This window comes from Mucilaginibacter angelicae (assembly GCF_042434235.1).
Taxonomy (GTDB): domain Bacteria; phylum Bacteroidota; class Bacteroidia; order Sphingobacteriales; family Sphingobacteriaceae; genus Mucilaginibacter; species Mucilaginibacter angelicae.
The window spans coordinates 115,344-230,686 of the sequence record NZ_JBHLTS010000017.1; the positions used below are offsets into that span (position 1 = coordinate 115,344).

Consider the following 115,343-nt stretch of genomic DNA (forward strand, 5'->3'; position numbering starts at 1 on the left):
AATATTTAGGAACACCGTCATTCCACCACCGCCATCATCTTGACATTAATCACAATTTCGGCTTTTATACCAACATCTGGGATAAGCTATTCAAAACTTATAAACCCTGACACATGGGTAATCCTTGTTAAATATCCTGTTCCAAATTCTTAAGGTTCCCTTTTATTGATCCGGTATTTGTCAGCATTTGCAAATATTCAATTAGCATTACAAATACAATTTCGGAGTAACACCTTATTAGCAACATCAAACTAACAAAAAAGTCCCGGCCAATTGGCCGGGACTTTCAATTATATTATAAAGTATTTCTTAGTTAAAGATATACCTTACACCAATTTGCGCCTGGAAGCGTGAGAAGGTGCTGATATCATTGATGAATGATTTAGTAACCGGAATTTGGTTATTAGCATCAAGATAAGGGAATGAATAAGTAGGACGGCCAGTTGTAGCATCTGTACCAGCATACCTTAACACAGTAGTTGCACCGTTGTTGAAACCGCTGTATGAAGTTTGATATAAACCCCAGTTACGGTTCAATAAGTTAGTGAAGTTAATCACGTCGAAAGTGAACTCAAGTGTGTTTTTGGTTTTACCAGCCTGGATCATGAAGTCTTGTGCAAAATGCAAGTCAAGTCTTTTGTAAGTAGGCAAGATAGTACCGTTTCTTTGTGCGTACTGACCTCTGTGTGCGCTTAAATACGAATCCTGGTTAATAAAGCTATTTAACTGGTTCCAGATTTGAGCTGGGGTACGGTTATCAACAGTACCGTTAGCAGATGGGGCGCCAGGAACAAGTAGGATGTCACCCTGATTTTTAGGGATAAACATCAGGTCGTTGGTAGCACCGTCATTGTTAGGGTCATTGCTGGTGATGTAAGAAATAGCACCGCTGTTAGCAGCTTCAAATACTAAACCAACTGTAGTAGCTAAGTTTTTAGCGTATTGTTTACGGTAAGATACTGTAGCGATGATACGGTTTGGCTGAACGTATGAGCTGTTTGAAAGGTTATCGGCATTAGGGTTGCCGGCAACATACCTGGTGCTCCAGATAGTGCTTGCAGTTGAACCACCGTCGTTAACGTCTTTAGTTTTGGTATAAGTATAGGCAACACTTGCAGCAAAACCGTTAGTGAAGCTTTTTTGTAACTGACCTGTAACGAAGTAAGAGAAACCTTTGTTGGTATTCTTCATGTAATACAAACCAGTGATTGACGGGTTTGCTGCAGTTGCAACAGCCGCAGCCGGTGTTGTATTTTTTGAAGTGTAACGGATTTGTCCTTCTGTACCTGGCAATGTGGCAAAGCCGTCAGACAGAACAAGGTTTTGGTGATAAATAGCACGGATATCTTTGGTATATGCACCTTCGATAGTAGCAACGATGCCACCTGGCAATTTTTGGTCAACTGCTAAATTTGTTCTCCAGATTTTTGGATATTTCAAGTTAGGATCAGCAACGTCTAATTCGTAAGAAGTATTAGCAGCTGCGTTTGCAGGACGGTTTGCGTTAACATCCGGTTTGAAAATTAAAGCTGGATTAGTTGGGTCGTTAGCTTTGGTAATTGTTTTTGAACCAAATAACAAACCATTGTTTGAAGCCTGGTTTGAAATCCATACAAACGGTACTGAACCGGTGAATAAACCAGAACCACCACGGATCTGAGTTGACTGATCACCATTAACATCCCAGTTAAAACCTACACGAGGAGATAGCTGAATCCTGTTTTTTGGCAATTTAGAAACATCAACATGTGTACCGCCCTGGAAAGTTAAAGCAGCAGCATTGGTATTTGCAGCTAAAGTAGTAGGAAATTGATCATAATCAGCCCTTAAACCATAGGTTAACCTGAAGTTATCAGTTACGTGGAATTTATCCTGTACGTAAACGCTATAAATAGAAGCTTTTATTTTAGCATAAGGAATACTATTACCAACTGCAGAGTAACGTAATGTATATGCAGCAGCAGCATTGCCATTCAAAAAGTCAGATGCTGAGTTATAGGTGTATAAACCGTTATAATCAGGAGCAAAACCGTTGGTGTAGCTCTGGATCTGGTTGCTTGTACCTAAAGTGAACTCATGTTTACCGGCATATATGGTGTAGTCGTCAGAAAACTGCCAGATGTTTGTGCTCAACAAGTTACCGGCTGTATACAATTCAGAACCAAAGCTGGTTGCTGTTGCAGTAGCACCTGTAATTTGAGTACCATCAACGGCATTTGTACCGTTGCCGATATCAACCATTGGTAATAAACCTTTACCTAAGAAATTACGGAAATCCCTAAGTGCAGAGTAGCCAACAGTTAATTTGTTTGACTGGTTGTTGCTGATACGGGTATCTAACTCAATAATACCAATGTTAAAGTTGTTATTGATGGTATAGCCTGAACCGTAGAAAGGTAACGTGTTAGGACCTGGCGCACGGGTAGTACCATAACCAACAGCTGTTTTACCATCGCTGTTGCTGATACCTGAGTTACTTGCAGGCTGATCTTTGTATGATTTCAGATAAAAATATTTAGCACTTAAAGTGTTGTTTTTATCAATGTTCCAATCAAGCTTAGCAGTTAATTTATTGCTGTAAGTGTTATAGTTATAGCCTTGGTAAGCACCAGGATCATAACCTAATGTGATCAATTTAGCTTTGATAGCATCAAGTGTTGAAGCTTGCACCGCCGAAACGTTTGCACCACTTGCACCATTGCCACCGGCTACATAAACAGTTGCAGGTGGTTGAGTGATTCTTTCCTGCTCACCTGATACGAATAAGAACAATTTGTTTTTGATGATCGGGCCGCCTACTGCAACACCATCTGTATGATAACTAACAGGGGTTACATTCAGATTGGTTGGGCCAACATGATAACCTTGTAATTTTGAACCACGTGCGTAATAGTAAGCAGTACCTTTAACCTGGTTAGTACCTGATTTTACTACAGTGTTTACACCAGCACCGGTAAAGTTACCCTGACGTACGTCATAAGGAGCAATATCAACCTGAATCTGGTCAATCGCGTCCAATGAAATTGGCTGTGAGCTTGTTTGACCACCCAATGTACCTGATAAACCAAACGAGTTATTGAACAAAGCACCGTCAACAGTGATGTTGTTGAAAGCACTGCTACGACCGCCAAATGATAAACCGTTAGCTGAAGGAGTTAATTTGGTGAAATCAGACAATGAACGGGCGATAGTCGGCAGGTTTTCAATTTGCTGACGGCTGATAGTTTCGCGGGCGCCGGTACGTGATGAGTTGATCACTTTACCTGAAGTGCCTACCACTTTAACCTCGCCTAATGCTGTAGTATTATCTTTAAGTACGGCAGCGATCCTTTGATCCTGGCCAATTGACAGGGTAATATTGTCCTGTACATAAGTAGTGTAACCAATAAAGGATACTTTAAATGTGTATGGGCCACCTACCCTTAAGTTAGGGATGTTGTAACGACCGTCGGCACGGGTTACAGTCGAATACACAGTACCTGTTGGAACGTGTGTAATAGATACGGTTGCACCGGGAATAGCACCTTTAGCATCGGTAACGGTACCGTTAATGCTGGCGGTGGTTACACCCTGGGCTAATACGTTCTTGCCAGTGAAGAACGAAAAGCCAATCAGAAGTAATAAAAGAAGGTAATGCTTCCTCATAAATTGCTTTTTTAATTATACGTTTAATTAATTGGCGCAAAGATAATTAATGAACCAATTCGCAATGTTAAGTTAACGTTAACAATTATTATATATTTATCAACATTTTACATGATAAATACAAAAACCATAAAACAATGGTTACAAGTGATGAAAATATCGCAAATAATATGGTTTAAATCATATCGGCATTCAACGGTTAAATTGTAGCCGCCGATTTTATGACACAGCGCAGATATAAATAACCAATGGTAAGGCATATATACCGGCAGTACATTTTTTGGTTTCAGCCCTTTTACTTAGCTTTGGCATTCCAAAAATAGGGGCTGCGGAAAAATCATAAAAACCCGCGCTACTTATTTACCTTTGAAACGAAATTAAAGTATATCAATAATAATATGGATTACGATGTAATTGTTATAGGGTCGGGCCCGGGTGGTTATGTAGCAGCTATCCGCGCTTCCCAGCTTGGTTTAAAAACCGCCATTGTTGAAAAAGACTCATTGGGCGGTATCTGTTTGAACTGGGGTTGTATCCCAACCAAGGCTTTGTTAAAAAGCGCCCAGGTTTTTGAATACCTTAACCACAGTACCGATTACGGTATTAAAATTAACGGCGCCGGCGAAGTTGATTTTGCCTCGGTTGTTAAAAGAAGCCGCAACGTTGCCGATGGCATGAGCAAAGGCGTTCAGTTTTTAATGAAGAAAAACAAGATTGATGTGCTTGTTGGCTTTGGCAAATTAAAAAGCAAAGGCGTTGTTGAAGTTAAAGCTGCCGACGGTTCGGCTAAAGACTACAGCGCAAAGCATATTATATTAGCTACAGGCGGCCGCTCACGCGAGTTACCTAACCTTAAACAGGATGGTAAAAAAGTTATCGGTTACCGCCAGGCCATGATATTGCCACAGCAGCCAAAATCTATGATCGTGGTTGGTTCGGGCGCTATCGGTATCGAATTCGCTTACTTCTATAATGCAATAGGTACAAAAGTTACCGTGGTTGAATATCTTGATAACATTGTTCCGCTTGAGGACGAAGATGTATCAAAAGCATTAAACCGCATCCTTAAAAAACAAGGTATCAATATCATGACCAGCTCAAATGTGGAGTCGGTTGATGCCAGCGGCGACCTTTGCAAGGTTACAGTTAAAACAGCTGCCGGCACCGAAGTACTGGAAGCCGAGATCGTACTATCAGCAGTAGGTATTGCTACCAACCTTGAAGGTATAGGCCTTGAAGAAAACGGCGTTAAAACCGAACGCGGTAAAGTATTGGTTGATGATTTTTACCGTACCAACGTTGAAGGCGTTTATGCCATTGGCGATATCGTTAAAGGCCAGGCCCTTGCTCACGTAGCATCTGCCGAAGGTATCATTTGCGTTGAAAAAATTGCCGGTCAAAACCCGCACCCGCTTGATTATAATAACATTCCGGGCTGTACTTATTGCTCGCCTGAAGTTGCCTCTGTTGGTTATACCGAAAAAGCAGCTAAAGAGGCTGGCTATGAAGTTAAAGTTGGTAAGTTCCCATTCTCGGCATCGGGCAAGGCAAGTGCTGCCGGCGCTAAAGATGGCTTTGTAAAAGTGATATTTGATGCCAAATACGGCGAGTTCTTAGGTGCTCACATGCTTGGCTACAACGTTACCGAAATGATTGCCGAAGTAGTTACAGCCCGCAAGCTGGAAGCTACCGGTCATGAGATCATCAAATCGGTACACCCTCACCCAACCATGAGCGAAGCAGTAATGGAAGCAGCAGCCGAAGCTTACGGCGAGTGTATCCATTTGTAGTAATTAGTTCATGGGGTATGGTTCATAGATCATAGTTCATGGTTGATAGTTTATAGCTACAACACATATTTAAAGCCTCAAATTAAATGTACAGCATTTAGTTTGGGGCTTTTTATTTTCTATGCCATTTTCCCGGCATCTAAAAATAATATTATAATTTAGCCATATCAGTTTCACAGGTCTAATCTGTAAAGATCACGAACCATCGGCTATGATCTACGAACCATCAACCATGAACTAAAATGAACTTACACACCATCGATACCGGCTTTTTCAAATTAGATGGCGGGGCTATGTTTGGCGTTGTTCCGAAAACCATCTGGAGCAAAACCAATCCTGCCGATGAAAACAATCTTTGCACCTGGGCTATGCGCTGCCTGCTGGTTGAACATGAAAACCGGTTAATATTAGTTGATACAGGCATTGGTAACAAGCAAAGCGAAAAGTTTTTCAGTTATTATTACCTGCATGGCAATGCCAGCATGGATAGCTCATTAGCTTCATTAGGTTTTCACAGGAATGATATTACCGACGTATTTTTAACCCACCTTCACTTTGACCATGTTGGCGGTGCCGTTATACGCGAAGGCGAAAACTTGCTTCCTGCCTTTAAAAACGCCACCTACTGGAGCAACCCCAAACACTGGGACTGGGCAGTAAACCCCAACGACCGTGAAAAAGCTTCTTTTTTTAAGGAGAATATCATACCCATACAAGAAAGCGGTCAGCTGAAGTTTATTGATACTGAAGATGGCATCAATTTCATGAAAGATTTTGAGATTCGTTTTGTATCCGGCCATACCGAATCAATGATGCTGCCACTCCTTAATTATAAAGGCAGGCAAATTCTGTATATGGCCGATCTGCTGCCCTCTATAGGGCACCTGCCTATCCCTTATGTAATGGCCTATGATATGTTCCCGCTGCAAACGCTTGCTGAAAAAAAAATATTTATAAATGAAGCACTGGAAAAAGAATATATATTGTACTTTGAACACGATCCGGAAAACGAATGCTGTACACTACAGCAAACAGAAAAAGGAATAAGGATGAAAGAAGCCTTTAAACTAAGCGAGATTTGAGCAGTGTCATAAGATCACCACAAAAATCATACCGCTTGGTAATTTGAACAATTATTATTATAAAAAACCACATAATCTTTACACAATACAAACTAAACACTCATTATCAATAAGTTACAATATTAATTATCGCTGTATTTTTTTTCAAAATACTTTAAGCGATTGTATTTTTTTAGAACAAATTTGTAGATTTACACGTTCTACTCCCTAAGCACTGAGTAGAGAGGCTTAATAAACTAAATGAGACAACTCAAAATAACGCAATCCATTACCAATCGCGAGTCACAATCGCTTGATAAATATCTGCACGAGATTGGTAAAGTTGACCTGATAACTGCCGAAGAAGAAGTAATATTAGCTCAAAAGATCCGTGAGGGCGACCAGGCGGCATTAGAACGCCTCACCAAAACCAACCTGCGCTTTGTTGTATCTGTTGCTAAACAATATCAAAACCAGGGTCTTACTTTGGGCGATTTGATTAACGAAGGTAACCTTGGCTTGATTAAAGCTGCTAAACGTTTTGACGAAACCAAGGGTTTTAAATTTATTTCATATGCTGTATGGTGGATCCGCCAGTCGATACTGCAGGCTATTGCCGAACAATCGCGTATTGTGCGTTTACCGCTTAACCAGGTAGGCTCATTAAGTAAAATCAGCAAAGCCTTCTCTAAGTTAGAGCAGGAATATGAGCGTGAGCCTTCACCCGAAGAGCTTGCCGATATCCTTGAAACTACTGTTGATAAGATCTCTGATACGCTCAGCAATTCTGGCCGCCACGTATCTATGGACGCGCCGTTTGTACAGGGCGAAGAAAATACGCTGCTTGATGTACTGGAAAACCAGGAGCCAAACACCGATTCGATCCTGATCAATGAGTCGTTATCTGAAGAGATCAAACGCTCACTATCAACCCTTACCGAGCGTGAGCGCGAGATCATCGTGTTGTTCTTTGGTTTAGGCACTAATCACCCGCTTTCATTAGAAGAAATTGGTGAAAAGTTTAACCTTACCCGTGAGCGTGTACGCCAGATCAAGGATAAAGCCCTGCAACGCCTGCGTCATACTTCGCGTAGCAAAATATTGAAATCATATTTAGGTTAATCACAACCTTTAAAATATCAGAAGCCATCGGTTAAAGCCGGTGGCTTTTTTGTTTGTCCTACATACCCTCCTACCGTCATTGCGAGGTACGAAGCAATCCCAAACTATACAGAGGAATTTGCATAGCTGCTCTGCTTATTGGGGATTACTTCGTACCTCGCAATGACGTGGTGTAGAGCACAAACGCGCACCTACAAAAAAAGCGGCGAGCCTAAACTCACCGCTTTTATATCTAAAGGAATGGCAACTAATCTCTAATCACCTACCTCTAATCTCTCAAACTAAAGCGCTAAAACCTCTTTAACACGGTCTGCAGCTTCTTTCAGCAATATGGCCGAGTAAACTTTCAAACCTGAGTTATCGATCAATGCTTTTGCTTCGGCAGCGTTTGTGCCTTGCAAACGCACGATAATTGGAACCGGGATGTTGCCGATTTCGTTGTAAGCATCAATTACACCTTGCGCAACACGGTCGCAACGTACAATACCACCAAAAATGTTGATCAGGATGGCTTTAACGTTAGGATCAGAAAGGATGATATTGAAACCTGCTTTTACAGTTTGAGCGTTAGCAGTACCGCCTACGTCAAGGAAGTTGGCAGGCTCGCCACCGGCAATTTTAATGATATCCATAGTAGCCATAGCTAAGCCGGCACCATTAACCATACAACCTACGTTACCATCAAGCTTAACATAGTTAAGATTTGATTTGCTTGCTTCAACTTCTGTTGGATCTTCCTCGTCAGTATCACGCATTGCTGCATAATCCGGGTGACGGTAAAGTGCGTTATCGTCAAGGTTTACCTTAGCGTCAACAGCTAAAATTTTATTGTCAGAGGTTTTTAAAACCGGGTTAATTTCAAATTGTGATGAGTCGGTACCTTCATAGGCTTTGTATAAAGCGGCAATGAATTTGGTCATGTCTTTAAACGCTTCGCCTTCAAGGCCAAGGTTAAAAGCTATTTTACGGGTTTGGAAGCCCTGTAAACCTACTTTAGGGTCAATCTCTTCTTTAAATATAAGCTCAGGAGTTGAGTGTGCAACTTCCTCAATATCCATACCGCCTTCGGTGCTGTACATGATAATGTTACGGCCACGTGCGCGGTCAAGCAATACGCTCATGTAAAACTCTTTGGTTTCACTTTCGCCCGGATAGTAAACATCCTGTGCTACTAAAACCTTCTTAACTTTTTTACCTTCAGGACCGGTTTGCGGGGTTACCAGTTGCATACCTAAAATATTACCTGATAATTCTTTTACCTGGTCGATATTTTTAGCAAGTTTAACACCACCGCCTTTACCACGGCCACCTGCGTGGATCTGTGCTTTAATTACTACCCAGCTTGATCCCAGGTCTTCTTTCAATTTTTGGGCAGCCTCAACAGCCTGCTCAACAGTATCGGCTACAATGCCTTCCTGAACTCTAACGCCATAGCTTTTTAATATAGCTTTACCCTGATATTCGTGAATATTCATGTTTTGAAGAATTTGCGGTAAAGCTACAATTTTGTTTGAAACGGTAAACACCTTGTTTCAGTTTATTTGCCCTTATCGGGGTAAATAACATTGTATTTACAATACCATTTAGTATATCTAATTCCGCTTTAATTTTTAAGCAGGCAAAGGCGCAAAGAAGAAAATTAATAAAAGAACAATTATTGGATGTTGATTTCTGTTCTTTAAGTCGCTCAATCTGTATAAGTCCAAAATCCGAAATCGGGCATCCGAAATCCCAAATCAATAATGGCGTTGCCTGCGGCCCGGGCTATCCGCTGCAAGTCCTCGCTTTGCCAACGCGCAGAGCCATCGCACGCTCCGGGCTTTCCGCTCCTATCCCTAACGCGGCCTCCGCACAAATCCGTAAAAAACCTTTGCGTCTTCGCGCCTTTGCGAGAAACAACAAATCCGTCCAACCCAAACAAATAAATCAGCTAATCCGTTAACTTTGTCAAATGCTTAAAGCCAAATCTATCCATAAATCATACGGACAGCTGCAAATATTAAAAGGTGTTGACCTGGAGGTACAAAAAGGTGAAATTGTAACCATCGTGGGCGCTTCGGGGGCCGGAAAAAGCTCCCTGCTTAACATATTGGGCACACTTGACAGGCCCGATTCCGGCGAATTACATATAAATGATATCGAACTGAACAAGCTCAGCAACAAAAACCTAAGCGATTTCCGTAACCGGCAAATTGGCTTTATATTCCAGTTTCACCATTTACTGGCCGAGTTCAGTGCGCTTGAAAACGTTTGCATCCCGGCATTTATAGCAGGAAAATCAAAATCTGACGCTGAAAAAAAAGCAGCGGAACTGCTTGATCTCCTGGGCTTGAAAGACAGGCTGCACCACAAACCCAACCAGTTATCGGGCGGCGAACAGCAACGGGTAGCTGTGGCACGGGCGCTGATCAATAACCCGGCATTGATTTTTGCAGATGAACCTTCGGGTAATCTTGACTCGGTTAATGCGCTTGAACTTCATGAATTATTTATTAAGCTGAAGAACGATTTCAGGCAAACCTTTGTAATTGTTACACACAATGAGGATCTTGCAAACTTGTCAGACCGTACAGTCACAATGAAGGATGGTTTAATTGTTAACGCCCATTAACATGAGCATTTTAATTACTGCCGCCACATCGGCACAAGCCTATCAGCTTAAAAACAAACTGGAAGGAAAAAGTATTATTTTAGGTGATCATATGGACCTGCCGGAATTTATGGTAAAAACAGGCAAAATGATCTTGTTGCCCAAACCGGCTTCGGCAAGCTATACGCATGAAATGTTAACACTTTGCCTTGATAAGGGTATTGATTCGGTTTATTTATTAAGGCCCGATGAAACAGCGCTTTTACTAAAAGCCGAAACCCTTTTTAATGAATACGATATAAAACTACACGTAATTGCTTAATGGACTATAAGGATATTGATAAGCGTAAAACGGCTTTTATTTTTGAGTTAGATGATGTGCTTTATCCGGCAAAGGATTATTATTTTCAGGCTTATTACCTGTTTGCTAATATGCTTGAATATATTGAGCTGATAGACGCAAAGGCTGCAACCAAAGTATTAACTGATACGTATATAGCTGAAGGGAAGGATGCTGCGTTTAACCGTTTAACGGAAGAGTTCCCTGTGGCTGAGCAATACCGCGATAAGTTTGAAAACCTGCTTTTAACTGCCAAATTACCGCTGAAACTGCTTTTATATAAAAATGTGCTTACCTTGATGCAGGAAATTGTGATCGACCGCAAAAAGCTGTTCATTGTAACCAACGGTAACGTACAGGAACAAGTAAATAAAATAAAACAAACCGAATGGCACGGACTGGAACAATATCTCCGTTGCTATTTTACCGAAGAAACAACGCCAAAACCCGAACCTGATGTAATTAACCTGCTTATTCAGGAACATGGCCTTCAGCGTAAAGAAATAGTAATGATTGAAAATTCGGAAACCGACAGGCTTTGCGCTGAAGCCAGCGGAATTGACTGTATCAATGTTGAAGATTTTTTATAGCATTGACTATAACATACTTAATAACAAGGCGTTTATACTTAAACTCAAGCTTATGAGAAAAATATTTTACTTTTTAGCAATTCTTTCTATTGCGTCAGTATCTGCCTGTAAAAAGAATAAACCGGTTAATAACGGCGACGAGGGTACTGGGCCAACAAGCACCGGTACAGCGCTTGACCGTATAAGAGATTCTGTTTATCTCTATCCGCAGGAAACGTATTTATGGTACAACCAGCTCCCTACTTATAAAAACTTTCAACCCCGTAACTATGTCAGCAGCGACACTATCACCGGCTTAAGCAGCGAAGTTGACCATTTATCACAATACGCTATCAATCCGGCAAGTTCCCAACCGTACGAATATTACGATAATACAGGCACGGCCAAATATTCGTTTATTGACGATGGCTCGGTATCAAACGAATTAAGCGGTAATGGCGGCGACTTTGGCTTTTCGGTATTTTACCCCTCCCGTACAGATCTGCGGATCAAATATGTATATCCCGGGTCGCCTGCTGATCTGAAAGGCATTAAACGTGGCTACCAGATCACTAAGATCAATGGCCGTACCGACCTTGCTTATGATGATGGCGGCTCAACTACCCAGTTTGTAATACAAGCCTATGCTTACAGCAAAACTATAACCATGACATTAACCAAGCCTGATAATACCACGGTTGATGTAACATTGAATACCGCTAATTACACCATAAACCCGGTTATTACCTATAAAACATTAGATGCGGGTTCGGGCAAAAAAGCGGGTTACATGGTTTTCAATTCCTTTACCGATAAAACCAATGCAGGCCCTAAAATTCTGGAAGCATTAAACAGTTTCAGTGGTATCTCTGACCTGATCATTGATTTAAGGTATAACGGCGGCGGAGCGGTAGAAACTGCCGAATACTTCGATAACCTGTTGGTACCATCCGCAAAAAATGGCACCAAAATGTATACCGCTTATTTTAATGATAAGCTCACAAGCGATAATTACACTTTGTTTAAAAACCTTTACGATATCCCTAAAGGCTTTTTCTCGGTAAGTAACCAAACTGTTAACTTTCAAAAGGAGGGCTCACTTAACTTAAGCAGGATATTTTTCATAGTTGGCGGTGGTACTGCCTCAGCAAGCGAATTAACTATCAATAACCTGATCCCGGAGCTGGATGTTGAATTGATTGGCTCTGTTACCTACGGTAAGCCTGTTGGTTTTTATGGTATCGATATCAATAAATATCAATTGTATATGCCCATGTTTTCCACCAAAAACTCGGCAAACAATGGTGACTATTATACCGGTATGACACCCGGACAGGGCATTTATAAAGGTGTTAGTGCCCCCGATGATTTAACCAAAGATTTTGGCGACCCTACAGAAGGATTATTATCGCAGGCTTTAAGCTACATATCAACCGGTAAGTATAAAACCAATTCGATACAAACACAAAGCCTGGCCACTTCATCAAAAAATGTGCTTTCGGCCGATCAAAAACGTACGATGGAACAGCATTTTACCCGCAGTAAGGTTAAAGGACTGATGCTTAAAACACCATCAGTATTTAAGAAGAAGAAATAAAGGACAAATCTATTTAAAGAAGAGTAGCTTATTTAAAGCGTCATTATAAGGAACGAAGACAACCGACCGTAGGGAGCTCATTAATACATATAAAAATCAAATTATAATTATTAATAATCCCCGATTAGCAGGTCCGCCCTGTAAAGTTTGGGATTGCTTCGTACCTCGCAATGACGCTTGTTTATTTCTTCGCCGTTGTTGGTGTTGTCACCAACAACTTTATGCTATGCATGCCGGCTTTAGTACTTAATAAAATCATATGGGGAATAAAAAATTGTTGGTGACAACACCCAACAACGGCACGAGTGGTTGGCGTTGTCACCAACAACGGCAAAGCTTTAAGCTTTCCGCCTTAGGCTTTAAGCTCCTTAATCGGCCAGTTCCCTTAAATCAACAGGAACCACGCGGGAGATGCCCTGCTCAACCATGGTTACGCCGTAAATTACATCGGTACTGGCAATGGTGCGTTTATTGTGGGATACGATGATAAACTGCGAATCTTTAGAGAAGGTGCGGATAATATTATTGAACTTATCAATATTAGTATCATCCAGAGGCGCATCAACCTCATCAAAAATACAGAAAGGTGCAGGCTTAAGCAGATACAGCGAAAACAGGATAGCCGTAGCTGTAAGCGTTTTCTCCCCTCCCGATAGCTGGTTGATGGACAACGGGCGTTTACCCTTTGGCTTCGCGATGATATCAATATCCGATTCGAGCGGATGATCGGGGTCTGTCAGGATCAGATCGCATGAATCCTCCTCATTAAAAAGCGAACGGAATACCTTGATAAAATTTTCACGTACCATAATAAAGGCGGTCATGAACTTATCCTTGGCAGTATCATCAATTTCCTGTATGGTTGCCAGCAACGATGCCTTAGCCTCACTCAGATCTTTCTTTTGTGCCTGGATAAAGGTATAACGCTCGTTCATCTCGTTATAGGCCTCAACTGCCATCGGGTTTATGGCGCCAAAATCATCCAGTTGCTTTTTAAGCTTTTCGGCCTTTTCACGCAGGTCCTGCTCATTTTCACCTTCGGGTACCTGGCTTTCGGGCAGGTCTTCAATATCTATATTAAACTCAACCGAAAGGCGCTCTTTCAGCGCGTTCAGATCTATCTTTAAATTATTGCGTTCATCGCGCAACTCATTCTCAATAACCTCGCTGTTTTCTTTTTTCCTCCTCAATGAGCTTACCTGGTTTTCATTTTCGGTGATCAGCCCGCGCCATTGATAATGTTCCTGCTCGGCTTGTTGTGTAGCCTTTTCCAGGTTTTCCTTCTGCTCATACATTTCAAGCAGGTTATCGTCCGAGTTATCGGCCAGCTTCAGGTTTTCCTGTATGGCAACTTTTACCTTTTCAAGCTCGCTGCTGTTTTGCCTGATGCGGGTTTCAAGGCTTTCCTGCTGGGTATCGCGGTAATCAAGGTCCTTCATTAAACCCGATACCTTATTTTGCTGCTGGTGGAAGCGGATGTTTTCCTGGTTGTAAGCGTTTGATTGTACCGATACGTACTCGTTAAGCTCATTAAAAGCCATTTGTTTATCAGCCAGTAAATCGCTCTGGATCTGGCGCTGGGTTTTCAGCTCGGCCAGCTGCGGTTGCAGAGCGGCCGTTTCATCTATTATCCCGGTAATTTTGCGGGCAATGTCTTCCTTGCGGTTAAGACTGTTTTCAATAAAGGTTTGGTACTGCTCCTGCCGGGTTTTAACGGTGATCAGCTCCGTATTCAACCTGTTGATGATCTTTTGTTGTTCATTGATCTCGGCAGCCTTGGTTGATGAGCGTAAAGCAGCAAGCTTGTTCTGCAATTCATCAGATTTGGTGCGAAGTGTACCAACCTGATTTTCTATGCCGCGGATCTCTTTGGCTAAATTCTCCAGGTTTTTAGCACGACCGATCCTTTTACCCTCAAACAACCCTACCGAACCGCCGGCCATGGTATGTTTTGATTTATTGAACTTACCACTTTTGCCAATCAGCACTACACCCTGCGGCAAAGCCTCACTGTTGATCTGCCCTTCCTTATCATCGTCAACCAAATAAACACCTTTAAGCAGGTAATTACAAAGCGGCAAGTAATGTTTATCAACCTCAATAACGCTCAGGGCAGGAATTGCTCCTTCTTTTTCAAAGCCTATTTGAGCTGGCACCTCCCCGGCATAATTATTCAGCACAAAAAAGTGCGCCCTCCCTTTTGCCGAGTTACTTAACAGGTTAATAGCCTTCACCGCTTCATCGTAGCTTTCAACCACGTAGTAGTTCATGAGCGGCTCCAGGTAGTTTTCGATAGCTACCCGGTATTCTTCCTTACAAAAAAGCACATCGCTAAATAGCGGCGCGTTTTTGGCCCAATCAGTATTCTTTTTCAGAAACCTGATGGATTCGGGAAAGCCCTCCAGGCTGTCAACCATACTTTTGGTAAGGTTGTATTCGTTTTGCTTGGCATCAAGGCGGCGGCTTTCCTTTATAATGGTATCCTTAACCGAATTCAGTTCGATATCGGTTTCGGCAATTTGTTCTTTTAACTTATTTTCAAATTCAACAGCCTGCTGAAATTCATCGTCAAGCGTTTCCTTACGGTATTGCAGTTCGGCAACTACCTGGTTAAAGTGCGAAAGCTCCACCTCTTTATTGGTGGTATCTTCCATATTACGCTGACTTTCCTGCTCCAATGCCTGCTGTTGGATCTGTAATATATCCAAATCCTTTTCGACTTTGTAAGCCTGGTTTTGCAGGCGGGTATTGATATTATTAAGCTCATTGAGCTCGTTGCGGGCATCTGTTTGCTGCGCACGCAATTCATCAACAGCCTCCTTTAAATCAGTTACACGGCTTTGGATGCTTTGCAGGGTTTCATCCTCCGTAGCCTTCTCTTCGCTTAAGCGCTTGATGTTATATAATACGTGGTTCAGCTGGTTTTTATCCCGCTCCAGCTCATCAGTCAGGCGCGACTCCTTATCCTGCTGAAACTTCAGTTGCTCATTCTTGATCTTCTTTTCGCTTTCGTAAGCGCGGATCTTGGAAACAAACTCGTTAGTTGTTTTTTGCTGAACAGAGAGGTTCTTTTCTTTGGTGATGCTATCCAGCTTTTGCTGCTGCAGTGTAGCTTCCAAAGTATCAATCTGGGCTATGATATCACCTTTATCGGCCTTATGCTTTAACTCCTGCTCCTCTATCTTTTTTAATGATTCGCTGAAAGCCACTATCCTGAACGAAGCCAGCATAATGCTCAGCGTTTTATATTGTTCTTTGAGGCGATAGTACCGTTCAGTTTTCTTAGCCTGGTTTTCCAGCGATTTGAGGTTCTTCTCAATCTCAAACAGCAAGTCGTCAACACGGGCCAAATCGGCTTCGGTTTCTTTAAGCTTGCTGAAAGTCTGCTTTTTACGGAGCTTATATTTGGAGATACCAGATGCTTCCTCAAACAGGTTACGGCGCGAGCCCTCTTTATTGGTGATGATCTCGTCGATCATCCGGAGCTCGATAATAGAATAGGAATCGGAGCCGATACCGGTATCCAGAAAAAGATCAGTAATATCCTTCAAACGGCACTGTACATCGTTTAGGCGGTACTCGCTTTCGCCGGTACGGTAAAGCTTGCGGGTAAGCGTTACCTGCGAATAATCGGTTGGCAGTACGTTTTTAGTATTATCAAAAGTAAGGGAAACTTCGGCAAGGTTGGCCGATTTACGGCTTTTAGTACCGTTAAAAATAACGTTATCCATTTTCTCCGAACGGAGCATCCGGGTGCTTTGCTCACCCAAAACCCAACGGATACTATCAACAACGTTAGACTTACCACAACCGTTAGGCCCCACAATAGCGGTAACCCCCTCATTAAAATTGATGGTTATTTTATCGCCAAAACTCTTGAAACCCTTGATTTCTAAACGGGTAAGCTGCATTTAATTTATTAAGTACCGTGCAAAGTTCAAACCTTCAAAGTAATCATAAATTATTGAGTTTTGAAAGTATATTTTGAGGTTAAAGGAAAAAGGTTAAAGGATTGCCTGTAAACTCAGTTAAAGATTTATATCTTTTAATACCTTTATCACCTTAACTTGAACCTATTTATACCTTATGCAGGTTAATATAAATTTTGATCAAACCTACTCTCCACTAACGCTTGCCAACGATTTAACAGTGATGACCTTCGAGTCACCACAGATAGATGGTTCTGTTCAAGAAATTTTGATATTAATTAGCCCACATCCTGATCCTCTTTTACCTGGAGTTTTCAATCTCGGCTTCGGCCCTCCTGATGGCAACGGTGCGTTCAAAGATAATGTTCGATTGAAGCATGCTAACTTGAACATAGTTTTTTCAACTGTATTACTTCTTGGGCTTGCATTTTTAGAGCAGAATCCGATGGCAACAATAGGAATTGATGGTTCAGATGATTTGAGAGCAAGATTTTATCACCGGATGTATAAATCGAACAAAACTTATTTGAATGATTATTTTGTTGCTATTGGTGTTGATTGGTATGTGCGTATTTTCAGGGACGGCGACTATGAGAAAGATGAAAAGGGATATCCTGTGGCCAAACCACGACCAGAGCCATTTGATTATGAGAGAGATAATAAAGATTTATATCGTTATTATATGTTTAGGTTAAAAAATTAAGCAAACTATAGTTCACTTAATTTAATTATATTTGTATTATGAATCAGCATACTCAAAACAAGATTGAGCAGTTAAAAAAACTGGCAACTGATCAGGGATATCAAACAACAAAGAAAAAAAATATAGTTGTAAACAATGATAGTCTTGGGCAAGTGATCAGAACAAAAGCTGACGCGGAAAACTTTATGGCCGAATTAGAAGCAGCTGTAAAGAGAATTAAATAGCTTAACATAAAATATTGTAAAGCCACTTTATGAGTGGCTTTTTTATTTAGCGATAATTCTAACTTAAACCCTTATTTCCCCTTTCAAATAAGTAACCGCCTTCCCACACATCAGTACACGGTCGCCTTTAAGCTCGCACCAAAGTTCCCCGCGGCGGGCCGAGAGCTGGTAAGCATGAAGGCTATCTTTGCCCAGGCGTTTTGCCCAGTATGGGATCAGGTTACAATGTGCAGATCCGGTAACCGGGTCTTCAGGAATACCTGCCCCCGGTGCAAAAAAGCGGGAAACAAAATCGGCAGTATCGCCGGGAGCGGTGGCTATAATGCCTACGGTATCCATTTTTGACATGGCAAAGAAATCGGGTGTAAGATCTTTGATATCCTGCTCGGTTTCATAAACGATAAAATAATCCCTTGAGCGCAGAAAGGCTACCGGCTGCTTTTCGCCAAGCGCTTCGGCCAGTCCGTTGGGCGCTTCTATAGGGATAGGCGGCCTCGACGGAAAGTCCATCGTATATTTATCACCATCGCGCTTTACGGTAAGCGTTCCGGCTTTTATGGTGTCAAAATGAATGGTATCTCCCTCATAACCCAGTTCTGAAAACAGGATATGTGCCGATGCCAGCGTAGCGTGCCCGCAAAGATCTATCTCATACTCGGGCGTAAACCAGCGAAGCTTATAACCCTCCCCGTCTTTTACAAAAAAAGCGGTTTCGGCAAGGTTATTTTCGATGGCTATCATTTGCATGGTAACATCGGGCAGCCATTCATTAAGCGGACAGATAGCCGCCGGGTTACCGCCAAAAAGCTTATCGGTAAACGCGTCGGCCTGGTATATAGGGATGGTCATAAAAATATTGTGTTTAGCTAATATAGTGAGGTGAGCGTCAAGATGCAAGACTATAAGAATCAAGATTTTTTTATTCAGCTTTTAATTGTGTTTTTCCCTGCTTCTTTAATCTTGTATCTTGATTCTTACAATCCTGCTTCTATTCCTCTATTCGATCCATAAAACGGAATTACCCGAATTATATTGGTTTGGTTCGTAAAGTTTATTGCCCGGATCAATCATCCACTTACCATCAACAATAAACTTATACAGTTGCTTGCCAGGTTTCAGGTTAACACTTACCGTCCACTCTTTACCGTTAAAGGCAAGGGTGTAACCAAAATCGTCAAAGTTGTTAAAACTACCCGCCAGGTGAACGCTTTTAGCATTATTGAAACCGCTTAGCTTAAACATATAATTGGGTTTTACCGAAATATAGGAGTTAACAATGCCCCCTTCCATCATATTACGCGGATTGGCAGGGTCGGTTATCCATTTATCATCAACAACAAACTTGTAGCCATAATTACCCGGCGGAATAATTAAAGGCAATGCCCAGCCTGTTTTAGTTTTGGTAAGCGGGATCAGGCCGTGCTCCCAATTATTGAAACTCCCGGCCACGTACACTTTCCTGGCATTGGTATAACCCTCAAGCTTAAAAGTAACCGTTTCACCAAGGTTCAGTACCGAATTGGTGTAACCATCCGCACCCTGGATCTTGTTGGGGTTGGCCGGGTCGGTGATCCATTTTCTATCAACAAAAAAACGATAGGCTTGTGTACCATCATGCAGGTATAGCTGCTTTTGCCAAACATTGCCGTTTTTTTCCATGACAATACTGTTGGCATCCCAGTTATTAAAGCTGCCCGCCAGTGTTATTTTGCGTGCATCGGTATAACCGCTTAATTTAAAAGTATAATTGTACCTGTAATATATCGAATTATTGTCATGGTCGCTCTCCAGGTTGTTATACCTGTCATTGATCCAATGTCCGTCCACTATAAACTTATATTCGTGCTTGCCGGGCTTTAATTTAACGTCGGCAATCCAACCGCTGTCAACTTTTGTCATGGTGCCTTTAAGGGTGCTCCAGTTGTTAAAATCGCCCGATAGCAATACCCTTCTGTTTTGCGCATAGCCCGGCAAAAAGAAACGGGTTATACCCGATGTCAGTTCATGCACCGTAACCTTAGCAAAATTATTGATGCCGAAGTTAACATCGGCAGGGTATCCCGGCGATTCATCCTCATCATTAACCTTAGTAGTTATCAAGTAGGGTTTGGTTTGCGGGTTTAGGTTAAGATCTTCAAGCGACCTGTCAAATTCTACCACATTTCCCTGCTTTTCCCCCACTGTCCAGCCGTCTTTTTTCAGAGCGGTGAAATCACCTTTTAAAACAGCAGCGGCATTTGCACCCTTTAAACCGGCTTTTTTAAGCAGGCTATCCACTTCTGTTTTAGACGAGCGCATGTCAATGAGCAGCACCAGTTTATCTTTACCCATAATTAGGTTGCTGCGTTTTTGCGCTCTTGCAGGTATAACCATGCAAAAAATCGCAAAACAAACAATAACTATACGCACGCAACTTTTCATATTACTGGTTATTGTAAATGTACATTTCAAATTCTTTTTTAACAAAGTTGATGGTGAATATGCCCCGAACAAAGAAATCATAACCTAAAACACCGTCAATTTTGTAACCGTAAGCATTCCCCATTTTTTCGAGGTTGGTGATCAAAATACGGTTTTTCATGTACTTGCGGTCGCCAACAACCAAATTATCAAAGCGGGTATAAATCACTTCGATAGAAGTACCACCTATGCCCATGATTCTTGAGCGGCTGATGACCTCCATATCGGGGATCAGTTTTTTTGAACGCCGGTAATCGAGCAAACTGGTTTCGGCAGCGCTGTCAAAAGCAAACCAAAGTGAATTGTCATTAACAGTGCCTTTCATTAAAATAACATCATTGAGCATCCGGAAGGGGCTCACCATAAAGCGGTCATGAAACACCCTTTCGGCTTCGGGGATATTGCCGTTCTCATCAAGCTTTTGGATGTAAAGCGTATTACGGAACAGATCGACCGTAATGGCAAAATCTGAAAACAACCTGGTGCCCAGCAATCCCAGTATTTTTATCCCGCGACCATTTTCGATAGAAGAAAGGTCGGTTACATCTGCCCTAAGTTTTGGATAATGCAGATCAAGGATATTTAAATTACGAACGTAAGTTGTAAAAGAATTTCTTGCCAAACCATTCACCCCTCCCGATTCCTGCTCGGCCACATGGGGCAGGTCCCTGAAATAAGTTTCGTTTAAAACCAGGTAAGGCGCACCGGTATCCAGCACAAAATTACCTTCAAGAGTATCAATCTGCGCTTCAATAATGATCAGGTTGCCAGCTCTTTTTATAGGGATGACAAGGGTTTTAAAATCCCCGTCGGGTGAAGGGTCAGGACCGGGTTTTACATTTTTAAAGGTAATGCCGCCGATAGTCACATGTTCGCTTCCTGCTACACTGAAGCAGGTGGTAAGAAACATAATCAACAACAAATAAACCTTAGGCATCGCATTAAATACTATACCTAATAGACCCTTATTTTAGGTTATAAGTTACACCCACCGGCAATTAAATGATATGACTGATGTATCCGTGCCTGATCAAATCATCCGGGCTTTTAATAGCCCTGGTACTGCCATCAGTGATCAGGACAATCCTATCGGCCACATCCAGGATATTGTAATACTGATGATCGGTAACAATAATACCTTTTACCTTTGCACATTTGCGGATAATACCTTTAAACATCTCCGTTTGTACCGGCGAAACATGAGTGAACGGTTCATCGAGCAAAATAAAATCGGCCCGGCTGTAAATACATATCAGGGTTTCAAGTTGTCTGAGTTCCCCGCCCGATAGTTCACCTGCTTTTGCATCCTGATATTTTAGATAAATGGGATGATTGCTAAAGTCATCCCAAAATTGCGGATCAATAATAGGCTCTGCCAGGCTTTTGATCCTGATATTTTGAGGCAGATAACCATGTTGGGGCAGATAAGCAACCCGCCCCTTATCATAGCCTTTGTAGATATGCATATCGTTAATACTGATATGCTTGTACGATGGCTTTAGCGTGCCGAAAACAATCCTCAACAAGGATGATTTACCGCAACCGTTACGGCCCAGCAAGCCTACTACCTCGCCCTGGCGACACTCGAGATATATATCCTGCAAAATCTTACGTCCATCAAACTCCAGATGAACGCTGTCTGTTTTTAAAATATGCGGGCCCAATAATTTACAAGTTTTAAGAGTGATAGTAATATGCCATAAACCAGGGCATCACAAGTGAGTGCGTACAGGTACAACCTGTCGATACCGTAACCCGCGTTACGGAAGTAGAAGAAAGTTTTTTTTGAATTATAATTATAATACTGAAAGCCGATGATCAAACCGTAGCTCATCATTTTTAAAATGTATGACTCTACAACATTAATCTTTCCGACAAGTACATAATAGCTACATACTACACTTATAAGCGTACACCATAACAATATCGACTTATAAAAATACCAGGTAATTTTTATGGTGTTACGCATTCAGCTAATCATGACAGGTTAGCTAAAATAACGTAGGTTGGGGATTAAAATTTTCTCCGTCGGCAATTCTTATTTTGTTTACCAACAGGTGGGCCTGGCGGGTTGGTTCGGGGATGCGGTAGCCCCGGATACAGTTCCTGATCAGCTCAACACTTTGCTCCATGCTGATGTGATGGCCGGGTGATATGTAAATAGGATTACATTTCTTTTTGCTGCGCAAAGCGATGCCGATCAGCTCGCCTTTATCATACATCGGGCTTTGGTCAAACACCTCATTGCCGGGTTCCTGGTACCTGCCGTAAAGCCTGCTTTTAGCGCTGCCGATGGATGGAACATTAGTAAGCAGGCCGAAATGGGTAGCTATCCCTGTACGGCGTTCATGCGCTATGCCCTGTCCGTCCAAAACCATAACATCGGGTTTAAAGGGCAGTTTCTCCCAGGCTTCCAGTAAAGCAGGCACTTCCCTGAAAGCCAGCAAACCGGATATATACGGAAACTTTGTTTTGCTGATAGCCGTTGCGTGGCCTATTATGGTTAACTCGGGATATTTGAGCAGGATGATCCCTGCATACACCACTTCCGAATATTTATTGAATGAAATATCAGCACCACCTATGATTTTGACAGGTTTATCTAAGGGACGAATGTCTATCTGCCGGCGTAACTCATGCTGCCAGGCAATGGCCTGTTCGGGGCTGAGGTTTTCATATGCTGCTGGCTGCACTGTTGATGGGATGATTACGTTGACTACTTATTGTTTGATAATGATTTTTATGAGGGTTTTGTTTTGATTCTGATGGATTTACTCAATCGCATGTTCAAGCGTCCACGCTTGAATAATACTGAGGGTGAGCGTCCACGCTCACGATTTATTGCCATATTAATAAGTGTAAGCCTGGACGCTTACCTTTAAAATGGTTCAAGCGTGGATGCTTGAACCTGCATAAGATATGTCCAATTTCTCAACCACTCTCCTAATCAACCCAATCAACCACTAACCTCAATACGAACTCACATTACTATAATCAATATTGGTTATCCCGCTGTAATCAGGCACGAAAGTATCTTCCTTGCTGGTGGCCATATCAAACTCAAATGATGCCGGATAAGGTGTGTTTAACAAACTGCCTTTAGGGATATACGGAAATAACTCACCGTAAGTCTGGATCTGGCTGTGGTTGATGCGGCGATAGATAAACATGCGGTGCAGATCACAAGGCTTGGTTAAACCAGCAGCACCTATCATCTGGATGGCGCTGCCTACCGTTAGCTTGTGGAAGTTAGCCACCCGCACTTTTTTATCATCAACCACCAGGCCTTTCATCAGGCTTTTATCCTGCGTGGCAACACCAGTTGGGCAGGTATTCATATTACATTCCAGTGCCTGGATACAACCAAGGGCAAACATCATACCGCGGGCGCTGTTGCACATATCTGCGCCAAGGGCAAAATTCTTTACCAAATCAAAGCCTGTAGCTACCTTGCCCGATGCAATCAATTTAATATGTCTTTTAAGATCAAAGCCTGTCAATGCGTCGTAAACAAAGGCCAAAGCTTCGCGCAAAGGCATCCCTACCGAGTTGGAAAACTCCAGCGGCGCGGCACCAGTACCGCCCTCTCCCCCATCCACAGTAATAAAATCGGGATAGATGCCTGTTTTAACCATGGCCTTGCAAATAGCTAAAAACTCGCTTTTATGACCAACGCATAATTTAAAGCCAACAGGTTTACCGCCCGAAAGATCACGGAGCTTTTGAATAAAAGCCATCAGCTCCAAAGGATTGGTGAATGCCGTATGGTATGGCGGCGATACTACATCCTCTCCCATCTCCACCAGCCTGATGCGGGCAATCTCTGGTGTAACCTTCGCTGCTGGCAAAATACCACCATGGCCGGGTTTTGCTCCTTGGGACAGCTTAATCTCGATCATTTTTACCTGTGGCAACACGGCACGCTCAGCAAAAGCATTATAATCAATAGTGCCATCTTTATGACGGCAACTGAAATAGCCCGTACCTATTTGCCAGATGATATCACCGCCGGGCTGCAGGTGATAATCGCTCAGCCCACCCTCACCTGTATTGTGGGCAAAGTTATCCAGCTTGGCACCACCGTTAAGGGCCAGGATAGCGTTCATGCTCAGTGAGCCAAAGCTCATAGCCGAAATATTAAATACACTGGCCATGTAAGGCTGCTTGCAGGCCGGTCCGCCCACTTTTACACGGGGGGCCATGTTCAGTTTATGGTGATCAATGGCGGCTATGCTGTGGTTAAGCCATTCGTAACCATTGTCATATACATCAAGCTCGGTACCGAACGGGCGGGTATCATCAACCATTTTGGCGCGCTGGTAAACCACGCTCCTGTTTTGACGGTTAAAGGGTGTGCCGTTGGTATCGCTTTCAATAAAGTACTGGTATATTTTTGGCCTAAGCTCTTCCATCAAATACCGCAGGTGACCGAACACCGGATAATTGCGCACAATGCTGTGTTTGGGCTGTACCATATCATAAAAGCCGATAAGGTATATAGGCCCCATGATCAGAAATGACCAGGCAGCCGGCGGCCAGATAATGCTCCAGGCGGTAAGCATCGAAAAAATAATAAAAAAGGAGAATACAAAGAGCTTTCTCATAACGCGTTAATTTTATATGAAGCAGTCATTAAATTTTATAAAAGTAAATTTATAATCTAAACAATAAGGCAAATTAGCGGTTAAGAAATTTACTCTATGTCGTTTTAAAGTCACAAAGTATAAATACATGTTTAAACATCTAATTTTGTATTTATCTTTGTATCAACAAAAAAAATAAAAAAATCATGGCAACACAAACAGCAACAAAATGGGTTATCGACCCAATGCATTCAGAAGTACAATTTAAAGTTAAACACCTGGTTATTTCAACTGTAAGCGGCTTTTTCAAAAGCTTTAACGGTGAGTTAATAACTGAAAGTGACGATTTTGAAAATGCCGAAATTGATTTCACTTTAGATATCAACAGCATTGATACCAACCAGACTCAACGCGACGAGCACTTGAAATCAGCAGAGTTTTTTGACGCTGAAAAATATCCACAAATCATATTCAAATCAACTTCATTCACCAAAACCGATGATGAAGAGTATGAATTGAAAGGCGACCTGACCATTAAAGATCAAACTAAGCCGGTAACCCTTGATGTAGAATTTGGCGGCTCGGCTGCTGATTTTTATGGCAATACCAAAGCGGGTTTTGAGATCAGCGGTAAAATCAACCGTAAAGATTTCGGTTTAACCTGGGACGGCGTTACCGAAGCCGGTTCAATTGTAGTTGGCGAAGACATTAAATTGTTGATCAACATACAGTTCACTAAACAAGCTTAATTGTTTTAATGCTGTTGCTGTGTTTTAACTTTTAAAATGCCGCTGTTGTTAAAGGATCCAAACAACACGGCATTATTGAACAGCAAAACAGGTTAAAATTAATGATAGAAAAGCCATTCGTGTTAAACGAATGGCTTTTTGGTTTTTAGCTCTCTGAGAAACTATTATACATAAAAAGGCGTCATTGCGAGGAACGAAGCAATGACGATCCCTTATCATCACCATCGTAATTACATGATTTAAAGTCGTTTCACAGCTGTTTTTAAACTAAGTAGCGCTATATTTGTTCCTATACTATGCTACTTAAAATATATCCCGAAAACCCCAACCCAAAAGCCATTGAGCAGGTGGTGGAGGTGTTAAAAAAAGGCGGTTTAATCATATATCCTACTGATACCATTTACGGTCTTGGCTGCGATATTACCAATCACCGTGCTATTGAGGCTATTTGCAAGATCAGGAACATCAAGCCCGAAAAGGCTAATTTCTCATTCATCTGTTATGACCTGAGCCATATCTCTGATTATATCAAACCTATTGATAACGCAACTTTCCGTGTATTGAAAAAAGCATTACCAGGGCCGTTCACTTTTATATTTAACGCCAGTCATATGGTGCCCAAAATGCTGAGCTCCAACAAAAAAACGGTTGGTATCAGGGTGCCTGATAACAATATCGCCCGCGAAATTGTGCGTGTTTTGGGTAACCCCATCCTCTCCACATCAATAAGGGATGATGACGATATTATGGAATACTCCACCGACCCGGAATTAATCCACGAAAAATATGAAGACCTGGTTGATATAGTGATTGATGGTGGTTACGGCGATAACGTAGCCTCAACTGTAGTAGATTGCACCACCGGCGACTTTGAGATTGTGCGTGAAGGCAAAGGTGACCTGGAGTTGTATTTATAGTTTTAATTATTATCATCCATCATTGCGAGGTACGAAGCAACCCCACTGGCGCAAGTCTTGTGGGGAGCCATGCTGGGGAGATGACTTGTGATTTTTAAAATTGTAAACTTTTTCAGGACGTTGTAGGCACAAGTCCTCCCGACGCAGGCCATCACACAAGACTTGCGCCAGAGGATGACTTGTGATTTTTAATCTGTAAATTTTTTTAGGACAATATGCAATAGGCACAAGTCAGCCCGGCGTTGGCCGTCACACAAGACTTGCGCCAGAGAAGGACGTGATGGAAAAATGGTTTTACGGCCGTATCCCTTTCACAAACCCATCAATTTTATCCATATAATCATCCTCACCTAAAAGCTTCACAAACCTGCTGCCTATAATGGCTCCATTCGCGTAGTTACATGCTTTTTCAAAGCTGCTGCTATCGGTAATGCCAAACCCAATAATAGTTGGATTTTTTAGCTTCATTGCAACTATACGTTTATAATAATCTTCAACGCTATCGCTTAACTTCAAATTATAACCGGTTATGGTTGATGATGACAGCAGGTAGATAAAACTGCTGCTTAGCTCATCTATTTTGCGGATGCGCTCTTCGGATGTTTGGGGCGTTACCAGGAATATATTGCTCAGGCCGTTATCAATAAAGTACGAGGAGTACATTTTTTCGTATTCGTAGATCGGAAGATCGGGCACGATGATGCCATCAACACCAACCTCAGCAGCCTTTTTACAAAAACGCTCAATACCGTACTGGGCAATGGGATTAAAATAGCCCATAAGCAAAATAGGGATGCTTACCCGGCTGCGCAGTTCGGCCAATTCTTCAAACAAAACTTTAAGGCTCATGCCGTTTTCAAGGGCTCGCTCCGAACTATGCTGAACAGTAGGGCCATCGGCCACCGGATCGGAGTAAGGAAAACCGATCTCCAGAAAATCGGCACCTGACTTTTCAAGGGCTTCGGCAATATCAACCGTAGTATTCAGTGCAGGATAACCGGCTGTAAAATAAATAGATAACAGGTTGTTATTTTTTGATGCAAAAAGCTTGTTTAAACGGTTCATGGTATTTTATTTGTCCATAGACGATAGACCATTGTCCATGGTTTTATTTTTTTATTCTGATTTATATTATTCCTATAAGCGCCATGATCTATGAACCATGAACTATCGGCTAACAAACTAATAACCGAAATAATTGATATACGTATCTAAATCCTTATCTCCCCTGCCCGAAATGCAGATCACTATATTATCGTTAGCCTCAAACGTCATTTTCTCCAACTGGGCCAAAGCATGGGCGGTTTCAATTGCCGGTATGATCCCTTCCAACTGGCAGCAAAGCAAACCTGCCTGTAAAGCCTCATCATCGGTAATACTTACATATTGTCCGCGACCGGTTTTAAACAAATGCGCATGTTGCGGCCCTATGCCCGGGTAATCCAGACCTGCCGAAATTGAATATGGCTCAACAACCTGCCCGTCTTCGGTTTGCATCAATATGGTACGGCTGCCATGAAGTACACCTTCATTACCTAAAAACGTAGTAGCTGCCGATTCCCCGCTGTTTACCCCTTTACCCGCAGCTTCAACCGCAACCAGCTTCACAGCTTCATCATCAATAAAATGATAAAACATCCCCATAGCATTGCTGCCACCACCAACGCACGCCATTACGTATTGAGGCAATTCATTGCCGGTTTGTTCAAGCAATTGCGCTTTTGTTTCCTGCGATATGATAGATTGAAAACGGGCCACGATATCCGGGTAAGGGTATGGGCCAACCACCGAACCAATGATGTAATGCGTATCAACCGGGTTGCCAATCCAATCGCGCAGGGCTTCATTGGTGGCATCTTTAAGCGTTTGACTGCCCGATGTAGCAGGTACAACCTTAGCGCCCAGCATTTTCATACGGGCCACATTGGGTGCCTGCCTAACCATGTCAATTGCACCCATGTAAACAACGCATTCAATATTCATAAGTGCGCACACGGTAGCAGTTGCCACACCATGCTGCCCGGCACCGGTTTCGGCAATGATACGCTTTTTGCCAAGGCGCTTGGCCAGCAGGATCTGCCCTATGGCATTATTGATCTTGTGCGAACCGGTATGGTTCAGGTCCTCCCGTTTAAAAAATATGTTTGCGCCATATTTTTCCGAGTACCTTTTGGCGTGATATAACGGAGAAGGCCTGCCCACATAGTTTTTTAGCAGGTCGTCAAATTCGGCTTTAAAATCATCATCATTTATGATATTGAGGTATTGCAGCCTTAATTCCTCCACGTTGGGATATAACATTTCGGGAATATATGCCCCCCCAAAATCGCCGTAATAACCTTGTTCGTTAACTCCGTATTTCATCTGTTGTGTTTTATTTTTGATGATGTTAAATGCCTGTTCTAATTTTTCGATATTCTTTAAAGCCGGTTCAATTTCAAACCTGCTGTTAAGGTCAACTCCATAAAATTGCGGATGGGTGATATTTTTAACTTCTGCAATATTTTCAAGCCCCACCCCTCCCGATAAAAAGAAAGGGATCTCCAGTTTGTATTTGTCAAGAATAGCCCAGTCAAACGTTTTGCCCGAACCGCCATAGATCTTAGTTTTGGTATCGAACAGGAAAAGATCAACATTGTTCGCATAATCTTTTAACTGGTCAAAATCAAAATCCTCATTAAGGCCAAATGCTTTGATCACCGTTACCCTGCCCTTAAAGGCCGCACAAAACTCCGGGCTTTCATCGCCATGCAGTTGAATGGCGTTAAAGCCATATTCAGCAATCAGCCTTTCAATATTTTCGGCGCCCTCGTTTACAAAAACACCTGTTTTTTGAATGGAAGGAGGAATACTTTGCAGCGCATCTACTGATAAACCGGCTACATAACGCGGTGTTTTATCATAGAAAATAAAGCCCACATAATCCGGCTGTAAAGCGATGACCGCTTTGATATTTTCAGGATGTTTTAAACCGCAAACCTTTATTTTCATGGCTTAGTTTTGTAATAAAGTATTAAAGCTTTTCAAAGCCTTTTTGCTCATTAATGCTTCCTCGGCCTCATAAAAACAATCGCCAAAAGTTTTTTCAGGGCCTATGGTTTTAATAGCCAGTGCAGCGTTGGCCAGTACCACGTTATTTTGTGCCGCAGTGCCACCGCCATTAAGCACGGTACTGAATATAGCTGCCGAAGCCGTTACAGTATCCCCGCCCATGATTTGTTTAGGATCGAGCTTTTCAAAACCAAGGTCTTCAACGCTGTTGATCTTCTCGCCATCGGCCGAAAAGGTTTTGAAATCGCAGGTTAGTGAGATCTCGTCATAACCTTCCAGCGCGTTAACTATAGTATATTTTGTAGTTGATTTTTGGTACAGATAGGCATACACGCGGGCAAGTTCCAGGTTAAACACGCCCACCAGCTGGTTATCAGGCTTGGCCGGGTTAACCATTGGCCCCAGCATATTAAAGAAGGTTTTAACCCCCAGTTCCCTGCGGATAGGTGCAACCGTTTTCATAGCCGGATGAAACAAGGGTGCATGCAGGAAACAGATATTAGCCTCATCGGTACTGCGTTTCAGCTTGTCAATATCGTTGGTAAACTGGTAGCCCAGGTATTCCATCACGTTTGATGAACCACATCCCGACGATACCCCGTAGTTACCATGCTTGGCCACTTTATAGCCTGCACCGGCAACAACAAATGAAGCAAGCGTTGAGATATTGAAAGTATCTTTACCATCGCCGCCGGTGCCACAAAGGTCAATCAGGCCTTCGGTTTCCAGATTGGCAGGCAGGCAAAGCTCCAGCATGGCATCACGAAAGCCCTCCAGTTCTTCAACAGTAATGCTTCGCATGCAATAAGCTGTCATGAAAGCCGCCATTTGCGCGTTATTGTACTTACCCTGCGCAATGTTTATCAAAATGCCTTTAGATTGTTCCCTGCTAAAGGTTTTGTGCTCAAAAAGATGATTCAGTATCTGTTTCATGTGCTCGCCCCCCGGCCCCCTAAAGGGGGAGTTGGTATAGTTTAATTTTATTTATTGTGCCTTGCGCTAATCATTCCCCCTTTAGGGGGTTAGGGGCAACAAAAAAGGGTTGCCGTATGGCAACCCTTTTGAATATATTTTTTAAACAAACATGGAATTGCCTTACGATTACTCGTTAAGCCACCACCAATTGTTGTTTAATTTTGTCATTGTTTATTTGTTGGCACAAATATGGAAATAGTTTTTATAAAAACAAACAGATTTTGATCACTTAGCGAATTAATGATTTAGTGAATTAGTGATTTGAATACTTAACAATCGATATTCAGTTAAATTCAATAATTTAGCTATTGATTTATCGGACCATTGGGTAATTGATTTCAACCTGATCAATAAAAATTCACTAAATCACTAATTCAATAATTCAAAATTAGCCTTCATGGCCATACATAAAGAGAAAATTAACCCTGAAGACGATCTTGGTTTTGGTACCCAGCCGGTTATTAAAAGCCAGCCGGTTATTAATAAGGATGGTACTATCAATGTAAAACGTACCGGCCTACCGCTTTTTACCACCTCAAATAATTACCACTCGCTCATTACCATGAGCTGGCGCAAGTTTTGGGTTATTGTTTTCAGCGCATATTTTACTGTAAACATCATTTTTGCACTCATTTACGTTTCTTTAGGGCCCGATGTGCTTGATGGCAAAAGCGGCAATAGCGATTTTGACCGTTTTATGGATGCCTTCTTTTTTTCGGCACAAACCATATCAACAGTTGGGTACGGTCACATCAGTCCAAGGGGTATGATCCCCAATACCATTGCCGCACTCGAATCAATGATGGGTTTGCTGGCCTTTGCGTTGGCCACCGGTTTGCTTTATGGTCGTTTTTCAAGACCTTCGGCCAAGATCATGTATAGTCGTAATGTGCTTATTGCCCCTTATCGCGATGGAGGCAAAGGATTAATGTTCCGCTTGGCCAATGAGCGCCGTAATATATTGATTGACCTGGAGATGGAAGTCGTTTTCAGCTATAACGATGAAGAGAACGGTAAAACAGTACGCAAGTTTTTCCAGTTGGAGCTGGAACGAAAACGGGTAAGTATCCTTACCCTGAACTGGACGGTGGTACACCCGCTTGACGATAACAGCCCCATTAAAGAGATCACCCCTGAAGAGTTTGAGCGCAGGCAGGCTGGTTTAACAGTAAGCCTCAAAACATTCGATGATACCTTTTCACAAACTGTACATTCACGTACCTCCTACCAATATGATGATTTTGTTTGGGACGCAAAATTCAAACCAGCCTTTGAGCGCGACGAAACAGGCCGGGTTATTCTGGATATGAGCAGGATAAGTTCATATGATATGGTTCAATAGTTCATTAGTTCACTGGTTCATTAGTATGCAAACGCAGGCATATCCCGTTTTTAAAAACAAGATATCAAACAGGGAAGTACCAATAAACTATTGAACTAATGATACCAATGAACTACCTCAAAAGCGGATCCCGCTCCTTTGTAAAAACATTATAAACCATTTTATCCAAAAATGCCGGGAGAAATTTGCTTAGCGCAACGGTAAGTTTCCCCTGGCCGGTGAGGGTTAATGTGCGGGAGCGGTTTTCAATAGCATCAACAATATTTTTGGCTACTTCGTCGCTGCTCATCATTTTTTGTTCTTCAAGGGTGCTTTCACCTTGCTGTTTGCCTTCGCTGTTTAACGCTGAGTTACGAATGTTTGACGCCGTGAAACCAGGGCATGCGGTTAATACATGTACACCGGTTTTCAGGTTTTCAATCCGCAATGAATCTAAAAAGCCATTCATAGCAAACTTTGATGCCGAATAGCCCGAGCGGCCGGGCAAACCTTTATACCCTGCTATAGATGACACTCCTACGATACTGCCTTTGGTTTTAGTTATTTCGGGCAGCGCATATTTAATGCAGTTAACCATTCCCCAAAAGTTAACGTCCATCACCTGTTTAAGCACCTCCACTTTAACATCTTTAAATAATGCGCGCATAGTAATACCGGCGTTATTGACCAGCACATCTATTTTGCCGAAAGTTGTAAGGGCTTGTTTAATAAGGTGGGCACAGTCCGCTTCGTTAGTTACATCGCATTGCACGGCAAGTGCTTTTATTTGATATTCTTTTTCCAGTTGTTCGGTAAGCTGACAAAGGGTAACGTACTGCCTTGCGGCCAGCACCACATTGGCGCCGCGTTTAGCACATTCATAAGCAAGTGATTTTCCGATGCCCGACGATGCGCCGGTGATGATTACGATCTTATCATTTAACTTCATACGAAGGAGGAATTAGCTGGGGGATACCTTCCACCTTAAGTTCAGGCACCTTAAATAAATATTTGGACGCGAAGATAATCATCGCCCCATAATATTCCTTAATGTGCATCCAGCTAAATTTAACCTTATTTTGAATGTTAAAATTGATGATATATGTTTTGGGGAAATAGTAATTTTTAAACCCTGCAAGCCTGATGCGGTACGAATAATCGATATCATAACCATAGGTATGAAAACGCTCATCCATCAATCCTATTTGATTAAGCGCCTCTTTACGCAACAGCATAAAAGCGCCATTTATAATGTCCGATTCGGAGGTCTGAAACTCTTCAACCCAATCTTTACTCTGCGGACTGGTAAGCCTTGATTTTGAAAAGTGTTTAGCCAGGCCGGTTAGCTTGAAAAAGGTTTCCCAGGGTTTGTTAAAACCGCGTTTTGATTCTTTCAAAAACCTGCCTTCAGGGGTGATCATACGCACACCTAAACCACCGGCATCGGCATGCATGTCCATAAACTCAAGGGCTTTCTCAATGGTCTTCTTGCCTGTAATAGTATCCGCATTGACCAGTAAAATATACTCACCAACAGCCAGCTTAAGTGCATGGTTATATGCCCGGGCCATGCCGTCGTTTTTATCGCCGGCAATCACCTTCACATCAGGAAATTCGGTATTGAGCATGGCAACCGATTTATCGACCGAAGCATTATCAACCACAAAAACCTCGTGACTAATGTCCTGCGCGGCCCTGACCACTGCATTCAGGGCAATCCTGAGCAGGTTACAGGTATTATGGCTTACAACAACTACAGATAGTTTCATGCTTACTTGGATAGTGAATTTTCGTACGGAACGCGGGTAGCTATGGAACGGCCCAAAGTTATCTCGTCTACATACTCTAATTCACCACCAAAAGCTATGCCACGAGCTATAGTTGTAATGGTAATATTGAAATTTTTTAATTTTTTATGAAGATAGAACAGTGTTGTGTCACCTTCCATAGTGGCACTAAGGGCAAAAACCACTTCTTTAACCTCATTGGTATCTGTTGGCTTCAGGCGCTCAACCAGGGTATCAACCTGTAAGTCTGACGGCCCAACGCCATCCATCGGCGATATTAAGCCGCCCAATACGTGATAAACGCCATTAAACTGGTTGGTATTTTCAATAGCCATCACATCGCGGGTATCCTCAACCACGCAAATAAGGCTATGGTCGCGGCGGTGCGATGAGCAGATCTCACAAACCGGCTGATCGGATATGTTATGGCAAACACGGCAAAACTGTATTTCGTTGCGGAGTTTGGTTACTGCGGTACTGAAACGTTCAACATCCTGCTTATCCTGGTTAAGTAAATGCAGCACCAAACGCAGGGCGGTTTTTTGTCCAACCCCCGGTAATTTGGCAAATTCGGCTACAGCATTTTCCAGTAATTTGGACGAAAAATTCATTGTGCGAAGGTAAATATTTTTTGTGTGATTGCATTTTCCAACAATCACATCATCTCCACCGTCAATTGCGAGGCACGAAGACAACCGACCGCAGGGAGCTCATTAATACCTATAAAAATCAAATTATAATTATTAATAATCCCCGATTTGCAGAGGGGCTATGCAAGGTTTCCCTGTAAAGTTCGCGATTGCTTCGTGCCTCGCAATGACGAGAGCTAAATCCCCTTCAACATTAATTCCCTCTTTTTAAAAAAAGATTCCGACTTTAGAAAAAACATTAACACACGCCTATGTCGCCCGGAGTATTATTATCATTCATTATCGGTTACTTTTTGGTATTGCTGATCATATCCTGGCTCACATCAAAAAAATCGGCAGATAACGATACTTTCTTCGTAGCCAACCGAAACTCCAAATGGTATTTGGTCGCCTTCGGGATGATCGGCACGGCGCTGAGCGGGGTTACTTTTATCTCCGTACCAGGCAAGGTTGGCACCGATCAGTTTGCTTACTTTCAATTTGTTTTAGGCAATGCAGCAGGTTTTGTCATTATTGCTACCGTATTACTCCCCTTATATTACCGGCTTAAACTAACATCCATTTACAGTTATATTGAAGGTGCCCTGGGTGTTTGGAGCTATAAAACAGCGGCAGCAATCTTTTTAGTGAGCCGGGTTATCGGCTCGGCATTCAGGTTATACCTCGTGGTTATTGTATTGCAGAAATTTATCTTCGATAGTTACCATATTCCATTTGCCGTTACAGTGCTCATTTGTTTGCTGCTTATCTGGTCGTACACCTTTAAAGGGGGATTGAAAACCATTATTATTACCGATAGTTTGCAAACGTTTTTCCTGGTGCTGTCCGTTTTCCTGTCGATATATTTTATTTGCCAGAGCCTGCACATGAACATTTTTGAAGCTGCCGAAACCATTAAAAACAGCAGCTACTCCAAAATATTTTTCTTTAACGATTTTATGAGCAGCAAGCTGCATTTAGGCAAGCAGTTTTTCGGTGCAATGTTTATCACCATCGGCATGACCGGGCTTGATCAGGACCTGATGCAGAAAAACCTCAGCCTTAAAAACATCAAGGAAGCACAAAAAAACATGTTCAGCTTTGTTGGTGTATTTGTGATCATCAATATCTTTTTCCTGAGCGTGGGTGCATTGCTTTATATGTATGCTGCTAAAAACGGCATTAATGTCACCAAAACCGACTACCTGTACCCTACCATCGCCCTGCAATATCTGGGCCTTGTACCGGCCATGGTGTTTATGCTGGGCCTAACAGCCGCTACCTTCGCCACTACCGATTCGGCGCTTACCGCGCTTACCACCTCCTTTTGTGTGGACTTTTTAGGTTTTAACAAGCGGGCCGATGTAAACAGCAAAAAAATGGTGGCCCTGCGGCATTGGGTGCACATTGCTTTTTCGGGGTTGATGTTTTTAACCATCATCATATTCAACGCCATAAATAACGATGCCGTGGTAAGCGCCATTTTCACCGTAGCATCTTATACTTACGGCCCATTGCTTGGTCTTTATTCGTTTGGCTTGTTTGTAAGCAACAGGCAGGTAATGGATAAACTGGTGCCTTTTATTTGCGTGCTCTCTCCTGCTATATGTTATTTTTTAAATGCCGGATCAAAATCAATTTTGGGCGGATATGTTTTTGGTAACGAACTCATCATTGTAAACGGGTTAATTACATTTATCGGGCTCCTGATCTTTTCAAGTCCGAAAGTCGGCGAAGTTCGTAAGTCGGAAAGCCCTCAAATTGGATAGGTAAAAAATTGATCTGCAAATCAACCGAAATCAATTTTCTTCGTACTTTGCATTAATTAATATAGAATAAAAAACTTCCGGACTTTCCGACATTTGGACTTTCGGACTAACAAAAAATCACTTCCGGACTTTCGGACATCCCGACTTCCGGACTAAACAAAGGCTATGACCGGAGAAGATAAAATAAGACAAGCGTTTGAGAACAAAAACTGGCAGGAAATTAAGGTTACCGACTCCTGGCAGATCTTTAAAATAATGGCCGAGTTTGTTGACGGCTTTGAAAAACTGGCTAAAATAGGCCCCTGTGTATCCATCTTTGGATCAGCACGTACGCATAACGATAACAAATATTATAAACTGGCCGAAGAAACAGCCCGCCTGCTTACCGAGCATGGTTACGGTGTAATATCAGGCGGCGGCCCCGGTATCATGGAAGCTGCCAACAAAGGCGCTTATGAAAACGGCGGTAAATCGGTAGGTCTGAACATCGAGCTGCCTTTTGAGCAGTTCCATAATAAATATATCGACAGGGATAAGATCATGGAGTTTGATTACTTCTTTATCCGCAAGGTTATGTTTATGAAGTACTCGCAGGGTTTTATCATTTTACCCGGCGGTTTTGGTACTATGGATGAATCGTTTGAGGCTATTACCCTCATCCAAACCGGTAAAATTGCCCGCTTCCCTATTATTTTTGTTGGGGTTGACTACTGGAAAGGCCTGTTTAGCTGGGTTGAAGATAAAATGCTGAACGATCAGCACAACATCAACCCCGACGACCTGAACCTGTACCGCGTAGTTGATACGCCCGAAGAAGCTGTTGAGCACATCACCCGTTTCTATAACAAATACGTACTTAAGCCAAACTTTTAACAGGCACACAAATAAAAAATGCCGCTCCATCAGGGCGGCATTTTTGTTTGATATGGTTTTAGGTTTGTAATTATTTCATGCTTTGTTTTGGTGCAGTAGCAGTTTCAACCGGCACAGGCTCTTTTGCAAGTTCTATCATGGTGCTTACCTCATCCAATATTTGATTGGTTTCGCCGCTTCCTACTTTTGTAAACCTGATGAAACCATTTTTGTCGATCACAAATTTGGTGGGTATACCGGATACTCCAAACTGCGATACCACTTTTGCCTGACGGCCATTTTCTGCTTTATCATCAAACAGCACATGAAAAGTATATTTATTATCGGCAATAAATTTCTTTACGGCATCAGCATAGTTATCCCCGTTTTCCCAGGTGTCGATAAATAAAAACTTTACATCCGGATCGTTTTTGTATTTATCTACAGCCAGCTGCATCCCCGGGAAGGATGCCTTACAGGGCCCGCACCAGGTTGCCCAAAAATCAACCACAACAACTTTACCCTTAAGGCTGGCCAGTGACACTATATTACCGTCAAAATCTTTTAACGCGAACGGAGTAGCTGGTGCGCTGCTCATATTTTTGATCATTTCGGCCCGTTTGGCTGCATTCGAAATTTCATTTAATATAGCTACATATTTATCATAACCCTCATCATTTCCTTTGCTACCAATGTATGCTTTTTTTAATTCGGTGGTGAGTAATGGGCTGCCTTTACCCGCCGTCATGGCGCGTTGAATAACCGCTTTTGATTGGGTATATTTTCCCAATGCATTTAAAATAAGTACGTAATGTTCATTTATTTCGCCGTAATCGCCGGTATTGTGGTCATATACCGGTTGCTGAACTTTTAATGCCTCATCGTATCTTTTTTCTTTATATAAAATAAATGCGTAAGTATCAGCATACATATCATAGCTGCCTTTTGCGGCGTTTACCGTTTCTTTAACTGTGGCAAATTCACGTGGTTGCGGATTGTTTATAGTTTCAGTTGTTATATCCAGGCTCTTTTTTGACAAAAACTCTGCTTCATTTAAATTGGTATCCTTTACAACATTATTCCAGGCAATATTGTTGTAAGTAGCAGCAAGCCCTGCCTTATCTTTAACAAGTGCTACGTATTTATCAAAAGCTGTATGATTACCTGCCTTTAAATACTCTACGGCAAGCTGTTTCCTCAAGGCATCGCCCCAATGATTTTCATCGTCATCGGGATTAGGAAACTTGCTGTTATAAATTTGATATAATGAATCTTTTTTTGCGAGATCGTTCTCTGCTTTCGCGGTAAAATAAAGGTTGCGCCTCATTCCTTCGCCGTTCGGAAATCTTTTAAAAATGACATCGTTTACCGAGTCAACAGCTGTTTTATTTCCTTGCCAGCTAAAAATATTCCTGGCCATGATCAGGTCTTTCTCATTATTACTGCTTAAAAATTCGGCCAGCTTGTTACGCATAAACTTTACCGATTCAGGGTCTTTCTTAGTATTTAGCACAGCATAATAACCAACCATGTTACGTTCCCTGTTCGGGTACAATTCCATTCCTTTTTTATATGAAGCAAGGCCCGCGTCTTCGTCTGTTTTAATTTTGGCGTAGTAATCCCCTATCGAAGTCCACAGTATGATACCTTTAGCTTCATAGGCGCCTGGAACAGGTTTTTTGTTTTTATATATCATATATAAATACCCTTTGCCATTGTTGTTATCAACGGAATCACCACTATACAGCTTTACAAAAAAAGCCTGTGCGGTAGCAGGTATTTCAAACTCTCCGGTTAACTGTTTACCCACCACTTTCAGATCAACATCTGCAGCGGGAGGTATTTTTTTATCGTTGAAATAGTACACAACAGCCCCGACATCTTTTTTTCCGGCTATTGGCGTACCTTCCGGATCATATTTAAACCTTATCTTTTCGGATACTTCAGGGTAGTTGTTTGAAAGAGAGAGGTGTTCACTTTGTGCAAAGGCACATTGCATAGCCAGCAAAGCCGGTACCAGCAGGATTGATTTGTGTGATTTCATAGGTTTAACTATTGGTTTAAATCAAGTTAGAGACAAATTATTTTAAATACAATTATTTTAACAATTATTAACCTTAATAATTTATTTTGCACCATGGACAATTCCGCCAAGAATAAACCCCAGGGAGCTTTAGGCTTTATCTTTGTTACTTTACTGATTGACGTAGTAGGTTTAGGGATCATTATACCCGTTTTACCTAAATTGATTGAAAAACTGATCCACGCTGGCTTGAGCGAGGCTTCGCTTTATGCGGGCTTTTTAACGCTGGCTTATTCGGTAATGCAGTTCCTGTTTTCGCCATTGATAGGCAACCTGAGCGATAAGTTTGGCCGCCGCCCGGTTTTACTTTGCTCCCTGTTAGGTTTCGGTGTCGATTATTTGTTCCTTGCTTTTGCGCCATCCATAGGCTGGCTGTTTTTAGGGCGGGCTATTGCCGGCATCACCGGCGCCAGCTTCACTACAGCATCAGCCTATATAGCTGATGTGAGCACTCCAGAAAAACGCGCCCAGAACTTTGGGATGATAGGCGTTGCTTTTGGTCTTGGTTTTATTATAGGCCCCGCAATCGGCGGTATACTGGGTAAAATGGATGTTCAGTATCCATTTTTTGCGGCGGCTGGCTTAGCCTTTTTGAACGCCATTTATGGTTTCTTTATCTTGCCCGAATCACTGGATGAAGCTCATCGCCGTCCGTTAGATTTGAAAAGGGCAAACCCGTTGGGTTCGTTGCTGCAATTAAAAAAATATCCGTCGGTCATGGGCTTGGCCCTTTCACTGTTCCTTGTGTATTTTGCCGGGCAGGCCGTGCAAAACGTTTGGACCTATTTCACTTTCGAAAAATTTAAATGGGGCGAGGATACCGTTGGTTATTCCCTTGCCTTTATAGGGCTGATGATAGCCCTTGTACAAGGCGGCCTGATGCGTATTATACTGCCCAAGCTGGGCATGGAGCGTTGTATTTGGGTTGGCCTGTTATTGTACAGCGCAGGACTCATTCTGTTTGCACTGGCAACACAAGGCTGGATGATGTTTGCTTTTATGGTGCCTTATGCCCTCGGCGGTATTGCAGGCCCGGCGTTGCAGGGTATCATGACAAACCAGGTACCTGCTAATGAACAAGGCGAATTACAGGGTGGGCTTACCAGTTTAATGAGCCTGAGTGCTATTTTTGGCCCATGGGTAATGACCACCTTGTTTTATTATTTCACCAACGATAAAAGGCCATTCTTTTTACCGGGAGCACCCTTTATTTTGGGCGCGATACTGATGCTGATAAGCGCCTTGCTTGCTATCCGTAATTTTAAAAACGTGAAGAAAACCTCGACAAAAGATGTTGATGCTATAGCAACATTGCATTGATCATTTATTTTTTGTATATTATAGATAATTAACGTGCTTATTTAAAGCAAATACAAATTATAATAATTAATACAATGTCTTACATTATGGTAGATATAGAAAGCGACGGCCCAATTCCGGGCGACTATTCTATGATCTCATTTGGGGCGGTGCTGGTACAGGACGGTCTCAACAAAACTTTTTACGGGCAGTTAAAGCCCATTTCCGAAAACTACATCCCTGAAGCGCTGGCGGTATCCGGCCATACTCGCGAGGAAACATTAAGTTTCGATGATCCTGCAAAGGTGATGAACGATTTTGCAGCCTGGTTAAAACAAATTTGCCGCGATAAACCTCATTTTATCAGCGATAACAACGGCTTCGACTGGATGTTCATTTGCTGGTATTTTCATCATTTCACAGGCGATAACCCTTTTGGTTTCAGCTCGCAAAACCTGGGCAGTTTGTATAAAGGGATGGTGAAAGATATGTTTCAGAACTTTAAACATTTGCGCCGTACTACTCATACCCATCACCCCGTTGAAGATGCCAAAGGGAATGCCGAAGCGCTGCTTACATTAAAAAAGGAACATGAACTGAAGATCAAGCTATAAAATATAACCTCTTAAAACTTTTGACCAGTTTAAACCTTTATCATTATTAATGAGCGACAAACCTAAAAAGAAGCATACCGCCGCCCTCGGCTTCATCTTTGTTACCCTTTTTATTGATGTGCTTGGTTTAGGGATCATTATACCCGTAATGCCTTCCCTGCTCGAAAAGCTGGGCAATATGGATGTGAGTACCGCTGCACAATACAATGGCTACTTAACGTTCACCTACGCCTCTATGCAGTTCCTGTTTTCATCGTTACTGGGCAACCTGAGCGACAGGTACGGCCGCAGGCCTATTTTGCTGGGCTCGCTCATTGGTTTTGGTATTGATTATATTTTCATGGCATTTGCCCCCAGCGTTGCATGGCTGTTTATTGGCCGGGCCATTGCAGGTTTTGCAGGGGCCAGCAATACCACGGCAACTGCCTATATTGCTGATATCAGTACCGGTAAAAACCGGGCGGCAAACTTCGGTTTGGTGGGTGCAGCATCAGGACTTGGTTTTATCATTGGTATAGGTACCGGGAGCTTTTTAGGTGCGCTGAATGTGCGGTTCCCGTTTATGCTGGCCGCAGGCCTGGCACTTCTGAATGCCGCTTACGGCTACTTTGTACTGCCCGAATCACTGAACATCAAAAACCGCAGGCGGTTTGAATGGAAGAAGGCCAATCCTATCAGTTCATTACGCAACCTGGCACGCTATCCCTCTTTAACCGGATTGATCGGTGCCTTTTCATTAGTTTATATTGCACAAAAATCCGTTGAGTATGTACTATCATTTTACGTTACCGAAAAATTTGACTGGGCACTAAAAAGCATAGGCTTTTTAGGCTTTTTCATCGGGATTGTACTGGTAGCCATCCAGGGCGGACTTATCAGGTATACCATCCCCAAATTTGGACAGGAGAAAAACATCGTTGCCGGATTATTATTTTATACCATTGGTTTAACGCTTATAGCTTTTGCTAACCAGGGCTGGATGATATACGTTTTTATGGTGCCTTATTGCCTTGGTGGTATTTCAGGGCCATCGTTACAGGGCATGATCACCAGTACGGTATCCCCCAAAGAGCAGGGCGAATTACAGGGTTCACTAACCAGTATCAGCAGTTTAGCGGTGATCATCGGGCCATTGTTGATGAGCTCGGTGTTTCATTTATTTACCCATCGCAATACTTCGGCCTATTTTCCGGGTGCGCCTTATATTTTAGGGGCTGTATTGATGCTGATAGCTGTTTTTTTGGCGATCAGAAGTTTTAAGAAAAGCAGGGTGGCAGATTCAAAGGTGGTAGAAGCAGAATTATGACCCTACTCGTTTGATTTGTTTATAATGGTTATTTTGGTTTTAACTTGGGGCACAAAATTGATATTAGCTTTCATCAGCTTCAGCATCTCTGCATGTTTCTCATCATAGCCGGTTGATATAGAACGGTTCATATCCTCTTCCATTTTCTTTATACTCCATTCATTTAGGCTAAATGGCGGTATATGCAATTCAGAAATGTGAGATAGCGAATTATCTTTGATAAACTTGTTCATCGATTCATTAAGCTCCTGCTCAAAGGCCAACATTTGCAGGGCATCCTGTTTTACATCCTCTATCATTACATCACAAATCATAACCGACCGGTATTGAATAAACCATTCACCACTTTCATCATCTCCGGCATCAAAAGTTAATGTATGCGTAAGCCTGTGCGAGCCATGTTCAGTCGGCTCCCAATAATTCCGACCGCTTTTGCCGCTACTTGAAATTTTTCTTGCCCCGTCAAAAAAATCAGGATTTACTGCATAAGATAATATACAACTGGTACGGCTAAGTATTTTCATAAGGAAATGCGTTTTTTACTTAAAACAAGTTTACAAAAAGCCCTCTAATCCAACCCACTCACCCCGCCAGATATTACAAACTTCATCACATCGGCAGCGCTTTTATCCATCGGCTTTACCTTATCAGCAGCAATAATGATCACCTGCCCGGCAAATGAATAGGAATACGGAAAATAGACAGCCACCTCGCCAGGCAAGCCGATCTTCGCCAGATCTTTCTGAACAAGGAAACCTATTTTTTTTAAACCGAACTCATTCACCTCAACCAGTACCGGTTCATTGAACTTTTTCTCTTCGCCTACAAAAGCTTCGGTAAGGTCTTTTATTGATGAATACAGGAACGCGAAGATGGGCAAACGCGCAAACCAGCGCCTGAACCATGCTTTGATAGGTTCGGTAATTACATTGGTAACCAGTACCCCCATGATCATGATAACCACAACCACGTTCAATATCCCCAAGCCCGGGATATACATGTGCTTGCCGGTTTTATCAGTCAAAAGGTCGCTCAGGTTAAGTGCCTTATCAATGCTGGCTACTGCCCAGTACATCAGGAAAATAGCAGCGCCTACCGGTACAACCACCAACATCCCTTTTATAAAATACCTGAATAATGCCCTCGCTAACCTGTTCATTTTGCCCCCTGATTTCTACTCGTAAAAGTACACTCTTTTTACCCTTTGCGAAATATTGGTTAATATTTCATAGGGGATAGTACCAATCTGCTTTGCCAGTTCTTCAATGCGCTGGCGCTCGTCAAAGATGATCACCTCGTCGCCTTCCCGCACATCAAGGCCGCTCACATCAAGCATACACATATCCATGGTAATGTTGCCTACTGTAGGCACCAATGTTCCTTTAACCAGCATTTTGCCAACACCTTTGCCAAAAGCACGCAGGTAACCATCGGCATAGCCGATCCGGATGGTGGCTATTTTACCATCCTTTAGCAGGCTGCCGCTGCGGCCATAACTGATGGTATCCCCCGCCCCTATCTTTTTAACCTGGGCAACACTTGTTTTTAAGCTGGCAATGGGCTGTAAACCGGCATCTGAAGCAGGCACCGACGAATCGATCCCATACAGGCCTATCCCCAATCGTACCATATCATAATGTGCAGAAGGCCAGCGGATAATACCGGCCGTGTTACAAATATGCTTGATCACCTTGTAGCCCAATGTGCGCTCTATCTCTTTAAAAGCCTTTTCAAAACGCTTGATCTGTTTTTTGGTAAACTCGTCATGTTCAGGTGCTTCGCTTGCCGCAAGGTGCGAAAATACCGACTGCACCCGCACGTAACGGTTTGCCTCCAGCATATCGCACAGGGTTTCTATCTCGTAGTTTTCAAAACCAAGGCGGTGCATGCCTGTATCAATTTTAAGGTGCACCGGGTAACCGGCAATCCCCTGCGCCAAAGCATAGCCCACAAAATCATCCAGCAGACCAAAACTATAAATTACCGGCTCAAGCTTATATTCGGTAAGCTTGTCAAATGCAGAGGCTTCGGGATTAAGCACTTTGATGGGCAAAATGATCCCTGCCTGGCGTAATGCTACCCCCTCATCAATATAAGCAACCGCCAGGTAATCAACCTTGTTGTATTGCAGCATGTTGGCCACCTCAAACGTGCCGCTGCCATAACTAAATGCCTTAACCATGGCCATTACTTTTACGCCTGGTTTAAGTTTTGATTTATAAAAATTGAGGTTGTTCAATAAGGAGTTCAGGTTGATCTCCATCACTGTTTCGTGTGCTTTTTGGGCCAACGCACGACTCACCTGTTCAAACTCAAAACTGCGGGAACCTTTGATCAGGATGGTTTCATCTTTAAAACTGAGTGCCTTTAACTGCTGTAGCAGCGTGTTGGTATCGGCGTAAAAATGCTGCTCGGCTACGTCAAAATATTGCTGGTGGGCAAGCAGGGCTTCCCCAACGCCAACAAACTTATCAATCTTTTTGGCCCGGATCAGCTCGGCAACCTGCTTGTATAACACATCCTGCTGCAAGCCCGATTGGTAAATATCCGACAGGATCAGCGTCTTTTTTTGATGCTGATTTTGTTGCGATAAAAAGTTAAGCGCTATTTCAAGCGATTGCAAATCGGAGTTGTATGAATCATCAATAACAGAGCAATTGTTTACCCCGTTTTTTAACTCTAACCGCATACTTACCGGCGCAAGGTGTTCAATCCGTTTATCAGCCTCTACAGCGCTGTAACCCAAAGCCAGCATGGTTGCCCAGCAGGTAATGGCATTTTCTACCGAAGCCTGATCGGTGAAAGGAATGAGGCATTCTATCTCCTTGGCCTGATAGCGGGCCCGGAAGTAATAATTTTTGGAGATCACCGTCTCGCTGAAAACATACAGATCGGCCTCACGAAATTTGCGGCTCCAGGTAAAAGTTTCTTTAGCTGTTATGTCTTTTTCATAGCCTATCAGCTGGTCATAATTATGGATCAGCAACCTGCTGTTTTTGAACAGCCCAAGCTTTTCCAGCAACTTTTGCCTTGGCGATTCAAATCCCTCATCATGCGCGGGACCAATATGGGTAAGCACCCCTATTTCGGGCTTGATGATGGCCTCCAGTTTATCCATCTCATTTACGGTGGAGATACCTGCTTCAAAAATACCAAGGTCGTTCCGGTCGTTGATTTGCCACACGGAAAGCGGCACACCAATTTGCGAATTGTAACTTTTAGGGTTACGGACAATATTTTTATCGGCCGAAAGCAGTTGGTAAAGCCACTCTTTAACTATTGTTTTACCATTACTACCCGTTATACCTATTACCTGCAGCTTAAAACGGTTACGGTGATAGGCAGCCAGTGTTTGCAAAGCAGCCAGCGGATCGGGCACTATCAAGAAATTGGCACCGGGCAAATTAAACTCGGGGCCATGCTCCACCACAAAATTACGCACACCGCCTGCATAAGCTTCGGCAACAAACTCGTGGCCGTTGCGCCTACCGCTCAGGGCAAAAAACAAGCCCTGGGCAGGGTTATTGATCCGGCGGCTATCGGTAAAAAGCGCACTGATGGTATATTCTTCAACGATATTACCATCTGCCTTAATGATTTTCTTTATTGCGGTTATAGTGTACATGTTAGTGGGCATGCTGCTAATTTGGAGATATTAAAACAAATAGAATAATTTTTAACGAATTTTGGTTTTTAAATGGATCAGCCCAAATCAATTAAAATTACCGACGAGAAAGTTGCCCTTGCCAAATCCGAACATTTTTGCGCTTACCAGGAGCGTGCCCAGCAGGAAGTACGAGACAAACTTTACGAATGGGGATTATGGCCGGATGCGGTTGAACACACCATCAGCCAGTTGATTGAAGGCAATTTCCTTAACGAGGAACGTTTTGCAAAGCTCTATGCTAAAAGCAAATTTAACCAGAAAGCATGGGGCCGCATTAAAATAAAACAAGGCCTTAAACTTAAACGGGTACCCGATGCGTTGATCAAAAAGGCCCTCCTGACAATCGATTCGGACGATTATTTGGCCGCATTAACCCATCTGCTGCAAAAAAAAGCAGCTATCCTAACCGAAAAGAACCTGCTTAAGCGCCGGTATAAACTGCAGCAGTACGCTATGGGCCGCGGATTTGAAGCCGAGTTGATATCTGATATTTTGAAAAACAGCGAGTTATAAACTATTTTCAAAAAAGTTAAAATTTTCCTTGCAGAGTATACATTTCTGCCTATATTTGCACTCCCGCAAACGAGATAAGCAACCGGTTAACGAAAGCCTATTCAAAGCGAGGAAAATACCAATGCGAAAGTAGCTCAGTTGGTAGAGCACGACCTTGCCAAGGTCGGGGTCGCGAGTTCGAATCTCGTCTTTCGCTCAAAGCCCTTCCTGATAAAAAGAAGGGTTTTATTTTTAAAACTGCCATCCCGATCAAATCGGGACAAGCGCTGCTCAGATGGTGGAACTGGTAGACACGCAGGACTTAAAATCCTGTTCCCGTAAACGGAGTGCGGGTTCGATTCCCGCTCTGAGTACTGAGACAGTTAACAAAACTGTCAAAATCCTGTAAATCAATGATTTACAGGATTTTTTATTTTCATACTAATCGGCAAAACCACCCCAAAACAGCAAAATTTTGCATAATCACAGTGAGTAATTCGTGTAGTTAAACAACTGTTTGAATTTACTCACTGAAAACCGCGTAACAAACTGTTATACTGACCGATCTCTCTAAAATAGCGGCGTACTTTTAAGCGCCAGCTTGACCGGGCGGAAAGCCAGTTCTTATGCCCGGTCATGATCTCCACTCTGGGGTTGGAATGGCAAGGACGGAACGATGGCTGTTCTGTGGGCTTATCAAATTTCAGCAACAAGTTTGGATCGTCAACCGGACTTTCCTCCCCGTCGAGATCGAAGATCGAGCGATGTTCATCGGCAACATATTTCGCCCGATGTTCTCTTAAGTAGCCCATCATTGCGGGAAGTGTCATCCGGTCAGAAAGATAGTCCAGGTCAAAAATATCTTTCTGTGTAGCACGGTTATATCCCGCCATTAATTTTAGTCTGGCCAGATCAGTTTCCTGCATGAGCAGCATATCGTCAACAGTTTCGCCCTCCATGTGCGTTTGCATGTTTTGCAGGATTTCGACCTTGACAGAAAGATCACCCTTACGAATAAAGAAGCGTAATAAAATAAACTGGTCATCTATCTCGCATGGATAGTCAAACCCATATACATTTCCATCAAATTGAGCCTTAACTTCCTTTTTATTTGCTCGAATCCTTCTCTACCGATGATTTCAGGGAAGAAAAGATCGATGTCAACGGACTGGCGATGGTCATAACGAATCGCGAGGTTTATACCACCGCCAAGCAGCGCAGATTTTAAAGATGGCAGTTTTTGAAGCTCTTTAATTGCTTCAATAAGTTCCGGCGATACGGCACTTATCTGGTAAAGCGGGAAATGGCTTTACGTTTGTAGCGCCGGGAAACCAATTTGCAAACTTTATCAGGAATGAACGTACTTCCCAGTAATGATAATTAATACAGGCATTGAATCTGCCCTACGCCGACCGCGTAGCTTTCTCAATATTATCCCACATTTCATCCGGTATCATTTCAAGCCCGCTGAACTGACCGGCACCCTGTAGCCACTCCCCACCATCGATAGTAATTACTTCTCCATTGATATATCCTGAAAAATCAGATACTAAAAAGGCGGCCAGGTTTGCCAGTTCCTGGTGTTCTCCCACCCGTTTAAGTGGAACCCTGTTTTTGAAATCAAACTTCTGGGCCATGTCTCCCGGCAATAACCTTTCCCAGGCTCCTTTTGTAGGAAACGGCCCCGGGGCAATGGCGTTGGCACGGATACCATGCCTGCCCCATTCAACTGCTAAAGACCTTGTCATGGCCAGTACACCACCCTTAGCACAAGCCGACGGCACAACATAAGCCGAACCTGTAAAGGCATAAGTGGTAATAATATTCAATATAGTACCGGGCATTTTCTCCCTGATCCAATATTTACCCAAGGCCAGCGAACAATTGGCCGAACCTTTTAAAACGATATCAATAATAGCTGAAAATGCATTTGCTGATAAACGCTCGGTAGGCGAAATAAAATTCCCTGCTGCGTTATTCAACAGTGCGTCAACCTGTCCAAACTCTTCAATGGCTTGTTGCAACATCTTTTCAACTTCATCATATTTCCGCACGTCGCAGGCAATTGGCAATACCTTTCCCTCGGTTTCTGCTTTCATTTCGGCAGCCGTTTGTTGCAATACATCCAGCTTACGGCTGGTAATTACCAAGTTAGCGCCTAACTGCAAAAAGTAAGTCCCCATTGCTTTGCCCAAACCTGTTCCGCCGCCGGTAACAATGATGGTTTTACCTTTCAAAGCATCATCTCTTAACATTCCACCGGCAGTTGCGGCGTTTGGATTTACGGAACTATTTGGAGTTGTCGGATCAGTCATCATCGGTTAATTTACAGGGGTATTTTTTGATTTTAGATTTTGGATCATCATTTGCAGGCCTTGCCGGGTTTCAGGCGCCCACCATTGCTTCAGCATTTTGTTCAGGGTATCAGTTTGGTCGGCCTTTAGTTTGCCTGTCAGTTCCTTACGCAGGTTTAGTTTACTCTCGGTCCAGGTAACGGGGTTTAGTTTCATGTAAGCTGTTACCTTTTCTATGGCTGCGTTCATTAATTTATCCGGCGCGGTAATTTCATCGATCAGTCCGGCTTCCAGCGCTTCATCCACTTTAAGGAGCTTTCCCTCCATTAAATATTGATAAGCCTTACGCTGACCAAGCCAAAATGCATATAAATTAAAAACACTATCAGGAACGATAATACCAACCGGGACCTCATTTAACCCGATGATAAATGCACCCTCTGCCATTATCCGGTAATCGCAACAAATAGCTAATATGCAGCCACCGGCAGGACTGTGACCGCTTATGGCAGCTACCAGTGGTTTCCTAAAAGTTGCCAGGGTGTTTTGCAGGGCTAAAAAATCTATCCAAAATTGGCGGCTTTGCTCTTCGTTATAATCATAAGCCTCAATCAGGTCGATCCCTGATGAGAAGAAGCCTTCCTTTCCGGTTAAAATAACCCCGCCTACGCTATCATCATTCTCCAGTGTTTTTATACAAGCGTCCAGTTCTTTAACCATTTCATGATTGATGGCATTTGAACGGCCGCGGTCGAGCGAGATTGTAACCAGTCTGCCCTGTATTGTTGTTTGAAATGTATTCATCCGGTTAATCAGTTTACAAGAGTAGGATCCTCGCTCACTTCGCAGGGATACATTTTATCTATTGCGGCTTTATATTTTTCAGTGATCACCTTCCGTTTCATTTTCCCGGTTGGTGTAAGCTCACCGCTATCTATCGACCATTCGTCAGGAAGCAGGGTAATTTTCTTCACCTGTTCAACATGGTTAAATTCGGGGTTATAGGTATTGATAATTGATTGATACAGCTCGATCACCCGGGCGTCTTTAACTAATTCATTGTTAGATGAAAAAGAGACGTCATTTTGCTTACACCAGGGCTTTAAATGAGTGTAAGATGGTACGATCAATGCCGCAACAAATTTCTTTTCTGACCCGACAACCATCATCTGCTCAATAAAATAATTCTCCTTCATCTTATTTTCGATGGGCAGCGGGGCCACATATTTACCGCCCGAGGTTTTGAAGATCTCCTTTTTACGATCGGTAATTTTCAGGAACGAATCTTTATCCAGCTCACCTATATCCCCGGTGTGGAACCATCCGTCTTCCAGCACCTCTGCCGTAAGCTCAGGATTTTTATAATAGCCCAGCATAACATTAGGCCCCTTGCAGAGGATCTCGCCATCGGGCGCAATTTTAACCTGCACACCGCTCAGCAGGCGGCCTACGGTGCCAAATTTCCTGTCGCTTTTCTGATAACAGTTAACAGCAATTACCGGCGAGGTTTCGGTGAGCCCATAACCTTCCATAATAACAATATTGGCGGCGGTAAAAATCTTTTCCAGCTTAATGGGGCAGGCTGAGCTTCCAACTACGATAGCCCCTATATTTCCACCTATGGCATCGCGCCATTTGCTGTAAACTAATTTATCAGCAATGGCCAGTTTAATTTTATACCACAGACTGGTATTATTAATTTCATACGCTTCGGCCACTTTTACCGACCAGAAAAAGATTTTCCTTTTAATACCGGTTAGCTTCTGCCCCTGCACCATAATTTTCTCAAACACTTTTTCGAGCAAACGGGGCACAGCGGTAAACAGGGAAGGCTTTACCTCCTTCATATTCGCCCCTATGGTATCCATACTCTCGGCATAGTAAATAGAAAAGCCGTAGTAGAGATAAACGTATGTACACATCTTTTCAAAAATGTGGTTCATGGGCAAAAAGCTCAAAACACGTTTTTCCTTGAGAGGGATCCGGTTAAGGATCTCGCCGGATGCCATCGCATTGCTCATGATGTTTTTATGCGTAAGCATTACGCCTTTAGGCCGGCCGGTAGTACCCGAAGTATAAATGATGGTTGCCACATCGTCTTCGGTGATCTGATCAGTTATTTGCTGTATTTTTTGCAAATCGCCTTCCTTTAAAGATTTGAGCAATGTTAACCAATGATTACATCCGCCGATACTGTCAAAAGTAAAAATGGCTTTTAATGAGGGGATATTTAAATGTACCTCTTTAACCTTATCGCATAAGTCCTTAGTACTTACAAATACGTATTTAACTTCGGCTTCATTTAAGATCTGCTCAATTTCTTTAGTACCAGTATTGGGATATAGCGGCACCAGTATGGCGCCTGTTTGCTGTACTGCCAGATCGGTTATTACCCATTCGGGCCTGCCGTTACTTATCAGCCCTATTTTATCGCGACCTTCGGTAGTGCCATCACCACCCGAAACTCCCAGGTCCAACAAGGCCGCGGATAGCTGGTTGATCATCCTATGCACCTCTTCGGTGCTGTATGATCTCCAGGAACCATTCTCCTTTGCATTCAAAAAGTCTGCCCTGGGCGCTTTGGCCTGGGTAACCATGCAATCAAACAATCTTGTCGCTTTTTCCATGTTTGCAGCAATTATTTAGATAATGGTAATTTCCTATAACAGTTCAAATACACCTGCCGCGCCTTGCCCTGTGCCCACGCACATGGTAACCATGCCATACTTTTTTTCCCGCCGCTTCAATTCGTTAAAAAGCTGAACGGAAAGTTTAGCCCCGGTGCAGCCAAGCGGATGACCAAGCGATATCGCGCCACCATTTACATTTACAATGTCGGGGTTAAGCTCCAGCCCCTTTATTATTGCCAGGGATTGTGAAGCAAAAGCTTCATTCAATTCTATCAGCTCAATATCCTGCTGCTTCATCCCGGCCATTTTTAACACTTTGGGAATGGCTACCAGCGGACCAATCCCCATAATCCGGGGCGGCACGCCTGCAACTGCATAATTAACCAGCCGGGCAATGGGCTTAAGGTTGTTCTCTTTCAGAAAGCGTTCACTAACCACCATTACAAAGGCTGCTCCATCGCTGGTTTGCGACGAGTTGCCGGCGGTCACCACGCCCTTTGCATCAAATACAGGTTTAAGCTTGGCCAATGCGTCGATTGAGGTATCGCTGCGCGGACCTTCATCGGTATCTACCTTAAATTCCCTCTTCTTTTTCTTACCGCTCTCATCTACATAGGTCTCCACAATGTTTACCGGTGCTATCTCATCTTTAAACTTACCCTCCTTAATGGCGCTGATGGCTTTTTGGTGAGAGTTATAGGCAAACTGGTCCTGCTCTTCGCGGCTGATATGATATTCCCTGGCAACGGCTTCGGCAGTGAGGCCCATACCCCAGTAATAATCAGGGTGCGCGAGGGCAATATCGGCATTAGGAACAATGCGCCAGCCCCCCATCGGGATCAGGCTCATGCTTTCCACACCGCCTGCAATAATACAATCGGCAATGCCGCTGTGTATTTTTGCTGATGCGATGGCAATTGTTTCCAGACCTGACGAACAATAGCGGTTTACCGTCATGCCGGGAACCTTATCGGTATCAAGCGCCATTAACGAAATGAGCCGGGCTACATTCAATCCCTGCTCGGCTTCGGGTGTAGCATTGCCTACTATCACATCGTCTATCTGCTCCTTATCAACGTTAGGCACCGATGCCAGCAGATGCCTGATAACATCGGCTGCAAGCGTATCCGGGCGGGTAAACCTGAACCCGCCCCGGGTAGCTTTTCCAACAGCGCTGCGGCTGGCTGCCACTATATATGCGTTCATTTTATTGAGATTTTATACTTATTAAAATTAGTTCCTTAACACTTTTCCGCCGGTTAAAATAGACTGGATCCGCTCAAGCGTTTTCTTTTCGGTGCAAAGCGAAACAAAAGCTTCACGCTCCAGCCCCAGCAAATATTCTTCGCTCACCATTGAAGGCTGGGACAGATCGCCCCCTGAAAGCACATAAGCCAGTTTCTGTGAGATCTTCACGTCATGCTCGCTGATGTAATTACCGCTGTACATGGTATTGGCACCCACGTAGCCTAAACCAAGGGCCTGCTTGCCCAACACCCTGATATCACCGCGCGGAATAGGCTGTATGTACCCTTCGTTTGCCATCTGCAGGCATTGTTGCTTTGCTTCGGCAAGCAGCCTGTCGCGCGATACCACGACTACATCCCTACCCTTTTTTAGATAACCAAACTCAAAAGCCTCATATGCCGATGTGGATACTTTGGCCTGACCAATGGTTAAAAAGCGGTCGCGGAAATTATTGAGTTCAACATCGCCATCCTGGAGTTCGTCTGACAGCCGGAGGGCAAATTCCTTTGTTCCTCCGCCGCCCGGTATCAAACCAACACCAAACTCAACCAGCCCCATATACAGTTCGGCATGCGCTACAACCTTATCGGCATGCAGGCACATTTCGCAGCCGCCGCCCAAAGCCATTTGATGAGGTGCTATTACTACAGGAATGGAGGAATAGCGGATCCGCATCATGGTATTCTGGAAAGCCTTTATTACCATGTTCAACTCGTCAAACTCCTGCTCAACAGCCATCATGAATATCATACCTACATTGGCCCCGGCACTGAAATTGGCCCCTTCGTTTGATATAACCAGTCCCCGGTAGCTTGTTTCGGCAAGAGTGATGGCTTTATTAATACCTTCAATTACCTCTCCGCCTATCGTATTCATTTTAGTATGAAATTCAAGGTTCAGGACGCCATCGCCAATATCGGTAATGGTAGTACCGCTGTTTTTCCAAACAGTATTTGTTTCGCGGAGATTATTGAGCAAAATAAGCCCTTCCGTACCCGGAATTATCTTGTAGCTTTTCGACGGGATATCATAGTACAGTCGTTTACCATCCTCTACTTTATAGAAGCTTTTGGCACCCGCCGCAAGCATATCGTAAACCCATTGAGCCGGTTTGTTTCCCGCAGCTTCCATAGCTTTTACCGTATCTTCAACACCAAGCGCATCCCATTTTTCAAAAGGGCCCAGTTCCCAGCCAAAACCGGCATTGGTGGCAGCATCTATTTTATAAAGCTCGTCGGCTATTTCGGGGATGCGGTTACTGGCATAGGCAAATAACTGGTAAAAGGTACTGCGGTAAAAATCACCGGCTTTGTCTTTTGCGGCAACCAGGATCCTGAGCCTTTCTTTCAGGTTATCAACCGCTTTTGTGGTTTCAAGCGAGGCGAATTTTACCTTTTGAGATGGCTTGTACTCAAGCGTTTTAAGGTCAAGCGCGTAAAACTGGTTTGCACCGTCACCTTTTTCTTTTTTGTAGAATCCCTGACCGGTTTTACTGCCCAGCCAGTTATTTTTCACCATTCCATCCACAAATGCGGGGATCCTGAATAATTCCCTCGCCTCATCATCTGGTGCGTTTTTGTAAAGACCATTGGCAACATGCACCATGGTATCCAAACCCACCACATCATTGGTACGGAACGTGGCCGATTTAGGGTGACCTATCACCGGCCCGGTCAACTTATCAACCTCTTCAACGGTCATACCTGTTTGTTCCACGTAATGTAACACGCTCATGATGCTGAAAACCCCGATGCGGTTACCGATAAATGCCGGGGTATCTTTGGCCAACACCGTGGTTTTCCCAAGGTATTTTGCGCCATACTCCATCAAAAAGTCAACCACACTTGCCAGCGTATCTTTTGTGGGGATGATCTCCAGTAGTTTTAAATACCGCGGCGGGTTAAAGAAGTGGCTTCCGCAAAAATGTTTTTTAAAATCATCGCTCCTGCCTTCGGCCATTAAATGGATCGGGATGCCGGATGTGTTTGAGGTGATCAGCGTTCCGGGCTTCCGGTACTTTTCTACTGTTTCAAATACCTGCTGTTTAATATCCAACCGCTCAACCACTACTTCTATCACCCAATCGCAATCAGCAATTTTGGGCATATCATCCTCGAAATTGCCGGTTGTGATACGTTTTGCGAATGATTTGAGGTAGATGGGCGAAGGGTTTGATTTTAAAGCAAAGTCAAGCGCATCGTTCACAATTTTGTTCCGCGCTTTCTTATCTCCGGGTGGGGTATCCTTAGGTACAATATCAAGCAACAGTACCTGTACGCCGACATTTGCAAAATGACAGGCTATCCGACTGCCCATTACTCCCGACCCCAATACTGCAACCTTTTTTATAATTCGTTTAGCATCCATTAGTATCTGCGTGTTTTATTAATTCTTTAATTTATTCGGCCCGCGACCAAGTAGTTGTACGCCCGAAAAGTGAAATGCCGATGTATCCGCGGATATCCAGGGTTTCACCCTTGTAGGTCATTTTGCAGGAGTACGTTTTACCGTTATTAGGATCATAAATTGTTCCGCCGGTATATTTGTTATCGCCGTCTTTTACAAAATCGGCCAATACAGGTAAACCCAGCCTCGGCCTTGAGCGCAGTTTTTCATCGCTATTCATTTCATCAACCTTAGGCTTCCCGTTTTTTAAGGGTTCCTTAAGCCATACCACCTTGCCGTAAAACTTGCCGTTGCTTTCTTTAGTGATCTGGATTTTGGCACTTTTTACATCATTGTACCATAAGCCTTCTATTTTATCGGTTTGCGCTTTCGCGTTAATGCTTACAGCTACAACCGTTAGCAGGATTAATGCAAAACGGACGAAATGTTTCTTTGATACTGACATTGCCTGAGGTTTATTTTTATAAATAAGAACAGCTCTTTTTTAAAGCAGGTACATGCTTTTCAGATTTTACCAAATAGTAAGATCCTGCATCAGAAGCTTTCTAAAAAAAGAGACAGGTAGAATTATAAAATGGTTTAATAATTTAGTCCCGGCATAATTACCGGGCGGTTTATAATAACAAATATCTATTTCTGCAGCGCTTTATAAAGGTCTAAACGGCGGAAACATTTGTCAATATTTCGGAATTAAAGCTAACTGGTTTTATTTGATAATTGCGTTACAAGCCGGATATATTGCTGCATGGCATCATCGGCGGTAATACCCTTTTGTTTTAACCATGCATCATACTTTGCTTTAGCCACAAAATCAAACATACCCGGAGGGTTTTCTGTATCGATATCGCCTTCCGTTGCCTGTTTATATAAACTGTACAGGTGTAATAATGTTTCATTATCAGGCTTTGAAGGTAATTCTTTACTCTCTTTAACTGCTTTTTCAAAAGCATCTTCCAGATCGGTCATAGATAAATTATTTAAAAGCTAAAAGCAGAAGGCGTAAAGCCCAAAGCTTATAAACTGATATTCAATACCATTTAATCATTTCAGGCTGGATTGGCCTCTTCCATATAATCGCTGCTCCGGGGCGCCTTCATAAACATCTCGCTTAGTACCGCCGGCAATATGGCGAGTTTACGCTTCTCCATATCAATCCATGAGCCTTCAGCATTTATGATTGCAGCTTTAACACCATCGCCCCGGTACAGCTCATGCCTGATTGCCCAGCGCGAACCATCAGGCCGCGATTTAATAAGCTCGCAGGTTACCCTGATCTGCTCGTTGATCCCTATCTCCCGCAGGTAGATCAGCTCTTCCCTGAATAATACAGGCCCTATTTTGTATTCATAAAGTGTTGGCAGTTTTAAACCCAGGCTTTCCAGCATAATTATGCGCGCCTGAGCTGCAAAATCAGCATAAGCAGAATGCCTCATGTGTTGGTTCGAGTCTATCTGCGACCACAGCACCTGTCCTTCATAAAAAAACTCCATAGCCCTGATTATTTTATTGATGATGTTCTTTGAACTTTTTCACAGCCGCAGTTAGTCGGGGCAAAATCTCCAGCGCATCACCGACCACGCCATAATTGGCTGCTTTAAAAAATGGGGCCTCCGGGTCTTTATTGATCACTACGATAGTTTTTGAACCGTTCACCCCTGCCAGGTGTTGTATGGCTCCTGATATCCCAACCGCTATGTACAAATTAGGGCGAACGGTGCCGCCTGTTTGGCCCACATGTTCATGATGCGGCCGCCAGTGCGAATCGGCCACCGGGCGTGAGCAGGCTGTGGCTGCACCCAGCTCTTTTGCCAGGTCCTCCAGGATGCCCCAGTTTTCGGGGCCTTTTAAACCACGACCGCCCGAAACAACCAGTTCGGCGTCAGCAAGCGGCACCTCGCCAATCACTTTGTTCACCGATTTAACTTTTACGCCAAAATCCTTTTCGCTAAAGCTTATATCCAATTGCTCAACAATTGCCTTACCCTCCAGCTTTTTCACCGGGAATGTATTAGGCATCAGCATAATTACCTTTACCTCACTTAAAATATTTACATACGCAAATGCTTTACCCGAAAACACAGCTTTTTTGATCACAAATCCTTTTTCCGTATCAGGGTATGAGAGCGCACCGGCTACAAGTCCTGCCTGTAACTTTACAGCCACCCTCGGCGCAACCGCCCTGCCCTTAAGATCATGAAGGGTTACAATTACTTTACTGTTGTTCTTTTGTGCTGCCGCTATCAGTGCGCCGGCATATGCCCTTGAATGCAGCTCATCCAAATGGCTATCGGCAACGTGCAGTACTTTTTGCGCACCATATTGACCAAGGCCTTCCATTTCGGCAACGGCAACACTGCCCAAAGCAATGGCAGTTACTGTAGTACCCATTTTTTCAGCTATCTGCGCGGCATATTGCACTGCTTCAAAGCTTTGCTTTTTTATAGTTCCCCCGGTATGTTCTACTAATACAATTACAGACATTTTTTATTTTTTTAGTTGAGATGCTCCGGTACGTACACCATGGATGTTCGGAAGATGCAGATCAGTTGTAAATGTTGGTTTAAAAAGCTATGTCATTGCGAGGAGGAACGACGAAGCAATCTCGTAGCTATACAGAGCGGACATGCATTGGCTACGAGATTGCCGCGCTACGCTCGCAATGACATATTTTTTAGAGATAATTTCATCTTCCAGACATCTGTGGTGCGCACACCGGGCAATAAATATGATTATTAAATAACTTTAGCTTCCGTATGTAACAGCTCCACCAGTTCATCCAGATTGTCCGGGCTTACCAGTTTGATACCAGCCTTAGCGGGCGGCAATTCATAGGCAATTATTTCGGTTACTGCCGTTACTTTTGAAGGCGTGATAACTTTTAACGGACGGGTACGGGCGGCCATTATGCCGCGCATATTGGGGATGCGCGCTTCAGCAACACCTTTTTGACAGGAAATAACTACTGGCAAATTACAAACGTCCGTTTCTTCCCCACCTTCAATTTCACGTGTTACTACAACAGTATCAGCCTCTACCTGGATGCCGGTTGCAAAGCTGATGTAATTGATACCCAGCAATTCGGCCAGCATAGCACTTGTAGTACCGTTATTATAATCGATAGATTCTTTACCGCATAAGATAAGGTCATAGCCTATTCCGGCAGCATATTCGGCTATATAATGAGCGGTTTCATAAGGGTCATTACTATCGGCATCAAGGCGGATAGCTTCATCGCCACCCAACGCCAATGCTTTCCTGATCACAGGCTCAACATCGGCTTTGCCCACGGTTACCAGGTGAACATCGGTGGCTATACCGCTTTCTTTTAATTCGATAGCTTTGATCAACGCGTACCATTCATCGTACGGATTGATCACGTAAGTAACACCATCACTGCTAACTGAGGTATTATTATTTTTCAATACAATTTTGGTGCTCGTGTCCGGCACCTGGCTTATACACACTAATATTCTCATTATCAATTTTTTGTTTTTAGGTTGATATTATTTAGGGAAATGAAAACTTTCGCAAGTTCAAGCGAAGGGCGCTTAATAATGCAGGGTGGACACATCTTGTCAATGAAAATCAATCTATAAAATCGAATGTCATTTCGAACGAACCAGCAGGGCTTGCGTTGCCGGGGTGAGGAGAAATCTTATACATCATGCTCTGAACCATCCATACGGCTCTACAAGGTGTATAAGATTTCTCTTTCGCTCCACCACTCGACCCTGCCCCTGCTCAATCGAAATGACATTTTCTTTTATTTAAAAAATTGGCCCACATGATAGTCTCAAAAGGTTTTTTAAATTAAAAGCAATATTTATTTTCAGCAATGAGCTTTGCAGCAATATTTCTTCGTGCCTGGGTCGTATTAATGTCCTCAGTTTTTGTGAAGCGCTTAAGGCCCATCAGCATCATTTTTCTTTCGTCGCCTTCAGCAAAGGAGTTTAGTGCTTCTTTACCCGATTTGGCTATATGCTCGGCAGCATCATTGATATACACCCGCATTATATCCAGCTGTTCTTTGCAGGCTTCTTCACCCCTTAAACCAACCAGCTTTTCTACCCTCAATTGCAACGATTCGCTCACATAAAGTTCAATCAGCATGTCGGCCAGGTTCATCAATACTTCCTGCTCCTTACCCAATTGTGTCATTAATTTCTGAACAGCCGCGCCGGCTACCAGCAATATGGCCTTTTTAAAATTGGCTATGTATTTCTTTTCTTTATTGAACAGACCATCCTCTTCAACTGCGCCAAAATCTGGGATGCTTACCAATTCACCGGCCACTTTCTGGGCCGGCCCCATGAGGTCAAGTTCACCTTTCATAGCACGTTTGAGCATCATATCAACGGTTAACAGCCTGTTAATTTCATTGGTGCCCTCGAAGATGCGGTTGATCCTTGAATCGCGGTACGACCTGTCCATCGGTGCTTCAGCACTGTAGCCCATGCCGCCATAGATCTGCACCCCTTCGTCGGTTACATAATCCAAAACTTCTGAAGCATGAACTTTAAGGATCGCCGCTTCTATAGCGTATTGCTCAGTCCCTTTCAATTTGGCTTTGGTTTCGTCAAGACCGGATGCGATTAACATTTCTGTAGCCTCCTCCATATTCTGGCTGGCCCTGTACACTGCCGATTCCGAGGCATAGGTACGGATTGCCTGTTCGGCCAGTTTATATTTTATAGCACCGTATTTGGAGATGGCTCGCCCAAACTGTTCCCGTTCGTTGGCATAACGTATTGATGAGGTGATCACATCCTTGCTTGCACCAACCGTTCCGCCGCCTAATTTGATACGACCGAGGTTTAGAATATTAACCGCGATCTTAAACCCGTTCTGCCTTTCGGAAAGCAGGTTTTCAACAGGCACCTTGCAATCATTAAAAAACACCTGGCGGGTTGAGCTCCCTTTAATACCCATTTTATGTTCTTCCGTATTAAGCGAAAGACCTTCGAAATCTTTTTCCACAATAAACGCGCTCAGGTTTTCATCGTCATCTATCTTGGCGAAAACAGTAAAGATATCTGCGAAACCCGCATTGGTGATCCACATTTTTTGACCGGTGATGAGATAATACTTACCATCAGCAGAAAGCTTTGCCCTTGTTTTACCCGAATTGGCATCCGAGCCTGCGGATGGCTCTGTAAGGCAATATGCCCCCTTCCACTCACCGCTTGCCAGCTTGGGGACATATTTTTGTTTTTGAGCATCGTTGCCATAGTATAATATAGGCATGGTGCCGATACCCGTATGTGCCGAAAATGCTACAGAAAATGAGTGACCAGCGCCCAGCTTTTCGGTAACCAGCATGGCAGTTTTAAAATCTTTTCCAAAACCACCGTATTCTTCGGGCACGGATATACCCAACAATCCCAATGCGCCTGCCTCATCCATTAAGTGACGCATTAATCCTTCCTCCTGCTCATCAATTCGCTGTAGATTTGGTGTTACCTGCTGTGCAAGAAAATTGGTACATGTTTCGGCGATCATCAACTGCTCTTCATTCCATTCTTCGGGAATAAAAATGCTATCCGCGGAAGTTTCCCTGATCAGAAACTCCCCTCCTTTTATGGCTTTCATCGGTTCTGTGGCATTCATAAAGTTTTTCTGGTTTATAATCAAGGGTAAAATTAGAGGCATTACCATGCCAAAGAAAGGGCAGCAATGCGGAGATATTAGTCAAAAAGTCGGAAATGATGAGGTGAAGGATGTGGTGTGGGGATATTGGTAGAAGTGTTTGGGGAAATTAAAAAGAGCGGGGGAAATGTGCGATTCCCTCCCTTGGGAGGGTGTAGGGAGGGGTTTGTTCGTTTGAAATGTTGCATAAACCCCTCCCTGCCACTACACAATTCCAACGCACCCCTCCCCGAGGAGGGAATTAAAAACTCTTTCGTAAGCCTATGGTGATAGGCCACAGGATGAACCTCGTAACGATCAAATCAATAACTACCAGATCAATGCGCAGATATCGCCCTGTAATCAGATGGCGACATGCCGGTGTGTTTCTTAAAATATTTACCAAACGAGGATTGATCGGGGAAATGGATACTCTCAGCCGCCCGGGCAATACTGATCTCATGATTTCTTAGCAATACCTTGGCTTCGAGAATTACGGCATCGTCTATCCATTCGCCGGCAGTCCTCCCGGTTACTTCTTTGATGGTTTCTGTTAAATGTTTTGAGGAAACATAAAGTGCATCGGCATAATACTGCACGTTGCGATGTTCTTTATAATGATGGAAAACCAGGGCCTGGAAAAGTACATTCAGTTCCTGTTTCCGGGTTTGCTTGCCTTTTATTATAGTGTGTTGCTTTTCATAAATAGCCTGGATCTCATAAAGCAACGTCATTAAAATGCTCCTGGATATTTCAACGTGGTACGGATGCCCTTCACGTGCCAGTTTTTGCTGGATCAGTAAATAAATTTCCAGTATCATTTTGGCATCGGCGCTGTCCGGATAGATCACGGGGATAGATGCGCTGTTAAAATAACTGAACGATTCAAGAAAATGGCTATTAACACTGTTTTCGATTAGAAAAGCTTTGCTAAAAACAACAAACCGGCATAAAAAATCGGCGCTGCTGTTGTAGATCCTCAAAACATGAAAAGGAGTTGCTAAAAGCATGGCATCCGGCCGGGCATCGTAGATTTGCAGGTTTACCTCAACCTTAGCTGTACCGCGGGTGCAAATACCTATAATATAGCCATCCGAACGATAGGGATATTCGCTCAAACTCAGTAATTGCTTTTCGTCAACAACAAAAAAATCGGCGCCGGCCAGCTTGTCCGCGTAAAGATCTGCAAATTTTGATAAGCTTAATTGTCCAACCTTATTATTCATATGATTCAATATTACAATTCAACTGCTGTATTAGTCAAAAAAATATAAAAAAGACAGTTGTAATTGGTTTTCCTTGTTTGATATTAAAAATAAGCTTTATCCGACTTTTTGACTAATATCTCCGCATTATAGACCTTTTTTTCTTTTCAATCCAAACTAATTTTATCCTGGCAGTTTCAAGTTGTAACCTAAATACAATTTCCTGTCGCGAACCAATTATAATTCTTATGAAAAAAATTTTACTATTGGTGCTCACCATGGCACCGCTGTTGGCTTTTTCCCAGGGTTTCCAGGTTAACCTGGGGGGGCAAAAGCAAATAGGTATGGGGCATACCGGTACGGGGATCGTACAGGATGGTGCTTCCATATTTTTTAACCCGGGCGCTGTAGCTATGCTGCCCGAAAATTATGTACAGGGAGGAATAAGTCCTTTATTTTTCAAATCTGTTTTCAACCCGGCCGGAACCTCCATACAGAATCACACTGCTAATAAGGTAGCAACACCCTTTGAAGCTTATGCGGTATGGGGACCTAAATCTTCCTTCTGGAAATTCGGGATAGGTGTTTATACCCCCTTTGGCGGCTTAACCGACTGGGGTAATACCTGGCAGGGTAAATATGTACTGGAAAGCCTTAACCTGAAAGCCATTTATATTCAGCCCACGCTAAGTATAAAACTGGCCGACTGGGTGAGCATAGGCGGAGGTTTTGTTTATAACCACGGTAGCGTTGATTTGACCCGGGCCATCCCCCTGGCAAACAGTAATGGCGAACCGGGCCAGGCCGAATTGAAAGGCGGCGGCAAAGGCTATGGATGGAATGCAGGTGTTTACTTCAAAACAGAAGCGGGCATAACCGTAGGGATCACACACCGGTCGCAGGTAAATACTACCATTTCGGCAGGCAATGCTATTTTCAAAGTACCGGCATCGCTGCAAAGCAGTTTTCCTCAACCTAATACTTTTAGCGCAACCATACCGCTACCGGCCACCAATTCAATTGGTTTCGGCTTTTATCCCCGCAAATGGATCCTGGCGCTGGATGTTAACCTGGTTAACTGGGATTCTTATAAAACATTATCATTTGATTATAAAACCAATACTGCGATATTACAGGATACCCATTCTGCCCGAAATTACCAGCAGGCGTTCAGTTTACGCGGAGGCGCTCAATATAAGGCTAACGATAAACTTGCCCTTCGTTTTGGCGGCGGTTATGCAGGCACTGCTGTTTTAGATGGTTACGTAACTCCCGAAGTTCCCGACGCAAACCGTGTTTATGGTACGCTGGGCTTAGGTTATACCGTAGCCAAACACCTTGATATTGATATCTCCTTTGAGTATGAGTACCTGATAAAGCGTACGCAAACCAATATCGAATCGCAGTTATCCGGAACATTTAAAACCGATGTATATATACCAGGTATCTCATTGGCCTATCATTGGTAACCCTTAAAGAAATTATTACATGAAAACGTTTAAACAGCATATTTTTATTATTGCAGGGTTACTGTTATTAAGTGCCTGCAAGCCTGAGATCCATACGCCAAAACCCTCTGCCGGCTCTGTTGATTTTTCAAGATACATCGCCTTAGGTAATTCGCTTACCGCCGGCTATGCCGATGGGGGCTTATATCTTGCAGGACAAGAGGTATCCTATCCCAGCATTATAGGCAAGCAAATGCAGTCGGTTGGCGGAGGAACATTTTCACAGCCATTATTCAGTACCGCCCAGGCTAACGGATCGGGTTATTTATCACTCACCGGGTTTAATGCGGATGGTACGCCTATCACAACACCAGTAACTACCAACCTTGCAATACGCGGAATACTTCCTGTCCCCGGTTTTGGAAATGTTACTTTATATACCAAATATACCGGCGACATTAATAACTATGGTGTACCCGGCATTAAGCTGCTGCATATCACTTACGCCCCCTACGGCAACCTTAACGGGTATTTTGAACGCCTGCTACCCGGTAATGCGCCAACAAACTCTACCACCTATCTTGGTTTTGTTATGGCCAAGCCGTTCACTTTTTTCTCAAACTGGCTGGGGAATAATGATGCTTTAGCTTATGCCACATCCGGCGGGGCGGGCGATGTGCTGACAGACAAAAGTACTTTTGCTGCCTTATACAGTGTATTGATAAACACCCTCACCGCCAAAGGCCAGAAAGGTGTTGTTGCAACTGTACCTGATGTAACCTCGATACCCTATTTTAATACTATCACCGTTGCTGCTATACTCGCCGGTGTACAGAAAGCGAATCCAGGTGTAAAAGCTTTGTATATTAATGCGCTGGTTTCGGGCAGTACTTATGCACCACGTGCGGCAACCGCTAATGATCTTGTCATACTTACCTTTCCTACAAGCAAGATCGGGCAGCCGGTTGCAACGCCTGTTGGCAATCTCCCATATGGTTTAACGCCATATACACCGATTGATAACCAGTATGTGCTTGACGAAAAAGAAGTGGCCCTTACCGCGGATTATGTTACTTCTTATAATAATACCATAAAATCTGTGGCGGCATCAAAAGGGCTGGCTGTATTTGATGCCTATACTTTTTTACAAAACATAAAACTGAACGGCCTGGTGGTTAATGGGGTTAGCGTTAATTCAAATTATATCAGCGGTGGCCTGTTTTCATTGGATGGCGTACACCTTACACCTCGTGGATATGCTATTGTGGCCAATGAATTTATCAAGGCTATTAACGACAAATACAACTCATCAATACCACAGGTAAATATATCAGATTATAATGGGGTTAAGTTTCCCTGATAGTCTTTAGTTCTAAGTCATAAGATGGTTTTATTATCCCCTCTTAACTTAGAACTTATGACTAAAATTATCCCGGGGCATTTTTAAGCTACACATTTGTATTGTCTGCAGATTGACTTTTACCCTTTTGCCCCTGGATAACCTCTTTTAACTTTTCGTTACTGTTGATAGTTTTTAAACCCTCTTCATAACCCATCATATAAATTTCCTCGGCGGCATCGACATCAAAAATACCATAGCCGCCTAAACCATGCGGTTCAATAACTATATCGCACAACATTTTACGCGCATTAAGACTCGAATTAATCGTTATCATGGCAGCCCTGTCAACCAGGTTTCCAAAGGATTTAATTGTTGAAACAACAGGCAAATGGTTACAACATGAACCTATGATCAGGTCGCAATTGCCTACCAATGGCTCAACAGGGAAATTATTGAGTATGCCTCCATCAACAAACATATGATCGTTAATGATAATGGGCCTGAAAATACCGGGCAAACAGCAGGAGGCTAAAATGGCTATATCCAGCTCACCCTCGGTAAAGTAAACCAGTTTTGCTTCTCCAATGTCGACAGCCGGAATGGTAACACGTGTTTTGAGGTTTTGAAAAGAGTTATGCGGAATGTATTTATTGATCAATACTGCGGTATGTAATATAGAGATCAATCCGTTGCTACCAAATGCCGGGCGTAACAACTTAAGCAGGCTGTTTTCCTTAATGATCCTTAAAATTTCTTTTGGTGCATACCCCTCTGCAAAAAAAGCCGCTGCTATTGCGCCCGCACTTGTACCAGATATATGCGAGAATTTGATACCATGATCGGTAAGGGCCTGCATCACCCCCAGGTGCGACACGCCTCTTACGCCGCCTCCAGACAACGCTAATCCTATCTTTTTAGAGCCATTTTGATCGATGTTTGTATTCATTGTGTATAGGTTATCATTAGCCGCTAACTATGACAAGTTAACTAAACATTGAGATCAATATATTACTTTATTCAAATAAGATAAATTTTTCCGTCAAATCATATTTCTATGCTAAGCAATGCCCCTACTTCTTCAAAACAACATAGCCTCAGCACTGCCAACACCCGATGTTGAACCAGCAGCCACCTCAGTTGCGCCACTCCTGTCATTGAGTTTTCTGATAACCTCATTATATCTACTATAAAAAGTTTCAGGCAGTTGCTCAAGTGAGCCTAATGAAAGCAAATCATAACAATAACATCATCGTTAATGCCTTTTTTCAGTATTTCTAAATATCAGTTGAGCAAAGAATGAGAGCAAATCATAGTGTTCAAGAAATCCCCCATGTCAATTTCTTTGAACGCTTTACCAGGGAAAAACACAGCAATTATTCACTTTTATCCTCCTAATTTTTATTAGCATATTTCGCTAAAACTCGCTCTACAACCATCAGGAAGCCGTAAATATGTTCAATTAATCTCCCGCTGTCTGTACAAATCCCTGATACATGCCCGTATCAGGGATTTTGTTTTTATATCCCTCTTTATCTATTCGGTAGTCTTTTGCCCTACAGGGCTCTTTTAATCAATGCGTCCCCATCTTCATACAGGCTCTCTAACATCGAAAGTACCTTCAGCAGAGGAGATTTTGACCATAATACATTCTATTTACTATTTATTTACAAAGTTTACATTTTAATTTACAATCCTGATTCCTTAAGCCGAAAAACATCAAAGTAGATTTGCCGTATCAAATTTATTAGGACATGAAAAACAAAAAAATGAAAAAATTATTTGTGTTTGTTCCGGCCGCCCTCCTGGTATTATTTCTACTAAATTCTTTTGTACTAAAAGAAAAGGAAGCGAAAAAAAAACCAACAGAAGAGACTAAATCAGGGCTTTTGAACATCGTTTTCAGATCTACTGATGGCGGAGAAACATGGCAGAACATTAGCGAAGGGTTGCCTGAAAAATTGCAGAAAGAAGGTGTGTGGAGTCATGGTTTATTTGCAAATGACCGTGGGCTCTATTTACGTACTGGCAATGGGGTTTATCACAGTGAACCAAATTCCACAACTACTTTTTGGACAAAAGAGATTTTCCCCGGTACACAGCGTGAGATTGCTCCTGGCAAGAATGGGATATTTGCATATAATTTCAGGGGACAATTTTTACATAAAATAAACGGCACGAGTGATTGGTCGCCCATGTATACGAATTTTCAGGAACAAGCCGTGCGCATAGACAAAACAATAGATTGGATGTACAAGAATTATAAAGAGAGGGAAGTACGCAGCGTTTTTGAAACTGCCGGAGGCACAGTTTTCATTAGCTCCAACAACATGCTTTTTAGATCTACTAACAGTGGAAAAACCTGGAAACAAGTGCACGTTGGAGACGGTAGAATGACATTGGCAGAGTCAAACGGTGTACTTCTGTCTACCAGCTATGAGGGAATATTAAGATCGACCGATGATGGTCAAAGCTGGGATCGTGTGATTAGTGAAGGCGGGGTTGGCATCGCTGTGGAACGTATTGAGGGAGGATTTGCAGCTATAGTAAACAACACAGTAACCAAAACAAACAGCATACACATTTCACTGGATAGTGGAAAAACCTGGAATACCATAGGCGAAGAACTTCAGCCTTCCTGGAATAGTTTATTAATGAAAAAAATAGGCTTACTTCAATCTTCATCGGATATTTTATCTATCAAACAAGCGGGCAAATATTTAATATGTGGTCGCTCTGATGGTGTATTCCGGTCATCTGACATGGGCAAAACATGGGAAAAACTGTTACTTCCTGCTATAGAAAATAAGGGCTTCAGTTTATCCGTTTCAGGCAACGTGATTTATGCCATGCCAAATAAAGGGTGTTGAAAAATTCTAAACTCCTATAATAAAATCGCAACAAAAAGCTCTTAAATCAATGACTTAGGGGCTTTTTTTATTTTAGCCCCCTCTCAAAAATCGCATATAAACACATAGCTAAGCCTGGCATCATCAGTACCCATCGTAAAGGATGGAGCGGTTAAAATTCAAAAAGGATGTAACGGAGCCATCTTTTTTGCGTCTTGCAATAAAAAGATCTGCCATGCGCTACGTTTTTCTCTTACTATTATTCTGTGTTGCTGTAAAGCACTCCAGGGCCCAGTCCGGTACTTACCAACAGATTGATTCTATTATGCAAACCGCTCATGAGCGGGGTATATTCAATGGTAATATCCTGGTAGTCCAAAAGGGTAAGGTCATTTACCAGCGCTCCTGGGGCTATGCTGATGGCAGCAGGACAAAAATGCTGACGCCGGACATGCGTTTTGATATCGGTTCCATCAGTAAAGAGTTCAATGGCACGGGGATCATGATCTTAAAAGAACGAGGCCTGCTCAGTCTGGATGACCCGATCAGTAAGTTTTTACCGGCTTTACCCGCCTGGTCGGCCAAAGTTAAGATCAGGAACCTGATCAATTACACGAGTGGCATCCCTCCCGTTGAAGGCAACGCACCGGAAGTTGACAGTGTGATCCTGTCCAAACTGATGTCGCTGAAAGCCTTGAGCTTTGAACCGGGCACTGCCTATATCTATAACCACTACAATGTATATCTCCAAATGCGCATCATTGAAAAACTAAGCGGGATGCCTTATGCGGATTTTATTAGAAAGCAGATCCTGATCCCCTGCGGCATGACTTTATCAGCGATTGATTATTCTTTAAATGCGGAAGATGCGGCGAAAGCCTTTGACAGCGAATATAAGGACACACCTTACCCTCCGGGTATGAGCGGCTGGGTACGTTTGCCGGTAACCGACCTGTACAAATGGGCAGAATGCCTGGACAGCTATCAAGTGATCTCCAAAGCATCAGTAAACGAGCTGGCTGCTAACTTTCCGGGTGGTGAAAGCAGCCTGGGAACGTCAGGGCTGGAGAACGGTGAATTGGTATGGCACCAGCACCAGGGCTCCAATAACAATTACGAGGCCCTTTATTACAGTAATTTGAAAGACCAGGTGACCATTGTGATGATGACCAGCAACCAGCAAATGAAAGTGTATGGAATTAAATTCGCCATTTTAGCGGCGCTGAAGGGCGAGCCTGTTATCGTACCGAAAAAATCGCTTTACCTGGAAATGAGGGCTAAGATACTGGCTGATCCTGACCGGGGGCTTGCTTTTTACAGGGATCTGAAAGCTAACCATCAGGACCAATATGATTTTTCATCCGAGATCCCTGACCTGATCAGTACAGGTAAATATTTGGAACGGCGGAATAAATTGGATGATGCGGTTAAAATATTCACGGTAGCTGTTGCTTTAAATGGCAAAGCTGCGGATATTTCGTATGGCTATGAACTGATCGGCGAATGTTATTTCAAAAAAGGCGACAAGTCCCGTGCTACAGAAAACTATACCAAGGCGCTGGAGATCGATCCTAAAAACAAGAATGCGGAAGGTATATTGGCAACGCTTAAAAAGACGCAGCCCTGATGAGGCAATGCGTTATCGGCAACGGTCGATATATGTTTATTGAACGATTTATTGAGTAGTCTAATTTATACTTTTTAATATATTGAAAATCAAAAACTTACACGCAAGGTTCGATTCCCGCTTTGAGTACTATTTTAGACAAGTTGTCAATTTTATTGACAACTTTTTTTATGCAAGGTTGACCATCTAAACAGGCGTTTCTAAAAAACATCTAAATTTTGCACTTAATTTTTTCCAAGTTTTTCCATAATTTGATCCTGCATTTTCTTTTTAAAATCGTCATCAAGTTTAATACCCCTGGTGACCTGCGGCTCATTGAACAGATTATGAACCAATTTATTAATCACTATACTTTGTTGCTCAAACATCCGACACTCGGAGCAACCCACCAGGTGTAGCTTCAGCTCCGATTTCTCACGGATAGTTATACTGCCTACCTGTTTTTTCTCAATAAGCCATGTCGCTTTCCTGCAATTGTTGACAATATTTTTTAACGTATTTTTCAAACCGGGTCTATGAAACGGTGAATTGCTTCATCGGCGTTATCTTGAAATGAGGTATTTTTCAAATCAGTGTAAAAAGCACTCTGGTCAACCACGTCCCCCGATAACTTACCTTCTTTACTTGCATAAAAAACGCCGCTTTTAAATCGCTCATCCGAAATGCCATCTACAAAGCGTTTAGCACCTATTTCTAACGGATGCACCATTCCTCCAATCAATGGGAATACAATAGGCATCATCAAATACTTCAACATAAATTTCATTGCCGGGGGCAAGCTATCTGGTGCATTAGTTCCGCCCGTGTTCCCGGGACTTACAACAACAAATTTGAAGTCTGGATATTTTCTTGCCATTGATAAGGTCCACATTGTTACTGCATATTTGACATATCCGTATGCTTGAATTGCTTCGAACTTATCACCAAAATATGATCCATCAAGAACAGCAGCAAACTCATCTACAGAAGAAGTCTTCATCGCAACCGGTTTCATTCCGAGCATCTTTACTCCCGGTACAGCTTCCGCACTTACTGATAGTACTGTTTTTTTTAATAAATCACGTTTTATTAATTCTTCCACTAAAATTACATTCCCTAAAATATTCGTAGCTGCTAAGTAATTCATACCGGAAGTTGTAATTTTCGCGGCCGTTTTGCCAACTACTCCACCTGCATTTAAAATTATTGCATCAATAGGTTCCTTTATTTCTTCTACTGCTTTTCTTACGGAATTTGCATCCGCAACATCCCCAATAATAATTTCAAAAATCTCTTTTCCCGTTTGCTCCTCAAGGTCTTTTTTTGCTGCTTTGGCTTTCGATTGATTTCTACAGAAAAGAATTACCTTTTTTGTTTCTTTTTTCAATGCTAACTGTCGGGCAGCTTCTTTCCCGATCCCAGCATTTGCTCCGGTTATTAATATGCTTTGGTTCATTTCTCTATCCTTTAGATATATTTAATTCGTTTATGCAATAGTACGACTATCGAAATAATTAACCAAGCAATTCAACTATTTTATTACGAAAATGGAATAGTACGATTAACGAATTAAATAAACAAAAAAATATTAAAGCTTAATTGAAGTGACGAGTTGAGCGAGATTAGCAATAAGTGTTGCCTGCTCCGTTTCGCTCAAATGACCTAATACCTTTTTTGCCATGATTTCTCTCCGGTTTTTGAATTCTTTATAAGAGGCTTTTCCTTTCCGGTCAAGTTCAACTTTTACGACGCGCCGGTCGTCATTAGAATTATACCGTAAAAGGAATTTATTGGTGACAAGCTTATCAACAATGGTGGTCAAAGTACTCAGTGGCGCTTGTATATAATCAGCTATATCACTCATTTTGACACTCCTTTTTTCCCCGATAAATGCGATAATAAATAATTCTTTTTCATTGAGATCACCACATATCTTGCAGCAATGCTCGGACTCACTTTTTATCGCATTATTTAAGTTGAACATGACGGATATGAACTTTTCCGCATTTCCCGCTTCTACTACCATATTGATTTTTTTAACTGAACTTTAAAATTTTAAAGGATTACTGTCCGCTACAAAAATAGACGATTAAATTCAAAAAATTTAGTGCTCCTTAATCCGGCATTTCCCTTTTATCCGACATTATCAGTTTAAGCTTATTAATTAAAATTATGAACTAAAATTCGACTACAGTTCTTGGATTTCTACCTGTTCCTTTGCTTTTTGATCGTAAACCAGGAATTTGACCTTTTACTATATCATTAATTCTCCAGGCATCCTTTGAAAGAACTGCATAGTTAGCACCGGTTCAATCAAAAACAGATTAGATATTTAAAATCAACCCCAATTACCAAACAGAGTGGCTAAACGTTTCAGGTCATCTAAAAATTGGTTCGTGTGGACATCGGGATTGAGTACTTGAAAATGAAGCGATTAGGTAAAAGACACTAATCGCTTTTTTATTGCCTAAAATTTCCGGGAAAACATTGGTCGAACATTTTCCTTATTCTTGTTCTCATTCAGAAACCCCATTTTCATTAAACGAATCGATCCTGAAGAAGTAAGGAACCATCCCTCCTGCCCGTTGTTGTTATTTTTTCTCCGAGTTCTTTCCCAACCATACTCCTTTGCGTGATGTTTTATAAGAAAATATGCGGGGCGCCAATAGTAACAAACTTAAAATGGATGAGGGAAATACTTGTTGTCTACCTCTCCATTTTCAAACAAATCCACTATGGCATATCCGGGCGGCGTTTCCCTGTAATAATATTTACCCGCCGATTGTTTATCCCCATCTTCCCACCAAAATCCGCTAAGCGCGCCATTGCAGTAATAATAAACGCCATCGTATTCAGCACTATCCCTCAAGTGAATATGACCACTCAGACAGGTGATCTTTTTATCTCTATGCTTATAAAACAAATCGGTGATATACCTGGAATCGGTATGGTTACCACCTTCCATGATAGTACTTACGCCTAAAATGGGGTAATGGCTCAAACATAATACAGGTGTTTGAGGGCGCAAAGCTGCTAAATCATCTTCAAGCCATTTTCTTTGTTCAGGATCAAGGGAACCGGCATTGTCATTATTACTGTCAAGTACCACAAAATGCCAGCCTTTTTTGTCAAAGCTGTAAAACCTGTTCGGAACCTCCAATTGCTTTACCACATATGATTTACCATACATCGGGTCCTGTTTATCGGGCGCAGCCCACCACATATCATGATTGCCCAGGCAACTAAATACCTCGTAACTTTTAAATTCTCCCCTTAATTGCTTCCAGATATTCCATTGCTCGCTAACCCTGTCGCGGGTAATATTTCCATAATCAGCGGCGTAAATGGAATCTCCTCCATTCAGGAAAAAATCTACATTGTGCTTTTTGATTTCCACCAGACATTGACGAAAACGCTCGGGCGCGTTATACTCCGGGCGAATATGTACATCAGTGATATGAGCTATACGCAATACTCTTTTGCGCCTGTACTTTTTTTCTTCGGCAGAAACTATTGAAGTAGTTGTGGCCAGCGCGGCAGTGCCAACCGTCAATCCTATATTTTTTAATAAATCTCTTCTTTTCATAAGTTTTAAAATTGTTTCAATTAGTTATAGTAAACTTATTTCGCCGAAATAGTTCCATCCGCATCAATCAATAAGCGGCAACTTTGCCCCGATTTGATTGCAAATTTTGGCCATTGTACAAAAGCCGTATAACCAAGTGGCTTTTGCGCCTGTATAGCTTTTTCTGCAAATACAGCAACATTCGCGTCAAACGAAGTAGGGTTCTTTACTTCGATTAAAATTTGCCTTCCCTTTTGGCTGATCAGCTTAGCTTCTACATGATCAAAAACAGTTACTTTCTTCTTGTCGGTTTGTACATAAATTCCGGGAAGTTCCAATGCCATTAACATCCCATCGGTTTCAGTCCATGAGTTGCGGGTATTAATAAAATTACCCACGCTGCCTTTTCCCTCTGCATCACTTGGCTGGATTCGTTCCATACTGGAGCCAACCAAATTGTTTGTGGTGATATGACCAGGTGGGATATTTACCGCTTCAGCATGGGCATGCTGAATATCGCGGATAAGGTCCGCATATTTGGCATCACCGGTTGCCCGGAACAATTTAAACAGATAATCACCTGATGCGCAACATATTCCCGGCGCTGCATGTTTGTTTTGTATACTTGCCCACACAGCACCTGCCATATTACATTGCAGTTTCCCTATCTGGCTTTCTGATGGAAACACCGGGTCATAAGAAAGTGTCCAGGTTGAGCACAGCGCAGCCTGAACCTTTGCTTTTTCTAACCAACTTTTATCCCCGGTAAAATTGTATAATGCCATTAACGATTCCATAAAACCAAAAGCCGATTCAGAATTGGCATCCATGGAAATATCACCACAGTCACCGCCGGTAAGCCCTTGTTTCACAACATCGCGGTTATAATAAAAACCAGCCGACTCCTTAGCAACCTGCAACCATTCCGGTTGTTTAAAATAGTCGGATGCAATGGCCAACCCGGCCGGTGCAATAGCGCCGGCTGTGGAATTAAATACTGCGATCTCGCCTGTTTCGGCTGCTATATACTGGCCAAACTCTCCATGTGCTTTCCAGGTATTGGCAAAGGCGGCAGCCAATCGTTTTGCCGCGGTTTCCCACTCCGGCTTTACCACACTACCATAACCCTGGGCTTTGAAAAGCAGCAAATGCTTCATCAGCCACAGGAGGGCATCGGCATTTTTGCGAACCATTGCCTGAGGCTCAGGAAAATCAGGGCTCATCTTTTCAGCGAGTAATTTCCCATCAGCAGTTATCCCACCATAAAAATAACCGCTTTTGCCCTGAAGCTTGTTTACAACAAAATCAAGCTCTGCGGCAACTCGCTGCCGTTCTTTTTCATTATTAAGGGCAAGCATCGGGTAACTGTTCATCATTCCGCTCACCCAGCCTAATTGAAAATCCTTATTGTTTTCAGGCAAATAATAGCTACCTGCCGGTACCCTGACAAAATTATTACTGCAAATGGTAGTAGCAAGTTCCAAAAGCTTACTCATCGGAAGCTGGTTACGGGGATGATTGGAACCTGTAAACGTTTTCCTAACCTCCATAAATTTGGTGAGCAGATCGGGAATGCTATTCGCAGTAAAAACGTAGACCCTAAATTTCAAAGCCAACTGATCTCCTTGCTTCCAATCAGGTGCATGATCTCCGCTTGGATGAAAATCGCCAAAGCCGGGTGCTTGTTGCCTGACTGCAGGAGCCGAGATGGCAAATACACAGCTATCTTGTGTCTTATTTTCAGAAATGGTCATTCCGTGATTGCCAAATTTTGATTGCTGGTCAGTCAAAATAATAACCCCCTTTTTTTTAGCAGGAGAAAAAAAACACATCGCCGGAGTAGCGGCATTACCCGTTTGTAATTCGATCGCGGAAGCTTTCCCTTTTTCTATCGATAATCTTGGGTTATTAGAAATAGTAAGCGGCACCTGAGCATTATAATACATATCCTTTGTATATGCCGGATTATAGCCATTTCCGACACTTGCATACCTGTTGCCATTATATATGCTGGCCGGAACCATTACATAATTATCACGGCTCCAGTTGCCAAAATCAAAAGAAACCCCAATCGCGGTAGAACTGGCTTTACCGCGGGTAAGAACTATACTGGCTGTGATATCCCTCGCTTCGGGATGGCCCATTACAGGTTTATCTTGCAATTGTAACTGCCAGGTATTAGTCCCGGCTTGCAATTTGCCTTTCTCAAATTGTTGTTTTGCGATCAATCTGACACCACCAAATTGGCTGATGCTGAAATGCATATTACCATTTAGCTGTTTCAGCATGTTTTTTGTTAAACTGGTTTGTACCTGAGCCCTTACGCATGCGGACGTCAGAACAAAAACTATTAACGTAAATGCGTATTTCTTGAAATTTACAATCATTGTGGTTCGGGACTTATTAAATTTTGAGCGGCATTATATTTTCTGACCTTCTCCCTTAGTAACTACAACAAGTTCAAATTTGATATTATCGGCAGTATTGGGCTGTAACGCTTCAATCTGAATTTGCGATTTCCCTTTCGGTAATTTCTCCCCGGTATTTTGGGCTATCTCCTCTATTTTCTTCCGGTTTCTATCAGCAGTATAACAGGATCCGTTTTTAAAGATGATAAACTGGCCGTCGACAAGCTTTTTGGCAACTGTGAATACCTTGCCATCCGGCAGGGTGATCTTTAACCCGCCGGCTTCTACATTTTTGGGGGTATGGATCTGTAAGGAAAACTCCAGCGCCTGCGGTTCAAATTCGTTGATAAGCTGGTAAACATGTCCGTCCGGACTGAAAGATTGTTCAACGAACCTGTTCTCCTTTATCGGGAATAACAGGAAAAATCCTTCCCCCAACTTTTCCAGGTGGAATTTATAACTAAGATCCTTCAACCTATCCTTAAGAGCCTTGGTAAAAATACCGGCCGCCCTGGCATCTTCCCAAACCCGGTAAGCTTTAAAAATAGCGTCTTTCTCCGCGCAATTCTCTACAGACCTTTGGTTCAAGCCCAGCATATAATTTGCGTCCCAGCCTATTGATTTTGCCTGTAAATTTTCGGCATCAGCCACCGTCCAATCGCTGCTAAGGTTGATAATCCCAAAGGTTGCAGGTAAATAGCTGCTTTGGAAAACGTACCGCATATCCTTTCCTTCTATCCCCCATTTGTTTAACACAGGATTAAACATATTGTCTCCACCGCCAACATTGCAAACACTCATATAATGCCAGCTTCCTTCGTTAACGGCGCTGCCCATAACACGCAAATATTTACCGCCATGCTGCTTATAACTTTCAAACAGTTTACCAAAAAAACGTTTAAATGAGTATTGGCCATGCCCCTGATATATACAGCTTTCCAAACCGTCAAAATCAACATAATCCATATGGCCCTCTGTTAACCATTTGCCATAATAGTCTGCATATTTTTCCTGCAAATTCATATCCGGGGCAAAACCGTGATAACAGTTTGGCTGTAGTTTTACAATAGTTGTTCCTTTCTTATACGTTCCTTTTTTGGTTCCGTACAGTCCCCTTTTAATGTGCAAAAATGTATAGGGCCTGGTTTGGGTGATCCCATTATATTCAATTAATTCCTTTCCAATTTTCAAAACATTGGTATGGTTTCCTTCCCAGCCGCCGTACTCGTTAAAATAAGCCTTATCTGCTACGGTAATAACGCTATCCTGTTCAGACAGATCTTTTGAAATTATAGTACGCTGCATGATAGCCAGGCTATCGCTCGGAATGGGGGTAACGTCACTATTACTTCCAGGCTGCAGGAATTCGCAAAGTGTATGCAAACCGTACCTGATGCCATTTTTTTGCATTAGTGCGCCATATTGGGCAATGCTCATTTCGGGCGAATTGTTAAAATTTACCGTCTTGCCTGCCCAGCGATTGGCCGGGTTCGGATAATATTCGCCCATCCCCTCGTCCTGTACGGCGTGAAGACCAAGTTGCTTTGTATAGGTCATTAAACTATCATGCGCGCCGCTCCAGGCAATATCAGGCCGATAAGCTTTAGGATCTTTGACCCATTTGCCGTCAATTTCAGGGTGTGGTAAACCTTCATTCAGCACTATCTTTTCAATAGTGTGCAAACCTAATGAATCAGGGCAGGCATAAAGCGCTATCGACGACCCGATAAACCCCGCATTTACAGGTAAAACAAGCTGATAACGGGGCGCGTTCACTTTGGGGTCAAGCCCCGGAGGCAATACAGGGAAACGGATCATCTGCTCTTTCCTGCGATCCCTGGAATGCATGCAGATGCTTGAACCAAATGCAGGTTCAAGTTTGGCGGCGTCGCCGTATTTCATTCTGAAATACTCTTCAGGATGCGAATAAAAAGCAACGTCATTAATCCCATCGCCACCGATGGTAAAAACCTGACCTTCTTTAAGCCCCGGAGGCAGGGGATATTTTACAGGATCGGGAGAGTGAATGAAATATGACATGAACGACATATCACCGCCCGAAGGCGGGCCATCCGTAGTATTGTCATTCAGGCCAAGCATCCCGATGGCAAAATCATCACTTCTTACCACCCCTATAATATCTCCAATTGTTTTTGAAATATTTGTTTTATAAGGCCCCCAAACAATATTATCTATATCACCTGCCCTGCTGAGCGATAACAGTTTGAAACGCAGGTATTGTTGCTTTTGATCGGCTTTTATTTTGGCTTCTGAACCATTTGAAAATGTTAAGAGGATCTCGTTTTTACTTTTATTATAAATTGCTTTCTGCGGTAATATGTATTGCCCGTTACGGTACAATGACATCAATGCGGATGATAATCCTTGTGGGCAATATTCTCTTTTTGTATTACGGTCTGCTATGGATGTAATAAACCCTTTGCCGTTTATTGCTATTTTGGCGTATTGGGTTTGTAAATTGATATTTTGTGCATGAAGTACACCAACGTATGAAAGCGTAAGCACTACGCATGCCATAACGCGAATAAATTTTAAATAATTCATTTAGTGATTGTAATTGGGGAGGATGAATAAAACCGCAGTTACCTTTGTTTGGCAGCCACGTTGTTCAAGCACCCGGTTTTCTAATAATTAATCTTTAAAAAATGGAGCCGAATTTAAAAACAGGGCCCTTATCTCTTCTTTATTTAAGATCCGGCTGAATACTTTTAAATTAGCCAATAACACTGAAGCGGAAAGATGGCCGCTATTGCTTCCAATTGTTTTTAGCGGACATACAAATTGCTTTTCAACAGTATCTGTTTCGTTGCCGTTGATATATAATGTACAAGAATTATGGCCGCCGGTTAAAGTTATTTGCGTCCATTTATTTGCCGGAGCACTGCTATTAAATATTTGACAGTAAAAATCTTCACCGTCGCCGGCGTATTCTTTGTACCCAACTGTCCGGGCTATGCCAATACCCGTCTTTTGGGATTTCTTATCTTTAAGGTTCAAAAAAATTGTTCCGTAAGGAGATTCGAACAACACCGTAGTTGTGTCGGAACTATCCATGTTTTTTACGCAGAAACTCAATGTCCATGGTTGTTCAAGTTCATCGGCTTTTAAATTTAGCTTAACAAAATCATGTTTACCAAGCGCCAATACATGCATTGACTCATAACCGTTTAAAGGCTTTATTAATTGCTTATTTACAGCATCGGGTAAATTGCTTTTTTTAAAAAAAACATCAACGATGGCATCGGAATTTTTGGGATTTTCCAATAACCTTGTGTCGTTTACTTGCGGTATATTTTTTAAGCTAACGGTTCTCTTTATAAAATCATCAAAAGTAGGTGACATTTTATTACCCCACAGCTTTTCGGCCATTACCGGTAAGGCTATCGCAATCTCTTCTGCTGTTTCATGGTAAGTAAAACCCATAGGCCCAAGATCATTCCATACGTGCAACTTTGCCCCTAACAAATTAGATTCGCCTGTATTCAGTTGCTGATCAGGCCCAAAATCATTAGGCGCCCATTTTTCATATAAAAACTTGTTGTCTACGCCATAGTAGTTGGCCCCGGGAACAACATATAACCATTCATCTGTGGATTGGACCAATTGATGCCCTGCTTTAATCTGTTCTTTGGCATCCTTACCCAACCACATATCAATTACTATGTTACTATCAATAGGTGTAAATCCTATCATCTGGTTGTACCCTGACCATATCATTACTTTTTTACCCTTACCACCTATGTATTTATTGAAATGGTTGATGTAGTTGCAAAAGCCTGCCGCAAAGGCCTTACGATCTTCCGTTGTTGATGCTTTTTTAAACCTGTATTCGTCGGTTCCGATATGAAAATAGGGTGACGGAAATAACGGCACAAACTCGTCGTATATCTTTTCCATCATGTAGGTGGTTTTGGGATTCAGTACATCTAATTGTCCATCCTGTAAATCATCATTTTTTAGTTCGGGCGCAATATCCAAAATACTCATGGCATGGGCGGGCGCATCAATTTCCGGAATGATATTTATACCACGATCGGCAGCGTATTGTATCAAATCTTTAATTTCCTGTTGCGAGTAAAACCCATCTTTTGCCGTTAGTTGAGGGTATGTTTTACTTTCGATCCTAAAAGCCGCGTAGTGTTCGCCATGGAAAGCCTGGTCGTTTAAATGCAGCTGCAATTGATTCATTTTATACCAACTCATGCGGCATATGTATTCTTTCAATTGGGATATAGGGAAAAATTTTCGCCCGACATCCAACATAAAGCCTCTGAAAGGATAAGCCGGAATATCTGAAATAGTATAACATGGAATAGTTTGTTTATCAGCGCTCTGTTCAATTAATTGCAGCAATGTCCTGATGGCATAAAAAACACCAGCCTCATCCATCGCCTTTATAGTAATCTGCTCGGGCTTTATTTCCAGGTTGTAAGATTCCTTTTGAAGTTGAGTTACCTGCCCCTTAGGCATGATTTTTATAATGATGCTGTTTTTTCGTACATCTGATTTTACCCTAATCGCGTGCTTTGTGGATTGCAATGCATTGAGATCTTCACGGAATATTGCAACAGTTTTTTGCGTTAATACGGATGGTTTAAATTTGAATGCCGTAGATGCATTGATAATAAAACTTCCGCTACCGGCCTGCCATTCGTGAACTGCCGGAATAACGTTTGGCGCAATATTATTCACCTGTGCATGCAGGGCCGATTGCATTAAGAAAAAGAAGGTGATGTATATGATTGTTTTTTTCTTTGAGATCATTCGAATGGATTTCGATATTGTTTTTAAATAACAATTGAGGTAACTGAAAGATAATAGCTTCATTTTGCCACAATTGTTACAGCGGCAGCTTCTAATCCATCACTATTTACCTTTACCCTGAATTTACCTTTCATTCCTTTTTTTGTGCGGACGATAACCAGCGCTAATCCATTGAACGCCGGGCGCTCATGGCTTTTGAAGGAAATTAAACTGGTTGCGTCGCCGTTATCTGTCGCGACAATTTCACCCGGCCCTTCCACTATAAATTTTACTAAAGGATGCGATCGCGGTACAATCAACCCTTCTTTATCTTCTACTTTCACAGTAATGAAGGCAAGGTCGTAATCATCGGGCCCAATCACAGTTCTATCGACCGAAAGAGATAGTTTTGCCGCCTGGCCCGTTGTTTTAATTATATCCGTAGCCCATTCCTTACCGTTTTTATAAGCAACTACTTTAACGGTTCCCGGCTCATACTTTATGCTATCCCAAATCAAACGATAATCCACATCGGGCTTCTTTTTTTTGCGTCCCATGCTTTTATCGTTGACAAACAATTCAGCCTCGTCACCTGATGTATAAACATGTACCGGAATATTCTCCCCAATTTTTTCTGCCCAGTTCCAGTGCGGCAGAATGTGTACCATAGGCAACTCCGGTCTCCAGTGTGATTGGTATAGATAAAATCTGTCTTTCGAAAATCCCGCCAGGTCTACGATGCCGAAATAACTACTGCGCGAGGGTGGGTTATGAATTCGCATTTCCTCCAGTTTCTGTTCCAATTCAGCCTTTTTGGAAGGATCATTCCTGAAGTTAAGCAGGTTTGTTTCATCAGAACCATAAGGCGTTGGTTCGCCGAGGTAATCAAAGCCTGTCCAGACAAATTCGCCCAAAAGGTTAGGAAATTTAGCATTAGTGCGAAACTGCTCATCTGGACTACAACCCCATCCGGGTTTTGCGGTATCATATGAGGATATCTGCCAGTTCTGATATTCCTTCTCCCCAAAATACTCCCCTCTTGAAGACACACAGGAAGCTGTTTCACTGCCTATAGTGGGTTTATTCTTGTAACGCGGGTCTGCATCCCATTTAGGTTGTTGACTAAAAAAGTAATTGACACCCATAACATCTAATGCTACAACCGCGCCGGATTCCCTACCGCCATCGGGATCATTATAGCCATTGGAAATTGGACGTGTTGGGTCTTCCTCATGCACAACGCCGGCAAGATACTTAGTCATCTCCACATCCCGCTGATCCATTACCTCATTACCGATAGACCAGATAAATACAGAAGGGTGATTACGGTCACGATGAACCATCGCCTTCAGATCCTTTTCGTTCCACTCATCATAAAGTTGATTATAGTCAAGCTTTTTTTTCCCATGTTTCCAGCAATCAAAGGCTTCGTCCCAAACCAAAAAGCCCATTTGATCTGCCAATTCGAGTAATTCAGGTGCGGGTGGATTGTGAGATGTGCGCAATGCGTTGCAACCCATTTCCTTAAGTATTTTGAGCTGGCGTCTTAATCCACTGATATTAAAAGCAGCGCCAAGCGCGCCAAGGTCGTGGTGGTTGCATGTGCCCTGTACAGCTACCCTTTTGCCATTGAGCAAAAAGCCTTTATCGGCAGTAAATTGTAATGTTCTGACACCAAAAGGAGTATTATAAATATCCACCACTTTCCCATTTACAATTACCGACGTTTCGGCGACATATCGGTTTGGTGAAACAATATCCCAGAGTTTAGGGTGAAATATAAATGCCTGCAAATTGGTTGTAACGCTATCTCCAGCGCCTATTCTTATTACCGACCTTTTTGCAGAAATTACTTTTGCCCCCCGCTGGTTGCTTGCGTTGAGTTCATATACATCGGTACTGACAAGTGCGTTTACTGGTATTAGCCCCTGGTTATCTACCGAGATGGCTAATTTTACCTTAGCGGCATTTTTACTGATTTCGGGGGTGGTAATATAGGTGCCCCAATGCCCAATATGCACCTGGTTTGTTTTTACCAGCCAAACGTGCCTGTAAATGCCCGCGCCCGGATACCACCGCGAGTCCCACTTCTCCGTATTCAGGTTAACTGCTAAAACATTCTCTCCGCCAAATTTCAAATAGGGAGTTAAGTCCATGCGAAATGAACTGTAACCGTAAGGCCACGTGCCAAGATAATGACCGTTAAGCCAGACCCTGGCATAGGCCATTGCCCCATCAAAATCAACAAATATTCTTTTGCCACGATCTGCTTCCGGAATATTAAAATGTTTACGGTACCAACCGATGCCTTTCCAGGGTAACTTACCGGTTTCGCCGGCAAGATCCATACGAAACGGCCCCTGAATTGCCCAATCATGAGGTAAATCCAGTTTTTGCCAGGATGCATCGTTTACGGCAACCTGCTCCAGTCCCTGAGGTTCTGGTATCGTTGTACCTTGCGGCTGCAACCCAAATCTTGAAAAAAGCCAATCATTATCGAAAGACCGCCTATCTGATGCCCCCATAGTTACAATGGCTTTGGTATTAATGCCGGCCCGGGGTTTAGCTGTCTTAATTTGTGCAAAGCCAATTTCAGGCTGGCCAATGCAAACCAACAGCGCCAACATCCCTGTTAAGAGAAAATTTTTCATTTTTAAAATCAAAATAGGATATAACATTACCAGGCCCATTTTACTCAATGGTAAACCACGTATAACTTTCAGGAGCAATGGTGAAGGTTAACTCTATCTCATATTTCCTATCTATTGGATATTTTTTTGCCGTTCCTTCCTTCTCCCTAACCAATGCCGTATTTGTTAGGCCAGTATAGTATAGCGGGACTTTTATGGTTCTTCTAATACTAACTTTAAGTGGATTGTAAAGCATGAGCATTCCTTTTGTACCCAGTTTAGGGTTAACATGCAGCAACCCATCCCAGTCTCTGCCGTCTGCCCGGCGAAGATGTATGATCTCCGAATTAAGGATACTGCGATATTTTTTGTACCAATTGATGACCCCTACTACCATCTTTCGGGTAACTTCAGTATCGTACAATCTTGGTCCCCGGTAACAGGCCTGAACTCCCGCTCCGTAGTATTGCATCATCAGTTGTTCATAATCTTTCAAATGATCAGAGAGCGGCTCCAGCACAGCCTCCGGGCCGCCGCCCTGATACCGGGTAAGCGGAACAAATCCCCAACCCATGGCAGGGGTCTTTTCCCAGGTGCCGTCAAAAATATTCTGACGGTTCAATATCATTTGTTGATCGCGCGGTAAAGAGAAATTGACCTCCCTGTAGCCTAAGGCAATTTTATTGGTACCATCCAGAAAATACCAGTCCGGAGCGTTGACATAAACGCCATGTTCATTGCACCAATGATATAATCCTTTTTGCAATTCCATTTGCCGCCATTGGCTATCATCCAGGTTTTTATGACCGGGGTGGGTAGTTGACGCACAAACATCACCAGGATAAGGGCCATCGTTTTCAAAAATGTCGAACCCTGTTTTACTGATAAAGTATTTTAATTTATCCAGATAAGCTAAACCCCATTTACTGCCCAAACAAGGGGCATTGCCAAAAAAGGCAGCGGCATCAGGCTTTTTTGTTACCGGATCGATCACATCGTCTTCATCACTGATCCGCCTTGAACTGAATAAGGAATAGCCTCCTATCATGATGTGTTTACTGTGCGCGTAATCTGATAATGCTTTCCAGCGTCTGATATTATTGGCCGAACTATCCTCCATATTACAGTGGCTTCCAAAGCTCAGGATCAAGGCTTCGTATCCGGTCGCCGCGCATTGATCTACAGCGTTCTTTACATCCTCATCATTACGGCTTACCAGGTGCATAAAAATGGGATTTTCGGTTGTCCAGGGAGCTATGGTATTATACATTTTCCTGATGGCCAATCCTCGTCTTTCGCGGTCATAACTGTCCATTAGCAGTTCATAAGTGCGCACAGAGTTAAAAACTTGTCCCTTGCCTAATTCTATGCCTTTGGCTTTTTCAGGATATACTTCCAGCAAGCATGGCGTCTGATAATTATAATTTACCTGCGATGTATAATTGCTATCCGCTTTCCAATGGGTGGTTTGGTCACTGATATCATACCGCATAGAGTTGTTAAAAGCGTAGTTAGTTTCCAGATAAAGGCCATGCTGTTTTTCCATTTGAGCAGGTGAACCAACTACGGCACTCTCCTCTTCTACCGTTGCAAGTACCTCATTTACTACTCTGTTTAACTTTACCATATTATTCCCCTTATTCTCAATTGAAAGCCACTTCACGATAAGAGGGATATTATTATACAATTCGTAATGTACGGTAACAAGCAAATCCTTCAAGCTATCAATATTTATTTTATAGATAAATGACAGCATTTTACCAGACCCGGGAACAGTATTTAAAGCCCATCCGCGCGGCTTCCAGCGGATATAAGGGGGAATATCCGTTACAGAAAAGGATTGAAACTGAAAATCATTTTCATTGTTTTTAAACCCACTTACCCATTCAGGCAGCAGATAAGCATTTTCCTTTTGACCGTAAAGCCCTCCGATATTATATTCCTTGCCATCAATGGTTAACCGGGCTTCCGGCTTTACTGCCCTCAGCAATTGCTGACCACTGCTCATATTACTGTAATCGATGCAGGCGACATTTTGCTGAATACGGAAAGCCCTTTTTACTAAACCGTTGCTAAGAATAATATCCTTACCATCAGCATACACATCAGCCTTCTGCTGAGCAGGATTTACCAACCAATCCTGGCCAGGCGTTGATCTCCCACTTTCCTTCCAAACGGGTAACTTGCTGATCTGACCTTTCAAATTGGTTGAATGGACGATACCTTGTGCATAAGTTTGCTGCTGAATGAGCATCGGCATCACAAACACCAGTAGAAAGAAAAAAGGTGTATTCAATTTATTTATCATATTCTGACGTTTTTATAAGCACTGCTTTTCATCAACTTTAAAAGAGCGCCCCGTACAATACAGGGCGCTTTATCAACTAAACTCCAGGTGATCTCAATACCGAAAGTGCTCTTATTGCATCACTGCAAATTGTATGTCATTTTGCTTCCACTCACAGCTACTAAGCTTTCATTTAATCACAAATACTTATTTCTGTAACTGAAACGATCTTATAGTTTTATCGCTTTATAGCATTTTATAAAAACATACAAAGCATTTAGTATCTATTGAATAACAGGATTAAATGTTCCATTATCCCAGCCCACATTTTGCTGCAGGTTTTTGTTTTGCAAAATATATTGCGGATCAATAGGTCCAAAGTAATAAGCGTCAGGTATATTGATCTGGCTGGTGGCGCCAGGGTCTATCGGCTCATATTTGTAATTTGTAATAGCCTTAAGAAAAGCATTACGGTCAAACGAAGCAGGTGAATTTACAATGAGGTTAGAAAGCTGCGAAGCTATCCCGCTGTTACTTTGTGTAATATCAATGTGATATTGAGAGGATGCCGCCGCACTGTTAAAATAGGGCCCGTAAGCATGCAGCGTCCCCATGCTATTCAGCACATTAAACATTCGCCTGCGCCTCAAATCCCAGAACCGTTTTCCTTCAAAAGCAAACTCTACTGCTCTTTCTGTCATAACAGCGTTCAAAGTAGCCTGGTAATCAGAACCAACGGATGCGGCCAGTCCATAATTTCCGGCCCCGACTGTAATATGGGCTCTCTGACGTATTTGAATGATAAATGCCCTCGCTTCAGCAGAATGCTGTACTTCATTAGCAGCTTCGGCCAGATTAAGTAACACTTCCGCATACCTTATGATAGGCCAATCAAAAGCCTGGCGGTTCCAAACACTCGAACCCAATGTAGTATCGATCCCCTTCCGGCAATAAAAACCGGTGATATTATAATTGGGGGTAGCTTTATAAGCATCGTCACCGGCAATCGCATTAAATATCCATTGAACACGGGGTGTTATATCCGCAAAATCATACCTGGCACCATTATATACTATTGTTTGATAAAAACGCGGATCCCTATCCTTCCAGAACTCTGTAGGATCATATCCCGAAGCCGGATCGGATATGGAGAGGCCATTTTTCATAGGATAAGCCTGCACCATCTCCCAGGTAGGGTCACATGATCCTGCCGCGCCTGAGGTTTCGGTTAACGGCCTTTGTCCCTGTTGAAAGGTATTCGTTTTTTCGGGATAATGGTAACGTAAACTTAAAACCATCTCTTTAGCAGCACCGGCCTTATCATACCACATGTTTTCATTTGGCTTTGCGGTATTATCTGTATATAAGCCATATCCATCAGCATCTAACTCAGTTTTAGCTGCCAGCAAAGCATTATAAGCATCGCTCCAGTAAGTTGCGTTGGATGTTTTGCAAAACAATGGACTTGCTTTCAATAACAGGGCTTCCCCTTTTACTGCCATTGCGGCCCCTTTGGTAACCCGGCCAATATCATTTGAACCCCAGGTAGCAGGCAACAAATTGATGGCGCTGTCTAACTGCTTGCCAATAAAATCAAAACATTCGAGCGATGAATTTCTTTTTACCAGCAAGGTATTTATATCGGCTGTCGGATCCTGAACCGCGGTAATAATTGGAACCCCGCCCAATACTTTTACCATTCTGTAGTATAAATATGCGCGGAAGAAGTATGCCTGGCCTTTCAGGCTTTTATAATCGGCATCAGATAAAACAGCTTTACTTTTATCAATATTCGCAAAAAAGTTATTAATTGATCTTACTGTTCCCCAATCCCAAACCCTGTCAGGGTAACCGCTTTGACTTGTATACGTACCTTTAAGAAAAGAATTAAGGCCGTTCCCACCGCTACCGCCAGAATAAGCCTCTCCGGCCAGTTCTTCATTCCTGTTCCATGACGGCAAAACATTGTAGAAATTGGTTACATATCCCTTTACAAAATCAGGGCTCCCCCATTCTTGCTCGGGCGTGATAGGGCCACCCGGATGATCAACATCAAATACTTTTTTACAGGATACTGTTAAAACAATTATCCCCAATAAAACTAACAGTATATTGAATTTAGTTTTCATGATTTAATCTTTTAAAGTGTTACATTTAATCCACAGGTAAACCCTCTTAATACCGGGTACATTCTGAAGTCGCCTCCCAGTTCAGGATCCCAATCAGTTACATGATTCCATTGATACAGGTTTTCGCCACTGAAATAAACTTTTACAGCTTTGATTTTCACCTTTGCCAACAAGCTGGCCGGTAAACTGTAATCAACAATCAATGACTTTAACCTCAAAAAAGCACCATTTTTTAACCAGAATGTGGAAGAAACCTCGCTATTGCTTGTGCCTTGCCAATCGTTCATGATCGGGCTTGGCATAGTGGCGGTCGCTGCTGTTTGCGGCGTCCATGCATTTTTCCAAACGGTTAAATTATCGTTGCCAGGCAAAGGACGTCTGTAGTATACATCGGTAGGCATAATGTCATAGCGTCCCAATCCAGCAAATATGGCAGTGAGGTTAAGTCCCTTCCAGCCAAATGTAAAGTTGAAGCCATAGTTAACCCGCGGTATTCCATTCTTAGAAATGATTTGCTGATCATTTCCATCAATTTTTCCGTCAGGGGCATCGGTGCCCAACGGTCCCCGAACGTCCTTGTACATCAACATTCCGGGCTGAGGCTTACTACCGAATATGGTAAAATTAGGCCCGTTAGCCTTTAGGATATTATCTACGTCCTGCTGTGTTCTGATAATTCCTTCGGATACATACCCCCATATAACCCCGTTAATTGGCTGTCCTATCAAATTCTGGTAATCACGAACCGACGCCGCCTGGTCGACCTTTAAATATTTATTATCAGAGTATGACCAGTTAGCAGACACACGATAGAAAAAATCATTAATATGTTTTTCATGGCTAAGGGATAATTCAATACCCCGTGCCGATGCTACTCCATAATTAACTGCCGGTAAGCTTGCCCCAACGGTGCTGGGTACCGAGGCTACACGCGCGCCAAGAATATCGGTGGTTTTTTTGTACCACGCATCAACTGTTCCGGTAAGGATTCTTTTGGGCATGCCAAAATCTAAACCCAGATTGTAATTGTGATTTTTTTCCCATGTAATATTGGGATTGATAGTGGAACCCAATGTTGTTGAAGGAGGAAGTGCTGACCCTATATATATACCTGAGTTTGCGTTAAAGTTGTAGGTTTGTTGCCATTGCCATGGAGCAGTATTATCTGTACCGGTTATACCATAAGAAAAACGCAGCTTCAAGACATCAAGGACTTTAGTATAATTTGTAAAGAAGTTTTCATTGGCGATGTTCCAGCCTGCTGAAACAGCCGGAAAATATCCCCAACGCTTATTTGCAGGGAAAATATAAGAGCCATCGGCCCTCATGGTAAACCCAAGCAAATATTTTGAGGCATAATTGTAATCGATCCTGCCGAAATAAGAGGCAAATCCTGTGGGTTGATTCTGATCACCCCTGATGTACCAGTCAGTACTATTGGTTGATCCACCGTTAATTTGCTGATAATTAGGATTACTATAATTGTCATCCCAGATGTTTGAATAATGCCCCCGGTATGCAGATTGTTCATACCCGGCAAACGCGCTGATATTATGAAGGCCAAATGAGCGGTCATAATTAAGCATCAAATCCAATTGGTAATTAGACGACTGCGAATACGATTCTTCCAATTCGGTAGGCGCACCTACTCCTGAAATCTGGGCCTGATCCAATATCTGGTAACCGCCTGATCGTGTTAAATCCAACTTATCGGTAACGATGTGATTATGATCGCCGCCTGTCTGGAAATAATAAATGTAAGGAGCATTACGCCATGCTTTGGTGTAATTGTTAGTAGTATTATAAGCGAAAGTACCCTTTGCCGATAGTCCGGTTATGCCGGGGATATCATATTTCAATTGAAAAACCGGGGTAATGTTATTGCCGGATGGCTTTGTGTAGCCACCATTTCCATTTGCAAGGTTGGCGGTATTGGTATTATCAAAGTTGCCAACAGGAAGGCCATTAATAAAAGATGGGCGACCGGGGTTTACCATCAGGAGCCTGTTGTACATGTTTGACAAATTGAAATCGCCATAATCATAGGCCCAGAATGGGCGGCTGCCGTTATTCCATTCGCTTTGGATATTTAAGTTATAGCTCCATCGCTCGGAAATTTGCCCATCTACTTTTGCCGTTAAATTATATTTGCGAAAGGAATTTGAGGTTGCACCTTCCTGCTGGAAATATCCTGCCGAGATGTAGTATCTGGCTGCCTGCGAACCACCGCTTACTGATAAATTATGTGAAGTATTCCATGGGTTACGCCATGTATCTTTTAACCAATCGTATGAATGTGTTTTGAAATAATCTAATTCATCGGGCGTATAATAACTCGGATCGGTTGCCGGTAATCCTTTTTGAGCAAATGCCTCATTGGCGAAAGTGTAAGCATCGAACGCGTTCATTCTCCGTGGTGTAATTTCACGGTTATTCATTGTGTATGAAGCATTATAGGAAATAGCGGTTTTATTGGCCACACCATGCTTTGTTGTTACCAAAACAACACCGTTACCGCCTCTGATACCATAAATCGCGGTTGAAGCGGCATCTTTCAGGATACTGATATTATCGATATCGGCCGGGTTAATTGTGGCAAATGTTGCTGCATCCCTTACAAAACCATCTATCACGTATAACGGGTCTGTTCCACCCTGCCAGGTAGAGGATTCCCTGATTTTAATATTGGCGCTTGCACCAGGGTAGCTACCTTGTGTAGTAACGGTAACGCCCGGAGACAGGCCTTGCAGCAAATTGGCGGGTGAAGATGTAGGGCGGTTTTCAAGTGCGGATGATTTAATTACACCTATTGCACCTGTCAGGTTTTCTTTTTTCTGGGTACCGTATGCAACCACCACTATTTCGCTAAGCCCGCTTACGTCGGTTTCCATTTTTACCGACATACTGATACCAGGAGTAACCTGCAGTTCTTTTTTAAGATATCCAACGAAGGAAAAAACAAGTATTGCTTTCCCGTCAGGTACCTCTATATTAAACTTACCATCAGCGTCGGATATAGCGATAGTTTGACTGCCCTTTACAGCAATGGTCACACCAGCCAAGGGTATATTTTTGCTGTCAAATACTTGTCCGCTTATCTTTACAGGGCTTACATTTAAATTGGTGACCACATCATTAACAGCCTTCTCAATTTGCTGAAGAACAATATTGTTATTAACCATTTTGTAGGTCAATGGCTGGTATTTCAGACATTCCTTTAAAGCCTCATCTATTGTGGCGTTTTTCAGATGAATAGTTACGCTTTTGTTCTGTACATCTTTTGAGTCATAAAAGAACACATACCCTGTTTGTTTATTTATTTGATGAAGCACCTTTTTTAATGAAGAATTTGTTTCATCCAGGTTGATCTTTTGACCATAGCCTTTTGCACTGCATTCCAGCAGGGCAACTAATATGATCAGCGAAGTTAATTTCATAACTAATAACATTTTGCGTAGCCATGGATAATGCATGGCTATTGGAAAAGCATTTAATTTCATACTTTTGTTGTGTTGGGTTAACAGAGTTAGAGACACTAAACTTATTCCCGTTTTTCGGGAGGGTTAACTCAATATTTATCGCATTCCGATTGCCCTCGGGATGCGCTTTTTTTTGAGTTAACTCTGATTAGGATTGGCCTAAATTTTGAAGGCCGGATTTGTATTTATTTTTCCATATGTTTTTTTATTTTAAGGTGAATAATTGGTGAACTTAAATGTGTTAATTCATTACAATAATTGTTTTCCCATCTATTTTGCAATGTATTTGCTTAAAGCTCAGGATCTCCAGTATTTGGGATAAGTTGACATTCCTGGAGATCTCGCCCGAAAATCTTCTTGACGGTAATTGCCCTTCATATTTTATCTCAACACCATACCAACGGGAAAGCTGCAGCATTACCTCCTTAATATCGTTATCTTCAAAAAAGAAAAAGCCGTTTTTCCAGGCCACAGCCTCATCCGGATCAACCTTCATAACATTGATAAAACCGTGTTCAAGCCTTGCCTGTTCGCCTGGCTTAATGATATTACTTCCTCCTCCGGCCGATACTTTTACACTACCTTCGAGCAAAGTAGTTTTAACAGCCTGCTCATCATTGTAAGCATTGATATTAAAATGGGTTCCTAATACCTCCACTGTTTGTCCGTTTGAAATTACTTTGAACGGCTTTTTTGCATTGTGTGCAACTTCAAAATAGGCCTCGCCGGTAAGTTCTACCCTGCGCTCGTTACCATTAAACACCACCGGATATTTTATTGACGACGAGGCGTTTAACCATACTTTAGTACCATCAGCCAAAATAAATTGATACTGTCCGCCTTGTGGTGTAGCAGCAGTGTTGTATACTGTGCTTTTTGAATTGTGGCTGCTGCTTACATCATTGTAACTAATTTGTCCATTAGCTGCCTTCTTTATAATGACATTACCCTGGCGGGCAAGTTTTCCAATTTTTGCGCTGTTTAACAGGATAGTGCTCCCATCTCCTAAAGTTAATATCGCTTTGTTTCCACCTGGAGCAATGTCTTGTTTATGCGGCCTGGTAATTGCAATTTGCTGGCGGGAGTTACTGTTAATAAAATATCCGCCAACTGCAAGAAAAAAAAGTATTGAAGCAGCAATTGCCAGGCGCGGTAATTGCATTTTTCTCGGTCTGCCCTGTATTGTATTTAACAGCTTATCAAGACTCTCTTTTTGATCCTCTTCCAGTTGAAGATGAGACAAATAAGGATCATCGTGCTTATATTTCAAATACCAGCTTTCAACCAGCGCATTCTCATCCGGGGTAGTAGTACCGTTATTATATCGTTCTATTAAATCTTTAATGTCTTGTGGTTGCATATTCATAAAAGGATATGTTATCCTTATTATCTCCTATACAACTAACCATGGGGGGAGGGAGTAGATTAAAATAAAAAAAGAATAAAATAATTTATTCAGTAGTATTTGGGTTGCAGGTATCACCTTCTTACGGCATCTGTTCCTGTATTATCCAAACCGCGACATCGGGGCTAATTCTCGGAGCTTTTGAAGTGAAAATTTATAGCAATCAAAACCAACGCAAACGTTTGTTTACAACAGCAGAGCTCGTAAATGCATTTTTTTGAATTTTTATAATTGAGAAACCCTGTTATTGTCGGCCTGTATTAATTACCCTCATAGTAAATTCTTTACCAATCAGTTAAACATACCATTATAAATCAAATGGTTATACATCTATCGCACCCGTATAAACCGTCCCCGGGTACTTTGTGTAGCCTGTTCTCAGGATATCAACGCAAACGATTGCGTTGAGCTTTAACATTAAAAATCACCCTACTCTCATTAACTTGTGACTACAATTATAAAAAGAGTAAGTGAACGGGAGCTCCCTTCCAGGTGGTTTGTTTATATCAGATCACACCTGATCAGAAAACAACAAATATTACCCGTAAAATTAAATCAATATAAAACAATTGATGGCTTTGTATAGTAAATACAGTGACGATGACTTGATAGCACTCTTAAGGCAAGATGATATTTCCGCATTTACGGCAATACACTCCCGTTATTACGGAGTGTTATATCAGCATGCCTATAAAAGATTGTCGGATAGGGATGCTGTCAAAGATATTCTACAGGAAATTTTCATCCACCTATGGGATCAAAGAAGATCAATTGAACTTAAAGGTAACTTACAGTCTTACTTGTGCCTTGTTGTCAGAAACAAAGTTTTAAATGTCTTTAAGCACGAGAAAATTAAATCTAATTACATCTCGTCGCTAATCAATTTTGAGGAAACCTGCAAATCTACAACAGACGAAAATTTAAGAAACAAAGAGCTTGTTGCACTGATTAAGGCAGAGGTAAGTGCACTACCTCCTAAAATGAGGCTGATATTTGAATTAAGCAGAGATTCGAATTTATCACATAACGAAATTGCCGAAAAATTAGAGATCAGTTCACTGACGGTTAGAAAGCAAGTGAATAACTCTTTAAAAATATTACGGGCGAGATTGGCCTCACAGTTTCTCCTGTTGTTTATTTTAATTGTCTGTCTTTGCTCAAGAAATTTGGCATAATCTATGGATAGATAAAAGACGCTGTAAGCTATATCTTAGGCGTGGCTGCGACCGTTTCGATCTCGTCATAAACCTGAATAGGAAAAAACACTGGCTCCCATTGGGTTATGCCCCAATCAGACTATTGTCGTACATCTGTATAACGGTGTAAAAGTCGCATTTGGGTCATGCCTAATGCTCTAAAATTGAACAGTTACACATAAGACCGCCCGTTATTACAATATCATGTCGGCCAAAACTGGCTCCTATGCATCTGTACTATAGTTACCGAGCTTGGTATCGAAACGTTCAGAAACATAAATTTCTGGTGGCAGTGGAACACCTGTGTATATGTAGACCAGGCATTCCTGACTGGATCGTTAGCCTACGCCTGAGATAATTCAACAGGAACAATAGCATGGTCAGGTGTTAACGATATTGATACCTATTGCTGGTATCAGGCAAATGACAATCTTGTAGATAATCATCTTTAAATCAATTACTTAAAAATAATTAGCAGTTATTTCGCCAAATCCCGACCGTTTTGTGTGGCTTAATCGTCAAAAGTTAAAAACCAGACAAAATGGAAAATCTGAAAGACAAAGTAGCCGTGGTATTTGCGGCATCGGGAGAAATTGCCGGCGCGGTTGCCCGTTCGTTCGCCCAACATGGGGCAAAGGTGTATGTCACTGCCAGGAACCTGGATGCGGTAAAAGTATTGGCCGAAGAGATCAGGGTTAAAGGCGGAATGGCGGAAGCTGCCAAAGTGGATGCCTTAAATGAAACCGAAATAGATAATTTTTTGCAACAGGTCATCGGAGACAATGGTAAATTAGATATCGTATTCAATGGTATTGCGGTGGACTATAGCGAAATGGGCGGACGGCCACCCGCATTAGAGGCTACTTTAGAGCAATTTATGGCCCCGATGAAAAAGATCTGCGGATCACAATTCCTGACTTCGAGGGCGGCCGCAAAGTATATGATAGCAAGCCATTCGGAGGGAACGATACTGTTGTTCACGGCCGCAGCATCCAGGAGCAAGATCCCAAACCTGTCTGCCTTTAGCGCTGCCTGCGCAGCCATTGAGGCCATGACCCGCGTGATGGCTGCCGAATGGGGAAGCGAAAATATCAAGGTTACCTGTATTTGTTCCGGTGCTTTGATGGAAACGAAACGGATCTCTGGCTGGATCGAGGGCGCCGCCAAAGAATACGGCATACCTGCCGAGCAGATCATCGCGCAATACAAAGCTTTTGACATTTTAAAAACAAGCCCGACTTTGAAACAAGTGGGTGAAACGGCGGCTTTCCTCGCCTCGGAAACCGGCATTGCTTTTAACAGTCATGTGGTTGATGTGGATTGCGGCAAACTGAACATTTTATAATATATTAGCGGTAACAGTCTTTCCGCCGAAGGCTGTTACCTTCATTTTTATCTGTTAATAAACTGAATGGAAAGAGAAGACATCCTGAAATCGGCCATCGCCGGCGATATTAACGCCTTTCAAACCCTTTATGCCGGTTTCCAAAGCCAATTGAAATCTTACCTGTACCGTTTGCTGACCAGCCGGGACGATGTGGAAGACCTGACCCACGATACTTTTATCAAAGCATTTTCCGGTATAGCCACCTTCAACCAGGAATCTTCGCTAAAAACCTGGGTATTCAGGATCGCCACCAACCTGGCCTATGATCATTTAAGAAAGCAAAAGAGATGGCAGCCGGATGCCCAGGACCGGGCGGCAGACCTTGCCATCAGTTCTGAGGAGATCAGGCAAGTGTTTTGGCGGGTTCATGATAACTCGCCCGCCGGGGCCTATGAAATGAAGGAACACATTGATTACTGTTTCACCTGTATCTCCAAAACCCTGCCCATTGAAAACCAGGTAGCGCTGATCCTCAAAAACATGTATGATTTCCAGGTAAAGGAAATAGCTTTGATCCTCGAAAAGACCGAAGGCGTGGTCAAACACTTGCTGAACGATGCCCGGAGTACCATGACCGATATTTTTGAGCACCGCTGCGCTCTGATCAACCAGGAAGGCGTTTGCCACCAATGCAGCCATATTAACGAAATATTCAATCCCAAACAAAACCAGCAGGAAGCACTGATGAAATTGGAACTGGTGAAAGGCTCCGGGAAATACGACCGGGAACAGCTTTTTGCCTTACGAATGGTATTAGTAAAAGCGATCGATCCCTTACATGCTTCGGGTACCGACCTCCACGAAGAAATGATGAATTGCCTGAAAACAGCCATCGGTGAAAAGAAGGATTTTTTTGAACGAAAACACGATCAAGCATGACGAAAGATAAATTGATTCAGTTTATCCGGGAAATATTACCCATGAGCCCGTCCAGGGCTGAACAGGTTGCCGCCAAATTTCAACCGGTAAAAGTGGACAAGAACGCATACATCCTGAAAGCAGGTGCGGTTTGCAACGCCTCTTACTTCATCGAGCAGGGGATTATGCGGGCCTATATCTATGACCTCGAAGGAAACGAAGTGACGACCGCGCTTTACCCGTCCAATACTTATGCCAGCGAGTTGTTGTCCTTTTTCAAAAGAACATCTGCAAGGGAATACATTCAGGCCATTACCGATTGCCTGACCTGGTCTATCAGCTATGAGGATATGCAGGAAAGCTTCCATACAATTCCCGAATTCCGGGAATATGGCCGGTTGAACATCGTGAGCCAGTACAGTCTCCTGAAAGAAAGGATGCTGTCCAATTTGCAGGAAACTGCGGAAAAGCGTTATGATGATCTGATCCATGCTCACCCGGAGCTATTGCAGCAGGTACCGTTAAAATATATCGCCTCTTACCTGGGTATCGCCGATACTTCCCTGAGCCGGATCCGGGCGGCCTACAGCAAGAAATAACCAGTTGCATTTCTTTTCATATGTCAAGTGGAAATTTCATCAATTGATTTTTCTTTGCTTTCATACAAATCGAAAAGCAAATGACAAATTATATTTCAAACGCCCCAATTTGGGCTATCATCTTATTTATCCCGATTTTCCTGTATTCCATCTTCTTTATCACCCGGCCCATACAGCAGGCGGCGCTCAATACCGGCATATCATCAGCCAAATCCCAAAATATCCAATTGGGTATTTTTATTTTTTACCTGATCTATCTTGTGTATGTTGCTACATTGGCTTTAAAGGGCTTGCTGGATGTTGACTCCTTGCCGCCGAGAACCATGGTGTGGGGTGGTCTGCCTTTACTCGTCATCTTATTCGGATGGATTGGCAATACGGGCCTGTTCAAGAAAATCCTTCGATCAATTACGCTGGAAGCGCTGATTAAACTTCATGTTTTCCGCGTGGTTGGTGTGTTCTTTATCTTGCTATATGCCTATCATTTGCTTCCGGCAAAATTTGCTTTTTTTGCTGGTCTGGGTGATATCATCACCGCATTGCTGGCCATCCCAGTAGCCAGGATGGCGGCCAGGCAGCAACCCGGTTGGAAAATAGCTGTGTATGCCTGGAATATTTTCGGGATCATGGATATTGTTGACCTGCTCATCGTTGCTGTGATGACCGGTGCTGGCGGCAATCTCCGTGAAATGGCCGTATTCCCGTTTGTCTGGTTCCCGGCTTTCGCACCCGCTACTATCTTGTTTTTGCATACCGCGGTTTTTCGAAAAATGAAGGGTTAAGCGTTAAAAGGCGGCAATTGATTACCGCCTTTTTCTCCAACTCATAGATCAACGCTGCCCGCCGGCAACGGCTATGGCCTCTCCATGCACCCAATAGGATTCATCAGAAGCCAGGAACAGGGCCACTTTGGCAATGTCTTCCGGTTTGCCAACCCTACCCAGCGGCGTTTCTGAAATATGCCACTTTTCCGCATCTCCATTCATTACACCCGAACTGTGTGAGCCCTCGGTCTCGATCAGCCCTGGATTAATAGAATTTACGCGGATATTTTTAGGGCCAAGCTCTTTAGCCAGGATGCGGGTCATCGCATCTACCGCGTATTTGGTTTGCGTATATACCAGGGCTGTAGGCATATCCAGTGTGGATACGATCGAACCGATATTGATGATCACGCCGCCTTGATCACTAAATAATTTCACCGCCTGCTGAATGGTTAGCAAACTACCCAATACATTGATGTTAAACATCCGGTGAAAGGACTCTTCGGTGATATCGTCGATGCCGGCAAAGCTATAAATACCGGCATTATTAACCAGGATATCCAGTTTACCGAATGCTTTGATGGTTTCTTCAAACAGTCGTTTAACATCGTTTGCTTTATCCACGCTGCCCTGTACCGCGATGGCTTTGCCTCCCGCTTTGGTAATTTCCTGAACAACCTTATCTGCGCCTTCACGGCTGCTGGCATAATTGACTACAACGGCGGCGCCTTCTTTCGCATAGGCTTTTGCGATACCCGCACCGATGCCTTTTGAAGCGCCTGTTATGATGGCTACTTTACCATTTAATTTTCCTGAATTTTCCATTTTATTGATCTGATTAATTTTGTTTTTGATAAAGCAAAATTGCTACATCAGCCAACCTCGAAACAATGAACTGGATTAGGAAATTTGGTTGAACTGGATTAAGATTTTGGCTTTACCCGCTGGTTGCGGATCTTAGACAGGAATTCTGTGGTCATGCCAAGGTATGAGGCAATCACATATTGCGGGAAACGGCTGGTAAACACAGCATAGCGCTCCATAAAAGATTCATAGCGTTCTTCTGCTGATTGCGTCAGGTTAGTGATGATCCGCCTTTGCATAAAAGCCACCGAGCGTTCGGCCAATATTCGGAAAAAGGTTTCAAATTGATAATTAGCCGCTTTTAGCCTGGCCTCGGCTTCATGGGTAAGCTCCAGCAGCAGGGAATCCTCGACTGCAACCACAAACATGCTGGCGGGCTGCTGGTAGATATAGCTGTTATAATCGGAGATCCACCACTGATCTAAAGCCAGCTGGATAGTGTGTTCCTGACCATCCTCGCCGGTTACATAGGCCCTCAAGGCGCCACTGATCACAAAGTACCTGCTTTTAGCGGTAAAGTTGGGCTGAATCAGGAATTGCCGTTTCTTAGCCCGCGTTTCCTTAAATGCTGCGGCGAACATTTCCGCTTCCTCGTCCGTCAGCGGTACCAGGTCCCGGGCGTAAGCAATAATCGTGTCTTTTAGCGTCATCAAGTGGGAAAAATACAGCAATTTTCTGACATTAACTTATGGCCGGTGTTATCACCGCGCCAACCAAATGCAAAGTATAAAGTACAACAAAGCCCCGTAAGTATACAGGGCTTTGTTTCCGGACTTCACGGAATTAATGAACATTTTATGATTTTTAATAATATATCACATATTATCCATTAGTAAAGCCTTAAATTTATTTCTATCGGGATCAGTAAACGCGAAACCATAATAATCATACGGAATCGCTTGTTCAAGCCTTGCAGAATATCAAGCTTCACCTACCGGCCCGAAACCCCTGGGTTTTCGAAAAGTCGCACGAAGTCCCTTTTTTATATACGATTAATAATCTGATGCGCATAAATATTAAACTTGATATAAAAGTTGCTCAGATATTAATGATATTTACTGTGTAGCTATTAAACAATGTTTCAAAATAGAGTCCACAAAAGTATCATCCTGATATTATCTGTTTTATTTATCAACAACATACCAGCCACCGCCCAGCTAAAAATTTCCCTACAGGAAGCAATTGAACTTGCTAAAAAGAATAACCTTCAATTAAAGCAATCTGAAAATGATGTTTCTGTTGCCTATCAGAATAAGCGTCAGGCAAAATTGGATGTTTATCCAAATCTCAACGCAGTAACCGGAGCAAATCTCAATTTTGGTAGAAGCCTGGATCCTGCCAGCTATACATATGTCAACCAGCAAACTGTTTCCTCCTCAACAAATATTACAACCTCTTTTGTCGTATTTCAAGGATTTCAAAAAAGCAATCTGATTAAGGAAAACGACTACCTGTGGGAATCAAGCAAAAGCGCCACGAAAAAGGTTGAAAACGATCTCGTTCTTACCGTAGTTGCCACTTATCTGAACATTTTAGCACTAAAAGATCAGTTAGATGCTGCAAATCAGCAATATCAATTAACACAGCAACAATTTGAATTTGAGAAAAAAAACTATTTAATCGGTAAGAAAGTAACCGCTGATCTCAGCAGGGTAAAATTTCAGGAAGCAAAAGCGCAATTAAATTTAACTACGATTCAAAATCAATTGAACAATCAGAAACTCGAATTACTTCAATTACTGAATCTTGAACCTGGTATCAAGGTACAATTGATCAGCCCAACAGATGCAATTAATCAGAGTTACAAAGATTCGGTAGCAACGATATACAAAGTAGCAGTTAATAGCCTTCCGGAGATCAAGCAGGCCGACTACGCGAGGCTGGCTGCCACAAAAGCTATTGATGTAGCAAAAGGGGGATTTTATCCTAAATTGATTTTTTCGGCGAGCATGGCAAGCGATTATTCCCGTGGGCTGCAGTCAAATTTAATTACCTTCGATTTTGCTCCAAATAATTTCTTTGCACAATCAAGAAGAAACCTATACGAGGTTCTTGGCTTGAACCTGTCAATACCTGTTTTTAATAATAGCATCTCTAAAATTAATCTATCTAAAGCTAAACTAAACCTCCGTTCAGCAGAACTAAATGAATCCATTGTAAAAAGCAATTTATACAAAGTCATTAACCAGGCATATGGTGATGCAGACGCATCTGAAAAGAACTATGAGACAGCTCAAAAAGCATACGAATCTACGAAAGAAACATTTGACGTAATTCAAAAACGATATAAAGTTGGATTATCTAATTCCCTTGATTTAATTCAGGCGCAGGATGATATGAATACGGCAGAATACAGCTTGATTCGCGCTAAATATGATATGATATTTAAACGGAAGATTTTGGATTTCTATAGTGGAAAACCTATTACTTATTAAACTAAGGCTCACTTAATTGCATAGTTAAATATTAATGAAATTTAATTAATATTATTTGTAAATAATGTTTTAAGTAGTAAATTTAGCTATACTAAACCTTATGAAAAAAAACATTCCGGATACAAATTTAATATCCTTTAAAAGGAGCAAAACTTTGGGTTTGTTTTTCATGTTTTTTTCAAGTTTTATTTTAAATGCCACTGCACAAATTCATCTGCAATGTGGTGAGGTTAACCAACTGATTCCTGATTTTAAAATTGATTCTTCAGGCTCTTTTTCTGACCTGCTTCTGGTTAAAATGAATATACTGAAGCCCATTGAATATTCTCCTTCAGCTTTCGAGATCCGTTTTTTTAAAAAGCAGTTTGGCTCCGGTGCCGGTGTAGTGATTTCCTGCACAAATAACAAACTGGTTGCAACCTGTTATGAAACAGCTTTTTATGCTGACCATGGGGTTCCGGAAGGTAGTGCTTTCAAAAATATCGGCCACCTTGGGAAAGACACAAATTCATCGGTGCTTATGAATTTAATCCCATACAGAAAGCCCCGTCCCGGGCAATCATGGAATGCCTTAATCAAATCTTTAATAAACAACCATTTATTCAACCTGCCTCAGGAAAGTGAATTAGATAAAATAGTGCTCAGAAGATTTCCCAAAACAAAAATTTCCTATAGTGAAGGATTGGTTGAAATTGAACTAAAAGCAGGAAAACGAATCAGGCGAATGACCTACAGCAATAATTACGAAGCCAGTGCTTCCGGTATCCAGCAAATCAAAAACCAGCATAATATTTTTATTGAACTATCACAATTTTTAAATGACAAATGAGTATGAAAACGTTAGACAGTGTAATGGATCAGTTTTCACCATTGAGTGAAGCTGATCAAAGAAAAATTAAAGGGGGGACAGGAACGCCTATTACAGATGCTGAATTGCAGGCATTATTTAACTATAGCGCTGTGGGTGGCTTCAATTCTCCCGGAGCCAATGTTTTGAATACAGAAATACGGAAAATAGCAACTACCCAAATTGGCAGTACATTATTACATGAATTACTGTTTTCAGTTAATCAAACCGGTCAGAAAATAAATTTAGCTGATAATAAACCAACCACATCTGCACTGGCATTTTACCTGCCTTCTACCAGAACGCTGGATTTTTCAAATTTTGCAAGTTACAATATGTCCGACCCTGTACATGACGCAAGGGCTTTGAACACACTTTCTCACGAAATTTTCCATGCCTGGGACTCTATCTTTAATAAAAAGTCTCTTGGGGATGACAGCAGCCATGAAATTACTACCGAAGTAGATGCATTCCTGTTTTCGGGATTCGTTGAAAAGCAATTAGACGCAGCCACCGGAAAAAATTTTTACTATTCAACCGGGGCGCAGGCAGATAATGGCTTGCCAACTGTGCCCGCGGCTTATAAAACTGCCTATGAAAACATCGTCTCCAACCATCAGTGGAATTTGACGAATTATGATGCCCTTATCGACAATTTAAAAGCGATTTATCATAATCCCAGTAAGCCTAATTCCGGGTACGATCCGATGAAAACTGATCATCCGGCTGCCTTATCAACTGATGGTTTATACAGCAAACTTTATCAGGGTTCTGTAATAACCTCTACTACAGTCCCGCCAAGGATTACTACAGGATCAAATTCAAGCGGCCATACGGCTCCCCAGGGGGGAAAATCAGGTCTTACCTACCAGGACTTGTCGGGAGGAATGGGCGATGATTCTTCCAGCGGAACGACTTCCGGTTCAAATGGTAATGCCTGGCATTATAACTCTCAAACCGGTACATGGTTTGATAATTACGGTAATCAAACAAACGATCCCACAACACCTCCACCTGCGCCACCGGCACCTGCGCCAACAAATAATGGAACCGGTGGCAGTGGAAATGGCGGCGGGGCAGCACCAACAGGCGGAGGTAATAACGGCGGCGCTGGCGGCGGCGGCGGATATGTAAGCGGCGGTACTTATTATTATAATGACGGATCTGACGATGGCGCAGAGATTATAGATTCACCTGTTGGAAAAGGTAAAGTACCTTATCCTAATTACGCATAATTGGTGTGATACGATCCTTCCCGGTAGATTATCAATTAGACATGATGGATTGTGGTCCATCATGTCTAAAATCAATAGCAAAGTTTTATGGTAAATATTATTCATTACAGTATTTAAGAGACAAATGCGGGCTTTCCCGTGAAGGTGTTTCCTTTCTGGATTTAAGCCATGCCGCAGAAAGCATCGGTTTGCGGTCATTGGCTATTAAGGCGAACATTGATGATCTGCGGGCCCGGATTCCTCTTCCCTGTATTATCCATTGGGCTCAGAGTCATTTTGTTGTTGTTTATAATATTACAGGCAAGAAGGTATATATTTCAGATCCCGCTAAGGGATTAGTTACCTATAATCTCAGTGACTTCATCCGTCATTGGTATGATCGCGATAGTACTACTGGTCCTGTATTAATTCTGGAAACACAGGCCGACTTTAAGCAACGGGAAACGGGTGAAAAAATTGAACGTAAGAAAACTTATGAAAATTTTTTAGGCTATTTTACAGCTTATAAATCCAGTTTTGCGAATCTTTTTATAGTGATGCTGGTAGCTACTCTGCTCCAGGCTTTTTTACCATTCATATCAAAAGCAGTTATCGATGTTGGAATTCATACCAATGATATTCATTTTATCAACCTGGTATTAATTGCTAACATCGTTATCATCATGAGCATTACGCTTTCCAATGCTGTAAGAGATTGGATATTGTTACATGTAACCTCAAGGGTTAACATCGCCATGATTTCGGACTATCTGATAAAAATAATGAAATTACCGGTTTCATTTTTTGAAAACAAAATGGTGGGCGACATCCTGCAACGGGCGAATGACAACGAACGAATAAGAAGCTTTATCACCAATAACTCCCTGAACCTGGTTTTTTCATTTATAACTTTCACTATTTTCAGTGTTATTTTATTCATTTATAATACATTATTATTCATCACCTTCCTTACCGGAAGTATACTTTATGTTTTTTGGGTTTTAGGTTTTTTGAAAATCCGCAAAAAGCTGGATTGGGAATATTTTGACCTGGTTTCTAAAAATCAAAGTTTTTGGGTGGAGACGGTAAGCGCTATACAGGACATCAAATTAAACAATTACGAAAGGCCTAAACGATGGAAGTGGGAAAAGATCCAGGCGCGAATGTATACCGTAAACCAAAAAGTATTGAATATTAATAACTGGCAAAACTCTGGTGCACAATTTATTGATAGTATAAAAAACCTTTTAATTACGTTCATCGCGGCCAAAGCTGTAATAGCAGGGCAAATTACTTTTGGTGTGATGATCTCAACCCAGTTCATCATTGGGATGTTAAACGGCCCGCTGACGCAGTTTATAGGGTTCATCATTGCTGCCCAGTACGCCCAGATCAGTTTTTTAAGGCTGAACGAAGTTCACCAGTTACAGGATGAAGACGAAAATGAGAATGGCAACAATATATTATTGCCGCATGATAAAAGTATCGTTGTGAAGAATGTTTCATTTCAGTATAGCACAAACTCTCCCGCGATCTTAAGAAACGTCACCTTGTATATTCCCGAGGGCCGTGTTACTGCAATTGTAGGAGATAGCGGAAGCGGAAAATCTACATTGTTAAAGATATTATTAAGGCTTTACAATCCTTCATATGGTGAAATCAGCATCGGGGGGATGAATATCAATAATATCAATCTCAGGCAATGGCGGGATAAGTGCGGGGCCGTGATGCAGGAGGGCAAAATTTTTAATGACACCATATTAAATAATATCGTTCTTGATGACGAAAAGGTTGATTACGAAAAACTAAAGCACGCGGTTAATACAGCCAATATATATCATGAGATTGAGCAACTGCCTTTAGGGTACAATACCGTGATGGGTGAAATGGGCCGCGGATTAAGCGGGGGACAAAAACAACGGATATTAATTGCCCGGGCACTATATAAGGATCCTGATTATTTATTTTTTGATGAAGCTACCAACTCCCTGGATGTAATTAATGAGCAGAAAATAGTTAAGGCCCTTGACCAGGTGTTCAGGCATAAAACCGTTATTGTTGTTGCACATCGGCTAAGCACCATCCGTAAAGCAGATCAAATTATCGTGATGAAAAATGGATCCGTAATAGAAATTGGAACGCATGACTCCCTTCTCCAACATAAAGGTCATTATTTCGAATTGACCCAAAGTCAATTTGAGAGCGCTCTGCCTCAGGTAAATGAAACAGACCTTACTTGATTATTTCAAAGTATTTGTATGGAAGAAAGATATTTGACCAGCACTAAAAGTGAACCGATCATTGATATTATTGAGCGAATGCCCGGTAGGTTTGGTATTTGGTCAACCTGCATAATTATCGGGTTGGTAAGTTTGCTTTTTTTCTTCGGCTGGGCAATTCAATACCCGGACGTTGTTACGGGTAGTATCGTTATAAACGCCAAATTCTCTCCTGTTAAATTAGTGGCCAACGCGTCAGGCAAAATGGGGCTGCTCAAATTTAAACCCAAGGACAACATTAAAGACGGTGAATATATTGCAGTGATACAAAATCCTGCAAATACGACAGATGTTATTAAGGTTAAATCTTTATTAGAGCGTTTTGATGCAAATAAGATAGCAATTGTTCAGGCGTATACCTTATTCCCAATAAAAACATCTTTAGGGGACGTTAATACCAAGTATTATAATTTTCTGTCTGCCTTACAACAATTATATAATTACCAGGCAAAAAATGTGTTCCAAAAACAGGAAGAAAATCTTAAAGAGCAAATTAGTCAACTTGGCAACCTCTTAAAAAACAATAAAAGTCTGGAAATAACAAGAGAACGAAATATGGGGTTTGCAAAAAAAATAGCCGACCGTGATTCTATATTATTGGTTCAAAAGGTCGCTGCTGAAGACGAAGCAGACCGAAGCAAGATTTCCTTTCTCAACAGCAAAGAAAGCTTTCAGGGAATTCACAACGAGATCACCAATAATCAGCAACAAATAGCAGATGATGAAAATAAATTACAACAATTGTATATTCAAAAAAGCGACAAGGAAAAGCAACTAAAACTCGATCTTCTATCCGCATATGATGATTTGAAAGATAATATCAAAGCATGGGAACAACATTATGTTCTTAAGTCGCCAATGGATGGCAAATTGGAATTTCTGAAATTTTGGACAAATCAACAATATGTACAATCCGGCGAAGAGGTTTTTACAGTTGTTCCTAAGCAGAATAATACCATTGGGCAAGTACAATTACCGGCACATGGGGCAGGGAAAGTTAAGATAGGGCAAGAGGTAATTATAAAGTTAGACAATTATCCATATGAGGAATATGGATCCATTAAAGGCCGGATCGCATCAATTTCACTTACCACAAATTTAATTAAGGCCAGCAACCAGAGCGCCGTAGACACTTATTTAATAAATGTAGATTTGCCAAATTCGCTGACTACAAATTATGGCACGAAGCTGGAGTTTAAATATGAGATTAAGGGTACTGCCGATATAATTAGTAATAGAAGAAGATTGATCGAACGCTTTTTTGATAATTTGCGATATTCAGTTCAAAAAAAATAAGCATGAAATGGTTTTTTATGTTTTTATTATGGTCCCTGTCCATTTCCGATGTTTATTCACAGGACACTAACAAGGACATCTTAAAACTGTATCCTGTTAACGAATTGAATGCAGATATCCGATTTTTCAGGACGATCCTGGAGAAAGCACACCCAAGCTTATACCGGTATATTTCGGATAAAACATTCGATAGCTATTTTGGCCAAATGGCTACAACCATTGACCATCCTTTAAATGAAATAGAATTTTGGCAAATTCTCCAGAATATTGTCGTTAAGATTGGGTCTGGTCACACCACTATTGTACCAAGTTCATCTTCAGTGAACCATTACAATGCGTTAAGCCATGAAGTGCTACCTTTTCTTATATATATTCAAAAGGACAAACTTTATCTCAAACGTTTCATCAATAAAACAGATTCGTCATTCCGGGTTGGAGATGAGATATTAAGAATAAACGGTGAAAAGTCATACTCTTTGTTAATGCGCATCAGGAATCTGTGTTCCGGAGATGGATTAAGTAACAGTTTTAAGGATTATCGGCTGCAACAGGGAGCATTTAATCAAATTTACAATATCCTTTATGGTGATCTTTCCTCTTTTGATGTTGTGTACAAGTCAGGTACAGAAATCAAAACAAAAACGGTTCAGGCGGCCACCATTCAAAGTAATATGTCATTGGATCTATCAACAACTAAAAACCAGTATCACAGTATTTATTCTTTACCCCAGTTACAGCAAACAGATTCGGTTAATGCTAAGCATACCGTTCTATACAGCACCAACAGCCCGTATACGGCGATATTAAAAATTAATGAGTTCGATTATAAAGATTTCAAAGTATTTCACGAACAGGTGTTTAGAAGCCTCAAAAATAGAAATATTAAAAATCTAATTTTGGATTTACGCGGCAATCCAGGTGGGTACGACCGGATCTGTATTGATTTAATGAAGTACCTACTCGGGAAGAATTTCTATTTTAGCCCTGCGGAGGAAGGCCATACAAATATAAATATTGCGATGAAAACTATTGATAATCCAGATTTTCACTCCGCTGATACTACTCTAATTACCTATTCGCCATATAAAATCATAAATCAGGAAAATAAATTACAAAGTCCATACAAGAATACTTTTTCAGGATCGCTTTATTTAATAGTTGACGGCGGCACGTTTTCAGCAGCTTCTTTATTAGCAGTGGCGATTAAAGACCAACGGAAAAATACATTTGTAGTAGGCCGGGAAACAGGTGGGAATAAGTCAGGAAGCGATGGAGGGCAAATATTAAGCGTTACCTTACCTAATACACGATTTCAATTAATAATTCCGTTGTTGTGGGCTTATTCGGTTGATAAACAGGAAAACAATGGCTATGGATTAAAGCCGGATATCGAGATCGTTTATTCAGCAATGGATGTTTATAATTTCCTTGCAAAAAAGGGTGATGCAGATATATTTCGTATTGAAAGTGAAATAAATTTAATTAACACGCCGCCTGTAGTTCATTGATAATAAAAGTATTCGAACCGGAAAATAATTCATGCTGGTTTCCTACGATCGGCAAGCCGGATCAAAAAACCACCCAGGAGATCAGTATGACCGTTCCCCAAGCGCCCAAAACCTATAAAACGCGAACACTTTTGAGACCTGTTTCACTATTACAGTGAACTAAAAATTCGATTTTTATTATATTTGATAGATGCAAAAAGTATCCTTTCCGGAACCATTATCCTTCGGCCTGGAGCGTTATGACAAACGGCTTCGCCTGATTATATTTAATGGTACTGAGGAATGGGTGTGCCACAAGGTCTCCGTTAAAGACGCGAAAGCTTTCCTGGAACAGGAAACTGCACATTTGTTTAAGGGCAGGTTACAATTAGACAAAAAAGGGGGGCTTATTTTGGTCAGCGTAAAAGGTAACGATGTTGGCATGATCAGTTCATCGGATTTCTCCCGGTTAATGTCAAAAGAACTGCAGGCAGCTTACCTCACAAGATGCTTTTAATTACTATTCAATGATTATAGCACCAACATGACTGCCTATATTTCCATAAGTCTTAATAAAAGGAATCAATTAGATCCGGAGCTTGATTGTGTCATGAGGGTGCTCAGCGACTTTAAGATCGTCCCGTTTCTATTTGTAGACCATTATCGATTCGAACCGGCACAGGAGCGAATTATGATGCAGCAGGCCATGAAAGACATTGATCAATGTGCAATGCTGATCGCCGAAACTTCTGATAAAGCAATCGGAATAGGTATAGAAGCGGGCTATGCCAAAGCCAAAGGCAAGCCGGTTATTTATATGCGCAGAAACACGGCAGAGCATTCGACAACGATGTCCGGAATCAGTGATTTTCAAATTATATACTCTGATGTGAATGATTTGGAACAGCAATTCAGAAAGATCATAACCCGGATTGGATAAATTACATCCCTCATCTTCGCCAATTTTAATCAGAACACTTTTGTCACTAACAACCAACCTGAAATTTACAAACCGATGAAGAGGGTTGCCTTATTATGATTTTTGAGTAGATTCTCTTATTATGAGTTTTGTCGGCAAAATCACTTCTTCGGCAATAAAATGTTTTTTTGATATATGTTTCATCAGTAGTTCGCAACTCCTTCTCCCTATCTCCTTTGCCGGTTCTTCTACTGTAGTTAAGGCAGGAGAAATAATTTCAGACATCGGATCATTTGTAAACCCTACAATACCTATTTGTTTACCTATTTTTATGTTCTTTTTTTTGAGCGTGAGCATTGCTCCAATAGCTTTTCTGTCGTTGACGGCGAAAACGGCATCTGGTTTTTCTTTGCATTTTAGTAATTGGATCATATCTGCCGTGCCGCAATTTTGGGTAAAGCCCGAATGAATGATCCATTCTTTTTTAACAGGGAAGTTATGCTCTTTTAGCGCCAAAAGGTATCCTTCCATCCGCTTCTCAGTAAACAACAAACCTGTCGGCCCTGTAATATGTGCAATTTTTTTATAGCCGTTTGTTATTAAATGATCTACTGCCGCATATGCGCCATTAAAATCGTCCTGCATTACTTTTGAAGTATCTATATTGGATGCAACCCTGTCAAAAAAAACGATGGGTATTCCCATATTTATGATTTTGGTAAAGTGCTCGCCATGATCCGACTCGGATGACACGCAAAGCAAAAGTCCGTCAATATTACCGGGCGAAATATCATACAAAATATCCCTTTCGCGTTCGGCGGAATCATTAGTTACATAAAGCACAATATTATAGCCGTTTTTGTATGCCACTTCCTGAATACCGGAAATAACTGTAGAGAAATAATAATTCACAACTGCCGGTAAAACAATACCAATGTTATGAGAGCTATTTGTTACCAGGCCAATCGCATTATAATTAGGCTTATAATTCATCTCGAAGGCTTTACTCAGCACCTGTTGCCTTGTTTCCTGATTTACATCATAAGTATCCCTTAACGCCCTCGAAACAGTAGCAACCGATATGTTTAATTCTTTTGCGATATCTTTTATAGTAACAGCATGCGGCTTCATTTTAAAAAGTGATTAAAGAGATACAATTTAATCTTTAAAACACTAAAATTCAATTTTAGTGGAAAATGATTTGAATTATACTATTAATCCTGCCGAACCTTCTTATTTATTACGTATCACGGCCATCTTACCTGCCTAATCTGTTATAAGCGCATCAAAGGAGCTAATTGCTAATTTTTCTTTAAGTAAGGTAAAAGAAATTGCGCCACACGTCTATATCCTTCGGCATTAGGATGCAAGCCATCTACGAATAATTGTTCATTTATTTTTGTGCTTTCAAGCAGTGTTTTGCCTGCATCTGCGTATTTTATATGCAACACTTTAGTTAGCGCTTTGATGCCGGTATTAAGTTGTAAAATCCTTTTTTCTTTATCTCTGCGCGGCAATATACCCAACAGTAAAATATCAGTTTTTACTTGTCGTTCCTTTATCGCATTTACCAGTAATTTTAACCCCTCAATAATTTCGGCATTTGAGTTTACGCTTAGGTTGTTGGTTCCAATTAAAATTACTACCTGCCTGGCGGTATAGTCATCAAGTTCATCATGGTATACCCGCCATAAAACATTTTCAATCCTGTCCCATCCAAAACCAAAATTCCGTACACCAAGTGGTTCAAGGTATTTATCCCACGAATCGCTCCCCCTGCTTATTGGGGCCGCAGGTTTGCCACCCCAGTAATGAGTAATTGAGTTGCCTATAAAAACAATACACGGTTGCGTGGCTTTGCCTGCACTCAGTAACTCATTATGCCTGCTTTGCCAGTCATAGGTGTTGGCATCCCGGTTTTGTGTGCACGGCCTGGCAGTGCTTGAAAAACCAACTGGTTCACTTAATATCCGGCGCAATATTTTTTCGCCCGCGTCAGCATAATGCATCATACCAAGATCCGACGGATGGGTGCCATCAACCGTACAATCAGTAGTTTGACCAATGGCGTCTTTGGATAAAAGATAAATGTTGGTTACGCCCGCGGCTTTTAATTGATTGAAAGCCGCTTCTTGTATGTTGTTAACATCTGTATAAAGCTTCTTCCTATTGGTATCTATCTCAGCATCCGCATAACCATCGTGCTGAATAAGGAGAATAGGGATAAATTTCCGTTGCTGCCGTAATTTGGTTACTGCATACAGGATTTTATCCTTGATTTCGGCCGGCGAAAATTTACCATAAACCAGGTTTGGCAGGCAATCTAAAACGTAAACCTTAGCTTCTATTTCGCTCATCAGATCGATAATTTCTTTATCGAGCAGGGCATTACCAGAAAAACCCAGGTTGATCAATGGCCGCTCCATTTTCCGGTTAAGAATAGCTGTCCAGGCCATCCCCGGTCTTGAAGCAGCTGCGCCCTGTACTATGGATGTGCCATAAACAACTATTGGTTTCTCTTTTGATAAAGGTAATGGCACAAATGACATTCCTTTAGGAACACCTATCTCCAGCCATTCAACAATATTATACAGCGGCAGATATAACTTGTACCTTCTGCCATGCTGATGATAGGCATCATTGGGATTAATTCCTTTAAACCGGTAGGTGATGGTATCGCCAAAAGTATATTCGCCGGCGGCCCAAATCCAATCGCCATCGCTATTAACTGCATATAAATCCACACCACTTACACCGGTAGCCGGCATATGCGGAAATGCCTGGCTATTTTTTACTTTATATCTTATAACAATCTCGGGGCTGTTTGCCATAAAAGAAACTGATAGGCCCGCAGCATCATGCGATAACTCCCACACCCTGGGGCGCACGGTTTTTTCTGCTCGGTCCGGCAGCCTGTCGTATGGGTTTTTAACTTCCCGGGGCCAGGCCTGCCCCTCAATAACCGGGAAGTCATTTTTAGCGGGGTTCCACCAGGTATAATTGCCATTTTCCTGCGACCGGACCAGGGCGCATTGAAAAATCAAATACGATATAACAAGAAATATTTTAACATTCATATTGTCAGCCTATTAATACAACCAATTGCGTTAAAGTTATCGCCGTTTTGCAATGAATATCCAGGAATGCAGATAACCGCTACTTTTTTGATACAACAAAATGATAAATACCCGAACCCAAAGTAAGTACCACATAACCGTTCTCAGTTTTAATTTTGGCAGACGGAATTAACGCTGCACCACTTTCTGTTATTTCATTAACCGCGTTTGCAGGAACAAAAGCTGTTGCGGTAGTATTGGCAGGGATTTCAAGATCCATCAAAATTTTACCATTCTCAAGCACCCAACTGCTGCGTAATTTGCCATAATAAGTTTCTAAAGCGGCGGAAACGGCAGTAAATCCTCCGCCAATATGAGGCTGGATTTTAATATGCTTATATCCCGGCCCATCGTCATAATTATCCAGCCCGGCCATAACCCTGTACATCCAGTCGCCTATGGCGCCGTATGAATAATGGTTAAATGAATTCATGGCGGGCGACTCAAAAGTGCTATCCGGTTTTATACCATCCCATCTTTCCCAAACGGTAGTCGCCCCCATTTTTACCGGGTACAACCACGACGGATATTCTTGTTGCAACAAAAGCTTATAAGCTACATCTGTAAATCCAAACCGGCTTAAAACATGACACAGATAAGGTGTCCCTAAAAATCCGGTGGTGAGATGGTTGCCGTAGCTTTTGATATTTTCAACAAGGCGCCCGGCTGCTTGCTCCCTGAGCTCTTCGGGAAGCATATCAAAATTCAGGGCAAGCACATAAGCAGTTTGTGTGCCGGATACCAGCCGCCCGCTGGCGGTTACATATTCCTTTACAAATGCCTGTTTTATTTTCACCAGCAAAGCCTCATAAACAGGCACATCTTCCGTGTTTCCTAAAACCCTGGCGGTGTTTATAAGCAATTGGACAGAATTGGCGTAAAAACATTGCGCTATCAGGAACTTATCCGTCACGGCCGCTTTTCCGTCCCTGTCATCATCCGGGCTGTAAAATAACCAGTCGCCGTAATGAATGCCGGTATTCCATAAATTATTGTGGCTGCTATTCCTGATAAACTCAACCCATTTTTTCATACCGGGATATTGCTGTTCAAGAACCCGTTTGTCGCCGTAAGCAACGTATAAATTCCAGGGCACAATACAAGCGGCATCATCCCAACCGGCCGACCCGGATCTGCGCTGACCTAACACATCCGGTATAACAAAAGGAACGCTTCCGTTCGGCAATTGATCTGCGCTAACATCCTTCAACCATTTGGTAAAGAAATTATCGACATTCATGTTAAATGCGGCGGTCCTAAAAAAGACCTGGGCGTCGCCGGTCCAGCCCAAACGTTCGTCGCGTTGCGGACAATCGGTAGGCACATCTATAAAGTTGCTTTTTTGCCCCCACTGGATATTATGCTGCAACTGGTTAATCAGCGCGTTTGACGACCTGAAATCGCCCGCAGGTGGTATATCTGAATATAAGGCAGTTGCTGTAAAGTTTTCCGGCCGCAACTCCCCGGGATAGCCTTCAACCTTAATATACCGGAAACCGTGCCATGTGAAATGCGGCTTAAATACCTCTTCTCCGCCCCCCTTTAAAATATATGTATCCTGTGCTTTTGCCGCGCGCAGGTTGGCGGTGTAAAAATTTCCGTCCTTGTCCAAAACCTCGGCATGCGATATGATGATCTTATCTCCACCTTTGCCATTTACTTTAACCGTTACCCAGCCCGCCAGGTTCTGGCCAAAGTCAATTACATGTTCGCCGGCAGGGGTAGTGAATATTCTTGCGGGCTTAAAATGTTCTTTCTCTTTTATTGGTTCATTAATGGTAGCAACCAATACATTTATAGGATAATGGGTAATCTTCACACTGTCCCAGCGGGTATCATCATATCCGGGCAAAGCCCATCCTTTTTTCTCCTTCCCGGCATCAATCAATTCACCATTATAGATCTGCGAATAAAGGATTTCGCCCGTGGATGATTTCCAGCTATCATCAGAGATAATGGTTGTGGTAGTTCCGTCGGCGTACGTAATCTCCAATTGAAAAAGCAGGGCAATATCTTTTCCATACATGTTCTCTTTATTCTTAAAACCAATAATCCCACGGTACCAGCCATTGCCGAGTGTTGCTGTTATAGCATTACTGCCTTTTGCAATCAAATTGGTTACATCATACACCTGGTACTGTAAGCGTTTATTATATGATGTCCATCCGGGCGTAAAATAGGCGTTGCCAATCTTAACCCCGTTTATCCGGGCCTCATATAAACCATGGGCTGTTATATAAGCTATGGCAGATAAGATCTTTTTATTGGCAGAAAACACCTTCCTAAACAATGGACTTGGACGCATTACGCTATCTTCCGCAAAGCCCGGTTCTATCCATTTAGCTTTCCAATCGCTCTCATTTAAGAATGCCATCCGAAAGGATGCAGTATCGCTAACCGCTGGTTTTTTATCATAATTATCCCAAACTTTTACTACCCACCAATATTGCTTACCGCTTTGAAGCGGGCTACCCGCGTAAGGCACAAATACAGATTGGGCACTCAGTATTTTACCCGAATCCCAAAAAGCTTTGCCTTTTGCCGATGTGAATACCTGGATCTGATATGCTGCCTGAAAAACGTTGCGTTTGTTACTTGCCAGTTGCCAGCTGAAACGGGGTACCCGCTCATCTAAGCCAATTGGATTGATTCGGTTTTCTGTCAGGAGCTTATGAACCGAAAGCTGTGCAACCGAACAGGTAGTGATAAGCAGCATATTTATAAGCAGGCATACAATTTTTTTCATGGCGGCCATCGTTCTATAAAAAATTTCAGGGGATTAAAGGACTGCCTTTTGCATTTTGGGTATTATAAAATGGATAATTACCCAGGCCAGCATGAAAGAGCTTCCACAAACTATAAAGATAATATTGTATCCGGCCACAATATTGCCTGCCGCTTTATAGAAATCAAGAACATAACCAATAAAGAGCGGAAACAATACGCTGCCAATGGCCCCGGCCATGCCGCCTAAACCAACAACCGAACTGATGGCTTTTTTGGGAAACATATCCGGAACTATGGCAAAAATATTGGCGCTCCATGCCTGGTTTGCGGCAACTGAAATACTTATTAATGTCACCACAACCCACATATTGGTAGTATACCTGGAAAGGATGATGAGAATAACACAGATTGCCGATATAAACAGCGCAATTTTTCGGGCTTTATAAACGGGGTACCCTTTTTTTATCAGCCATGACGAAAGATAGCCCCCACCAAGGCTGCCTAACATAGCCCCTGAATAAATGATAGCCAGGGGTAAACTGGGCTTTTTAAGATCGAGATGAAAATAGGAACTAAAGTAGGAAGGAAGCCAGAACAGGAAAAAAAACCAAATAGGATCTGTAAAAAACTTACCCGCTATAAACGCCCATGTTTGCTTCAATTTAAGCAGCCCGCCCCAGGTTATATTGCCGGTAGTAATCTCTGTGTTAAACTCGTCGTCGCTATGGATATAATCATATTCTGGTTTTGTAAGCCGTTTTTGTTTTGAGGGTATTTCATAAAAAATGAGCCATAAAACAAGCCAAATGAAACCCAATGATCCAGTTATCAGAAATGCCGCCTGCCAGCCGTAAACCGCCAATAACCACGGCACCAATATAGGACCAACACAGGCCCCGATATTAGAACCTGAATCAAGTATACCAATTGCCAGCGCTCTTTCTTTTTTGGGAAACCATTCTGCAGTAGTTTTAACACCCGCCGGGTAATTTCCCGACTCTCCTAACCCAAGAAAACCTCTTACAAGTCCAAATCCAAAGGTGCTTTTTACAACGGTATGCAGCATTGCGGCAATACTCCACAGGCTTATAGATATGGTATACCCCATTTTTGTACCAATTTTATCAATTATCCTGCCGTATACCAATTGGCCCAAAGCATAACAGGCAGTAAATGCCATCACAATCCGGCTGTAGTCCATTTCAGTCCAGCTGAATACTTTCTCCAACTCCGGTTTAAGCAAACCGAATATTTGCCTGTCGATATAGTTTATTGTGGTGGCCGCAAAAAGAAAGACACAGACAATCCACCGGTAGTTCTTGATCTTTGATCCTGACATATGTATTTATTTATATTTAATTGTGTTTTGGAACCTATCCTTAATTCAAAATTGCCTGTTATCTGCATGTCAGGTATCTTCTTCCCCCCAAGCTTAACTCCAATCATTTTGGAACCCCGGGAATCCATTTTTGAGCATTTTTATAGTATATTTTATCAACTACCCCGCGCGGTAGTTTTAAACCATAAAACTCTCCCTCAACTTTAGGCACCCGCATTTTTTCGTTGGTTGTAAAAAACCGCCAATGCCTTAGCCAAACTTCATGTACATGTTTTTTTAACCCCGCAGGTGTTGTTATATGTTCATTTACAATATCCATTGCGTCATGCCGCATATCTGTTCCGTACAATATCCTGTCCTGGTATTTTATAAAAAAGTCGTGCACGCCCTGCCAATTCGTTTTTGCCTGGTATTGCAAATGAGAAACCCGCTCGGCCATATCCACTGCCATATTGGGATATTTATCCAGTGTTTTGCCAAGTTCGGTCACGCTCCATTCCAGCGCCCCTAAATGTGCCCCGATAAACCGCAGCCTGGGGTTTTTATCCAGCATATGATCCCTTACCTTCAGGTAA

The 115,343-nt window shown here is 42.3% G+C and carries 90 protein-coding genes and 2 tRNA genes (2 of these 92 cut by a window edge); 38 read left to right on the forward strand and 54 right to left on the reverse strand.

Going from position 1 to position 115,343, the window contains the following annotated elements; genetic code table 11:
* Positions 1-110, forward strand: partial view of a sterol desaturase family protein gene (locus ACFFGT_RS05500; protein ID WP_377021508.1) — the end only. Its footprint begins 580 nt before the window's first position; 110 of the gene's 690 nt are visible here — the last part of the coding sequence; its start codon lies off the left edge, out of view; its stop codon occupies positions 108-110.
* A 199-nt stretch (positions 111-309) separates the two neighbouring features.
* On the opposite strand, the gene ACFFGT_RS05505 is transcribed toward ACFFGT_RS05500, so the two are convergent.
* A complete protein-coding gene (locus ACFFGT_RS05505) occupies positions 310-3,645 on the reverse strand; it encodes a TonB-dependent receptor (RefSeq protein ID WP_377021509.1) in 3,336 nt (1,111 codons plus the stop codon).
* Between the two features lie 398 nt (positions 3,646-4,043).
* On the opposite strand from ACFFGT_RS05505, the gene lpdA reads away from it, so the two are divergent.
* From lpdA to ACFFGT_RS05520, 3 genes are all read left to right on the forward strand, one after another.
* Positions 4,044-5,435, forward strand: coding sequence for a dihydrolipoyl dehydrogenase (gene lpdA / locus ACFFGT_RS05510; protein ID WP_377021510.1), 1,392 nt, complete (start codon positions 4,044-4,046; stop codon positions 5,433-5,435).
* A 242-nt stretch (positions 5,436-5,677) separates the two neighbouring features.
* Positions 5,678-6,517, forward strand: a complete 840-nt coding sequence (locus ACFFGT_RS05515; protein ID WP_377021511.1) for an MBL fold metallo-hydrolase — start codon at positions 5,678-5,680, stop codon at positions 6,515-6,517.
* Between the two features lie 240 nt (positions 6,518-6,757).
* The gene (locus tag ACFFGT_RS05520) at positions 6,758-7,618 is read left to right on the forward strand and encodes a sigma-70 family RNA polymerase sigma factor (protein WP_090466905.1); all 861 of its coding nucleotides are present in this window, start codon (positions 6,758-6,760) and stop codon (positions 7,616-7,618) included.
* 281 nt (positions 7,619-7,899) lie between these two features.
* Here ACFFGT_RS05520 and sucC read toward each other — a convergent pair whose 3' ends face one another.
* Positions 7,900-9,093, reverse strand: a complete 1,194-nt coding sequence (gene sucC, locus ACFFGT_RS05525; protein ID WP_121229406.1) for an ADP-forming succinate--CoA ligase subunit beta — start codon at positions 9,091-9,093, stop codon at positions 7,900-7,902.
* 476 nt (positions 9,094-9,569) lie between these two features.
* Here sucC and ACFFGT_RS05530 point away from each other — a divergent pair, with 476 nt between their 5' ends.
* From ACFFGT_RS05530 to ACFFGT_RS05545, 4 genes are read left to right on the forward strand one after another with little or no spacing between them, the layout of a single operon-like run.
* The gene (locus ACFFGT_RS05530; RefSeq protein WP_377021512.1) at positions 9,570-10,229 is read left to right on the forward strand and encodes an ABC transporter ATP-binding protein; all 660 of its coding nucleotides are present in this window, start codon (positions 9,570-9,572) and stop codon (positions 10,227-10,229) included.
* A 1-nt stretch (position 10,230) separates the two neighbouring features.
* A complete protein-coding gene (locus tag ACFFGT_RS05535; protein ID WP_377021513.1) occupies positions 10,231-10,530 on the forward strand; it encodes a hypothetical protein in 300 nt (99 codons plus the stop codon).
* Entirely contained in the window at positions 10,530-11,138 is a 609-nt protein-coding gene (locus tag ACFFGT_RS05540) for an HAD hydrolase-like protein (protein ID WP_377021514.1), read from the forward strand. Before ACFFGT_RS05535 ends, ACFFGT_RS05540 begins: the two co-directional genes overlap by 1 nt.
* Before the next feature lie 52 nt (positions 11,139-11,190).
* Entirely contained in the window at positions 11,191-12,714 is a 1,524-nt protein-coding gene (locus ACFFGT_RS05545; protein ID WP_377021515.1) for a S41 family peptidase, read from the forward strand.
* Positions 12,715-13,082: 368 nt separating this feature from the next.
* On the opposite strand, the gene smc is transcribed toward ACFFGT_RS05545, so the two are convergent.
* Positions 13,083-16,625, reverse strand: coding sequence for a chromosome segregation protein SMC (smc, locus tag ACFFGT_RS05550; RefSeq protein ID WP_377021516.1), 3,543 nt, complete (start codon positions 16,623-16,625; stop codon positions 13,083-13,085).
* A 175-nt stretch (positions 16,626-16,800) separates the two neighbouring features.
* Between smc and ACFFGT_RS05555 the strand changes: the two genes are divergently transcribed.
* Together ACFFGT_RS05555 and ACFFGT_RS05560 are read left to right on the forward strand one after the other, a co-directional pair.
* The gene (locus ACFFGT_RS05555) at positions 16,801-17,346 is read left to right on the forward strand and encodes a DUF6934 family protein (RefSeq protein ID WP_377021517.1); all 546 of its coding nucleotides are present in this window, start codon (positions 16,801-16,803) and stop codon (positions 17,344-17,346) included.
* Positions 17,347-17,384: 38 nt separating this feature from the next.
* Entirely contained in the window at positions 17,385-17,570 is a 186-nt protein-coding gene (locus ACFFGT_RS05560; protein ID WP_377021518.1) for a hypothetical protein, read from the forward strand.
* Between the two features lie 63 nt (positions 17,571-17,633).
* Here ACFFGT_RS05560 and ACFFGT_RS05565 read toward each other — a convergent pair whose 3' ends face one another.
* The 7 genes from ACFFGT_RS05565 to ACFFGT_RS05595 all read right to left on the reverse strand — a co-directional run bounded on the left by ACFFGT_RS05565 (position 17,634) and on the right by ACFFGT_RS05595 (position 24,634).
* Positions 17,634-18,419 (reverse strand): PhzF family protein, encoded by a 786-nt coding sequence (locus ACFFGT_RS05565; protein WP_377021519.1) that lies wholly within the window; start codon positions 18,417-18,419, stop codon positions 17,634-17,636.
* A gap of 147 nt (positions 18,420-18,566) precedes the next feature.
* A complete protein-coding gene (locus ACFFGT_RS05570) occupies positions 18,567-19,901 on the reverse strand; it encodes an early set domain-containing protein (protein ID WP_377021520.1) in 1,335 nt (444 codons plus the stop codon).
* 91 nt (positions 19,902-19,992) lie between these two features.
* Positions 19,993-20,940, reverse strand: a complete 948-nt coding sequence (locus ACFFGT_RS05575; protein ID WP_377021521.1) for a pepsin/retropepsin-like aspartic protease family protein — start codon at positions 20,938-20,940, stop codon at positions 19,993-19,995.
* 88 nt (positions 20,941-21,028) lie between these two features.
* Positions 21,029-21,694, reverse strand: a complete 666-nt coding sequence (locus ACFFGT_RS05580; RefSeq protein WP_377021522.1) for an ATP-binding cassette domain-containing protein — start codon at positions 21,692-21,694, stop codon at positions 21,029-21,031.
* Complete coding sequence (locus ACFFGT_RS05585; RefSeq protein ID WP_377021523.1) at positions 21,676-21,999, reverse strand: hypothetical protein; 324 nt, start codon at positions 21,997-21,999, stop codon at positions 21,676-21,678. The genes ACFFGT_RS05580 and ACFFGT_RS05585 overlap by 19 nt, the downstream gene beginning before the upstream one ends.
* A 22-nt stretch (positions 22,000-22,021) precedes the next feature.
* Positions 22,022-22,723, reverse strand: a complete 702-nt coding sequence (nfi, locus tag ACFFGT_RS05590) for a deoxyribonuclease V (protein WP_377021524.1) — start codon at positions 22,721-22,723, stop codon at positions 22,022-22,024.
* A gap of 276 nt (positions 22,724-22,999) precedes the next feature.
* Positions 23,000-24,634, reverse strand: coding sequence for an FMN-binding glutamate synthase family protein (locus tag ACFFGT_RS05595; protein WP_377021525.1), 1,635 nt, complete (start codon positions 24,632-24,634; stop codon positions 23,000-23,002).
* Between the two features lie 185 nt (positions 24,635-24,819).
* Between ACFFGT_RS05595 and ACFFGT_RS05600 the strand changes: the two genes are divergently transcribed.
* Both ACFFGT_RS05600 and ACFFGT_RS05605 read left to right on the forward strand, forming a co-directional pair.
* On the forward strand, positions 24,820-25,362 hold the full coding sequence (locus ACFFGT_RS05600; RefSeq protein WP_377021526.1) for a YceI family protein: 543 nt from the start codon (positions 24,820-24,822) through the stop codon (positions 25,360-25,362).
* 296 nt (positions 25,363-25,658) lie between these two features.
* Positions 25,659-26,279: an L-threonylcarbamoyladenylate synthase gene (locus ACFFGT_RS05605; protein WP_377021527.1), complete on the forward strand. Its 621-nt coding sequence runs from the start codon at positions 25,659-25,661 to the stop codon at positions 26,277-26,279.
* Positions 26,280-26,573: 294 nt separating this feature from the next.
* Here the strand turns inward: ACFFGT_RS05605 and trpA are convergent, their stop codons facing one another.
* From trpA to trpD, 3 genes are all read right to left on the reverse strand, one after another.
* The gene (gene trpA / locus ACFFGT_RS05610) at positions 26,574-27,344 is read right to left on the reverse strand and encodes a tryptophan synthase subunit alpha (protein ID WP_377021528.1); all 771 of its coding nucleotides are present in this window, start codon (positions 27,342-27,344) and stop codon (positions 26,574-26,576) included.
* Between the two features lie 117 nt (positions 27,345-27,461).
* Complete coding sequence (locus ACFFGT_RS05615; RefSeq protein WP_377021529.1) at positions 27,462-29,270, reverse strand: bifunctional phosphoribosylanthranilate isomerase/tryptophan synthase subunit beta; 1,809 nt, start codon at positions 29,268-29,270, stop codon at positions 27,462-27,464.
* Between the two features lie 3 nt (positions 29,271-29,273).
* Positions 29,274-30,263 carry an anthranilate phosphoribosyltransferase gene (gene trpD / locus ACFFGT_RS05620; RefSeq protein ID WP_377021530.1) on the reverse strand — a complete coding sequence of 330 codons (990 nt, stop codon included), beginning with the start codon at positions 30,261-30,263 and terminating at the stop codon, positions 29,274-29,276.
* 439 nt (positions 30,264-30,702) lie between these two features.
* Between trpD and ACFFGT_RS05625 the strand changes: the two genes are divergently transcribed.
* Positions 30,703-31,647: an ion channel gene (locus tag ACFFGT_RS05625; RefSeq protein ID WP_377021531.1), complete on the forward strand. Its 945-nt coding sequence runs from the start codon at positions 30,703-30,705 to the stop codon at positions 31,645-31,647.
* 112 nt (positions 31,648-31,759) lie between these two features.
* Here ACFFGT_RS05625 and ACFFGT_RS05630 read toward each other — a convergent pair whose 3' ends face one another.
* Genes ACFFGT_RS05630 through recR form a run of 3 tightly spaced genes read right to left on the reverse strand, consistent with a single transcriptional unit; the run spans position 31,760 to position 34,024 of the window.
* Positions 31,760-32,575 carry an SDR family oxidoreductase gene (locus ACFFGT_RS05630; RefSeq protein WP_377021532.1) on the reverse strand — a complete coding sequence of 272 codons (816 nt, stop codon included), beginning with the start codon at positions 32,573-32,575 and terminating at the stop codon, positions 31,760-31,762.
* Positions 32,562-33,395 carry a glycosyltransferase family 2 protein gene (locus ACFFGT_RS05635; RefSeq protein WP_377021533.1) on the reverse strand — a complete coding sequence of 278 codons (834 nt, stop codon included), beginning with the start codon at positions 33,393-33,395 and terminating at the stop codon, positions 32,562-32,564. Before ACFFGT_RS05635 ends, ACFFGT_RS05630 begins: the two co-directional genes overlap by 14 nt.
* A 2-nt stretch (positions 33,396-33,397) precedes the next feature.
* Positions 33,398-34,024 (reverse strand): recombination mediator RecR, encoded by a 627-nt coding sequence (gene recR / locus ACFFGT_RS05640; protein WP_377021534.1) that lies wholly within the window; start codon positions 34,022-34,024, stop codon positions 33,398-33,400.
* A gap of 290 nt (positions 34,025-34,314) precedes the next feature.
* Here recR and ACFFGT_RS05645 point away from each other — a divergent pair, with 290 nt between their 5' ends.
* Both ACFFGT_RS05645 and ACFFGT_RS05650 read left to right on the forward strand, forming a co-directional pair.
* Positions 34,315-35,811: a sodium:solute symporter gene (locus ACFFGT_RS05645; RefSeq protein ID WP_377021535.1), complete on the forward strand. Its 1,497-nt coding sequence runs from the start codon at positions 34,315-34,317 to the stop codon at positions 35,809-35,811.
* Between the two features lie 165 nt (positions 35,812-35,976).
* Positions 35,977-36,684: an LOG family protein gene (locus ACFFGT_RS05650; protein WP_377021536.1), complete on the forward strand. Its 708-nt coding sequence runs from the start codon at positions 35,977-35,979 to the stop codon at positions 36,682-36,684.
* 70 nt (positions 36,685-36,754) lie between these two features.
* Here ACFFGT_RS05650 and ACFFGT_RS05655 read toward each other — a convergent pair whose 3' ends face one another.
* Complete coding sequence (locus ACFFGT_RS05655; RefSeq protein ID WP_377021537.1) at positions 36,755-38,707, reverse strand: redoxin domain-containing protein; 1,953 nt, start codon at positions 38,705-38,707, stop codon at positions 36,755-36,757.
* Between the two features lie 93 nt (positions 38,708-38,800).
* On the opposite strand from ACFFGT_RS05655, the gene ACFFGT_RS05660 reads away from it, so the two are divergent.
* The 3 genes from ACFFGT_RS05660 (at position 38,801) to ACFFGT_RS05670 (ending at position 41,965) form a co-directional block, all read left to right on the forward strand.
* Positions 38,801-40,066: a TCR/Tet family MFS transporter gene (locus ACFFGT_RS05660; protein ID WP_377021538.1), complete on the forward strand. Its 1,266-nt coding sequence runs from the start codon at positions 38,801-38,803 to the stop codon at positions 40,064-40,066.
* 74 nt (positions 40,067-40,140) lie between these two features.
* On the forward strand, positions 40,141-40,659 hold the full coding sequence (locus tag ACFFGT_RS05665; protein ID WP_377021539.1) for a 3'-5' exoribonuclease domain-containing protein: 519 nt from the start codon (positions 40,141-40,143) through the stop codon (positions 40,657-40,659).
* A gap of 49 nt (positions 40,660-40,708) precedes the next feature.
* Positions 40,709-41,965 (forward strand): TCR/Tet family MFS transporter, encoded by a 1,257-nt coding sequence (locus tag ACFFGT_RS05670; protein ID WP_377021540.1) that lies wholly within the window; start codon positions 40,709-40,711, stop codon positions 41,963-41,965.
* A gap of 2 nt (positions 41,966-41,967) precedes the next feature.
* Here the strand turns inward: ACFFGT_RS05670 and ACFFGT_RS05675 are convergent, their stop codons facing one another.
* The 3 genes from ACFFGT_RS05675 to ACFFGT_RS05685 are packed head-to-tail and all read right to left on the reverse strand — an operon-like array spanning position 41,968 to position 45,602.
* Positions 41,968-42,489 carry a hypothetical protein gene (locus ACFFGT_RS05675; RefSeq protein ID WP_377021541.1) on the reverse strand — a complete coding sequence of 174 codons (522 nt, stop codon included), beginning with the start codon at positions 42,487-42,489 and terminating at the stop codon, positions 41,968-41,970.
* 44 nt (positions 42,490-42,533) lie between these two features.
* The gene (locus ACFFGT_RS05680; protein ID WP_377021542.1) at positions 42,534-43,124 is read right to left on the reverse strand and encodes a DUF502 domain-containing protein; all 591 of its coding nucleotides are present in this window, start codon (positions 43,122-43,124) and stop codon (positions 42,534-42,536) included.
* A gap of 15 nt (positions 43,125-43,139) precedes the next feature.
* Positions 43,140-45,602 carry a bifunctional UDP-N-acetylmuramoyl-tripeptide:D-alanyl-D-alanine ligase/alanine racemase gene (locus tag ACFFGT_RS05685; RefSeq protein WP_377021543.1) on the reverse strand — a complete coding sequence of 821 codons (2,463 nt, stop codon included), beginning with the start codon at positions 45,600-45,602 and terminating at the stop codon, positions 43,140-43,142.
* A 60-nt stretch (positions 45,603-45,662) separates the two neighbouring features.
* Here ACFFGT_RS05685 and ACFFGT_RS05690 point away from each other — a divergent pair, with 60 nt between their 5' ends.
* The 3 genes from ACFFGT_RS05690 to ACFFGT_RS05700 all read left to right on the forward strand — a co-directional run bounded on the left by ACFFGT_RS05690 (position 45,663) and on the right by ACFFGT_RS05700 (position 46,498).
* The gene (locus ACFFGT_RS05690) at positions 45,663-46,145 is read left to right on the forward strand and encodes a regulatory protein RecX (protein ID WP_377021544.1); all 483 of its coding nucleotides are present in this window, start codon (positions 45,663-45,665) and stop codon (positions 46,143-46,145) included.
* Positions 46,146-46,268: 123 nt separating this feature from the next.
* A tRNA-Gly gene (locus tag ACFFGT_RS05695) sits at positions 46,269-46,341 on the forward strand.
* Positions 46,342-46,413: 72 nt separating this feature from the next.
* Positions 46,414-46,498, forward strand: a tRNA-Leu gene (locus ACFFGT_RS05700).
* A 153-nt stretch (positions 46,499-46,651) separates the two neighbouring features.
* On the opposite strand, the gene ACFFGT_RS05705 is transcribed toward ACFFGT_RS05700, so the two are convergent.
* The 14 genes from ACFFGT_RS05705 to ACFFGT_RS05770 form a co-directional block, all read right to left on the reverse strand.
* Entirely contained in the window at positions 46,652-47,095 is a 444-nt protein-coding gene (locus ACFFGT_RS05705) for a hypothetical protein (RefSeq protein ID WP_377021545.1), read from the reverse strand.
* Between the two features lie 74 nt (positions 47,096-47,169).
* Positions 47,170-47,412, reverse strand: coding sequence for a nucleotidyl transferase AbiEii/AbiGii toxin family protein (locus ACFFGT_RS05710; RefSeq protein WP_377021661.1), 243 nt, complete (start codon positions 47,410-47,412; stop codon positions 47,170-47,172).
* Between the two features lie 115 nt (positions 47,413-47,527).
* Positions 47,528-48,439: an SDR family oxidoreductase gene (locus tag ACFFGT_RS05715; protein ID WP_377021662.1), complete on the reverse strand. Its 912-nt coding sequence runs from the start codon at positions 48,437-48,439 to the stop codon at positions 47,528-47,530.
* A 6-nt stretch (positions 48,440-48,445) separates the two neighbouring features.
* Positions 48,446-49,222, reverse strand: a complete 777-nt coding sequence (locus tag ACFFGT_RS05720) for an enoyl-CoA hydratase/isomerase family protein (RefSeq protein WP_377021546.1) — start codon at positions 49,220-49,222, stop codon at positions 48,446-48,448.
* 8 nt (positions 49,223-49,230) lie between these two features.
* Positions 49,231-51,045, reverse strand: a complete 1,815-nt coding sequence (locus ACFFGT_RS05725; RefSeq protein ID WP_377021547.1) for an AMP-dependent synthetase/ligase — start codon at positions 51,043-51,045, stop codon at positions 49,231-49,233.
* 33 nt (positions 51,046-51,078) lie between these two features.
* Positions 51,079-52,254 carry an acetyl-CoA C-acyltransferase gene (locus ACFFGT_RS05730; RefSeq protein ID WP_091214681.1) on the reverse strand — a complete coding sequence of 392 codons (1,176 nt, stop codon included), beginning with the start codon at positions 52,252-52,254 and terminating at the stop codon, positions 51,079-51,081.
* A 27-nt stretch (positions 52,255-52,281) separates the two neighbouring features.
* A complete protein-coding gene (locus ACFFGT_RS05735; RefSeq protein WP_377021548.1) occupies positions 52,282-54,663 on the reverse strand; it encodes a 3-hydroxyacyl-CoA dehydrogenase/enoyl-CoA hydratase family protein in 2,382 nt (793 codons plus the stop codon).
* Between the two features lie 31 nt (positions 54,664-54,694).
* Positions 54,695-55,147 carry a DUF2147 domain-containing protein gene (locus ACFFGT_RS05740; RefSeq protein ID WP_377021549.1) on the reverse strand — a complete coding sequence of 151 codons (453 nt, stop codon included), beginning with the start codon at positions 55,145-55,147 and terminating at the stop codon, positions 54,695-54,697.
* Between the two features lie 251 nt (positions 55,148-55,398).
* On the reverse strand, positions 55,399-55,668 hold the full coding sequence (locus ACFFGT_RS05745; protein WP_377021550.1) for an acyl-CoA-binding protein: 270 nt from the start codon (positions 55,666-55,668) through the stop codon (positions 55,399-55,401).
* A gap of 80 nt (positions 55,669-55,748) precedes the next feature.
* On the reverse strand, positions 55,749-56,192 hold the full coding sequence (locus tag ACFFGT_RS05750; protein WP_377021551.1) for an acyl-CoA thioesterase: 444 nt from the start codon (positions 56,190-56,192) through the stop codon (positions 55,749-55,751).
* Positions 56,193-56,205: 13 nt separating this feature from the next.
* The gene (locus tag ACFFGT_RS05755) at positions 56,206-57,183 is read right to left on the reverse strand and encodes an electron transfer flavoprotein subunit alpha/FixB family protein (protein ID WP_377021552.1); all 978 of its coding nucleotides are present in this window, start codon (positions 57,181-57,183) and stop codon (positions 56,206-56,208) included.
* Positions 57,184-57,434: 251 nt separating this feature from the next.
* Positions 57,435-58,178, reverse strand: a complete 744-nt coding sequence (locus ACFFGT_RS05760; RefSeq protein WP_377021553.1) for an electron transfer flavoprotein subunit beta/FixA family protein — start codon at positions 58,176-58,178, stop codon at positions 57,435-57,437.
* Between the two features lie 334 nt (positions 58,179-58,512).
* Positions 58,513-60,309: an acyl-CoA dehydrogenase FadE gene (locus tag ACFFGT_RS05765; RefSeq protein WP_377021554.1), complete on the reverse strand. Its 1,797-nt coding sequence runs from the start codon at positions 60,307-60,309 to the stop codon at positions 58,513-58,515.
* Between the two features lie 356 nt (positions 60,310-60,665).
* The gene (locus ACFFGT_RS05770; RefSeq protein ID WP_121228044.1) at positions 60,666-61,553 is read right to left on the reverse strand and encodes a helix-turn-helix domain-containing protein; all 888 of its coding nucleotides are present in this window, start codon (positions 61,551-61,553) and stop codon (positions 60,666-60,668) included.
* Positions 61,554-61,780: 227 nt separating this feature from the next.
* Between ACFFGT_RS05770 and ACFFGT_RS05775 the strand changes: the two genes are divergently transcribed.
* Together ACFFGT_RS05775 and ACFFGT_RS05780 are read left to right on the forward strand one after the other, a co-directional pair.
* Entirely contained in the window at positions 61,781-63,001 is a 1,221-nt protein-coding gene (locus ACFFGT_RS05775; protein ID WP_377021555.1) for an OmpP1/FadL family transporter, read from the forward strand.
* A 19-nt stretch (positions 63,002-63,020) separates the two neighbouring features.
* Positions 63,021-64,340, forward strand: a complete 1,320-nt coding sequence (locus ACFFGT_RS05780) for an SGNH/GDSL hydrolase family protein (protein ID WP_377021556.1) — start codon at positions 63,021-63,023, stop codon at positions 64,338-64,340.
* Positions 64,341-64,428: 88 nt separating this feature from the next.
* On the opposite strand, the gene ACFFGT_RS05785 is transcribed toward ACFFGT_RS05780, so the two are convergent.
* Entirely contained in the window at positions 64,429-65,268 is an 840-nt protein-coding gene (locus ACFFGT_RS05785) for a patatin-like phospholipase family protein (protein ID WP_377021557.1), read from the reverse strand.
* A gap of 805 nt (positions 65,269-66,073) precedes the next feature.
* On the opposite strand from ACFFGT_RS05785, the gene ACFFGT_RS05790 reads away from it, so the two are divergent.
* Both ACFFGT_RS05790 and ACFFGT_RS05795 read left to right on the forward strand, forming a co-directional pair.
* Positions 66,074-67,189, forward strand: coding sequence for a WD40/YVTN/BNR-like repeat-containing protein (locus ACFFGT_RS05790; protein ID WP_377021558.1), 1,116 nt, complete (start codon positions 66,074-66,076; stop codon positions 67,187-67,189).
* Positions 67,190-67,493: 304 nt separating this feature from the next.
* Positions 67,494-68,795 (forward strand): serine hydrolase domain-containing protein, encoded by a 1,302-nt coding sequence (locus ACFFGT_RS05795; RefSeq protein ID WP_377021559.1) that lies wholly within the window; start codon positions 67,494-67,496, stop codon positions 68,793-68,795.
* Positions 68,796-69,019: 224 nt separating this feature from the next.
* Here the strand turns inward: ACFFGT_RS05795 and ACFFGT_RS05800 are convergent, their stop codons facing one another.
* The 12 genes from ACFFGT_RS05800 to ACFFGT_RS05855 all read right to left on the reverse strand — a co-directional run bounded on the left by ACFFGT_RS05800 (position 69,020) and on the right by ACFFGT_RS05855 (position 91,396).
* Complete coding sequence (locus ACFFGT_RS05800) at positions 69,020-69,301, reverse strand: hypothetical protein (protein ID WP_377021560.1); 282 nt, start codon at positions 69,299-69,301, stop codon at positions 69,020-69,022.
* Positions 69,298-70,230: an SDR family NAD(P)-dependent oxidoreductase gene (locus tag ACFFGT_RS05805; RefSeq protein WP_377021561.1), complete on the reverse strand. Its 933-nt coding sequence runs from the start codon at positions 70,228-70,230 to the stop codon at positions 69,298-69,300. Before ACFFGT_RS05805 ends, ACFFGT_RS05800 begins: the two co-directional genes overlap by 4 nt.
* A 132-nt stretch (positions 70,231-70,362) precedes the next feature.
* Positions 70,363-70,800: a MarR family winged helix-turn-helix transcriptional regulator gene (locus ACFFGT_RS05810; RefSeq protein ID WP_377021562.1), complete on the reverse strand. Its 438-nt coding sequence runs from the start codon at positions 70,798-70,800 to the stop codon at positions 70,363-70,365.
* A 651-nt stretch (positions 70,801-71,451) separates the two neighbouring features.
* Positions 71,452-72,360, reverse strand: coding sequence for a metallophosphoesterase family protein (locus ACFFGT_RS05815; RefSeq protein WP_377021563.1), 909 nt, complete (start codon positions 72,358-72,360; stop codon positions 71,452-71,454).
* Positions 72,361-72,395: 35 nt separating this feature from the next.
* Positions 72,396-74,627 carry a hypothetical protein gene (locus ACFFGT_RS05820; protein WP_377021564.1) on the reverse strand — a complete coding sequence of 744 codons (2,232 nt, stop codon included), beginning with the start codon at positions 74,625-74,627 and terminating at the stop codon, positions 72,396-72,398.
* 132 nt (positions 74,628-74,759) lie between these two features.
* The gene (locus ACFFGT_RS05825) at positions 74,760-77,312 is read right to left on the reverse strand and encodes a hypothetical protein (RefSeq protein ID WP_377021565.1); all 2,553 of its coding nucleotides are present in this window, start codon (positions 77,310-77,312) and stop codon (positions 74,760-74,762) included.
* 87 nt (positions 77,313-77,399) lie between these two features.
* Positions 77,400-79,532: a family 20 glycosylhydrolase gene (locus tag ACFFGT_RS05830; RefSeq protein WP_377021566.1), complete on the reverse strand. Its 2,133-nt coding sequence runs from the start codon at positions 79,530-79,532 to the stop codon at positions 77,400-77,402.
* 59 nt (positions 79,533-79,591) lie between these two features.
* Entirely contained in the window at positions 79,592-82,162 is a 2,571-nt protein-coding gene (gene galB / locus ACFFGT_RS05835; protein ID WP_377021567.1) for a beta-galactosidase GalB, read from the reverse strand.
* Between the two features lie 40 nt (positions 82,163-82,202).
* Positions 82,203-84,449, reverse strand: coding sequence for an alpha-galactosidase (locus tag ACFFGT_RS05840; protein WP_377021568.1), 2,247 nt, complete (start codon positions 84,447-84,449; stop codon positions 82,203-82,205).
* A 263-nt stretch (positions 84,450-84,712) separates the two neighbouring features.
* Positions 84,713-86,557, reverse strand: coding sequence for a RagB/SusD family nutrient uptake outer membrane protein (locus tag ACFFGT_RS05845; RefSeq protein WP_377021569.1), 1,845 nt, complete (start codon positions 86,555-86,557; stop codon positions 84,713-84,715).
* A gap of 11 nt (positions 86,558-86,568) precedes the next feature.
* On the reverse strand, positions 86,569-90,057 hold the full coding sequence (locus ACFFGT_RS05850) for a TonB-dependent receptor (protein WP_377021570.1): 3,489 nt from the start codon (positions 90,055-90,057) through the stop codon (positions 86,569-86,571).
* A gap of 220 nt (positions 90,058-90,277) precedes the next feature.
* Complete coding sequence (locus tag ACFFGT_RS05855) at positions 90,278-91,396, reverse strand: FecR family protein (RefSeq protein ID WP_377021571.1); 1,119 nt, start codon at positions 91,394-91,396, stop codon at positions 90,278-90,280.
* Between the two features lie 617 nt (positions 91,397-92,013).
* Here ACFFGT_RS05855 and ACFFGT_RS05860 point away from each other — a divergent pair.
* The 5 genes from ACFFGT_RS05860 (at position 92,014) to ACFFGT_RS05880 (ending at position 96,263) form a co-directional block, all read left to right on the forward strand.
* Positions 92,014-92,616, forward strand: a complete 603-nt coding sequence (locus ACFFGT_RS05860; protein WP_377021572.1) for an RNA polymerase sigma-70 factor — start codon at positions 92,014-92,016, stop codon at positions 92,614-92,616.
* A gap of 562 nt (positions 92,617-93,178) precedes the next feature.
* Positions 93,179-93,982: an SDR family NAD(P)-dependent oxidoreductase gene (locus tag ACFFGT_RS05865; RefSeq protein ID WP_377021573.1), complete on the forward strand. Its 804-nt coding sequence runs from the start codon at positions 93,179-93,181 to the stop codon at positions 93,980-93,982.
* A gap of 66 nt (positions 93,983-94,048) precedes the next feature.
* Positions 94,049-94,903 (forward strand): RNA polymerase sigma factor, encoded by an 855-nt coding sequence (locus ACFFGT_RS05870; RefSeq protein WP_377021574.1) that lies wholly within the window; start codon positions 94,049-94,051, stop codon positions 94,901-94,903.
* Entirely contained in the window at positions 94,900-95,481 is a 582-nt protein-coding gene (locus ACFFGT_RS05875) for a Crp/Fnr family transcriptional regulator (RefSeq protein WP_377021575.1), read from the forward strand. The genes ACFFGT_RS05870 and ACFFGT_RS05875 overlap by 4 nt, the downstream gene beginning before the upstream one ends.
* 80 nt (positions 95,482-95,561) lie before the next feature.
* On the forward strand, positions 95,562-96,263 hold the full coding sequence (locus tag ACFFGT_RS05880) for a DUF8737 domain-containing protein (RefSeq protein WP_377021576.1): 702 nt from the start codon (positions 95,562-95,564) through the stop codon (positions 96,261-96,263).
* Positions 96,264-96,311: 48 nt separating this feature from the next.
* Here the strand turns inward: ACFFGT_RS05880 and ACFFGT_RS05885 are convergent, their stop codons facing one another.
* Both ACFFGT_RS05885 and ACFFGT_RS05890 read right to left on the reverse strand, forming a co-directional pair.
* Positions 96,312-97,070 carry an SDR family NAD(P)-dependent oxidoreductase gene (locus ACFFGT_RS05885; protein ID WP_377021577.1) on the reverse strand — a complete coding sequence of 253 codons (759 nt, stop codon included), beginning with the start codon at positions 97,068-97,070 and terminating at the stop codon, positions 96,312-96,314.
* Between the two features lie 98 nt (positions 97,071-97,168).
* Positions 97,169-97,759: a Crp/Fnr family transcriptional regulator gene (locus ACFFGT_RS05890; protein WP_377021578.1), complete on the reverse strand. Its 591-nt coding sequence runs from the start codon at positions 97,757-97,759 to the stop codon at positions 97,169-97,171.
* A 426-nt stretch (positions 97,760-98,185) separates the two neighbouring features.
* On the opposite strand from ACFFGT_RS05890, the gene ACFFGT_RS05895 reads away from it, so the two are divergent.
* The 8 genes from ACFFGT_RS05895 to ACFFGT_RS05930 all read left to right on the forward strand — a co-directional run bounded on the left by ACFFGT_RS05895 (position 98,186) and on the right by ACFFGT_RS05930 (position 107,607).
* Positions 98,186-99,544, forward strand: coding sequence for a TolC family protein (locus tag ACFFGT_RS05895; RefSeq protein WP_377021579.1), 1,359 nt, complete (start codon positions 98,186-98,188; stop codon positions 99,542-99,544).
* A 100-nt stretch (positions 99,545-99,644) separates the two neighbouring features.
* On the forward strand, positions 99,645-100,373 hold the full coding sequence (locus tag ACFFGT_RS05900; RefSeq protein WP_377021580.1) for a hypothetical protein: 729 nt from the start codon (positions 99,645-99,647) through the stop codon (positions 100,371-100,373).
* Between the two features lie 2 nt (positions 100,374-100,375).
* Entirely contained in the window at positions 100,376-101,626 is a 1,251-nt protein-coding gene (locus tag ACFFGT_RS05905) for a hypothetical protein (protein WP_377021581.1), read from the forward strand.
* A gap of 5 nt (positions 101,627-101,631) precedes the next feature.
* Entirely contained in the window at positions 101,632-103,845 is a 2,214-nt protein-coding gene (locus ACFFGT_RS05910) for a peptidase domain-containing ABC transporter (protein WP_377021582.1), read from the forward strand.
* An 18-nt stretch (positions 103,846-103,863) separates the two neighbouring features.
* Positions 103,864-105,180, forward strand: a complete 1,317-nt coding sequence (locus ACFFGT_RS05915; RefSeq protein WP_377021583.1) for an HlyD family secretion protein — start codon at positions 103,864-103,866, stop codon at positions 105,178-105,180.
* Positions 105,181-105,386: 206 nt separating this feature from the next.
* On the forward strand, positions 105,387-106,688 hold the full coding sequence (locus ACFFGT_RS05920) for a S41 family peptidase (protein WP_377021584.1): 1,302 nt from the start codon (positions 105,387-105,389) through the stop codon (positions 106,686-106,688).
* A gap of 190 nt (positions 106,689-106,878) precedes the next feature.
* The gene (locus tag ACFFGT_RS05925) at positions 106,879-107,184 is read left to right on the forward strand and encodes a hypothetical protein (RefSeq protein ID WP_377021585.1); all 306 of its coding nucleotides are present in this window, start codon (positions 106,879-106,881) and stop codon (positions 107,182-107,184) included.
* A 27-nt stretch (positions 107,185-107,211) separates the two neighbouring features.
* Entirely contained in the window at positions 107,212-107,607 is a 396-nt protein-coding gene (locus ACFFGT_RS05930; RefSeq protein ID WP_377021586.1) for a nucleoside 2-deoxyribosyltransferase, read from the forward strand.
* A gap of 93 nt (positions 107,608-107,700) precedes the next feature.
* Here ACFFGT_RS05930 and ACFFGT_RS05935 read toward each other — a convergent pair whose 3' ends face one another.
* The 5 genes from ACFFGT_RS05935 to ACFFGT_RS05955 all read right to left on the reverse strand — a co-directional run.
* A complete protein-coding gene (locus ACFFGT_RS05935) occupies positions 107,701-108,717 on the reverse strand; it encodes a LacI family DNA-binding transcriptional regulator (RefSeq protein ID WP_377021587.1) in 1,017 nt (338 codons plus the stop codon).
* 170 nt (positions 108,718-108,887) lie between these two features.
* A complete protein-coding gene (locus ACFFGT_RS05940) occupies positions 108,888-110,663 on the reverse strand; it encodes an SGNH/GDSL hydrolase family protein (RefSeq protein ID WP_377021588.1) in 1,776 nt (591 codons plus the stop codon).
* 79 nt (positions 110,664-110,742) lie between these two features.
* Positions 110,743-113,448 (reverse strand): family 78 glycoside hydrolase catalytic domain, encoded by a 2,706-nt coding sequence (locus ACFFGT_RS05945; RefSeq protein WP_377021589.1) that lies wholly within the window; start codon positions 113,446-113,448, stop codon positions 110,743-110,745.
* 33 nt (positions 113,449-113,481) lie between these two features.
* Positions 113,482-114,768, reverse strand: coding sequence for an MFS transporter (locus ACFFGT_RS05950; protein WP_377021590.1), 1,287 nt, complete (start codon positions 114,766-114,768; stop codon positions 113,482-113,484).
* 103 nt (positions 114,769-114,871) lie between these two features.
* Positions 114,872-115,343 carry the end of an amidohydrolase family protein gene (locus tag ACFFGT_RS05955; RefSeq protein ID WP_377021591.1) on the reverse strand. Its footprint extends 698 nt past the window's final position, so only the last 472 of its 1,170 coding nucleotides appear in the window; the start codon falls outside the window, past its right edge; the stop codon is at positions 114,872-114,874.

What these genes read in the sequence shown, in the direction of transcription:
- ACFFGT_RS05605 (WP_377021527.1), top strand. Translation starts at nt 25,659, where the DNA reads ATGCTACTTAAAATATATCCCGAAAACCCCAACCCAAAAGCCATTGAG.
- ACFFGT_RS05690 (WP_377021544.1), top strand. Translation starts at nt 45,663, where the DNA reads ATGGATCAGCCCAAATCAATTAAAATTACCGACGAGAAAGTTGCCCTT.
- ACFFGT_RS05845 (WP_377021569.1), bottom strand. Translation starts at nt 86,557, where the DNA reads ATGAAAACTAAATTCAATATACTGTTAGTTTTATTGGGGATAATTGTT.
- ACFFGT_RS05950 (WP_377021590.1), bottom strand. Translation starts at nt 114,768, where the DNA reads ATGTCAGGATCAAAGATCAAGAACTACCGGTGGATTGTCTGTGTCTTT.
- ACFFGT_RS05715 (WP_377021662.1), bottom strand. Translation starts at nt 48,439, where the DNA reads ATGACTGATCCGACAACTCCAAATAGTTCCGTAAATCCAAACGCCGCA.
- ACFFGT_RS05540 (WP_377021514.1), top strand. Translation starts at nt 10,530, where the DNA reads ATGGACTATAAGGATATTGATAAGCGTAAAACGGCTTTTATTTTTGAG.
- ACFFGT_RS05830 (WP_377021566.1), bottom strand. Translation starts at nt 79,532, where the DNA reads ATGATCTCAAAGAAAAAAACAATCATATACATCACCTTCTTTTTCTTA.
- ACFFGT_RS05825 (WP_377021565.1), bottom strand. Translation starts at nt 77,312, where the DNA reads ATGAATTATTTAAAATTTATTCGCGTTATGGCATGCGTAGTGCTTACG.
- ACFFGT_RS05740 (WP_377021549.1), bottom strand. Translation starts at nt 55,147, where the DNA reads ATGTCAGTATCAAAGAAACATTTCGTCCGTTTTGCATTAATCCTGCTA.
- ACFFGT_RS05885 (WP_377021577.1), bottom strand. Translation starts at nt 97,070, where the DNA reads ATGGAAAATTCAGGAAAATTAAATGGTAAAGTAGCCATCATAACAGGC.
- ACFFGT_RS05615 (WP_377021529.1), bottom strand. Translation starts at nt 29,270, where the DNA reads ATGAAAATAAAGGTTTGCGGTTTAAAACATCCTGAAAATATCAAAGCG.
- ACFFGT_RS05675 (WP_377021541.1), bottom strand. Translation starts at nt 42,489, where the DNA reads ATGAAAATACTTAGCCGTACCAGTTGTATATTATCTTATGCAGTAAAT.
- ACFFGT_RS05935 (WP_377021587.1), bottom strand. Translation starts at nt 108,717, where the DNA reads ATGAAGCCGCATGCTGTTACTATAAAAGATATCGCAAAAGAATTAAAC.
- ACFFGT_RS05650 (WP_377021536.1), top strand. Translation starts at nt 35,977, where the DNA reads ATGACCGGAGAAGATAAAATAAGACAAGCGTTTGAGAACAAAAACTGG.
- ACFFGT_RS05725 (WP_377021547.1), bottom strand. Translation starts at nt 51,045, where the DNA reads ATGGAAAAAGCGACAAGATTGTTTGATTGCATGGTTACCCAGGCCAAA.
- ACFFGT_RS05680 (WP_377021542.1), bottom strand. Translation starts at nt 43,124, where the DNA reads ATGAACAGGTTAGCGAGGGCATTATTCAGGTATTTTATAAAAGGGATG.
- ACFFGT_RS05555 (WP_377021517.1), top strand. Translation starts at nt 16,801, where the DNA reads ATGCAGGTTAATATAAATTTTGATCAAACCTACTCTCCACTAACGCTT.
- ACFFGT_RS05735 (WP_377021548.1), bottom strand. Translation starts at nt 54,663, where the DNA reads ATGGATGCTAAACGAATTATAAAAAAGGTTGCAGTATTGGGGTCGGGA.
- ACFFGT_RS05880 (WP_377021576.1), top strand. Translation starts at nt 95,562, where the DNA reads ATGACAAATTATATTTCAAACGCCCCAATTTGGGCTATCATCTTATTT.
- smc (WP_377021516.1), bottom strand. Translation starts at nt 16,625, where the DNA reads ATGCAGCTTACCCGTTTAGAAATCAAGGGTTTCAAGAGTTTTGGCGAT.
- ACFFGT_RS05530 (WP_377021512.1), top strand. Translation starts at nt 9,570, where the DNA reads ATGCTTAAAGCCAAATCTATCCATAAATCATACGGACAGCTGCAAATA.
- ACFFGT_RS05920 (WP_377021584.1), top strand. Translation starts at nt 105,387, where the DNA reads ATGGCTACAACCATTGACCATCCTTTAAATGAAATAGAATTTTGGCAA.
- ACFFGT_RS05625 (WP_377021531.1), top strand. Translation starts at nt 30,703, where the DNA reads ATGGCCATACATAAAGAGAAAATTAACCCTGAAGACGATCTTGGTTTT.
- ACFFGT_RS05805 (WP_377021561.1), bottom strand. Translation starts at nt 70,230, where the DNA reads ATGAACCAAAGCATATTAATAACCGGAGCAAATGCTGGGATCGGGAAA.
- ACFFGT_RS05645 (WP_377021535.1), top strand. Translation starts at nt 34,315, where the DNA reads ATGTCGCCCGGAGTATTATTATCATTCATTATCGGTTACTTTTTGGTA.
- ACFFGT_RS05665 (WP_377021539.1), top strand. Translation starts at nt 40,141, where the DNA reads ATGTCTTACATTATGGTAGATATAGAAAGCGACGGCCCAATTCCGGGC.
- ACFFGT_RS05520 (WP_090466905.1), top strand. Translation starts at nt 6,758, where the DNA reads ATGAGACAACTCAAAATAACGCAATCCATTACCAATCGCGAGTCACAA.
- ACFFGT_RS05860 (WP_377021572.1), top strand. Translation starts at nt 92,014, where the DNA reads ATGGCTTTGTATAGTAAATACAGTGACGATGACTTGATAGCACTCTTA.
- ACFFGT_RS05785 (WP_377021557.1), bottom strand. Translation starts at nt 65,268, where the DNA reads ATGAATACAAACATCGATCAAAATGGCTCTAAAAAGATAGGATTAGCG.
- ACFFGT_RS05940 (WP_377021588.1), bottom strand. Translation starts at nt 110,663, where the DNA reads ATGAATGTTAAAATATTTCTTGTTATATCGTATTTGATTTTTCAATGC.
- ACFFGT_RS05745 (WP_377021550.1), bottom strand. Translation starts at nt 55,668, where the DNA reads ATGACCGATCTGGAAGATGCTTTTGAAAAAGCAGTTAAAGAGAGTAAA.
- ACFFGT_RS05815 (WP_377021563.1), bottom strand. Translation starts at nt 72,360, where the DNA reads ATGAAAAGAAGAGATTTATTAAAAAATATAGGATTGACGGTTGGCACT.
- ACFFGT_RS05765 (WP_377021554.1), bottom strand. Translation starts at nt 60,309, where the DNA reads ATGAATGCCACAGAACCGATGAAAGCCATAAAAGGAGGGGAGTTTCTG.
- recR (WP_377021534.1), bottom strand. Translation starts at nt 34,024, where the DNA reads ATGAATTTTTCGTCCAAATTACTGGAAAATGCTGTAGCCGAATTTGCC.
- ACFFGT_RS05535 (WP_377021513.1), top strand. Translation starts at nt 10,231, where the DNA reads ATGAGCATTTTAATTACTGCCGCCACATCGGCACAAGCCTATCAGCTT.
- ACFFGT_RS05875 (WP_377021575.1), top strand. Translation starts at nt 94,900, where the DNA reads ATGACGAAAGATAAATTGATTCAGTTTATCCGGGAAATATTACCCATG.
- ACFFGT_RS05820 (WP_377021564.1), bottom strand. Translation starts at nt 74,627, where the DNA reads ATGCTGAAACAGCTAAATGGTAATATGCATTTCAGCATCAGCCAATTT.
- trpA (WP_377021528.1), bottom strand. Translation starts at nt 27,344, where the DNA reads ATGAACCGTTTAAACAAGCTTTTTGCATCAAAAAATAACAACCTGTTA.
- ACFFGT_RS05750 (WP_377021551.1), bottom strand. Translation starts at nt 56,192, where the DNA reads ATGGAGTTTTTTTATGAAGGACAGGTGCTGTGGTCGCAGATAGACTCG.
- ACFFGT_RS05865 (WP_377021573.1), top strand. Translation starts at nt 93,179, where the DNA reads ATGGAAAATCTGAAAGACAAAGTAGCCGTGGTATTTGCGGCATCGGGA.
- ACFFGT_RS05585 (WP_377021523.1), bottom strand. Translation starts at nt 21,999, where the DNA reads ATGCGTAACACCATAAAAATTACCTGGTATTTTTATAAGTCGATATTG.
- ACFFGT_RS05565 (WP_377021519.1), bottom strand. Translation starts at nt 18,419, where the DNA reads ATGACCATCCCTATATACCAGGCCGACGCGTTTACCGATAAGCTTTTT.
- ACFFGT_RS05850 (WP_377021570.1), bottom strand. Translation starts at nt 90,057, where the DNA reads ATGAAATTAAATGCTTTTCCAATAGCCATGCATTATCCATGGCTACGC.
- ACFFGT_RS05600 (WP_377021526.1), top strand. Translation starts at nt 24,820, where the DNA reads ATGGCAACACAAACAGCAACAAAATGGGTTATCGACCCAATGCATTCA.
- ACFFGT_RS05855 (WP_377021571.1), bottom strand. Translation starts at nt 91,396, where the DNA reads ATGCAACCACAAGACATTAAAGATTTAATAGAACGATATAATAACGGT.
- ACFFGT_RS05790 (WP_377021558.1), top strand. Translation starts at nt 66,074, where the DNA reads ATGAAAAACAAAAAAATGAAAAAATTATTTGTGTTTGTTCCGGCCGCC.
- ACFFGT_RS05810 (WP_377021562.1), bottom strand. Translation starts at nt 70,800, where the DNA reads ATGGTAGTAGAAGCGGGAAATGCGGAAAAGTTCATATCCGTCATGTTC.
- ACFFGT_RS05900 (WP_377021580.1), top strand. Translation starts at nt 99,645, where the DNA reads ATGAAAAAAAACATTCCGGATACAAATTTAATATCCTTTAAAAGGAGC.
- ACFFGT_RS05925 (WP_377021585.1), top strand. Translation starts at nt 106,879, where the DNA reads ATGCAAAAAGTATCCTTTCCGGAACCATTATCCTTCGGCCTGGAGCGT.
- ACFFGT_RS05685 (WP_377021543.1), bottom strand. Translation starts at nt 45,602, where the DNA reads ATGCCCACTAACATGTACACTATAACCGCAATAAAGAAAATCATTAAG.
- ACFFGT_RS05905 (WP_377021581.1), top strand. Translation starts at nt 100,376, where the DNA reads ATGAAAACGTTAGACAGTGTAATGGATCAGTTTTCACCATTGAGTGAA.
- ACFFGT_RS05705 (WP_377021545.1), bottom strand. Translation starts at nt 47,095, where the DNA reads ATGCAAACGCACATGGAGGGCGAAACTGTTGACGATATGCTGCTCATG.
- ACFFGT_RS05560 (WP_377021518.1), top strand. Translation starts at nt 17,385, where the DNA reads ATGAATCAGCATACTCAAAACAAGATTGAGCAGTTAAAAAAACTGGCA.
- ACFFGT_RS05780 (WP_377021556.1), top strand. Translation starts at nt 63,021, where the DNA reads ATGAAAACGTTTAAACAGCATATTTTTATTATTGCAGGGTTACTGTTA.
- ACFFGT_RS05890 (WP_377021578.1), bottom strand. Translation starts at nt 97,759, where the DNA reads ATGACGCTAAAAGACACGATTATTGCTTACGCCCGGGACCTGGTACCG.
- ACFFGT_RS05660 (WP_377021538.1), top strand. Translation starts at nt 38,801, where the DNA reads ATGGACAATTCCGCCAAGAATAAACCCCAGGGAGCTTTAGGCTTTATC.
- ACFFGT_RS05870 (WP_377021574.1), top strand. Translation starts at nt 94,049, where the DNA reads ATGGAAAGAGAAGACATCCTGAAATCGGCCATCGCCGGCGATATTAAC.
- lpdA (WP_377021510.1), top strand. Translation starts at nt 4,044, where the DNA reads ATGGATTACGATGTAATTGTTATAGGGTCGGGCCCGGGTGGTTATGTA.
- ACFFGT_RS05515 (WP_377021511.1), top strand. Translation starts at nt 5,678, where the DNA reads ATGAACTTACACACCATCGATACCGGCTTTTTCAAATTAGATGGCGGG.
- ACFFGT_RS05775 (WP_377021555.1), top strand. Translation starts at nt 61,781, where the DNA reads ATGAAAAAAATTTTACTATTGGTGCTCACCATGGCACCGCTGTTGGCT.
- galB (WP_377021567.1), bottom strand. Translation starts at nt 82,162, where the DNA reads ATGAAAAATTTTCTCTTAACAGGGATGTTGGCGCTGTTGGTTTGCATT.
- ACFFGT_RS05770 (WP_121228044.1), bottom strand. Translation starts at nt 61,553, where the DNA reads ATGAATAATAAGGTTGGACAATTAAGCTTATCAAAATTTGCAGATCTT.
- ACFFGT_RS05840 (WP_377021568.1), bottom strand. Translation starts at nt 84,449, where the DNA reads ATGATAAATAAATTGAATACACCTTTTTTCTTTCTACTGGTGTTTGTG.
- ACFFGT_RS05670 (WP_377021540.1), top strand. Translation starts at nt 40,709, where the DNA reads ATGAGCGACAAACCTAAAAAGAAGCATACCGCCGCCCTCGGCTTCATC.
- ACFFGT_RS05630 (WP_377021532.1), bottom strand. Translation starts at nt 32,575, where the DNA reads ATGAAGTTAAATGATAAGATCGTAATCATCACCGGCGCATCGTCGGGC.
- ACFFGT_RS05570 (WP_377021520.1), bottom strand. Translation starts at nt 19,901, where the DNA reads ATGGGTAAAGATAAACTGGTGCTGCTCATTGACATGCGCTCGTCTAAA.
- ACFFGT_RS05895 (WP_377021579.1), top strand. Translation starts at nt 98,186, where the DNA reads ATGTTTCAAAATAGAGTCCACAAAAGTATCATCCTGATATTATCTGTT.
- ACFFGT_RS05760 (WP_377021553.1), bottom strand. Translation starts at nt 58,178, where the DNA reads ATGAGAATATTAGTGTGTATAAGCCAGGTGCCGGACACGAGCACCAAA.
- trpD (WP_377021530.1), bottom strand. Translation starts at nt 30,263, where the DNA reads ATGAAACAGATACTGAATCATCTTTTTGAGCACAAAACCTTTAGCAGG.
- ACFFGT_RS05755 (WP_377021552.1), bottom strand. Translation starts at nt 57,183, where the DNA reads ATGTCTGTAATTGTATTAGTAGAACATACCGGGGGAACTATAAAAAAG.
- ACFFGT_RS05720 (WP_377021546.1), bottom strand. Translation starts at nt 49,222, where the DNA reads ATGAATACATTTCAAACAACAATACAGGGCAGACTGGTTACAATCTCG.
- ACFFGT_RS05505 (WP_377021509.1), bottom strand. Translation starts at nt 3,645, where the DNA reads ATGAGGAAGCATTACCTTCTTTTATTACTTCTGATTGGCTTTTCGTTC.
- ACFFGT_RS05945 (WP_377021589.1), bottom strand. Translation starts at nt 113,448, where the DNA reads ATGAAAAAAATTGTATGCCTGCTTATAAATATGCTGCTTATCACTACC.
- ACFFGT_RS05545 (WP_377021515.1), top strand. Translation starts at nt 11,191, where the DNA reads ATGAGAAAAATATTTTACTTTTTAGCAATTCTTTCTATTGCGTCAGTA.
- ACFFGT_RS05795 (WP_377021559.1), top strand. Translation starts at nt 67,494, where the DNA reads ATGCAAACCGCTCATGAGCGGGGTATATTCAATGGTAATATCCTGGTA.
- ACFFGT_RS05730 (WP_091214681.1), bottom strand. Translation starts at nt 52,254, where the DNA reads ATGAACGCATATATAGTGGCAGCCAGCCGCAGCGCTGTTGGAAAAGCT.
- ACFFGT_RS05915 (WP_377021583.1), top strand. Translation starts at nt 103,864, where the DNA reads ATGGAAGAAAGATATTTGACCAGCACTAAAAGTGAACCGATCATTGAT.
- sucC (WP_121229406.1), bottom strand. Translation starts at nt 9,093, where the DNA reads ATGAATATTCACGAATATCAGGGTAAAGCTATATTAAAAAGCTATGGC.
- ACFFGT_RS05595 (WP_377021525.1), bottom strand. Translation starts at nt 24,634, where the DNA reads ATGAGAAAGCTCTTTGTATTCTCCTTTTTTATTATTTTTTCGATGCTT.
- ACFFGT_RS05655 (WP_377021537.1), bottom strand. Translation starts at nt 38,707, where the DNA reads ATGAAATCACACAAATCAATCCTGCTGGTACCGGCTTTGCTGGCTATG.
- ACFFGT_RS05930 (WP_377021586.1), top strand. Translation starts at nt 107,212, where the DNA reads ATGACTGCCTATATTTCCATAAGTCTTAATAAAAGGAATCAATTAGAT.
- ACFFGT_RS05635 (WP_377021533.1), bottom strand. Translation starts at nt 33,395, where the DNA reads ATGAAACTATCTGTAGTTGTTGTAAGCCATAATACCTGTAACCTGCTC.
- ACFFGT_RS05575 (WP_377021521.1), bottom strand. Translation starts at nt 20,940, where the DNA reads ATGTTTCTTACCACCTGCTTCAGTGTAGCAGGAAGCGAACATGTGACT.